Source organism: Planococcus beijingensis (assembly GCF_016820615.1).
GTDB lineage: Bacteria > Bacillota > Bacilli > Bacillales_A > Planococcaceae > Planococcus > Planococcus notacanthi.
Genome location: NZ_JADHDZ010000006.1, coordinates 1 through 115343, shown reverse-complemented (window position 1 = coordinate 115343; position 115343 = coordinate 1). Strand labels below are relative to the sequence as shown.

108 protein-coding genes, 19 tRNA genes and 1 rRNA gene (1 of these 128 running past the window's edge) are annotated in these 115343 nt (G+C 45.8%); 29 read left to right on the top strand and 99 right to left on the bottom strand.

Annotation, left to right across the window (positions count from 1 at the left end):
• The 8 genes from gap to IRE19_RS14795 form a co-directional block, all read right to left on the bottom strand.
• A protein-coding gene (gene gap, locus IRE19_RS14830) for a type I glyceraldehyde-3-phosphate dehydrogenase (protein ID WP_203340998.1) crosses the window boundary here: on the bottom strand, positions 1-946 show its 5' portion. The gene continues 62 nt to the left of window position 1, outside the view; 946 of the gene's 1008 nt are visible here — the first part of the coding sequence; its start codon is at positions 944-946; its stop codon lies off the left edge, out of view.
• Positions 947-949: 3 nt separating this feature from the next.
• Positions 950-1990, bottom strand: coding sequence for a sugar-binding transcriptional regulator (locus tag IRE19_RS14825; RefSeq protein WP_203340997.1), 1041 nt, complete (start codon positions 1988-1990; stop codon positions 950-952).
• Positions 1991-2097: 107 nt separating this feature from the next.
• Positions 2098-2328 (bottom strand): glutaredoxin family protein, encoded by a 231-nt coding sequence (locus tag IRE19_RS14820; RefSeq protein WP_203340996.1) that lies wholly within the window; start codon positions 2326-2328, stop codon positions 2098-2100.
• A 39-nt stretch (positions 2329-2367) separates the two neighbouring features.
• Positions 2368-3150, bottom strand: coding sequence for a TPM domain-containing protein (locus IRE19_RS14815; RefSeq protein WP_203340995.1), 783 nt, complete (start codon positions 3148-3150; stop codon positions 2368-2370).
• A complete protein-coding gene (locus tag IRE19_RS14810; protein ID WP_191716550.1) occupies positions 3147-3731 on the bottom strand; it encodes a LemA family protein in 585 nt (194 codons plus the stop codon). Before IRE19_RS14810 ends, IRE19_RS14815 begins: the two co-directional genes overlap by 4 nt.
• Positions 3732-3984: 253 nt before the next feature.
• Complete coding sequence (locus tag IRE19_RS14805) at positions 3985-4767, bottom strand: TPM domain-containing protein (protein ID WP_203340994.1); 783 nt, start codon at positions 4765-4767, stop codon at positions 3985-3987.
• A complete protein-coding gene (locus tag IRE19_RS14800; protein ID WP_203340993.1) occupies positions 4764-4907 on the bottom strand; it encodes a hypothetical protein in 144 nt (47 codons plus the stop codon). Before IRE19_RS14800 ends, IRE19_RS14805 begins: the two co-directional genes overlap by 4 nt.
• A gap of 206 nt (positions 4908-5113) precedes the next feature.
• Positions 5114-5185: transfer RNA gene (locus tag IRE19_RS14795), tRNA-Arg, on the bottom strand.
• A gap of 172 nt (positions 5186-5357) precedes the next feature.
• Between IRE19_RS14795 and clpP the strand changes: the two genes are divergently transcribed.
• Positions 5358-5969, top strand: coding sequence for an ATP-dependent Clp endopeptidase proteolytic subunit ClpP (clpP, locus tag IRE19_RS14790; RefSeq protein WP_191716553.1), 612 nt, complete (start codon positions 5358-5360; stop codon positions 5967-5969).
• A gap of 58 nt (positions 5970-6027) precedes the next feature.
• Here the strand turns inward: clpP and IRE19_RS14785 are convergent, their stop codons facing one another.
• From IRE19_RS14785 to hprK, 20 genes are all read right to left on the bottom strand, one after another.
• Complete coding sequence (locus IRE19_RS14785) at positions 6028-6285, bottom strand: HPr family phosphocarrier protein (protein ID WP_191716554.1); 258 nt, start codon at positions 6283-6285, stop codon at positions 6028-6030.
• Between the two features lie 53 nt (positions 6286-6338).
• Positions 6339-7289: a DNA-binding protein WhiA gene (whiA, locus tag IRE19_RS14780; protein WP_191716555.1), complete on the bottom strand. Its 951-nt coding sequence runs from the start codon at positions 7287-7289 to the stop codon at positions 6339-6341.
• Positions 7290-7312: 23 nt separating this feature from the next.
• Complete coding sequence (locus IRE19_RS14775; protein WP_203340992.1) at positions 7313-8308, bottom strand: gluconeogenesis factor YvcK family protein; 996 nt, start codon at positions 8306-8308, stop codon at positions 7313-7315.
• 4 nt (positions 8309-8312) lie between these two features.
• Entirely contained in the window at positions 8313-9194 is an 882-nt protein-coding gene (rapZ, locus tag IRE19_RS14770; protein ID WP_203340991.1) for an RNase adapter RapZ, read from the bottom strand.
• The gene (locus IRE19_RS14765) at positions 9187-9672 is read right to left on the bottom strand and encodes an NUDIX domain-containing protein (protein WP_191716558.1); all 486 of its coding nucleotides are present in this window, start codon (positions 9670-9672) and stop codon (positions 9187-9189) included. The genes rapZ and IRE19_RS14765 overlap by 8 nt, the downstream gene beginning before the upstream one ends.
• Positions 9673-9876: 204 nt before the next feature.
• Complete coding sequence (trxB, locus tag IRE19_RS14760) at positions 9877-10839, bottom strand: thioredoxin-disulfide reductase (RefSeq protein WP_203340990.1); 963 nt, start codon at positions 10837-10839, stop codon at positions 9877-9879.
• Positions 10840-10916: 77 nt separating this feature from the next.
• The gene (locus IRE19_RS14755) at positions 10917-12431 is read right to left on the bottom strand and encodes a tetratricopeptide repeat protein (protein WP_203340989.1); all 1515 of its coding nucleotides are present in this window, start codon (positions 12429-12431) and stop codon (positions 10917-10919) included.
• 81 nt (positions 12432-12512) lie between these two features.
• Entirely contained in the window at positions 12513-13139 is a 627-nt protein-coding gene (gene hisIE / locus IRE19_RS14750) for a bifunctional phosphoribosyl-AMP cyclohydrolase/phosphoribosyl-ATP diphosphatase HisIE (protein ID WP_191716561.1), read from the bottom strand.
• Entirely contained in the window at positions 13136-13888 is a 753-nt protein-coding gene (hisF, locus tag IRE19_RS14745) for an imidazole glycerol phosphate synthase subunit HisF (RefSeq protein ID WP_203340988.1), read from the bottom strand. The genes hisIE and hisF overlap by 4 nt, the downstream gene beginning before the upstream one ends.
• The gene (gene hisA / locus IRE19_RS14740; RefSeq protein ID WP_203340987.1) at positions 13882-14610 is read right to left on the bottom strand and encodes a 1-(5-phosphoribosyl)-5-[(5-phosphoribosylamino)methylideneamino]imidazole-4-carboxamide isomerase; all 729 of its coding nucleotides are present in this window, start codon (positions 14608-14610) and stop codon (positions 13882-13884) included. The genes hisF and hisA overlap by 7 nt, the downstream gene beginning before the upstream one ends.
• Entirely contained in the window at positions 14603-15232 is a 630-nt protein-coding gene (hisH, locus tag IRE19_RS14735; protein ID WP_203340986.1) for an imidazole glycerol phosphate synthase subunit HisH, read from the bottom strand. Before hisH ends, hisA begins: the two co-directional genes overlap by 8 nt.
• Positions 15229-15816, bottom strand: coding sequence for an imidazoleglycerol-phosphate dehydratase HisB (gene hisB, locus IRE19_RS14730; protein WP_191716565.1), 588 nt, complete (start codon positions 15814-15816; stop codon positions 15229-15231). Before hisB ends, hisH begins: the two co-directional genes overlap by 4 nt.
• Complete coding sequence (hisD, locus tag IRE19_RS14725; protein ID WP_203340985.1) at positions 15813-17096, bottom strand: histidinol dehydrogenase; 1284 nt, start codon at positions 17094-17096, stop codon at positions 15813-15815. The genes hisB and hisD overlap by 4 nt, the downstream gene beginning before the upstream one ends.
• Entirely contained in the window at positions 17093-17719 is a 627-nt protein-coding gene (gene hisG, locus IRE19_RS14720) for an ATP phosphoribosyltransferase (protein ID WP_191716567.1), read from the bottom strand. The genes hisD and hisG overlap by 4 nt, the downstream gene beginning before the upstream one ends.
• Entirely contained in the window at positions 17719-18876 is a 1158-nt protein-coding gene (gene hisZ, locus IRE19_RS14715; protein ID WP_203340984.1) for an ATP phosphoribosyltransferase regulatory subunit, read from the bottom strand. The genes hisG and hisZ overlap by 1 nt, the downstream gene beginning before the upstream one ends.
• A gap of 131 nt (positions 18877-19007) precedes the next feature.
• The gene (locus tag IRE19_RS14710) at positions 19008-19520 is read right to left on the bottom strand and encodes an acyltransferase (RefSeq protein ID WP_203340983.1); all 513 of its coding nucleotides are present in this window, start codon (positions 19518-19520) and stop codon (positions 19008-19010) included.
• Entirely contained in the window at positions 19517-20173 is a 657-nt protein-coding gene (gene ppaX / locus IRE19_RS14705) for a pyrophosphatase PpaX (RefSeq protein WP_191716570.1), read from the bottom strand. The genes IRE19_RS14710 and ppaX overlap by 4 nt, the downstream gene beginning before the upstream one ends.
• On the bottom strand, positions 20170-21105 hold the full coding sequence (locus IRE19_RS14700) for a nucleoside recognition domain-containing protein (RefSeq protein WP_191716571.1): 936 nt from the start codon (positions 21103-21105) through the stop codon (positions 20170-20172). Before IRE19_RS14700 ends, ppaX begins: the two co-directional genes overlap by 4 nt.
• A 19-nt stretch (positions 21106-21124) precedes the next feature.
• Positions 21125-21937 carry a prolipoprotein diacylglyceryl transferase gene (gene lgt, locus IRE19_RS14695; protein ID WP_203340982.1) on the bottom strand — a complete coding sequence of 271 codons (813 nt, stop codon included), beginning with the start codon at positions 21935-21937 and terminating at the stop codon, positions 21125-21127.
• Positions 21938-21958: 21 nt separating this feature from the next.
• Positions 21959-22885, bottom strand: a complete 927-nt coding sequence (gene hprK / locus IRE19_RS14690; RefSeq protein WP_191716573.1) for an HPr(Ser) kinase/phosphatase — start codon at positions 22883-22885, stop codon at positions 21959-21961.
• 167 nt (positions 22886-23052) lie between these two features.
• Here hprK and IRE19_RS14685 point away from each other — a divergent pair, with 167 nt between their 5' ends.
• The 3 genes from IRE19_RS14685 (at position 23053) to IRE19_RS14675 (ending at position 26118) form a co-directional block, all read left to right on the top strand.
• A complete protein-coding gene (locus IRE19_RS14685; protein ID WP_203340981.1) occupies positions 23053-23616 on the top strand; it encodes an N-acetylmuramoyl-L-alanine amidase family protein in 564 nt (187 codons plus the stop codon).
• Positions 23617-23714: 98 nt separating this feature from the next.
• Positions 23715-25661, top strand: a complete 1947-nt coding sequence (locus IRE19_RS14680) for an elongation factor G (protein WP_203340980.1) — start codon at positions 23715-23717, stop codon at positions 25659-25661.
• A 31-nt stretch (positions 25662-25692) separates the two neighbouring features.
• A complete protein-coding gene (locus IRE19_RS14675; protein WP_203340979.1) occupies positions 25693-26118 on the top strand; it encodes a DUF1801 domain-containing protein in 426 nt (141 codons plus the stop codon).
• Positions 26119-26238: 120 nt separating this feature from the next.
• On the opposite strand, the gene IRE19_RS14670 is transcribed toward IRE19_RS14675, so the two are convergent.
• The 4 genes from IRE19_RS14670 to IRE19_RS14655 all read right to left on the bottom strand — a co-directional run bounded on the left by IRE19_RS14670 (position 26239) and on the right by IRE19_RS14655 (position 32851).
• Positions 26239-27408, bottom strand: coding sequence for a DUF4097 family beta strand repeat-containing protein (locus IRE19_RS14670; protein WP_203340978.1), 1170 nt, complete (start codon positions 27406-27408; stop codon positions 26239-26241).
• A gap of 100 nt (positions 27409-27508) precedes the next feature.
• Complete coding sequence (uvrA, locus tag IRE19_RS14665) at positions 27509-30391, bottom strand: excinuclease ABC subunit UvrA (RefSeq protein WP_203340977.1); 2883 nt, start codon at positions 30389-30391, stop codon at positions 27509-27511.
• 6 nt (positions 30392-30397) lie between these two features.
• Positions 30398-32380 carry an excinuclease ABC subunit UvrB gene (uvrB, locus tag IRE19_RS14660; RefSeq protein ID WP_203340976.1) on the bottom strand — a complete coding sequence of 661 codons (1983 nt, stop codon included), beginning with the start codon at positions 32378-32380 and terminating at the stop codon, positions 30398-30400.
• Between the two features lie 228 nt (positions 32381-32608).
• Positions 32609-32851 carry an IDEAL domain-containing protein gene (locus IRE19_RS14655; RefSeq protein ID WP_203340975.1) on the bottom strand — a complete coding sequence of 81 codons (243 nt, stop codon included), beginning with the start codon at positions 32849-32851 and terminating at the stop codon, positions 32609-32611.
• A 177-nt stretch (positions 32852-33028) separates the two neighbouring features.
• On the opposite strand from IRE19_RS14655, the gene IRE19_RS14650 reads away from it, so the two are divergent.
• Complete coding sequence (locus IRE19_RS14650) at positions 33029-33583, top strand: competence protein ComK (RefSeq protein ID WP_203340974.1); 555 nt, start codon at positions 33029-33031, stop codon at positions 33581-33583.
• A gap of 261 nt (positions 33584-33844) precedes the next feature.
• On the opposite strand, the gene IRE19_RS14645 is transcribed toward IRE19_RS14650, so the two are convergent.
• Positions 33845-35461, bottom strand: a complete 1617-nt coding sequence (locus IRE19_RS14645) for an ABC1 kinase family protein (RefSeq protein WP_203340973.1) — start codon at positions 35459-35461, stop codon at positions 33845-33847.
• 101 nt (positions 35462-35562) lie between these two features.
• On the opposite strand from IRE19_RS14645, the gene IRE19_RS14640 reads away from it, so the two are divergent.
• Positions 35563-36339: an enoyl-CoA hydratase-related protein gene (locus tag IRE19_RS14640; RefSeq protein ID WP_203340972.1), complete on the top strand. Its 777-nt coding sequence runs from the start codon at positions 35563-35565 to the stop codon at positions 36337-36339.
• 619 nt (positions 36340-36958) lie between these two features.
• Here IRE19_RS14640 and IRE19_RS14635 read toward each other — a convergent pair.
• From IRE19_RS14635 to lplA, 7 genes are all read right to left on the bottom strand, one after another.
• On the bottom strand, positions 36959-38935 hold the full coding sequence (locus IRE19_RS14635) for a S9 family peptidase (protein ID WP_203340971.1): 1977 nt from the start codon (positions 38933-38935) through the stop codon (positions 36959-36961).
• 155 nt (positions 38936-39090) lie between these two features.
• Positions 39091-40644, bottom strand: coding sequence for a fatty acid--CoA ligase family protein (locus IRE19_RS14630; RefSeq protein WP_203340970.1), 1554 nt, complete (start codon positions 40642-40644; stop codon positions 39091-39093).
• 97 nt (positions 40645-40741) lie between these two features.
• Positions 40742-42679 carry an ABC transporter permease gene (locus tag IRE19_RS14625; protein ID WP_191716586.1) on the bottom strand — a complete coding sequence of 646 codons (1938 nt, stop codon included), beginning with the start codon at positions 42677-42679 and terminating at the stop codon, positions 40742-40744.
• A complete protein-coding gene (locus IRE19_RS14620; protein ID WP_191716587.1) occupies positions 42651-43424 on the bottom strand; it encodes an ABC transporter ATP-binding protein in 774 nt (257 codons plus the stop codon). Before IRE19_RS14620 ends, IRE19_RS14625 begins: the two co-directional genes overlap by 29 nt.
• Positions 43327-44430, bottom strand: coding sequence for a sensor histidine kinase (locus tag IRE19_RS14615; protein WP_191716588.1), 1104 nt, complete (start codon positions 44428-44430; stop codon positions 43327-43329). Before IRE19_RS14615 ends, IRE19_RS14620 begins: the two co-directional genes overlap by 98 nt.
• Positions 44430-45134, bottom strand: a complete 705-nt coding sequence (locus IRE19_RS14610) for a response regulator transcription factor (protein WP_191716589.1) — start codon at positions 45132-45134, stop codon at positions 44430-44432. Before IRE19_RS14610 ends, IRE19_RS14615 begins: the two co-directional genes overlap by 1 nt.
• A 72-nt stretch (positions 45135-45206) precedes the next feature.
• Positions 45207-46199, bottom strand: a complete 993-nt coding sequence (gene lplA / locus IRE19_RS14605) for a lipoate--protein ligase (RefSeq protein WP_191716590.1) — start codon at positions 46197-46199, stop codon at positions 45207-45209.
• A 143-nt stretch (positions 46200-46342) separates the two neighbouring features.
• Here lplA and yhfH point away from each other — a divergent pair, with 143 nt between their 5' ends.
• Positions 46343-46468, top strand: coding sequence for a protein YhfH (gene yhfH, locus IRE19_RS14600; protein ID WP_008430608.1), 126 nt, complete (start codon positions 46343-46345; stop codon positions 46466-46468).
• Positions 46469-47345: 877 nt separating this feature from the next.
• Here yhfH and IRE19_RS14595 read toward each other — a convergent pair.
• Genes IRE19_RS14595 through hemE form a run of 4 tightly spaced genes read right to left on the bottom strand, consistent with a single transcriptional unit; the run spans position 47346 to position 51280 of the window.
• Positions 47346-47816 (bottom strand): FixH family protein, encoded by a 471-nt coding sequence (locus tag IRE19_RS14595; protein WP_191716591.1) that lies wholly within the window; start codon positions 47814-47816, stop codon positions 47346-47348.
• Positions 47813-49252 carry a protoporphyrinogen oxidase gene (hemY, locus tag IRE19_RS14590; protein ID WP_203340969.1) on the bottom strand — a complete coding sequence of 480 codons (1440 nt, stop codon included), beginning with the start codon at positions 49250-49252 and terminating at the stop codon, positions 47813-47815. The genes IRE19_RS14595 and hemY overlap by 4 nt, the downstream gene beginning before the upstream one ends.
• A 24-nt stretch (positions 49253-49276) precedes the next feature.
• Positions 49277-50209 (bottom strand): ferrochelatase, encoded by a 933-nt coding sequence (hemH, locus tag IRE19_RS14585; RefSeq protein WP_203340968.1) that lies wholly within the window; start codon positions 50207-50209, stop codon positions 49277-49279.
• Positions 50210-50233: 24 nt separating this feature from the next.
• Positions 50234-51280, bottom strand: a complete 1047-nt coding sequence (gene hemE, locus IRE19_RS14580; RefSeq protein WP_203340967.1) for a uroporphyrinogen decarboxylase — start codon at positions 51278-51280, stop codon at positions 50234-50236.
• Positions 51281-51489: 209 nt separating this feature from the next.
• On the opposite strand from hemE, the gene IRE19_RS14575 reads away from it, so the two are divergent.
• The 3 genes from IRE19_RS14575 to IRE19_RS14565 all read left to right on the top strand — a co-directional run bounded on the left by IRE19_RS14575 (position 51490) and on the right by IRE19_RS14565 (position 54389).
• Positions 51490-52002, top strand: a complete 513-nt coding sequence (locus tag IRE19_RS14575) for an antibiotic biosynthesis monooxygenase family protein (protein WP_203340966.1) — start codon at positions 51490-51492, stop codon at positions 52000-52002.
• A 52-nt stretch (positions 52003-52054) separates the two neighbouring features.
• Positions 52055-53050 carry a sodium:calcium antiporter gene (locus IRE19_RS14570; RefSeq protein ID WP_203340965.1) on the top strand — a complete coding sequence of 332 codons (996 nt, stop codon included), beginning with the start codon at positions 52055-52057 and terminating at the stop codon, positions 53048-53050.
• Between the two features lie 169 nt (positions 53051-53219).
• Positions 53220-54389, top strand: a complete 1170-nt coding sequence (locus IRE19_RS14565) for an amidohydrolase (RefSeq protein ID WP_203340964.1) — start codon at positions 53220-53222, stop codon at positions 54387-54389.
• A gap of 42 nt (positions 54390-54431) precedes the next feature.
• Here the strand turns inward: IRE19_RS14565 and IRE19_RS14560 are convergent, their stop codons facing one another.
• Together IRE19_RS14560 and IRE19_RS14555 are read right to left on the bottom strand one after the other, a co-directional pair.
• The gene (locus IRE19_RS14560; protein ID WP_203340963.1) at positions 54432-55634 is read right to left on the bottom strand and encodes an ABC transporter permease; all 1203 of its coding nucleotides are present in this window, start codon (positions 55632-55634) and stop codon (positions 54432-54434) included.
• Positions 55618-56367 carry an ABC transporter ATP-binding protein gene (locus IRE19_RS14555; protein ID WP_191716599.1) on the bottom strand — a complete coding sequence of 250 codons (750 nt, stop codon included), beginning with the start codon at positions 56365-56367 and terminating at the stop codon, positions 55618-55620. The genes IRE19_RS14560 and IRE19_RS14555 overlap by 17 nt, the downstream gene beginning before the upstream one ends.
• 109 nt (positions 56368-56476) lie before the next feature.
• Here IRE19_RS14555 and IRE19_RS14550 point away from each other — a divergent pair, with 109 nt between their 5' ends.
• The 7 genes from IRE19_RS14550 to IRE19_RS14520 all read left to right on the top strand — a co-directional run bounded on the left by IRE19_RS14550 (position 56477) and on the right by IRE19_RS14520 (position 60775).
• Positions 56477-56908, top strand: a complete 432-nt coding sequence (locus tag IRE19_RS14550) for an HIT family protein (RefSeq protein ID WP_191716600.1) — start codon at positions 56477-56479, stop codon at positions 56906-56908.
• Positions 56909-57012: 104 nt separating this feature from the next.
• Complete coding sequence (locus tag IRE19_RS14545; protein WP_191716601.1) at positions 57013-57543, top strand: tryptophan transporter; 531 nt, start codon at positions 57013-57015, stop codon at positions 57541-57543.
• 125 nt (positions 57544-57668) lie between these two features.
• Positions 57669-58091: a YtxH domain-containing protein gene (locus IRE19_RS14540; protein ID WP_203340962.1), complete on the top strand. Its 423-nt coding sequence runs from the start codon at positions 57669-57671 to the stop codon at positions 58089-58091.
• Positions 58092-58313: 222 nt separating this feature from the next.
• Positions 58314-58877, top strand: a complete 564-nt coding sequence (locus IRE19_RS14535) for an HTH-type transcriptional regulator Hpr (RefSeq protein WP_191716603.1) — start codon at positions 58314-58316, stop codon at positions 58875-58877.
• Positions 58878-58977: 100 nt separating this feature from the next.
• Complete coding sequence (locus IRE19_RS14530; protein WP_203340961.1) at positions 58978-59523, top strand: DUF3267 domain-containing protein; 546 nt, start codon at positions 58978-58980, stop codon at positions 59521-59523.
• Positions 59524-59584: 61 nt separating this feature from the next.
• Positions 59585-59770 (top strand): hypothetical protein, encoded by a 186-nt coding sequence (locus IRE19_RS14525; RefSeq protein WP_006828367.1) that lies wholly within the window; start codon positions 59585-59587, stop codon positions 59768-59770.
• A 108-nt stretch (positions 59771-59878) separates the two neighbouring features.
• Positions 59879-60775: a peptidylprolyl isomerase gene (locus tag IRE19_RS14520; protein ID WP_191716605.1), complete on the top strand. Its 897-nt coding sequence runs from the start codon at positions 59879-59881 to the stop codon at positions 60773-60775.
• A 115-nt stretch (positions 60776-60890) separates the two neighbouring features.
• On the opposite strand, the gene yhaM is transcribed toward IRE19_RS14520, so the two are convergent.
• The 5 genes from yhaM to IRE19_RS14495 form a co-directional block, all read right to left on the bottom strand.
• On the bottom strand, positions 60891-61829 hold the full coding sequence (yhaM, locus tag IRE19_RS14515; protein WP_191716606.1) for a 3'-5' exoribonuclease YhaM: 939 nt from the start codon (positions 61827-61829) through the stop codon (positions 60891-60893).
• Entirely contained in the window at positions 61826-64666 is a 2841-nt protein-coding gene (locus tag IRE19_RS14510; protein WP_203340960.1) for an ATP-binding protein, read from the bottom strand. Before IRE19_RS14510 ends, yhaM begins: the two co-directional genes overlap by 4 nt.
• A gap of 4 nt (positions 64667-64670) precedes the next feature.
• Positions 64671-65888 (bottom strand): metallophosphoesterase family protein, encoded by a 1218-nt coding sequence (locus IRE19_RS14505; RefSeq protein ID WP_203340959.1) that lies wholly within the window; start codon positions 65886-65888, stop codon positions 64671-64673.
• A gap of 155 nt (positions 65889-66043) precedes the next feature.
• Positions 66044-67294 (bottom strand): ABC transporter permease, encoded by a 1251-nt coding sequence (locus IRE19_RS14500; protein ID WP_203340958.1) that lies wholly within the window; start codon positions 67292-67294, stop codon positions 66044-66046.
• Entirely contained in the window at positions 67287-68186 is a 900-nt protein-coding gene (locus IRE19_RS14495) for an ABC transporter ATP-binding protein (RefSeq protein WP_203340957.1), read from the bottom strand. The genes IRE19_RS14500 and IRE19_RS14495 overlap by 8 nt, the downstream gene beginning before the upstream one ends.
• A gap of 127 nt (positions 68187-68313) precedes the next feature.
• Between IRE19_RS14495 and IRE19_RS14490 the strand changes: the two genes are divergently transcribed.
• Positions 68314-68499, top strand: coding sequence for a YhzD family protein (locus tag IRE19_RS14490; protein ID WP_191716611.1), 186 nt, complete (start codon positions 68314-68316; stop codon positions 68497-68499).
• A gap of 97 nt (positions 68500-68596) precedes the next feature.
• Here the strand turns inward: IRE19_RS14490 and IRE19_RS14485 are convergent, their stop codons facing one another.
• The 3 genes from IRE19_RS14485 to IRE19_RS14475 all read right to left on the bottom strand — a co-directional run bounded on the left by IRE19_RS14485 (position 68597) and on the right by IRE19_RS14475 (position 70949).
• Positions 68597-69376 carry an enoyl-CoA hydratase gene (locus IRE19_RS14485; protein ID WP_203340956.1) on the bottom strand — a complete coding sequence of 260 codons (780 nt, stop codon included), beginning with the start codon at positions 69374-69376 and terminating at the stop codon, positions 68597-68599.
• An 88-nt stretch (positions 69377-69464) separates the two neighbouring features.
• The gene (locus IRE19_RS14480; protein WP_203340955.1) at positions 69465-69812 is read right to left on the bottom strand and encodes a YlbF family regulator; all 348 of its coding nucleotides are present in this window, start codon (positions 69810-69812) and stop codon (positions 69465-69467) included.
• Positions 69813-69833: 21 nt separating this feature from the next.
• Positions 69834-70949, bottom strand: a complete 1116-nt coding sequence (locus IRE19_RS14475; protein WP_203340954.1) for a DUF445 domain-containing protein — start codon at positions 70947-70949, stop codon at positions 69834-69836.
• Between the two features lie 109 nt (positions 70950-71058).
• Here IRE19_RS14475 and IRE19_RS14470 point away from each other — a divergent pair, with 109 nt between their 5' ends.
• The gene (locus IRE19_RS14470; RefSeq protein ID WP_146559143.1) at positions 71059-71262 is read left to right on the top strand and encodes a YheE family protein; all 204 of its coding nucleotides are present in this window, start codon (positions 71059-71061) and stop codon (positions 71260-71262) included.
• Positions 71263-71371: 109 nt separating this feature from the next.
• Here the strand turns inward: IRE19_RS14470 and IRE19_RS14465 are convergent, their stop codons facing one another.
• Both IRE19_RS14465 and IRE19_RS14460 read right to left on the bottom strand, forming a co-directional pair.
• Entirely contained in the window at positions 71372-73126 is a 1755-nt protein-coding gene (locus IRE19_RS14465; protein WP_191716615.1) for an ABC transporter ATP-binding protein, read from the bottom strand.
• Positions 73127-73128: 2 nt separating this feature from the next.
• Positions 73129-74865 carry an ABC transporter ATP-binding protein gene (locus IRE19_RS14460; protein WP_203340953.1) on the bottom strand — a complete coding sequence of 579 codons (1737 nt, stop codon included), beginning with the start codon at positions 74863-74865 and terminating at the stop codon, positions 73129-73131.
• 546 nt (positions 74866-75411) lie between these two features.
• Between IRE19_RS14460 and IRE19_RS14455 the strand changes: the two genes are divergently transcribed.
• Complete coding sequence (locus IRE19_RS14455) at positions 75412-75930, top strand: universal stress protein (RefSeq protein WP_191716617.1); 519 nt, start codon at positions 75412-75414, stop codon at positions 75928-75930.
• Between the two features lie 172 nt (positions 75931-76102).
• Positions 76103-76546, top strand: a complete 444-nt coding sequence (locus tag IRE19_RS14450; RefSeq protein WP_191716618.1) for an arsenate-mycothiol transferase ArsC — start codon at positions 76103-76105, stop codon at positions 76544-76546.
• Between the two features lie 156 nt (positions 76547-76702).
• On the opposite strand, the gene kynB is transcribed toward IRE19_RS14450, so the two are convergent.
• From kynB to chrA, 3 genes are read right to left on the bottom strand one after another with little or no spacing between them, the layout of a single operon-like run.
• Complete coding sequence (gene kynB / locus IRE19_RS14445; protein ID WP_203340952.1) at positions 76703-77326, bottom strand: arylformamidase; 624 nt, start codon at positions 77324-77326, stop codon at positions 76703-76705.
• Entirely contained in the window at positions 77327-78580 is a 1254-nt protein-coding gene (gene kynU, locus IRE19_RS14440) for a kynureninase (protein ID WP_203340951.1), read from the bottom strand.
• A 19-nt stretch (positions 78581-78599) separates the two neighbouring features.
• A complete protein-coding gene (gene chrA / locus IRE19_RS14435; RefSeq protein ID WP_203340950.1) occupies positions 78600-79772 on the bottom strand; it encodes a chromate efflux transporter in 1173 nt (390 codons plus the stop codon).
• Between the two features lie 323 nt (positions 79773-80095).
• Here chrA and IRE19_RS14430 point away from each other — a divergent pair, with 323 nt between their 5' ends.
• Entirely contained in the window at positions 80096-80998 is a 903-nt protein-coding gene (locus IRE19_RS14430) for a cation diffusion facilitator family transporter (RefSeq protein WP_203340949.1), read from the top strand.
• A gap of 58 nt (positions 80999-81056) precedes the next feature.
• Here IRE19_RS14430 and IRE19_RS14425 read toward each other — a convergent pair whose 3' ends face one another.
• The 7 genes from IRE19_RS14425 to IRE19_RS14395 form a co-directional block, all read right to left on the bottom strand.
• Positions 81057-82115 carry a mechanosensitive ion channel family protein gene (locus tag IRE19_RS14425; protein WP_238943246.1) on the bottom strand — a complete coding sequence of 353 codons (1059 nt, stop codon included), beginning with the start codon at positions 82113-82115 and terminating at the stop codon, positions 81057-81059.
• 9 nt (positions 82116-82124) lie between these two features.
• The gene (locus IRE19_RS14420) at positions 82125-83579 is read right to left on the bottom strand and encodes a DUF2254 domain-containing protein (protein WP_238943245.1); all 1455 of its coding nucleotides are present in this window, start codon (positions 83577-83579) and stop codon (positions 82125-82127) included.
• Positions 83580-83933: 354 nt separating this feature from the next.
• Positions 83934-85130 carry a cytochrome P450 family protein gene (locus IRE19_RS14415; RefSeq protein WP_203340948.1) on the bottom strand — a complete coding sequence of 399 codons (1197 nt, stop codon included), beginning with the start codon at positions 85128-85130 and terminating at the stop codon, positions 83934-83936.
• A 93-nt stretch (positions 85131-85223) separates the two neighbouring features.
• Positions 85224-86015, bottom strand: coding sequence for an enoyl-CoA hydratase/isomerase family protein (locus tag IRE19_RS14410; RefSeq protein WP_203340947.1), 792 nt, complete (start codon positions 86013-86015; stop codon positions 85224-85226).
• Positions 86016-86033: 18 nt separating this feature from the next.
• Complete coding sequence (locus IRE19_RS14405) at positions 86034-86759, bottom strand: 2-phosphosulfolactate phosphatase (RefSeq protein ID WP_203340946.1); 726 nt, start codon at positions 86757-86759, stop codon at positions 86034-86036.
• A 4-nt stretch (positions 86760-86763) separates the two neighbouring features.
• Complete coding sequence (locus IRE19_RS14400) at positions 86764-87831, bottom strand: phosphotransferase family protein (RefSeq protein ID WP_203340945.1); 1068 nt, start codon at positions 87829-87831, stop codon at positions 86764-86766.
• 83 nt (positions 87832-87914) lie between these two features.
• Positions 87915-89516 (bottom strand): long-chain-fatty-acid--CoA ligase, encoded by a 1602-nt coding sequence (locus IRE19_RS14395; RefSeq protein ID WP_203340944.1) that lies wholly within the window; start codon positions 89514-89516, stop codon positions 87915-87917.
• Between the two features lie 368 nt (positions 89517-89884).
• On the opposite strand from IRE19_RS14395, the gene rsgA reads away from it, so the two are divergent.
• Complete coding sequence (gene rsgA / locus IRE19_RS14390; RefSeq protein ID WP_203340943.1) at positions 89885-90940, top strand: ribosome small subunit-dependent GTPase A; 1056 nt, start codon at positions 89885-89887, stop codon at positions 90938-90940.
• Positions 90941-90974: 34 nt separating this feature from the next.
• Here rsgA and IRE19_RS14385 read toward each other — a convergent pair whose 3' ends face one another.
• The 4 genes from IRE19_RS14385 to IRE19_RS14370 all read right to left on the bottom strand — a co-directional run bounded on the left by IRE19_RS14385 (position 90975) and on the right by IRE19_RS14370 (position 96720).
• A complete protein-coding gene (locus tag IRE19_RS14385) occupies positions 90975-91616 on the bottom strand; it encodes a response regulator (RefSeq protein WP_203340942.1) in 642 nt (213 codons plus the stop codon).
• A gap of 16 nt (positions 91617-91632) precedes the next feature.
• Positions 91633-92748, bottom strand: coding sequence for a GAF domain-containing sensor histidine kinase (locus tag IRE19_RS14380; RefSeq protein WP_203341036.1), 1116 nt, complete (start codon positions 92746-92748; stop codon positions 91633-91635).
• Positions 92749-93282: 534 nt separating this feature from the next.
• A complete protein-coding gene (locus IRE19_RS14375) occupies positions 93283-94983 on the bottom strand; it encodes a phospho-sugar mutase (RefSeq protein ID WP_203340941.1) in 1701 nt (566 codons plus the stop codon).
• Between the two features lie 192 nt (positions 94984-95175).
• Positions 95176-96720, bottom strand: a complete 1545-nt coding sequence (locus tag IRE19_RS14370; protein ID WP_191716632.1) for a carbon-nitrogen hydrolase family protein — start codon at positions 96718-96720, stop codon at positions 95176-95178.
• A 132-nt stretch (positions 96721-96852) separates the two neighbouring features.
• Between IRE19_RS14370 and IRE19_RS14365 the strand changes: the two genes are divergently transcribed.
• Genes IRE19_RS14365 through IRE19_RS14355 form a run of 3 tightly spaced genes read left to right on the top strand, consistent with a single transcriptional unit; the run spans position 96853 to position 98651 of the window.
• Entirely contained in the window at positions 96853-97284 is a 432-nt protein-coding gene (locus tag IRE19_RS14365) for a disulfide oxidoreductase (protein WP_191716633.1), read from the top strand.
• Positions 97281-97751: a thioredoxin family protein gene (locus tag IRE19_RS14360; RefSeq protein WP_203340940.1), complete on the top strand. Its 471-nt coding sequence runs from the start codon at positions 97281-97283 to the stop codon at positions 97749-97751. The genes IRE19_RS14365 and IRE19_RS14360 overlap by 4 nt, the downstream gene beginning before the upstream one ends.
• A 54-nt stretch (positions 97752-97805) precedes the next feature.
• Positions 97806-98651, top strand: coding sequence for an RluA family pseudouridine synthase (locus IRE19_RS14355; protein WP_203340939.1), 846 nt, complete (start codon positions 97806-97808; stop codon positions 98649-98651).
• Positions 98652-98689: 38 nt separating this feature from the next.
• Here IRE19_RS14355 and IRE19_RS14350 read toward each other — a convergent pair whose 3' ends face one another.
• The gene (locus IRE19_RS14350; RefSeq protein WP_203340938.1) at positions 98690-99520 is read right to left on the bottom strand and encodes an aldo/keto reductase; all 831 of its coding nucleotides are present in this window, start codon (positions 99518-99520) and stop codon (positions 98690-98692) included.
• Between the two features lie 151 nt (positions 99521-99671).
• Between IRE19_RS14350 and IRE19_RS14345 the strand changes: the two genes are divergently transcribed.
• On the top strand, positions 99672-100973 hold the full coding sequence (locus IRE19_RS14345) for an NCS2 family permease (RefSeq protein WP_203340937.1): 1302 nt from the start codon (positions 99672-99674) through the stop codon (positions 100971-100973).
• 38 nt (positions 100974-101011) lie between these two features.
• Here IRE19_RS14345 and IRE19_RS14340 read toward each other — a convergent pair whose 3' ends face one another.
• The 3 genes from IRE19_RS14340 to queG all read right to left on the bottom strand — a co-directional run bounded on the left by IRE19_RS14340 (position 101012) and on the right by queG (position 103284).
• Positions 101012-101320 (bottom strand): hypothetical protein, encoded by a 309-nt coding sequence (locus IRE19_RS14340; RefSeq protein WP_432419934.1) that lies wholly within the window; start codon positions 101318-101320, stop codon positions 101012-101014.
• A 335-nt stretch (positions 101321-101655) separates the two neighbouring features.
• The gene (gene trmL / locus IRE19_RS14335) at positions 101656-102129 is read right to left on the bottom strand and encodes a tRNA (uridine(34)/cytosine(34)/5-carboxymethylaminomethyluridine(34)-2'-O)-methyltransferase TrmL (protein WP_191716638.1); all 474 of its coding nucleotides are present in this window, start codon (positions 102127-102129) and stop codon (positions 101656-101658) included.
• 9 nt (positions 102130-102138) lie between these two features.
• Positions 102139-103284: a tRNA epoxyqueuosine(34) reductase QueG gene (queG, locus tag IRE19_RS14330; RefSeq protein WP_203340936.1), complete on the bottom strand. Its 1146-nt coding sequence runs from the start codon at positions 103282-103284 to the stop codon at positions 102139-102141.
• 66 nt (positions 103285-103350) lie between these two features.
• Between queG and IRE19_RS14325 the strand changes: the two genes are divergently transcribed.
• Positions 103351-104013, top strand: coding sequence for a B3/B4 domain-containing protein (locus tag IRE19_RS14325; RefSeq protein ID WP_191716640.1), 663 nt, complete (start codon positions 103351-103353; stop codon positions 104011-104013).
• A 55-nt stretch (positions 104014-104068) separates the two neighbouring features.
• Here IRE19_RS14325 and IRE19_RS14320 read toward each other — a convergent pair whose 3' ends face one another.
• Positions 104069-105460, bottom strand: coding sequence for an Ig-like domain-containing protein (locus IRE19_RS14320; protein ID WP_203340935.1), 1392 nt, complete (start codon positions 105458-105460; stop codon positions 104069-104071).
• Between the two features lie 249 nt (positions 105461-105709).
• On the opposite strand from IRE19_RS14320, the gene IRE19_RS14315 reads away from it, so the two are divergent.
• Positions 105710-106756, top strand: a complete 1047-nt coding sequence (locus IRE19_RS14315) for a C45 family autoproteolytic acyltransferase/hydrolase (RefSeq protein ID WP_203340934.1) — start codon at positions 105710-105712, stop codon at positions 106754-106756.
• 48 nt (positions 106757-106804) lie between these two features.
• Here the strand turns inward: IRE19_RS14315 and IRE19_RS14310 are convergent, their stop codons facing one another.
• The 24 genes from IRE19_RS14310 to rrf all read right to left on the bottom strand — a co-directional run bounded on the left by IRE19_RS14310 (position 106805) and on the right by rrf (position 115211).
• Complete coding sequence (locus IRE19_RS14310; RefSeq protein WP_203340933.1) at positions 106805-107857, bottom strand: C45 family autoproteolytic acyltransferase/hydrolase; 1053 nt, start codon at positions 107855-107857, stop codon at positions 106805-106807.
• Positions 107858-108009: 152 nt separating this feature from the next.
• Positions 108010-108510, bottom strand: a complete 501-nt coding sequence (locus IRE19_RS14305; protein WP_203340932.1) for a VOC family protein — start codon at positions 108508-108510, stop codon at positions 108010-108012.
• A gap of 35 nt (positions 108511-108545) precedes the next feature.
• On the bottom strand, positions 108546-111227 hold the full coding sequence (locus tag IRE19_RS14300; protein ID WP_203340931.1) for a cation-transporting P-type ATPase: 2682 nt from the start codon (positions 111225-111227) through the stop codon (positions 108546-108548).
• Between the two features lie 206 nt (positions 111228-111433).
• Positions 111434-111517 (bottom strand) — tRNA-Leu (locus IRE19_RS14295).
• 105 nt (positions 111518-111622) lie between these two features.
• Positions 111623-112621: an inorganic phosphate transporter gene (locus IRE19_RS14290; RefSeq protein WP_203340930.1), complete on the bottom strand. Its 999-nt coding sequence runs from the start codon at positions 112619-112621 to the stop codon at positions 111623-111625.
• 15 nt (positions 112622-112636) lie between these two features.
• Entirely contained in the window at positions 112637-113254 is a 618-nt protein-coding gene (locus IRE19_RS14285) for a DUF47 domain-containing protein (protein WP_203340929.1), read from the bottom strand.
• Between the two features lie 225 nt (positions 113255-113479).
• Positions 113480-113563: transfer RNA gene (locus tag IRE19_RS14280), tRNA-Leu, on the bottom strand.
• 9 nt (positions 113564-113572) lie between these two features.
• Positions 113573-113646 (bottom strand) — tRNA-Cys (locus IRE19_RS14275).
• Between the two features lie 6 nt (positions 113647-113652).
• Positions 113653-113727 (bottom strand) — tRNA-Gly (locus IRE19_RS14270).
• 7 nt (positions 113728-113734) lie between these two features.
• Positions 113735-113806: transfer RNA gene (locus IRE19_RS14265), tRNA-Gln, on the bottom strand.
• An 11-nt stretch (positions 113807-113817) separates the two neighbouring features.
• Positions 113818-113893, bottom strand: a tRNA-His gene (locus IRE19_RS14260).
• Between the two features lie 42 nt (positions 113894-113935).
• Positions 113936-114011 (bottom strand) — tRNA-His (locus IRE19_RS14255).
• Between the two features lie 42 nt (positions 114012-114053).
• Positions 114054-114129: transfer RNA gene (locus tag IRE19_RS14250), tRNA-His, on the bottom strand.
• Between the two features lie 18 nt (positions 114130-114147).
• Positions 114148-114221 (bottom strand) — tRNA-Trp (locus IRE19_RS14245).
• A 6-nt stretch (positions 114222-114227) separates the two neighbouring features.
• A tRNA-Tyr gene (locus tag IRE19_RS14240) sits at positions 114228-114311 on the bottom strand.
• A gap of 7 nt (positions 114312-114318) precedes the next feature.
• Positions 114319-114394: transfer RNA gene (locus IRE19_RS14235), tRNA-Thr, on the bottom strand.
• 21 nt (positions 114395-114415) lie between these two features.
• Positions 114416-114491, bottom strand: a tRNA-Phe gene (locus tag IRE19_RS14230).
• Positions 114492-114508: 17 nt separating this feature from the next.
• Positions 114509-114584: transfer RNA gene (locus IRE19_RS14225), tRNA-Asp, on the bottom strand.
• Positions 114585-114587: 3 nt separating this feature from the next.
• Positions 114588-114664: transfer RNA gene (locus tag IRE19_RS14220), tRNA-Met, on the bottom strand.
• Between the two features lie 69 nt (positions 114665-114733).
• Positions 114734-114809: transfer RNA gene (locus IRE19_RS14215), tRNA-Val, on the bottom strand.
• 7 nt (positions 114810-114816) lie between these two features.
• A tRNA-Glu gene (locus IRE19_RS14210) sits at positions 114817-114891 on the bottom strand.
• 22 nt (positions 114892-114913) lie between these two features.
• Positions 114914-115003 (bottom strand) — tRNA-Ser (locus IRE19_RS14205).
• A 5-nt stretch (positions 115004-115008) separates the two neighbouring features.
• Positions 115009-115083: transfer RNA gene (locus IRE19_RS14200), tRNA-Asn, on the bottom strand.
• Positions 115084-115095: 12 nt separating this feature from the next.
• Positions 115096-115211 (bottom strand): 5S ribosomal RNA (rrf, locus tag IRE19_RS14195).
• Positions 115212-115343 lie beyond the last annotated feature (132 nt).

Below are 115343 nucleotides of genomic sequence, written 5' to 3'. Positions count from 1 at the left end.
CGTTATCGTACCAAGCAAGGACTTTGACCATGTTATCCCCGATGACCATAGTTGAAAGGCCATCGACAGTAGATGATGCAGTGTTGCCATTGTAGTCTCTAGAAACAAGTGGTAATTCGCTGTATTCCAGGAAACCTTTCAATTCGTTTTCAGATGCTTCTTTCAATGCATTGTTGACCTCTTCAACAGTTACATCTTTTTCAAGATGTGCAACCAAGTCGATCAATGAAACGTTTGGTGTCGGAACGCGGATTGCCATTCCATCAATTTTGCCTTCCAATTCAGGCAATACTTTAGCCACTGCAGTAGCTGCACCAGTAGTTGTTGGAATCATGGATTCAGCTGCTGCACGTGCGCGGCGGAAATCTTTGTGCGGAGAATCCAATAGAATCTGGTCATTTGTGTATGAATGGATTGTTGTCATCATTGCATGCTTGATGCCGAAACGATCGTTCAACACTTTTGACATTCCAGCAAGGCCGTTTGTTGTACAAGATGCGTTCGATACAACATCGTGTTCTTCAGGGTTGTACGTGTCATGGTTAACACCCATAACAAGTGTCTTCATGCCGTTTTTGCCTGGTGCTGAAACGATAACTTTTTTCGCGCCAGCTTCGATGTGTTTTGAAGCAGAAGCTGTATCTGTGAAGAATCCAGTAGATTCAACAACGATATCTACGCCAAGCTCTCCCCATGGAAGGTTTGAAGGATCTTTTTCAGAGAATACGCGGATTGTTTTGCCGTTTACGACAATGTTATCACCTTCTGCTGAAACTTCAGCATCCAATGTTCCGTGAATTGAATCATATTTTAGAAGGTGAGCCAGCATTTTTGCGTCAGTCAAGTCATTTACTGCTACAACTTCCACTTCTTCGTTTGCCATTGCCCCACGAAATACGATGCGTCCAATACGTCCAAATCCGTTAATTGCTAATTTTAAAGTCATTTACTATTCCTCCAATTTTTTAGTCAATTCAAGTATTTTTCGTGCTGCTCCTTCGTCAGTGATCAACACTGTCGGCGTCGGTGCATTGTTGAAATAAGATAAGATTGCCCTTGCCTTGGAACCTCCACCAGCAACTGCCAAAATTGTTGAAGCTTTTTGTACCTGCTCCAATTGAATCCCCGCTGTGCGGATCCGATAAACAATTTTTCCATCTTTGTCGAAATAATAGCCAAAAGCCTCACTGATTGCTCCGCCAGACCGTATCTTTTCTACCTCTTCCAATGAAGAATGCCGACGAACCGCCATTTCTTCCGCATTGCCTATGCCATGGACCACTACATCAGTCTGATCATACAAGTCCATCATTTCCTTGATCACTGGCTCTTTCATCATCATTGCAAATGCTTCAGCGCTTAAGTGATCAGGCAAGTAAAGAGTTTTGAACGAACCGCCTGTTTTTTCCGCAAAAGCGGCGGCAATGGTGTTTGCCTGATGCAGGACATCTTCTCCAAGCCCACCGCGGGCTGCGATAAATTGAAGTGTCCGATCCGGCTTGCCGATGGATAATTCTTTCGAAATGGCTGCCATCGTGCTGCCCCCGGTAACGGCTATTTTCTTACAGCGCCCGAATAATGCTTCCAAAAGCCGGGCGGCTTCTTTGCCGATATGGGATTTTACTGCTGGAATTTCATCACTGTCTTGTGGCAAAATCACCACTTTTGAAATTCCTAATATCGACTGCAGCTGAATTTCCATATCAGTCAGCCCGGACAGTTCACGCACGAAAACTTTCAGCTCTTCCAGTACTTCCAATCCTTGCGAAGTAACCGTCATGCCCGCCGTTTTCATTTCAATCAACTGCTGATTGCGCAGCAGATCGGTTTCTTTCCTAATTTCACGCTCTGTAGCTCCGGCAACTTCACTTAACGTTCGCCTGCCGATCGGTTGTTCCAAATTGATGGTCTGTAAAATCTGGTACCGTTTTTTCAGGAGTTCGGACATTTCTGGCATCAGCTTTTGCTGAGCAGCAGATAAAGCATCCATTTGTTCACTCCATTCCAGTTGGACGTTTTTTGTCCCATTAAATAATTTTATGTCCCACTAAATTCATTCTACCGAATCTTTCTATCAATTGCAAACAAAAAGAAGCGTTAACTTTCTAACGCTTCCAATAAATCTACATAACCGATATTGCCGTACAGCAAAACCTCATTGTCTTTTTCCAAAACCGGAATCATCAGCATGTATTTTTCATGCAATTCATCATCACTTTCGATATCGATTTCTTTGTACGACAATGGAAAGTCTTCATTTACCAATTGAATCATCAACTTAGCTTCATCACAAAGTGGACAATTGGCGCGCGTATACAGGGTAAACATTGGATTCCTTCTTTCTCTAAAAAGCATTAGCTTATACTTTTAGAAGCCTCGCCCGGCACCGCCGCCTCCAGACATGCCGCCTCCGCCTCCACGGAAACCACCGCCTCCGAAACCGCCACCACCAAAACCGCCGCCAAAGTTTCCTGGACCCATGTAAATTGTTCTGCGGCCCATACGCCTGCCACGGCCGCCGCCTTTGCCTCCGCCTCCTCCGGTAATAAGGATGAGAATAGCAGAAACAATCAGGATGGTCATGAATGGCGGAAGTCCTTCTTGCTGCTGTTGGGTAGCCGCTGCCTGCGGTTCTACAGGTTCACCATTCCATTGATATTCAGCGGCAACTTCCTGATACAGGACTTCATACAAATTGATGACGCCTTCACTGTAATTGCCCTGGCTCAAATAAGGAATAGCGTATTCATCCAAAATCCGGCCGACTTTCCCATCCGGCAATGCGCCTTCCAGACCGTAACCGATTTCCACATAAATTTCCCGGTCATTCGGTTCATCCAGTGACAGAACTACCAGAATTCCGTTGTTTTCTTCTTCCGAACCGACGCCATAATGACGGAACGCCTGATTGGCGTAACTTTCAATCGGTTCACCTTCAAGCGTGGGAATTACCAGTACCATGATCTGGGCACTAGTCGCATCTTCCAGACCACGACCTAATTGGCGCAGCTCCTCTTTTTGCTGTTCTGACAAAATACCGACTTCATCCTGAACGTAAATATCATTCGTCAATTCCGGAAAGTCAGCTGCAACACCTTGCCCGCTGACCATCAGCAGCAGGAAGCATAGGAGCGCTATTCTGCGTCTCATTGTTCATCCTCATCTGTTCCAAAATCGACTTCAGGTGCTTCGGATGCATCCGGATCTGCTTCGAAGTATTCTTTTTCATCAAATCCGAAAATACCAGCAATCATGTTCCCCGGAAAACTTCTGGCTTTACGGTTAAATTCCGAAACGGTTGCATTATAATCTTGGCGGGCTACCGCGATGCGATTTTCCGTACCGGCCAGTTCATCCGACAGCTGCTGGAAATTTTCGCTAGAGCGGATCTCTGGGTAATTTTCCACTACGACAAGCAAGCGGCTCAATGCCCCGCTCAATTCAGCATCTGCTTCCGCCTGTTCACTGACGCCTTCCGCACCGGCCAAGTTCGAACGGGCTTCCGTTACACTGTCGATGACATCCTGTTCTTGATCAGCGAAGCCTTTCACTGTTTCCACCAGGTTCGGGATCAGATCCAACCTGCGCTGCAGCTGGTTTTCAATCTGGGCATACGACTGGTTGACGTCCTCTTCAAGCTGGACAAAACCATTGTAGCTTGGCACAAGAATGGCTGCCACAATGGCAATTAATGCAATTACAATAATAATAGGAATCAACAATTTCCTCAAATGCTCCACCTCTTTAACTAGTATGTACTAGTAATCATTTCCCTTACCACACGACTTTTTAAACGTTTCTTTTTGGAATAGGCCTGAAAAGAAGGAGTAGACAGATGCTAGCTGCGCAATTTCTTTAGAATGTGATTTCTCTAAATTGAAAAATATGACTTCCCACCTAATCTATTCAGGCAGAATGGGCTGGAAAATCCCTAGCATTTCAAATAATTTCATCTGGCCAACTTTCAATTTATCTCATCATTAGTTAAAATTTCCGTTTTGCACCGCCGCCTCCACCAGAACCTCCTCCACCTCTGCGGGGTCTGCTGCCTCCAGAGCTTTTTCTGGCACTACCGCTCCGTGATTGGCCTCTCAACCGGCCACTTCTGGATTTTTTGCCATTGCCTCTTCCTGCACCATCTCCAAATAAGGCCACAACAATCCAAATGCCAATGACGATGGCTATAATGACACGATGAAGCGGCCATTTTTCACGGGGCTCATAAGCAGGAACTTGGGATGCTCCAGTCTGGGTAGCGGCAGCTTCAACATTTTGGCTATATTCTGCTGTCACTTCATGATAAAGCGCTGTATAGGTATTCCTAATGCCTTGGTCGAATTGATCTTTCTTCAAATACGGCACGGCGTAATCATCCAATATCCGCCCTACCTTAGCATCCGGCAAAACACCTTCAAGACCGTAGCCCGTAGCGATATAGATTTCACGGTCGCCTGTCGAAACTACCATCAGAACACCGTTATTTTCTTCTTCAGAACCAATTTCGTAATGGCGCAGAGCTTCTAAAGCATAGCTTTCAATAGCCTCTCCTTCCAGCGAAGGAATGGCCATCACAGCAATCTGGGCAGTCGTCGCATCTTCTAAGTTTTTACCTAAAAGGCGCAATTCTTCTTCAGCTTCATCGGATAGAACATCAGAAATATCCTGTACATAAATATCATTGGTTAGTTCCGGGAAATCGATTGCGTTGACAGGAACAGCCATCAGGAAAATCCCTAATGCACTCAAAAGGATAATTTTTTTCTTCATTCTTCATTATCCATTCCGAAATTGATGGCCAACACTTCAGAAGCACCTGGATTTTCTTCAAAATACTTTTCTCTATTCAAACCGAATCCACCTCTAATCCATAAGGTTACACTTAGATTGGAAATCACTAATTTCTTCATCCAGCTTCCCTCTTTTCGATACTACGTAATAATATTTCGTTATAATTATGCATGTAAACTTTTTACATATCTTTCGTAGTATAGCTCATTTAACCTCTGAACAGAAGATTCCATCCATAAGCGATTTTTCGCATCTTTGCATATGGCAACCAAAAAAAAGCCCGCATCGCCGATTAAACGGCAAAACGGACTTTCCTGTTTATTGATGCCCTCGGAGGGAATCGAACCCCCATCTCAAGAACCGGAATCTTACGTGTGATCCATTACACTACGAGGGCGTATTCGCTATTAGCGACTTTTCTATTATACAAAACCATTCTGACTTAATCAAGTCCATTTTTTTAATTCGTTAGATTTGACCTTCATTGACCATCATGTGTATGATAATAGTACAGCTGAGAGAACTTTCAGCATTGTTTGCACACCACTTAATCGAGGAGGAACTATTCTATGAACTTAATTCCTACAGTAATCGAACAAACAAGCCGAGGCGAACGTGCTTATGACATTTATTCACGTTTGTTGAAAGACCGTGTTATTATGCTGGGCAGCGGAATTGATGATAATGTTGCGAATTCAATCGTCGCGCAGCTTCTGTTCCTTGAAGCGGAAGATCCGGACAAAGACATTTCCATTTACATCAACAGCCCAGGCGGCAGCATCACAGCCGGTATGGCAATTTACGATACAATGCAGTTTATCCGTCCAGACGTACAGACAATTTGTATCGGTATGGCAGCTTCAATGGGTGCATTCCTTTTGGCAGCTGGCACAAAAGGCAAACGCCTTGCATTGCCGAATGCCGAAGTCATGATTCACCAGCCTCTTGGTGGTGCTCAAGGCCAAGCGACTGAAATTGAAATTGCAGCGAAACGCATTCTTCATCTTCGCGAGAAATTGAACCAGATCTTGTCTGAACGCACAGGACAACCAATCGAAGTCATTTCCAAAGATACGGACCGCGATAACTTCATGACAGCAGAACGCGCGCTTGAATATGGCTTGATCGACCAAGTCATCACACGCAGCAAATTGCCTGAAAACCACAAAAAAGATATCTAAAACAAAAACCTCACAGCCATTGGGCTGTGAGGTTTTTATTTGCTCTAATCAGAGGTGATCAAGCTTCCTGCTCGATAATTCCAGAAAGCGACTGAACCGCTTTTTCCTCGTCCAAGCCGTCTGCTGAAATCGTGATGAGTGTGCCTTTGCTGATGGCTAGGCTCATGATTCCCATGATGCTTTTAGCGTTTACTTTTTTATTGTCTTTTTCCAAGTAGATATCCGCTGTGTATCTGTTCGCTTCTTGAACAAATAAAGCAGCCTGTCTTGCTTGAAGACCTGATTTCAATAATACTTTCACCTGTTTTTCAACCATACTTATCCTCCTCTAAAACTTCACTCTCTTATATATGAAAGAACAGCCGGCATTTAGCGGCCGATCATTTCTCCATTTCTCAACGATGCAGCGATTTCATCGATTTTCCGCAGCCGGTGATTGACACCTGACTTACTGACTGTTCCACCAGACACCATTTCACCCAACTCTTTCAAGGTGACGTCTTGATACTCTACCCGAAGTCGGGCAATTTCACGCAATCGTTCAGGCAATTGATCGATTCCAATTGCTTCATCGATAAAACGGATGTTCTCCACTTGACGCAATGCGGCGTCGATGGTTTTGTTCAAGTTGGCCGTCTCACAATTCACGAGACGATTCACGCTGTTGCGCATGTCCCGAATGATTCGGACATCTTCAAATTTCAATAAAGCGGAATGCGCGCCAGTGATGCTCAGGAAATCCGAGATTTTTTCGGCTTCTTTCAAGTACGTCACAAACCCTTTTTTCCGTTCGATCATTTTGCTGTTCAAATGGAATTCGTTCATTAGATCAACCAAAGAATCTGCATGGTCTTTATAAAGAGAGTAGATTTCCAAATGGTAGGAGGATGTTTCAGGATTGTTGACAGATCCGCCAGCCAAGAAGGCCCCCCGCAAGTAAGAGCGTTTGCAGCAATTTTTTTCAATCAATGTTTTAACAATTTGGTGCTGGAATTGAAACCCTTCTGTCAATATCTCCAGGTCTTCAAGGATATGCTTGGCACCTTCCCGAATTCTGCAAATATAGATATTGTTCTTTTTTAAACGCATCTTTTTTCTGACGAGCAATTCGACAGGATACGGCTTGTAGAAACGTTTCAATAAGGTATAGATACGACGGGCAATTGCCGCATTTTCAGTCTGGATATCCAAGCTTAATTGCCGATTGGAAAACGACAATGTGCCGTTCATCCGGATCATAGCGGAAAGTTCTGCCTTTCCACAACAATCATCCACTTCTATCTGTGTCATTTCTTTTTTTGTTTCCGATGCAAAAGACAAAATTCGTTCCCCCTTTCAAAGCACTAGAAGTAAAGCTGCTTTGAATCTTCGCTGGCACGGCCCCCAGCATATTCAAATAACCATTCTGCCACTTTCATCGGCTCATGCCGCACTATTTCTCCAAAGATATTGGCGATGTCTTTTCGGTGGACTTCGAGGCCCATCTCTTTCAGCTTCTCTTCGTCATATTCCACCGGCCATGCTTTTTCTTTTTTGTAGCGTTCGGCAACAACCGGCGGCACTTGGACTTTATCTAGCAGAATCGCATCCAAAAATCTTTCGCCGACATGGTCATAAAGTGCCTGTACGTGGTCAGAGGCTGTATATTCATACGTTTCGCCCGCTTGTGTCATTAAATTACAGATATAAATCTTCTTCGCCTTTGCCGCAAGAACTGCTTTTTTAATATCTTTTACGAGTAGATTCGGCAAAATACTGGTGTACAAAGAACCCGGTCCGACAACGATCACATCGGCGTTTTCAATGGCCGCTATCGCAGCAGGCAGTGCTTTTACATCACGGGGTTCGATGAACACCCGTTTAATCGGCTGCAAATATGCAGGAATCTTGGATTCGCCTTTGATGATCGTGCCGTCTTCCAACTCTGCATTGAGCGTTACAATTTGATTGGCCGCAGGCAAAACAGTGCCATTGACACTCAATACACGGCTCATTTCACGGACGGCATGAGAAAAATCGCCGGTAATATCCGTCAAAGCTGCAAGCATCAAATTACCCAAGGAATGGCCATCCAAATCCAAGGAATGCTTGAAGCGGTACTGGAACATTTCCGCTACCAATGGTTCTGTATCCGATAATGCAGCCAGCACATTTCGGATATCTCCTGGTGGTGGGATGTCCAAGTCATTTCGCAAACGCCCTGAACTTCCCCCGTCATCTGCCACAGTAACGATAGCCGTCAAATCCAGCGGATACAGCTTCAATCCTCGCAAAAGTGTGGAAAGGCCAGTGCCACCGCCTAAAATAACAATGCGTTTCCGGTGTTGGTTGCGTTCCATGCACTCAATCCTTTCTTATTTTGACGTCTCTGTGGGTGATGATGACTTTATTGTTCTCAGCGAGAAGTTTTCCGTAGTACTCGGCCAAGGTCACAGAACGGTGCTGTCCGCCTGTACAGCCAAATGCAATGACCAATTGGGCTTTTCCTTCATTTTTGTATTGCGGAATCATAAACTGCAGAAGATCCGTCAATTTCTCGATTAGTGTCTGAGTTTCCTGCCATTTCAGCACGTAGCTGGAAACCCGTTCATCTAATCCCGACAAAGGATTCAGTTCTTCAATATAGTAAGGATTCGGCAAAAAGCGGACATCGAAGACCAGGTCGGCATCGATCGGCATGCCGTGCTTAAACCCGAAAGACATCACATTCACTGTGAACACATTGCTGGTCTTAGAAGAAAAGTCCGCGATGATTTTCTCCTTCAGCTCACGTGGCGACATATTGGATGTATTGTATTTAAACTGCGCTCTTCCCTGAAGATCAGTTAACATGTCACGTTCTTTTTTAATGCCGCCCAAAACCAGTCCGCCTGGCGATAACGGGTGAGATCTTCTGGTTTCTTTGTATCGGCTCACCAATGTTTGGTTTTCCGCATCCAGAAACAGAACGGTGATGGAGACATTCGGTTCCTGCGATAAATGGTCGATCGATTCTACAAGGCTGTCAAAAAAGTCGCCGCCTCGTAAATCCATAACTGCTGCCACCCGTTTCATCGACTTCCCTGAATCTCTCATCAACTTGATAAAAGTAGGCAAAAGGGCAGGAGGCAAATTATCAATCGTAAAAAAGCCCAAATCTTCAAAACTTTGGATTGCCACAGTTTTTCCTGCTCCTGACATGCCTGTAATGATGATTAACTCTGTTTCTTCTTGGCGGTTATCCATTTTGGTGGTTCACCTCTTCTATTGATGTTTGGATGGTTTCTTTGATTAACTGGAAGTCCGGTGTGTAATGGAATGTCCCATACTGGATTCCTTGCTGGCTGGCTGCAAATTGCAGGTTGGTCCGGTCGCCTTCTGCCATCGGCAAAAACGCCAGATCCTCAACCGGATGCCATTCCAATAAGCCTTCTCGTGTTTCTTCAAACACTTTTCCGGTCAGTCCACGGGCTGCAAATGTGAAGAGCATCCACTCGTCCACATTTTGTCCATTTTCCTGGATCATCATTGTGTAAATGCCTTTTAAATGAGTTCCAACCGGAGTCGCATTCGTTTCTTCTTTAAACTCTCGAACGGCCGCCTCGAAAATCGACTCACCGGGCTCCATCTTTCCGCCAGGTGCCACATACCAGTCACGGCGCGGTTTCTTCAATAATAATACTTGTCCATTTTGGATAACTAACAAATTCGCGATTCGCTGCACATTCGACACTCCGCATCTATTGTAAACTTACTTCATTATACATGTATCCTGGTGTGTCATGCAAAAGAATGCAAAAAAAGAGGCCGTTTACCGGGTTGCCCGGAAAACGGCCTATCCAAATTCTTTATAAAAAGGGGGTCAATTTACTTTCTTAACTATACCTCTTATACATGACAAAGCTGTTACAAACAGATTAAGAAAAAATTAAGCTTGAGTTTTCATTGCCATTTTCTCGATAAGCTCTTCAATATAATGTTGAGCTGCCTGTGCTGCAATGCTGCCATCACCAGTTGCCGTAACTACTTGGCGCAAAGTTTTTTCACGAACATCTCCGGCTGCAAAGATTCCTGGAACTTTGGTTTCCATCTTCTCATTGGTCACCACATATCCTTCATCATTTAAAATCCCCAGTTCAGTAAATGGCTTTGTTAAAGGCAACATGCCGATGTAGATGAAGACGCCGTCTGCTTTAAATTCTTTTTCAGTCCCATCATCCGTCGATACCAATGTTACGCCTCCAACTTTGCCGTTTCCATCGTCGTGGATTTCTTTGACCGTGTTGCTCCAGATAAAGTCGATCTTGTCATTGGCGAATGCACGGTCTTGAAGGATTTTTTGGGCACGAAGTTCGTCGCGTCTGTGGACGATGGTTACTTTATCCGCAAAACGAGTCAAATAAACGCCTTCCTCGACTGCTGAATCTCCGCCGCCGACAACCACTAATTCCTTTTGTTTAAAGAAAGCTCCATCACAAACCGCGCAATAGCTCACGCCGCGGCCGCCAAGTTCAGTTTCTCCTGGAATGCCCATTTTCTTGTACTCGGCTCCTGTTGTTACGATAATCGCACGTGTTTTGTACTCTTTTGATCCAGCTTTGATGGTTTTGTATTCCTCGCCGTCAATAATTTCGGTAACATCACCATAAGCGTATTCAGCACCGAATTTCTTCGCGTGTTCAAACATTTTTGTAGATAAATCCGGTCCAAGGATATGGTCAAACCCTGGATAGTTTTCAATTTCTTCCGTATTGGCCATTTGGCCACCCGGAATGCCGCGTTCAAGCATCAATGTCGATAGATTCGCACGGGAAGTGTAAACAGCGGCAGTCATGCCTGCTGGTCCTGCTCCAATAATAATTACATCATAGATTGTATTCGTTTCAGTCATAACAATAGACCTCCTATTTCTCAGTAGCTAAATCGTATAAGATTCTGGGAAAACCTTCAACTTTTATGCCTATGCTCCTATTCCGGGAGGTAAGCAATGAGTTCTTTCATGTATTTCGTCAATGTAGCGACCGAAACACTGAACTGGTCAGCCAATTCTTTTTTTGTCAGCTTTTCATTTTTGGATGAACTGACCATATAGTCAACAGCTGCCGCCAATGCTGCCGGATTCTTAAACGCATAGTTGCGCAGGAATGCTTTTTCAACTAACAAGAACCACATTTGAAAAAGGTCTTCCTGCTGCTTCGTGACCATTTCTTGCTTTGCGTAGAGGAGCTCTGCAGTTTCCATTGCACGCATGAATGCCCGTTCTTCCGGAACAGACTCTTTGAATGGATGGCCAAGCGCATATCCGAGCACAAACGTTTCCAATGCCGATGGCTGAGTGGATTCCAGCCAATTTGGATGTGAAATAATTTCCTGTTTATGGGACGATTTGCCGAGCAGGAACAAACCTAAGAGCCGCTCACTTTTTTTGGCATGATCCAACTTCTTCGTCAAGTAATCACGGTCATGCTCCAGTGCATCTGCATGCGGCATCGCGGCATGCTCATTCCATGGCTCGTAGCCATCTTTGCCTGGATCCATTTTCTTCAATTGCTCCCACGCTTGGCGGGATGCTTCTTCATGCCCTGAATGGTATGCGGCATGCGATAACCAGAAATAGAAAGCAGGGTCTCCGTCAAAGCCGCGTTTCTGCAAGCTTTTCAGCCAACGATAAGCTTCCTTGTATTTGCCGACCAGTGCAAACGTCGCTCCCAGTTTGTAGCGATGCTCGAATACGTAAGGCTGGATTTTCTTCAACAGCTCAAGGACATCATCCAACTCCGCATTTTTTTCGTAGTAGTGGAAGACTGCCAAGTTACAGAGGGCGTGGAGATTCCCTGTGTTTCTGCGCAGTACATCATGGAGCAGCGCTTTCGCCATTTCGGCTTCCCCGATATAAAAGTAAGCCAAAGCAAGGTTGTTATAGGCGCCCCAAAAGTCAGCCTTTTCCTCAACCAGCTTTTCCAACAGCTCAATGGCTCCGGTAAAATCGCCTTGCTCCATCATCCGGCGGGCTTTTTCCTGACGGTAATAATATTCGCTGTCCTGTGCTTCCCCGTCATCGTCAAACAACTGCCAGTCTTCCTGTTCTGCGAAATCCACAATTTCCATGGCTTCGGCTGTATATTTCCCTTGCGTCTCATAGACCAGGTATTTTTTGGCGTATTTTCGCGCATCCCAAAACAAGCCCATATGCGCATGGACTTCTGCAAGAAAGAATAGGATTTCGGGTTCTTTCGGATCCAGTTCATGGGCAGCATGCAGCATATCCATAGCCTGTTCAAACTCCTGCATTTCCATCAGCACAATACCGTATTGCGACAAGATAAGCGGATCTTTCGGGCTCAGCTCTGAAGCACGGCGCAAATATTTGTGGGCTTTTGGATAATTTTCACGCTGAAGCTCTTTCAACCCTTTTTTGTAGTAGAATTCTCCTGTCGGTATAAAAGACAGCACGTTTTTATAGTTTGTTTTTTTATTCTCCAAAATATGCCTCCGAAAAAGTAAAAGGAACGATCAGAATCGTCCCTATACTCAAATGTGCTGTAATTATAGCATATTTCCGTGTTATTTACTTGTCGTTTTTACAGCGTGGCGCTCTTTTAGTACGTCAACCACCTGGCTGATTCCCACTTTTTGCTCTTGCAGCAGAACCAACACATGATAGAACAAATCAGCGGTTTCCATCGACAGCTCCTGTGCATCACGATTCTTGGCTGCAATGATTACTTCAGCCGCTTCTTCGCCCACTTTTTTACAGATTTTGTCTACCCCTTCTTCAAATAGATAGGTGGTATAGGCGCCTTCAGGCATTTCTTCTTCACGAGTTTTAATTAACGATGTCAATTGGGCGAACATATCCCCTGGAGATTCATTGCGTTCTCCGTGGATTGTTTCAAAGAAACAGCTGTCTTTGCCTGTATGGCAAGCAGGACCATTTGGAATCACTTCATAGATCAGTGAATCGCCGTCACAGTCCAAACGCACCGCTGTCACTTGTTGTGTGTTTCCGCTGGTTGCGCCTTTGTTCCATAATTCCTTGCGGCTTCTTGAATAAAGCCACGTTTCATTGGTATCCATGGTTTTTTGGACTGCTTCTTCATTGGCATATGCCAAAGTCAGTACTTCTTTTGTTTCTGCGTTCTGGATAATAACGGGAATCAGCCCGTCTTGGTCATATTGAATCGTTGTCATCGGACATTCACTCCCTCTTTCCGTAGATATTCTTTGACTTCAGCCACGCTGGTTTCTTTGTAATGGAAAATGGATGCAGCCAATGCGGCATCGGCATCCACCGCTTTAAATACTTCGCTGAAATGCTCTTTATTTCCTGCACCGCCGCTCGCAATAACCGGCACTTCGACCGCTTCGCGCACAGCCTGCGTCAATTCCAGGTCAAAACCGTCTTTCGATCCGTCTTTGTCCATGCTCGTCAACAGCAGTTCGCCGGCTCCGAGTTCCACGCTCTTTTTTGCCCATTCAATGGCATTCCATTCGGTTTTATTGCGGCCGCCATGTGTATAGACGTCCCAGCTGTCGCCGTTTTTCTTGGCATCAATGGCGACGACGATGCACTGGGAACCGAAGAAATCAGCACCTTCTTTGATTAACTCCGGACGGTCCAGAGCCGCTGTGTTCAAGGATACTTTGTCAGCACCTGCACGCAGCATACGTTTCATGTCCTCAAGGCTGCGGATGCCGCCGCCTACCGTAAACGGAATGGAAAGCTCGGTCGCAACAATTTTGACTACTTCCACCATAGTTTCTTTCCCCTCATGAGAAGCAGAGATATCAAGAAACACCAGTTCGTCCGCTCCTTGCTTATCGTAGAAACGTGCCAGTTCAACAGGATCTCCTGCGTCACGCAATGAAACGAAGCTGACGCCTTTGACGACTCGTCCTTCTTTGACATCCAGGCACGGAATAATGCGTTTTGTCAGCATGACAAAGCCTCCTCCAATGTAAAACGGTTTTCATATAAGGCTTTTCCGATAATCACACCTGCGATGTTGCTGTCACTAGATGCTTGCTTGACGTTGCGGATATCTTCCAGTGAACCGATGCCGCCGGAGACGATCACTTGCGCGCCTGCAGCTTCAACCAACGCTTGATTGGCTTTGATATTTGGTCCTGCCAGCGTGCCGTCTGTTGCAATATCCGTATAGATGAAATGCTTAGCGCCTTTTGAAGCGAAATAATTCGCCACTTCCGTCGCGGCCTGTCCGGATGTTTCAATCCATCCTTCTGTAGCGGCCATGCCATTTTTAGCATCGATACCGATGACGATGCGGTCAGCACCAAACTCCTCGATGAACGACACTGCAAGTTCCGGGTTGCGGATAGCAAGGCTGCCGATAATGACACGCGCTACCCCATTCGATAAATAATGCTGGATGTCTTCGCGTGTCCGGATACCTCCGCCCACTTGCACTTTAACTCCCAGTTTGGCTGCTTCGATCACGACTTGGTCGTTGATCCGGACGCCGTCTTTGGCTCCGTCCAAATCGACCATATGTATCCACTGTGCGCCTGCTTCTACGAATTTTTTCGCCATATCCACAGGCGAATCGCCGTAGATGGTTTCCTTGGCATAATCCCCCTGGAAAAGACGTACACACTTGCCATCCCGCAAATCGATTGCAGGATAGATTTGAAAGTTAGTCATTTAGGTTCCTCCTGACATTTGCGATCCACTGTTCCAATAAATAATGGCCGAAGTCGCCGGATTTTTCCGGATGAAACTGCATGCCTGTAATCAACCCATTGCCGACCACTCCCGGCACGTCATGATTCCCGTAACTTGCAGTTGCCCAAATTTCCTGTTCATCTGTATTGACCGCCAAAAAAGAATGGACAAAATAGACATGGGTATCGCTCAAGACTTCATCCAGCCAATAAGGCACACGTGAGAATTCGAGCCGGTTCCAACCCATGTGCGGAATCCGGTATGTGCCTTTTTCAAAACGGCGGATTTGTCCCGTCAGTAAACCCAATCCTTTGGTCGGTTTAACTTCAGAGCTGTCTTCATATAATAATTGCATACCGAGGCAGATTCCTAGAAGCGGAATATTTTTCTCCGGCAACGATTGGATGAATGTTGAAAGGCCTATTTGGTTCAGAAGCTCCATGGCATCCGGAAATGCACCGACTCCCGGCAGCAGAATCCCTTCCGCTTCCAGCAGAACAGCCGGATCATCCGAAACGATCACTGTGCAATCCAGTTTTTTCAAAGCCTGTTCGACGCTGAACAAATTGCCCATGCCGTAATCGATGATGCCGATGATCATGTCAACAGCCCCTTTGTGGACGGAACTCCTTTGACACGCGGGTCAATGCTTGTCGCTTCATCCAGTGCCCGTGCCAGCGCCTTGAACACTGCTTCGATGATGTGGTGTGTATTTTTTCCGTAATGGACGATGACATGGACATTCATGCGTGATTCCAGCGCGAATTTCCACAGGAATTCCTGCACCAGCTCCGTATCGAATGTCCCCACTTTTTCATTTGGAAGTTCGCAGCGGAACTCCAGATGCGGCCGGTTAGAACAGTCGATGACCACTTGCGCCAACGCATCATCCATCGGCACGAATGCATTGCCGTAACGACGAATGCCTTTTTTATCGCCAAGAGCTTCTTTAACAGCCTGGCCAAGCACGATGCCGATGTCTTCTGTTGTGTGGTGATCATCGATATGGGTGTCCCCATCCGCTTTAATATCGCCATTGAACAAGCCGTGCTTGATGAACAGGTCCAGCATATGGTCCATGAATGGAACGCCTGTATCGATGGTTGATTTGCCTTCTCCATCCAATGAAAAGTTGATGGCTACTTTGGTTTCATTGGTATTGCGTTTGATTTCAGCTTGTCTCATTGTTCATTCCCCTTTTCCCACGACCGCGATTCGACTGCACGCGCATGGCCTTCCAATCCTTCAAGGCGCGCCAGACGGGCGATTTTATCTTTATTTGTTTGCCAAGCCTGCTCGCTGTAGCGGACAATGCTGGTTCGTTTAATAAAATCATAAACAGATAATGCGCTCGAGAAACGAGCCGTGCTGTTGGTCGGCAATACATGGTTGGTTCCCGCAAAATAATCGCCGATCGGCTCGGATGAATAGCGTCCGATAAAAATGGCACCGGCGTGGTGGATTTTGTCTGCCACCGCTTCTGCATCCTCCGTCATGATTTCCAAGTGTTCAGGAGCCAATTGATTCGCAGCTGCAACCAGCTCTTCCATCGTCTCTCCCAGGTAAATCATGCCATGATCTGCAATCGCAGGGCTGGCGATGGCTTCACGCGGCAAAAGAGCTAGTTGCCGGTCCACTTCTTTGGAAACCGCATCGGCTAAGCTTTCGCTTATCGTCAACAGTACCGCACTGGCCATCGGATCGTGTTCTGCCTGTGACAATAGATCTGCTGCGACTTCATCGGCATAAGCCGTGTCGTCAGCGATTACAGCAATTTCACTCGGCCCTGCAATCATATCGATGGCGACATCGCCGTTGACTTCCCGTTTCGCCAACGCGACAAAGATATTGCCGGGACCGGTAATTTTATCGACCGGAGCAATGGACTGTGTGCCGTAAGCCAGTGCCGCAATGGCTTGGGCACCGCCTGACTTATAGACTTCCGAAATGCCCAGGATATGGGCCGCTGCCAACACTCCGTCGGACAAGGTGCCGTCTTTGCCTGGAGGCGAAATCAAAACGATGCGGGAAACGCCCGCTACCTGTGCAGGAATGACGTTCATCAACACGGATGAAGGATAAGCAGCAGTTCCGCCTGGTACATAAAGCCCCGCAGATTCGATGGCGGTGACACGCTGGGCAACATACGAACCGTCCTCGTTGTCCAGCCGGTATCCCTGCTGTTGCTGGCTTTCATGGTATTTGCGGATATTCGTCGCTGCTTCCGTCAGATCCTCCAGCAGTTGGCGGTCAAAACGCGCGACTGCTTGTTCAATTTCTTCTTCTGTTACACGCAAGGATGATAGGTTGGCACCGTCCCATTTTTCAGCGTAACGGAACATCGCCTGATCACCATTTTCCCGAACGTCCTGGATAATATCTTTTACCGCCGCAACCTGCTGGCCGGTTCCTTCTGCAATTGTTCTTCTGATGGAAATTCCTGCTGACAAACGAGTTATTTTCATAAGCTTGCCTGCTTTCTCAAGTTCTCCACAAGTTCGGTAATGCGCTTCTGCTTCAAACGGTAACTGACCGGATTGGCAATTAAACGCGATGTGATGTCGACAATTTTCTCGTATTCGACCAACCCGTTTTCCTTCAAGGTTTTGCCGGTCGAGACGATATCCACAATGCGGTCTGCCAAGCCGATCATCGGCGCCAATTCAATCGAACCGTTCAATTCGATAATTTCGACTTGTTCGCCTTTGCCTCTATAATATTGTGAAGCCACTTTCGGATATTTGGTCGCTACCCGCGGCGTCACTTCATTCATCGGTGTATCGGGCATACCGGCAGTCGCGATATAGCAACGGCTGATGCCAAGATCCAATAATTCATAGACATCCCGGTCATGCTCGAGCATGACGTCTTTCCCGGCAATGCCGATATCCGCGACTCCGTGTTCCACATAGGCAGGAACGTCCATCGGCTTGGAAAGGATAAAGCGGATGTTCTCATTTGGCGCTTCAACAATCAATTTCCGCGAATCGTCGAGTTCTTTCGGCAAATCATAGCCTGCCTTCACCAATAATTCGTATGCTTCTTCAAATATACGGCCTTTAGGCATTGCAATCGTTAATGCATCCATCAATTGGCACCTTCCATTCGTAGGACATCACTGAACAAAGCGCTGAATTCATCTATAGCCAGAACCGCTGGCGCGAATTGCAGCGTAACCCGTACGCCTTCGCCGCGAAGTTTCTGCGCTTTGTCAAACGCCCGTTCTTCATTGGGTTCATCAAAAAGAATCAAGGTATGGTTTTCCTGTTCGGCATCGGCAGAAATGATTTCCAATAGGCGGTCGACACGCAGTCCAAAACCGGTTGCGCCGACCTGAAGCCCGAATTGCTTCATCAAGCCATCATAGCGTCCTCCGTTGCCGAGCGGAAATCCGCTGCCTGCTCCATATACTTCAAACACCAAGCCGGTGTAATAAGTCATGTGGCTGTTAAACGATAAGTCATATGTAACCGCATCGGCCAAACCGCTGCGCTCCAATATGGTCTTCAACTTTTTCATGCCTTCGAATAACGAAGTCTGTTTGGTATTAGCCGGATCGATCCATTGCTGCCATTCTTCGACAGTTGACGTTGACATCAAGCCGATAAACGATTCCAGTCTGGAAGGCTCGATCGGCAACTGTTTGGCCAAACTTTCAAAACCGACGCTGTTCTTGGAAACGAAAGCGCTATGCACTTTCTCAATTTGTTCCTGATCCAATCCGAAGTCTTCAAGGATCAGCTGCAGCAATTGTGTATGGCCAATGACAAAACGGCTGGATTTAATATCCAGGTTCTTTAGGACGTTCCATGCCAGAATGATCACTTCAGCATCCGCATACAAGGAATCATCGCCGATCAGTTCTACGCCCATTTGTTCAAATTCTGCGGGGCGTCCGCCTTCACGCTTCTGGGCACGGAAAACGTTTGAATAATAGCCAAGCCGCACCGGCATTTTTTCTTTCAATAATTTCGAAGCGGCAACCCGTGCAATCGGTGACGTCATGTCCGGACGCAAAACCAAAGTTTCACCTTGGCTGTCCAATAATTTGAATAAGGCATTATCTGCAATGGCAGAAATTTTGCCTATGGTTTCATAGTATTCAAGTGTTGGTGTTTGCAATAGGTCATAGCCTGCTTGCTGGATAATGGCGGTTCCATTCGAACGGAGCTCCGCTTTCTTTTTAGCGATGAATGGAAAATCGTCTCTCATGCCTAATGGTTTTTCAAACATTTGTATAGTCATTCATAAAACTCCCTAATATTGGTTATTTTACTTTAGTTCGCTAATGTGGTGAAGTAATATTATTTTAGCGCATTTTTCCATCCATCGTCAAGGGATATCCTCGAAAAAAATCCTGAAAGCATAAGATGCTTTCAGGATTTTGCTTGGCGCTCCGCCATTTGTTCAGCTGTATAGATGATGTTCATCGGATTTCCCCCGACAAAAGCTCCAGCTGGCACATCTTTATGGACGAGCGTGGCAGCGGAAACAATCGCGCCGTTTCCGATGGTGATGCCGGGCAAAATCGTGGTATTTGCTCCGATCATGACGCGGTCTCCAATGACTACGTCGCCGAGCCGGTATTCATCTATTAAATATTCATGTGCCAGAATCGTCGTGTTATAGCCGATCACTGAATTTTTGCCGACCGTAATCCGCTCCGGAAACATAACATCCGGCATGACCATTAATGCAAAAGAGGAATGTTCACCAATTTTCATTTTAAGAAAAGTCTTGTACATCCAGTTTTTCAACGGCAAAAACGGCGTATATCTGGCGGTTTGGATCACCATAAAATTTTTAGCCACCTTCCAGAAAGGAACCGTTTTGTAAATATGCCAAAGCGAGTTAGGGCCATCGACAAAATGCCGTTGTGTATTTCTCATTTCACTGCCTCTTTTGTCAGCTCCAATAAATCACTGATGTGCTGAAGCATATAATCGGGATTGAAACTCGCCAGGTAGTCTTCGCCTTTTGCTGACCAGGCAACGCCAGCCGTCCGCACTCCGGCATTTTTGCCGCCTTCAATATCATGCGAATTATCGCCGATCATCAAAGCTTCGTCATGAGATGCAGCTAATTGTTCCAAAGCCAGATGCAAGGGTTCCGGGTCTGGTTTTGGATTGCTGACATGATCCAGGCCAATCAGCACATCGAAAACATCACTGACGCCCATCAGGTTTAGTCCATGACGGATTGTATCGCTTCTTTTGGTCGAGACAATCGCCATTTTCAGCCCTTGTGCTTTCAGCAGTCGCAGCGTTTCCGCCACACCGTCGTATTCTTCCACCAATTCATCGTGCATTGTCCGGTTCAAGGCGCGGTATTGTTCCGTCAACTCTTCCACACGCTCCGGATCAATCGCTGTGAATGTCTGTTTCAGCGACGGACCGATAAAATGCAGCACTTCTTCACGGCCAAAACGGCCAGGATAATGTTCATCCAATACTGCCAGAAAGGTCTGGATAATCAATTCATTGGTATCCAGCAAAGTACCATCAAAATCGAACAATAACGTATTGATTTTTTTCGTCGTCACGTGGAAACCACACCCTTCTCTTTTTCTTCCGCTTTACGCCACATATAGGAAACGAAAATCGTCAAAGCCAGGGCGGTGACGACGCGAATCGCCAGCAGCGGCCATATCGGGATGCCGAGTGGAATAAAAATCAGCGTATCTTCCACGATGGCATGGCAGGCAACCAGGAAGATGAAGACCAAAGTCGCATCTTTTTTGCTGACGCCGTCTTCCTGAACTGCTTGAATCATCACACCCGCTCCCATGGCCAGCCCAAAGATCAGTCCGGAAGCAAGTGTCAGGGAAGCGTTTTTTTCTACCCCTAGCAGGCGTGTCAACGGCCCCAGCATAGAGGATATTTTCTGAAGATACTGCTTGTCTTTCAAAATTTGAATCATGAGCATCAAGGGAATGACGATCATTGCCAATTGCAGAACGCCAAACGATGCTTTCTCAAGCCCAATCAGGAAAATCGCCAGCCAGCTTTCTGGCACAGCAGCAGCTTCAGGAGCAAAGCCGTACTGCGCTATTTCGCCGCCGCCTTTCCAAAATAAATTGATCAGGATAGCGGACAGTCCAGCAAGACCGAAACGGACCACCAGCACTACCCACAGTTTGACGCCTACTTTCAGCGCTACGCCCGTCTCAATGAAAATATTATGTGAGAATGACAGCATGACGGCCAGAATAAACACTTCCTTGACCGTCAGTTCCAACGACAGGATACCAGCGATACCGGCATACAGATTCAGCGCGTTCCCCAGAACCAGCGGAATGGCGGCATCTCCACTTAAACCGAACAAGCCCATAATCGGCGCTACTAAATCAATGATAAAAGGCAGAACCGGTGTATATTGAAGCATGGTGACGAGGAGGGTAATCGGGAAAATGATCTTCCCCAATGACCAGGTCGTCTTCAATCCTGCTTTCAATCCATTTTTCAATGTTGACATCTGATCGCTTCTTTCCAGGTTATTTGTCTTTATAATGCGGCGGATTTTTGATTGCTACTCTGCGGTATATGATAAGCACCACAGCGATAACAATGGCAATAACCGAGACCAATTGTGCGGCACGAAGTTCACCGACCACATAGAGGCTGTCTGTCCGCATTCCTTCGATAAAGAAGCGGCCAACAGAATACCAAATCATATAGAAGAAAAACATTTCGCCGCGCACCAAATTCACTTTACGCAGCAACAGCAAAATGATGATGCCCACTAGGCTCCACATGGATTCATACAGGAACGTCGGGTGGTAGTAAGCTCCATCTATGTACATATGGTTGATGATCCAATCCGGAATGAACAGGTTTTCCAGAAACGTCCGTGACACTTCTCCGCCATGCGCTTCCTGGTTGATGAAATTGCCCCATCGGCCAATTGCCTGGCCGATCAGAATACTGGGTGCTAAGATATCCGCTACTTTCAAAAAGGAGGTATTGCGCTTTTTGGTGAACAGATATGCCACAATCACCGATGCAATCAAAGCACCATGGATGGCGATTCCGCCATTCCAGATGGCAATGATTTCACCAGGATTGTCTTTGTAATGTTCCCATTCAAATGCTACATAGTAAATCCGGGCACCGACGATAGCCAACGGCACCGCCCAAATCAATAGATCCGTTAAATATTCAGGGTGCAATCCCCGCTTGACCATTTCACGCTGTCCCACCAGAAAGGCAATGACAATGCCTGTTGCGATGATGACGCCGTACCACCGGACCGAAATCGGACCGAGTGAAAACGCGACCGGGTCTATTGAAGCTAATATTGAAAACATCTTGTGCACCTACCCATTCGCTTAGTTTGTATCTTGAGCAATGACGTCATCCAAACGCTTAGAAAATTCTTCAGCGGCATTGACGCCCATCCGTTTGAGGCGATAGTTCATCGCTGCCACTTCGATAATGACGGATAAGTTCCGTCCGGGACGAACAGGAATTGTCAGTTTCGTTAAGTGCGTGTCGATGATTTTCATCTTTTCTTCTTCCAGTCCAAGGCGGTCATAGGTCTTATCCGGATCCCACAGTTCCAGATCAATGACCAGGGAAATCCGTTTAAAGGTACGGACAGCGCTCGCTCCAAATAAAGTCATAATATCGATGATGCCGACTCCACGGATTTCGAGAAGGTGTTCAATCAGTTTAGGCGGATGGCCAACCAGAGTATTTTCCCCTTCTTGGTGGATTTCCACGCAATCATCCGCTACCAGGCGATGGCCTTTTTTGACCAACTCAAGCGCCGTCTCACTTTTTCCGACGCCACTTTTTCCTGTCAGCAAGACGCCTACCCCATAAATATCAACCAAGACACCATGAATGGCTGTAGTCGGAGCCAATTGGCTTTCCAGGAAATTCGTCAACAAACTGGAGAAACGTGTGGTCGACATGGTCGTAGTCATGACCGGAACATGGCGATTGCTAGACGCGATAACCAATTCTTCCGGAACCGGAACGCCATGTGACACGATAATAGCCGGCGTATCGTCCGTGCACAGTTTCATCATGCGGTCCAACCGTTCTTTCGGTGTCAGCATGGCAAAAAAAGAAAGCTCGGTTTTGCCGAGCAATTGTACACGGTTTGCTGGATAATGAGTGAAATAGCCGGCCATTTCCAAACCGGGTCTTGAAATATCACTGATGGGTATATGGCGGCCGATGCCTTCTTCTCCGCTGATCAAATCCAGCTCGAACGTTTCCATCACTTGTTTTGTTGTTACTTGTCCCATTTATTACCCCTCATTCCTTATCCACATATTATTTCGAATTTTCATCGAAGTTGTTTTATTCCCATGCGGTTTGCTTTTATTTTAACATGGATAAAACAAATTTGAAGATTTTTGTCCCCTTTCCTCCTTTACCGAGCTATATATCCGGCAAAAGGAGGTTTTTCATCATGAAGATTATGATTGATGCCGGACACGGCCCTGAGACGCCAGGGAAGCGCTCACCGGATGGCAGACTAAGGGAATTCCATTTCAATTCTGCAGTGGCGGAAGAAGTCAAAAAGCGTTTATTTTTAGATGGCCATACTGTTTTTTTCAGCCATCAGGCGAATGTGGATGTTCCTTTGCACGAGCGTGTCAGTCTGGCCAATCGCTTGAAAGTGGACTTGTTCGTTTCCATTCATGCCAATGCCACTGGCCAAACATTCAATTCTGCCAACGGACTCGAAACTTTCACCTACACTCAGCCGCAAGCAGCTGCCCGCCAACTGGCCCAGATTGTCCAGAACTCACTGGTGTTGGCGACTGGACGAAAAGACCGCGGCGTCAAACAAGCTGATTTCGCTGTGCTGCGGGATACGCACATGCCGGCCATTTTAGTGGAATGTGGCTTTATGACCCATAAGCAGGAAGTTGAACTGCTTAAATCAGCCGTATACCGGAAACGCTGTGCCCAGGGGATCTGTTTTGGCATTGCCTGTTTTGAAGCAAGTCGTTTGCCCTTCTTGAAGTAAGTTTGACTGATCTGAACGTGAAAGCCAAAGCGGCTTTCGCGTTTTTTTCGTATTAGGGGCGATAGATTCTGCTAAACTGAAATTAAAGAGGTGATCTTATGAACAAAACCATTGGTATTCTTGCGCATGTTGATGCCGGCAAGACTACGTTCTCAGAACAATTGCTGTACCACACAAAAAGCATCCGTGAGCGTGGGCGGGTTGATCACCAAAATGCTTTTCTCGATAGCCACGCCATTGAAAAAAGCCGTGGCATCACTATTTTTGCTGACCAAGCCCATTTTTCCTTCAACAATTCAACTTACTTTCTGATAGATACACCCGGACATGTCGATTTTTCCCCAGAGATGGAACGTTCGATTCAAGTTATGGATTACGCTATTGTCATCATCAGTGCAGTCGATGGCATTGAAGGGCATACTGAAACCGTCTGGCAGTTGCTGCAAAAATATAAAGTACCGGTCTTTTTCTTTATTAACAAAGTAGATCGTGAAGGCGCAGACCCTTCCGCCGTTCTCGATGAGATCCGCTTGAACTTCACCGATGATGCTTTCGATCTGACAAGCTCTTTTCATAACGGAACTATGACTGAAGAGCTGATAGAATTCATTGCTGAACGGGACGAAGCCTTGTTGACCCATTATCTGGAATCCGGATACGAAGAGACTCTTTGGTTGGAGGCTTTCCAACAGATGATCGCGGACAAGCGACTCTTTCCAGCTGCCAGCGGTTCTGCTTTGCAGGACACTGGCATCCGCGAATTCCTCATGCAATTGGACCTGTTGACGGTCGGTTCCTATTCCGAAAGCGAGGAATTCGGTGCGTTAATCTACAAAATCCGGCATGATGAAAACGGCAATCGCCTCAGTTTTCTCAAAGCATTCAGCGGAACGCTTCAAGTCCGCGATAAACTGATATATGGGACCAAGCGTCTTGAAGAAAAAGTCACACAAATCCGCCTATACAACGGACAGAAATTCCTGACAGCAGACCAAGTACAGGCAGGAGAACTGTTTGCTGTCTCCGGATTAACCGAAGCGTCCGTTGGCGATTCGGTGGGCGCCCTACAGGAGAAAGCTGATTTCGGTTTGGTTCCCACCTTGAAATCAACAGTCCTTTTTGATGCCTCCCTTTCTCCTAAAGAAGTGTTAACCAGCTTTCGGATGCTGGGTGCCGAAGATCCTTCCCTGTCTGTTTTTTGGGATGAGTATTTTCAACAAATCCAGATTCAAGTGATGGGAACCATTCAATTGGAAGTTCTTGAACAAGTTGTGCTGGAACGATTTGGTTATCGTGTCGGGTTCGGTAATCCAGAAATTCTTTACAAAGAAACCATTGCGTCTTCCGTCATGGGTTACGGACATTTTGAACCACTGCGGCATTATGCGGAAGTTCATCTGAAGTTGGAACCGGGAGAGCGCGGCAGCGGCTTTCAATTAGACAACACCTGCCATGCGGATGCTTTATCTGTCGGTCACCAAAACCTGGTTCTTCATCATTTGAATGAACGTGCACACCACGGTTTATTGACTGGTTCTCCGGTAACCGATGTCAAAGCGACTTTAGTGACCGGTCGCGGGCATAACCAGCACACGGCTGGCGGCGATTTTCGGGAAGCTGCATTCCGCGCACTTCGGCAAGGCTTGGAACAAGCACAAAATCGGTTGCTCGAACCGGTGTATCATTTCAAAATCAAAGTCAGTACTGACCAGATGGGGAAAGTGCTATCTGACATTCAACAGGCTTATGGCAGCTTTTCAGCGCCTGAAACAACCGGCCGGAAAACGATGATTACCGGCCGTGTACCCGTTGCTACATTCATGAATTACAGTTCGGAATTCGCAGCATTTACTCATGGCAAAGGAGCGCTCAGCCTGCTGTTCGACGGGTATGATTTCTGTCATAATGAAGATGAAGTGATTGCCCGGATTGGTTATGACAAAAACGCAGATCCCCTCTACACTTCCACTTCCATCTTTTGTGCGAAAGGCCAAGGCTATAAAGTGCCATGGGATGAAGCTGAACAGGCTATGCATTGTCTGTAAGACCACATCCGACAGAAAAGAGGGATGGGCCATGTATGAACCAAAAACAAAAGAAAACGACGCCGACGTCATTGAATTCATCGAAGCGGTCGAAAACCCTAAAAAGCGGCAGGATGCATACAAGCTGCTGGAACTATTTGAACAGGCTAGCGGATTTCCAGCCAAAATGTGGGGATCGAGCATCATCGGCTTTGGTTCTTATCATTACGTGTACAAAACTGGCCATCAAGGAGATGCTCCATTAGTCGGTTTTTCTCCACGCAAAGCGAAGATTAGCCTCTATTTTGCAACTGGAGACGAGAAACGCGAACCGCTTCTCGAGAAATTAGGCAAGCATACCAGCGGCAAAGCCTGTGTCTATATTAATAAAACAGAGGATATCGATCTCGAAACTCTAAAGCAATTGATTAAACAGTCGATTGATTTTCTGCAGGAACTTTATCCTGATGCACATTAAAAAGTCCGGATGGCCTTTATAGGCCGTCCGGACTTTTTCAATTCTACTTATCTGAGGAAGCTTTGATGCACAATAAAAAAGAACCGGCTTAGAATATCTGAGCCGGTTTCGAGATAATGGTTATTCAATTGTTAAATAGCGGAGCAGGACTGAGCCTGTTTTCGTTTCGCCATAGACCAATAAAGGAGCCGCAGCTGGTTCCGTTCCCTGTTTGGAGAAACGAATGGATTTCTGCATAAACTGTCCTTGTTCATGGGTGCTGTCGATGTCCGACAGCAGTACATCCATTTTGCCCAAGTTCGAAGAAACTTCACCTTTCAGCGGCAAATGCGAAGGGATGTAAAGCTCGACATTGCCAGCCAAAGTTTTTGTTTCCAACTTGCGCGCTTCTTTGCATCTTGTAGTGGCAACAATATTGCCGTTCAACGATTTAGAAACGATTGTTTGAATATCACCATCGATGTAGATGCGGCCATTCAAGGTTTCGGCTTCCAGTACTTTTCCTTTTGTTTCCTGTACATGGATAGCCCCATTGGCCGTTTCCAGTTCAGCATCGTCAAACTCCACATGCTTCAAATCGACTTTGCCATTTGCTGTTTTCACTTTGATCAGAGCAGCATCGACGCGTTTCATTGCAAAACCACCATTGAACAAGCGAGCAGTGATGTGCTCGTAAGAAGCTTCCGGCACGTACAATACAACATTCACTTGAGTAGTCTTCAAGTCACTGATGATGCGCAACTTGTGGTCATCAGCTATAAAGACGAACTTATCAAGAAAATCTGCTTTAGCCTGAGCCGGCGATTCTGAGCGATACGCTTTAACGCTGCATTCTGCACGCAGTAATCCGTTCTGCGACGGGAATATTTCCAATTGGCCGTTTGCGATATCCGCAATGATTGTATTGAGGTCTGTTATTTCTTCACTAAAGGTGTGGGTGAATTGAACTGCTTCACCAAATGGAGAATCGAATTCCATCGTTTTTAACTTGCCGACAGATGTTTGCATGAAGTCCATCATGCGGCCACCTAAATCGTTGAAATCGCGGGAAACATTTTTCGAGACATTTTTTGAGACATTTTTCGAAAAGTCTTTCGATACTTTCTTCATAATATCTTCAGGTCTGAAAAATCCGCGTTTCCCTGATTTTTCTCTCTGGTTGTTGCGGCCGTAATCCGGCTCATTTGAAGAACTGCTGCCATCTATAGCGCGCAGCAACTCAACGGCTTCCCGCGCTGAAATTGTACCGTTCTCAACCATGTCCAAAATGCGTTCTTTTTCGCTTTGCATGTATTGTGGCCTCCTCATTGTCTGGTTGCAGGCAAGCAGATGCTTACCTGAACAAGCAGATCTTTTCTTCTAAATGATACGTTTGGCAGCCCGAAAAGTTTCACTTAACTAATTTTTTCCTGCGGCTTGCTCCTTTAACCTTAGCATCCATACGCGCCCGATCCCGTTCAAGAATCGGTTTCAAGTACTTCCCGGTATAAGAGCTTTCGACAGCCGCAATCTCTTCCGGTGTGCCTGTCGCTAAGATGGTTCCACCGTTGTCTCCACCTTCAGGCCCCAAGTCAATGATATGGTCCGCCGTCTTGATGACGTCCAAATTGTGCTCAATCGTCAAAACGGTATCGCCATTATCCACAAGACGCTGCAGAACCAACAGCAAACGTGAAATATCGTCTGCATGTAACCCCGTCGTCGGTTCATCCAGAATATAAAAGGACTTGCCATTCGAACGCTTATGCAGCTCGGATGCCAGCTTGACGCGCTGCGCTTCGCCTCCGGACAGAGTCGTTGCAGGTTGCCCAAGTGTAAGATAGCCAAGGCCCACGTCTACAACCGTCTTCAATTTACGGCTGATTTTCGGGATATTCTCGAAAAATACAGCAGCGTCTTCTGCTGTCATGTCCAGGATATCGGAAATATTTTTGTTTTTGTACTTCACTTCCAAAGTTTCCCGGTTGTAGCGTTTGCCATGGCAAATTTCGCACGGCACATAGACATCCGGAAGGAAATGCATTTCTATTTTTATAATACCATCTCCGCGGCAAGCTTCACAGCGACCGCCCTTGACATTAAAGCTGAAACGGCCTTTTTTATAGCCGCGGACTTTAGCTTCGTTGGTCGTAGCGTAGACGTCACGGATGTCATCGAAAACACCGGTATAGGTTGCCGGGTTTGAACGTGGTGTCCGGCCGATTGGAGACTGGTTGATATCAATGACCCGTTCAAGCCCTTCAGTGCCTTCGATTGAATCGAAATGGCCCGGTTTGGCTTTTGCCCGGTTCAGTCGATGGGCGAGTGTTTTGTACAGAATTTCATTGATGAGTGTACTTTTTCCTGAGCCTGATACTCCGGTTACTGCTGTGAATAAACCGAGTGGAATTTCGACATCCACTTTTTTCAAATTGTTTTGATTGGCGCCGCGTATCGTAATTTTACGGTCGTTTGGCACTCTTCTTTCAGCCGGCAATGGAATAAATTTCTTGCCGCTTAAATATTGGCCCGTCAAGGACTTTTTGTTTTTCATGACCTTTTCAGGTGTTCCCGCAGCAATGATCTCGCCACCGTGGACCCCTGCTCCAGGTCCGACATCAATCAGGTAGTCAGCCGCCAGCATGGTATCTTCATCATGCTCAACGACAATCAATGTATTGCCGATGTCCCGCATGCTTTTCAAGGTTTCGATCAGCCGGTCGTTATCGCGTTGGTGCAGGCCGATCGATGGTTCATCCAAAATGTATAGAACGCCTGTGAGCCTTGAACCGATTTGCGTCGCTAAACGGATTCGCTGAGCTTCCCCCCCAGACAAAGTGCCTGATGCCCGGTTCAAGGTCAGGTAATCCAACCCGACATTAATCAGGAATCCAATACGCTCCTGAATTTCCCGAATGATCAATTTGGCGATTTGAGCGTCTTTTTCCGACAGGACCAATCCATCAAAAAATTCATTGGCTTCAATGATCGAAAACTCGGTTACTTTACCGATGTGTACGTCATTGACTTTAACAGCCAAGGTTTCCGGCTTCAACCGGTAGCCTTCACAAACTGTACATGGTTGTTCTCCCATGTATTTCTCCATTTGATCACGGATATAATCTGAGGACGTTTCCCGGTAACGGCGATCGACGTTGGATAGCACGCCTTCAAAATGAATGTGGTTATCCCGGATCTGTCCATAATCGTTTTCATAACGGAAACGGATTTTATCGTTTCCAGAGCCCCGCATAATCACGTTGATGTGTTCTTCCGGCAGTTCACTGACAGGAACATCCATATCAATCTTATAATGCTTGCAAATTGCTTGCAGCAACTGCGGATAATATTGGGAACTGGTCGGCTGCCAAGGCACGATCGCACCTTTATTCAAAGATACGCTCCAATCAGGGATGACCAGTTCGGGGTCAACTTCCAGCTTCATGCCGAGGCCGTCACATTCAGGGCAGGCTCCGAAAGGCGAGTTGAATGAAAACATTTTCGGTTCCAATTCACCGATTGAGAATCCACAGATCGGGCAGGCATGATGTTCGCTGAAAAGCAATTCTTCCTCTCCCATAACATCAATCAGTACCCGTCCTTCCCCCAAACGCAAAGCGGATTCCAATGAATCGCTGAGCCGCGGCGCAATGTTCTCTTTCATGACGATGCGGTCAATGACCACTTCAATCGAATGTTTTTTATTTTTATCAAGCGTGATGTCATCATCCAGATCAATCAATTCCCCATTGACACGAACCCGGACATAGCCTTGTTTTTTAACGTCTTCCAGCAGCTTGACATGCGTTCCTTTTCGGCCCGAAACAATCGGTGCCAAAATCTGCATTTTTGTACGATCCGGATAGACAACCAAACGATCGACCATCTCTTCAATTGTTTGAGATGAAATTTCGATGCCATGATTGGGGCAGATCGGTTTGCCGATTCGTGCATACATTAAACGCATGTAATCATATATTTCCGTTACCGTCGCTACTGTGGAACGCGGATTCTTGCTGGTGGTCTTCTGATCGATGGAAATGGCCGGTGACAAGCCTTCGATCAAATCGACATCCGGCTTATCCATCTGTCCTAAGAATTGGCGGGCATAAGAAGACAAAGATTCTACATATCGCCGTTGTCCTTCAGCATAAATCGTATCAAATGCTAATGATGATTTGCCTGAGCCCGAAAGCCCGGTCATGACCACAAGTTTATCGCGCGGAATGACAACGTCTATATTTTTTAAATTGTGCGCACGTGCGCCTTGTATCCGTATTTCCTGATTTTTCAAGTTTCATCATCCTTCCGCTTTCAATTCAAGCACTGTATCACGCAGCTCTGCAGCCCGTTCAAAATCAAGCGCTTTTGCCGCTTCTTTCATTTCTGATTCGAGCAGCGTAATCAGTTTCATGCGATCTTCTTTGTTGAGTTTTTTACCTGATACCGCTTTTGATACATATTCTTCCGACTCTTCCGCAGCGACAGTCGCACGGATGACATCACGGATTTTCTTCTGTATAGTAACGGGCTTAATGCCGTGTTTTTCATTGTATGCAGCTTGAATTGTACGGCGGCGGGTGGTTTCATCCATCGCCTTCTGCATTGAATCCGTCACTCTGTCTGCGTACATAATAACGTGGCCATTGGCATTTCGCGCTGCCCGGCCCATCGTTTGGATAAGAGAGCGCTCCGAGCGAAGGAAACCTTCTTTATCGGCATCCAGAATGGTCACTAAAGAAACTTCAGGGATATCCAATCCTTCACGCAGCAAGTTGATCCCGACGAGCACATCGTAAACGCCCATCCGCAACTCCCTTATGATCTCAATCCGTTCAAGCGTCTTGATCTCAGAATGCAGGTAATTGACTTTGATGCCCGCATCTTTCAAATAGGCCGTTAAATCTTCCGACATTTTTTTGGTCAATGTGGTGACCAGCACACGTTCATTGTTTTCCGCACGCTGCCGAATTTCATACATCAAGTCATCTATCTGCCCTTCGATCGGACGGATTTCGATGGTCGGGTCAAGCAATCCGGTCGGCCGGATAATCTGCTCCACCATTTCGGGTGTATGTTCCATTTCGTAGGGTCCTGGTGTCGCCGACACAAAAACCGCTTGGCTGATATGCTTTTCGAATTCATCAAACGTCAACGGGCGGTTGTCCATCGCTGAAGGCAGACGGAAGCCGTAATCAACCAAGACTTTTTTCCGTGCTTGGTCACCATTAAACATCCCGCGTACTTGTGGCAGCGTTACGTGGCTCTCATCCACAACCAATAGAAAGTCCTCCGGGAAATAATCAATCAATGTGTAAGGCTGTGCGCCTGGTGGACGAAGCGTCAAATGCCGGGAATAGTTTTCAATGCCGGAGCAGAAGCCCATCTCGCGCATCATTTCCAGATCATAGCGCGTCCGCTGTTCAAGGCGCTGCGCTTCCAACAATTTGTCTTCGGCGCGCATTTCCTTCAAGCGTGCTTCCAACTCTTCTTCTATGTTTGCAATCGCTTTGACCATTTTATCTTCACGTGTTACGAAGTGGGATGCCGGGAAAATGGCTACATGATCGCGTTCACCGATAATTTCACCAGTCAATGCGTCGACTTCACGAATGCGGTCAATTTCATCACCGAAAAACTCGACACGCAAACATCTTTCGTCGCGTGATGCCGGGAAAATCTCAACGACATCTCCACGTACACGGAAAGTTCCGCGAATAAAATTAATATCGTTGCGTTCGTATTGAACATCCACTAACTTCCGCAACAACTGGTTGCGTTCGATTTCCATCCCTTTACGCAAAGAAACAACCAACTCACGGTATTCCTTCGGCGAACCAAGGCCGTAGATGCAAGAGACCGATGCAATAACGATGACATCGTCCCGCTCAAATAAGGAACTGGTCGCAGAATGGCGAAGCTTGTCGATTTCGTCATTGATGCTGGCATCTTTTTCAATGAACGTATCCGACTGAGGAACATAAGCTTCCGGTTGATAATAATCGTAATAACTGACAAAATACTCTACTGCGTTATCAGGGAAAAATTCCTTGAACTCGCTGTAGAGCTGACCTGCCAATGTTTTATTGTGGGCCATGACCAGCGTCGGCTTTTTCACCTGCTGGATAACGTTCGACATTGTGTAGGTCTTACCTGTTCCTGTCGCTCCCAGCAAAGTCTGGCAACGTTTGCCGTTGATGATGCCTTGCGTCAATTCAGCAATCGCCTGAGGCTGATCGCCAGCCGGTTCATAAGGAGCTTGAAGATTAAATTCCTGTTTCATGATAAGACGTCCTTCCGTTATTTCGTTACTTCTACTTTAACATATGCCCTAAAAAACCACTAACAAAAAGCGAACGTATGTTTTTTATGGTGGAATCCGCAAAAATATTGGCCTATCTGTACAAAGTATCTGTACTCTTCCTTTTAGACACTTCTTATTTTTTAAAGACAAAAAAGGGAGGCCGGTAAAATGCCGGCTTCCCTTTTTCTTGGCTTTTTAAAGAGCCAATTATTCTGTTTCTTCATGCTGCAATGTCTGTAATTGAGCAGTATATATAGTGAACGCTTGTTGATTTTTGTTATCCAGGGCTTCATCGATAAGGGCCATAAGCTGTGCTTCTTGTTGGGAACGGTGTACATGCTTTAAGAACAGATCTAAATAGATATCGTTCAGCAGCTTTTCCGCTTCCGTAATTTTTTTTGTTTGAGCCATCGCTTTCATGAAATCAGCATAAGAATAATAGTTTTCCATTCTTCTTCACCCCGAATGCTTTTCATTAGTATACATGAAGCAAATAGAAAAAATCAAGATTTATTTGAAAATTCCAATCAAATAGAAAATATTTTATTTTCACTCTAATGAGCATTGTGCAATTTCCATTTTTCTTTATAATAAGGTATGTAAAGTAAATTTAGGGGGTTATTCTTCATGAGCAAAAAGAATTACAGGCCGCTTTCTTATACAATCTGCGCAAATACGTATGCCCTTTTACCCTATACGGATGGACATCGCACCTGTCTGCGCGTAATCGAAGACCGTAATGAATTTGTGGTTGAAGAAACGGTTTATAAAACAGTGACCACTTCCTGCCGGTTCTACCGTGCCTCTCTTGAAAGCGCCACTCTTTATGCCCAAAAAGCGGTCGGTGTAAAACATAAGCCCCCCATCATCATTGGTGAGTATTATGGCAATCCGCTTATTTTCTTCCCGACACACTCTCCAAAGAATAAGGAATGCGTCTGGTTCAATTATGACGCCATTGACCTTATTGAAAGTGACAGCAGCGGCAAAGGCAGCATTATCTACTTAAGCAATTGTGAAACCGTATATTTGGATGTCTCGCCTATCGCTTTGCGAAACCAGCATTCATTTGCCGGATCCCTCCGCCGATATTTCAAAAAAGCTCAACGAGTCCATAACCATCCGATGGCTTATGTGACAAAACGGACGTTTGCTCCACGTAAAGAACAGCCGCGGGATTGACTGCCTTTTCAAGATTCTGGAATTTATCAGTGAATGTAAATCTCCATTGCTACGCAACGTCTCCATATCCCACCTTACGCATATGGACCTTCGCTTTCTCCAGCTTTTTCACAAGACGTATTTCCGCTCCATCCACTAGCTCCAGATAATCAGCGTACCAGCTGAAAAGAGTTGCCACCTTCTGTCACTAAATATGACGGCAGGCGGCAACTCTTTATTGTTTCATGCATCTCTAGAAAAAATTTAACTATCATGTTGGCCTTATTTGATCGACCGGTACACCCATAAGGAGCCGACGAAAAATACCGACGAAACCCAGAGGTAAGGTTCGTTCCAGAACCAGATTGAAATGGACATCCCGGAAAACGATAGAATGGTGAATATTCCAGCAAACATCCGAGATTGCAGATCTCTGCGGTGCTCCCGTTCCCGGCCATCCCGATTTTCAAGGTAATGGCGCATCCGTTCAGGCTCTTCCAAATAGTTGATGACTTTCTGCGGCAATACCCGCAACGGACCAGTGGCATTCAACACCCAACGAAGGACATCTTCTTTGCCAAAGAGGCCTTTGCCTTCTTTTTGTGAAGAAGCCCATTCCAGGATTCGTGGACGGGCAAGCGCCAACAGATCCACGTTGGGATCCAAAACATGAAGAACGCCGACGAATATCGAGGCCGCTCTGCCGAAAAAGGCAAATTCCGCGGGCAATTGAACCGGTTGGGTCCGAACGATTTCCTGCATATCGTTGAGCAGGCGTTCCACAACAAAACTGTCCATCTGTGACAGCTCATTGGATTCATAGGCTGTGACGAGCCGTGAAATAGCATCTCCTAGAATTTTACGGTCTGCCTGCGGCAAAAGAAACCGCAGCTCTTCAAGCGAATCCAACACTTGATCGTAATTCTTGAAAATGACACCTTCCGCCGCTCTTAACACCGCCTGGGAGTCTTTTTGTGTGATGGTGCCGATCATCCCGAAATCGATCAGGACGATTCCGCCATCCGGTTCCAATAGGATATTCCCGCCGTGCGGATCTGCATGGAACTGGCCGCCGTACAATACCTGCTCCAGGAATAAAATAAACAGCCGCTCGGAAATTTCATGGCGATCCAGCTCATTCTTTTCAATAAAGGCTAAATCTGTGATGCGTGCGCCTTCGATCCATTCCATGACCAGTACACGGCGCGTCGTGAATTCATCGAAATACAGCGGGATGCGCACACCTTCCATCGAATCGAAACGATCAGCAAAGGCGCGGCCATTTTGAAGTTCTTTGAGGAAATTCAATTCAGCGCCGATGGTTTCTGTCATTTCTACATACAGTAATTTAAAGTCGATTTGCTTCGCGAATGGCGTGAATTTTTCGGCCATCCAGATAACGATGCGGATGGCTTTGAAGTCCGCACGCAAAATGCGGTCTGTACCCGGCCGTTGGACTTTAACGGCTACTTCCATGCCGTTTTTCAATACCGCTTTATACACTTCCCCAATAGAAGCGGATGCTACTGCTGAATCCGATAATTGATCCAGGTAATTTGTATGAGGCGTATTCCACTCCTGCTCCAATACAGAAACGATGCTTTTCCGTGGTACCGAAGGGACACGGTCAGTCAACCCTTCCAGTTCGGCAAGAAACGTCGGCGGCATGATGTCAGCGCGCGTCGACAGGAATTGGCCAAGTTTGATCATCAAGCCACCCAGTTTTAATGCAAGGTTCTTATACTCTTTCGCTTGCTTGGTTATCATGTCATTCCATCTTTTTTCAACCAGCGGGCTCCAATTTCCACGATTTCTTCTTTGGAAGAACGTCACCTGCAAAAAGATTTTGACTGCCAGCCAGACAATCCGGAAGATGCGGATAAATGTAATTTGATTCATAAGTGCGGTCCCTCCCATGGAATTCATTATAGAGACAGATGGCGAAATAGTCCAAAAAGTGGTATGTTTTTTACGGATGGAATGACATAAGGGGGATGAAAATGGACACAATTCATTATGAACAGCGAAACAACTTAGCCTTTATTACATTAAACCGGCCAGAAGCAATGAATGCCTTCAATTATGATATGCTTCTTGAGCTTGGACAGGTGGCCGAAGCAATCCGCATTAACCCGGATATCCGCGTTGTGGTCTTTACTGGCGCTGGCGAAAAGGCATTTAGTGTGGGAGCGGATTTAAAAGAACGCAAAACCATGACCGATGACCTCGTCAAACGCAATATTTTTAAAATCGGTGAAGTGTTTTCAACCATCGAAAATCTGCCCCAGCCTACCATCGCCATGATGAACGGTTTTGCCTTTGGCGGCGGAATGGAACTGGCGCTTGCTTGTGATTTCCGGATTGCTGCAGACGACACCTTGCTCGGATTGACGGAAACCAGCCTGGGAATCATTCCTGGAGCAGGCGGCACGCAACGGCTGCCGCGCCTGATCGGTGAAGCCAAAGCCATGGAACTGATTTTGACTGCCCGCCGCCTGACATCAGCCGAAGCACTCGAATACGGTTTGGTGACACGCCTTGCAACGCGTGGGCAATTGGCTGATGTGACCGGTGCTTTTGCCGATTCAATTCTCGCCAACGGCCCAATCGCTCTCCAACAAGCAAAATTCGCCATCAAGAATGGCATGAATACCGATTTGCAGACAGGTTTGCAGATTGAGCGCAAAGCCTATGAAATCACGATTCCAACAGAAGACCGAGTCGAAGCCCTGGCCGCTTTCGGCGAAAAACGGAAACCCGTATTTAAAGGGAAGTAAAAAAACGGAGCAGCTGATATAGCTGCTCCGGTTCAGACTATAGACAAAGTCTTTCCAAAATGAATAGCAGGGCATACCCCAACCGGTCCGGCCACTTCGCGTTCCGTGGGCTCAGCTTCAGTCTCCTCGTCACTGCGTTCCTGCGGGGTCTTCAGCTTTCGCTGTCCCACAGGAGTCTCCGTGGCCGGCCCGATCGGGGGCGTGTAGCTTCAACCAAAGGAAATAACCTGCTAGTCAGGATCCAGAAACCATCGTCCCAATAAACTTGGTAACTCCTTCATACAAAGATCCGTAGCGCAAGGCGGCGAAGGGCAAAGATATGCTCCTGCATCGCTTCGCTAGCTTCGTCGCAAACGAGTCAGGCACAGCCCGACTCGCTTCCTGCGGGATAGCGAAGTGCCGAAATCCAANTCGCTTCCTGCGGGATAGCGAAGTGCCGAAATCCAATCGGGCGCCAGTCCGAGTTAGTTCGGCGCAAGCCCGCAGGAAAGCGTCCGCCTGGAGTGCAGGATCCAATAGCAAGACAATAAATTGCATATTCACCCTTTGAACGACATAAATATTCTTTTGTCTACAGGCTGAAACGGAGCAGCTGATATAGCTGCTCCGTTTTTCCTGTTTACAGGTATTTTTCCATCCAGCCTGTAATCTGTTCCAGACGTGCAAAGCGAAGATTCGGTTTGCCTGTTCGCGACAGGTTGTGGTCGGCTTCTGGGAAACGGACAAACTCTGTTGTTTTGCCCATACTTTTTAATGTGACATACAATTGTTCCGACTGCTCGATCGGGCAGCGGTAATCATTTTCAGAATGAAGAATCAGCAATGGGGTCTCAACATTTTTTGCGTACTTCAATGGCGAATGCTTCCATAGCTTGTCAACATCTGTCATATCCGCGCCAATTTGCCAGTCACTGAAATAATAGCCGATATCCGAGACACCGAAGAATGAGATCCAGTTGGAAATGGAGCGCTGCGTCACTGCTGCTTTAAAGCGATCTGAATGGCCGACGATCCAATTCGTCATGAATCCGCCGTAACTGCCTCCGGTGACGCCCAAACGATCTGTATCGATCCAGGCGTTGGATTCCACAATCTGTTCGACCGAATTCATGATGTCCTCGTAATCACCCCCACCGTAATCACCGCGTACCGCGTCTACAAACTCCTGGCTGTAGCCATGGCTGCCGCGCGGATTGACGTATAATACGCCGAAACCGCGGGCTGCCAGCAATTGCATTTCGTGGACAAACGTATTGGCATACATCGCATGGGGACCGCCGTGAATATTGACGACCAAAGGATACTTCTGGCCTTCCTGATAACCATAAGGCTTCATCAGCCAACCATGGACAGCCCAGTCTTTCGATCCTTTTGTGATGATCGGCTGTGCTTCAACCAATTCCGTCTGTTTGAGGAATTCTTCATTAAATGAAGTTAATGCCTGGCGTTCGCCAGTCGAAATCGTCAGCAAATACAACTCGCCTGGGCTCACTGGGTTGCTGATGGCTGCCACTGCGAATTCGCCGCTCCGTGAAACATCGTATCCATAAACATGCTCCAAGTCTGGAGACGCCGGGAAAATCATGCCATCAAGAGAAGCAAAGTACAGGCGTACATCACCCATGGTCGAAACTTGAAAATACAAATGATCATCTTTTGTCCATACCACATCCGGTGCAACTGCTCCTTGTTGATGATCAGCTACGACATAATCACCCACCGGTACGTCCAAGCCTTCTGTCAGGGAAATCCGAGTATGCGCCTTTAAATCCGCCACATACACTTCTGTGTGTGTGGCATTTTCAAATTGCCGCATGCTGCCGACAAAAGCCACTTTTGTATCGTCATGAGAGAAAGCAGCGCCGCCAAAGTATCCTTCTTCTTCAATTAATACGGATTCTTCTTTCGTCTCGAGATCCATTAGATAAAGAGGCTGGCGGAATACAAAATCCAAGTTTTCTTCTCGCGTCACGCCATAGATCAATTTTGCTCCGTCATGTGAGACGGTTTCCAGGCTGTAATGATAATTTCCTTCTGTCAGCTGTTCTACTTTTTTCGTATTGAGATCCACTGATCCAATGTGGCGATGGAACTCTTTCGGCAACAGGCCCATTCCATCCATCTTGTATTTCATTTTGTCGACATGGTAGGGCTCAGGCTGTTTCTTTTCTTCTTTTTCTTCCTTGTCGGTGAAGGTTTTTCCTTCTTTGGCCAAGGCATTAAACCAGATCTTTGTTCCGCAAGGCGCCCATTCAAACCCATCGACTCCTTTTTCAAAATCAGTCAATGAGCGTGCTTCTCCTCCAGAGGCTGGCATAACGAACAATTGGTTCTTCTCGTTGCGATCCGATAAGAAAGCCACTGCCGTTCCATCAGCCGACCACCGTGGTGAACTTACGCGTTCTTTGCCATACGTCCATTGGGTTTGTTCTCCCGTTTCCAGGTTGATGTGGTAAAGATGGGCTCTGTATGTATTTTCTTCTTCATCGATTTGTGTATGGATAAACACCGCTCTTGTTCCATCCGGTGAAATCCGGGGATCCGTCACTGATACCAACTTCGTTAAATCCTTAATTTCCATTGCTTTTTTCACCATACTACTTCCTCCTCGGATTCAACTATTTCGTAAATCGTAATACTGCTCCTTAACTATAATAAAAAATGTCAGTTTTTTCAATCAAATCAAAAGAAAACTCTGGAATAATCATCCAGAGTTCTCCAATCATTCATAAGATCTAAACATGTAACAGGTTATTTCTGCATCGCCTGGTCTTTCAACGACCGCCGCAGGATTTTCCCTGTAGTGTTCTTCGGCAATTCTTGCAGAATTTCAAACTGTCTTGGCACCTTGTATTTCGCTAAATGTTCTGCACAGTAAGCTTTTAATTCTTCTACTGTAACAGAAGAATCGGTCAGTACCACATATGCATTGACCTCTTCACCGAAATCCGGGTCCGGCAAGCCGACTACAGCAGCTTCTAAAACCGCTGGATGCGCAAACAGCACTTCTTCGACTTCACGTGGGTAAACGTTATAGCCACCTACGATGATCATGTCTTTCTTGCGGTCAACAATATAGAAGTAGCCTTCTTCATCGACACGGGCCAAATCGCCTGTGTACAACCAGCCTTCACGAATTGCCGAAGCTGTTTCTTCCGGCATTTTGTAATACCCCTTCATAACGTTCGGTCCACGAACGATCAGTTCGCCGACTTCATTGGCTGCCACTTCTTCGCCCAATTCGTTGACGACCTTGTTTTCCACATTGATAATGGACGTGCCGATCGAACCGGCTTTTCGCTCCCGATCAATTGGATTAAAGCAAGTAACCGGTGAAGCTTCCGACAGGCCATATCCTTCTGAAATGCGGACATTGAATTTTTCTTCAAAACTGTGCAACAAAGCTACCGGCATGGCCGAACCACCGGAAACAGCCAATCGGACAGATGCGAAATCCGCCGGATCGACATCCGGTAATTGATTCATGAAATTGAACATCGTTGGTACGCCGGCAAAAACGCTTGCTTTGTAATGTTTAATAGCATCGAATACCTCTTTCGGATTGAAACGCGGTACCAAAATAATCGTCGCCCCCTGCAATAGAGGTGCATTCACTACAACTGTCAAAGCAAACACGTGAAATACCGGCAACGTTGCAACTACGCGGTCGTTTGCGCCAATCTGCAGGTATTCCCCAACATCCCGTGCGTTCGAGTATAGATTTTCGTGTGTCAGCATGGCGCCTTTTGGTTTACCGGTTGTTCCGGACGTATACAAAATGACGGCGTTGTCGGTGGCTTCTACTTGCGCAAATTCGGCATGAGGCGCTGACTTGCCCAGCAGGCCAGTGAATGAATGGACTTTCCCTTCTACTTCTTCAGGCAGTTGTGCCATTTTTTCCGGCGTAGACGGATCTGTTTCACAAATAATATAGGATTCAACAGCTGGCAGCGCTTTATGTGCTTTTTCAACCAGCGGCAGAAGCAAATCAAGTGCCACAACCACTTTGGCATCGCTATTATTCAATATGTAAGCGATTTCATCCGGGCTGTAGATTGGATTGATCGGAACTGCTGTTGCGCCTAAACGCATCGTCGCATACAACGAAATCAGAAAATGTGGTGTGTTGCCCAAAAGAAATGCGACGTGGTCCCCTTTTTCCACGCCTAAACCTTTTAAAGCTCCAGCAAAAACTGCAATCGACTGATCGAATTCGCCGTAACTCGTATCTTTCCCCATAAAGCTGTACGCAATTCTGGAAGAATCCTGTTCAGCAATTTCATGAACACGTGACATTAAATCCATTTCCATCCCTCTTTCGTGTTGAATGAATACTCATTCATATTTTACCCTGTTTTCATTATAAAATAAATCTTCAGACAATACAACAGGCACCGTAAAATTACGGTGCCTGAAGATGAGCTATATAACGCCATCTGATCAAAAAGAAATATAAGATTTGGGCAACGGTAAAGCCGCCAAGCACAATGGCCATCTCGATGAGGATTGACAGCTCGGCAAATTCTTCCCAGACGACTTGCAGCGAGATAAAAGCAAATGCACTGTGCAGCAAAGCAAGGCCCCATGGCAAAAAGAATTGAGGTATCAATTGGCGATTCACGATTTTGCCCAGTTCTTTGTCGGTCATGCCCATGCGGATCAGCAGCTTGTATTGCTTCCGGTCCCGTTCAAGTCCTGTATACAATTTAAAGTAAATAAAGCTGCCTGCTGCCAGCAAGAACACGGCCGCTACCATGACCCCGATAAACAACAGCAAAGCGAATGAAGATTTAAACCAACGGTAATCATCGCCTGGATTTTCAAAAAAGAAATTGACTCCATTAAAATCAGCGTTTTCCACTGCGTTGTTGACGGTTTCCGTTAATCGATTCCCAACATTCACTGTTTCCGTCCAATTCAATACATCAAAAGCATAGTAGGAGAAATCAGACGCACCGGGTTCATATCCCAATAAGGGTTCATCAATTGCTTCATAATCAGCGTCGCTCACAACAATCGTATTGATGTTCAAAGTATGGATCGGGAAGACGACATGTGGATACGTCGACTCAATCGATAAGCCAACATCACTTTCAAACAGCACCGTTTCAACACTGGTTTCCTCCAGCTCTTTTAAGGCATCCAACGAAAATGGAACAAACATGCCTTCTCCCTGCTGCAATTCTGCCGCTTGAAAGCCGAGGCTGGCTGCCAAGCGATTAAACTCAGACAGTGCTAAGATATCGACATCGTTTCCAGTGGCACCGGAAGTTTGCCGTTTGACCGTCAATTCCACCATATCGTAAGCCAATTGTTCATTTTCCAATTGGCGGGTAAGGCGTTCGATATGCTCTGTTTCCTGCTCGTTGCCATTAAATGAAATATAAACGAGCCCCAATGGATTTGATTCGCGGAAATCTCCTGTATACGACATGAAAGACGCCAGTGTACCCACTGTCAAAAATGCAACAGTCGACACGATTGTGACGATAAAGAACATCTGGGCACTGTCTTTCAGTTTGACTGAAGCTTCCGCTAAAGACACCAGCCTCGTCTTTTCCCAATAGACATTTTTTTTGCGCTTGTATAAACGCAATAATGAATGCAGCGTATGGGTGAAAAACAAATACGTGCCGAATGTGGCAAGTGGCGGAACAATGAAAATCATCTGGTATACAGTACGGTCTGAAACATTCGCAGCAAATGTATAGGCTATAGCCAAAAAGACAATGCCCATAACAGAAAGCACGGTTGACGATTTCGACTCTTCTTCCACTTTCCAAAATCCCTGCAGCAAATCGACAACTTGCTTCGTACGGATAAAGCCTACGCTGATGAAAGAGATGATAACGAACAAACTGGCAAACGCTGCAATCGTCAACAGGAAAGGTTCCCAGGAGACATACAGTGGCAAGCTATCAAGATCCATGATTTCACGGCCGACCATGAAAAAGAATTTCGAAAAAGCAAAGCCGAAAGCGATGCCCGTTACGGTTGATACCGTCCCAAGGATCAGCATTTCAAAGAAAATCAATTTATTCAATTGCTTTTTCGTCATTCCTAGATGCATCAAGACCCCGAATTCCTTTGACCTTGCCTGTAAAAAGGCGCTCATGGAATAGAACAGGAAAAACAAAGTGAAAATGTACAGAACGACTTCGGCAATCAGCATTCCGCGGATTGCCAATAGCCGCAGACCTTCTTCTTCAAATGCCGGATGAAAAATGAACATCGAGTAGACGAAGAATACCATGACTGAAAAAACACTGGCTAAAAAGAAAGCCGCATAATTTCTGCGATTGCGGACAACGTTATGGTAAGCGAGTTGCCGAAAGGTCATTCACGGATCCTCCTAGCAAAGACAAGACATTCAAAATTCGCTGATAAAATGTCTGGCGCCGGTCGTCTCCATAGATTTCATTGAAATATTCACCGTCTTTGATGAACAGCACACGGTCACAGTAACTTGCAGCAATCGGATCGTGCGTCACCATGATGATGGTTGTTTCACTGTCATTGGCCACATTGGATAAGATCTCCAGCACGTCACGTGAAGACTTTGAGTCCAAGTTTCCTGTTGGCTCATCAGCCAGTATCAATGCCGGCTGATGAATAAGCGCCCGTCCGATTGCAGTACGCTGTGCTTCTCCTCCAGAAATTTCGTTTGGCCGTTTATGAAGGATGGATGTCAGTCCCAGCCGTTTGGCAATGACCAGTACACGGCGCGCCATTTCATCGATTGGTACATAATCGAGCGTTAACGGCAACACAAGATTTTCCTCAACGGTCAGCATCTGCAGCAAATTGAAGTCCTGAAATACAAAACCCAATTCCCTTCTGCGGAACAGGGCCAACTCATTTTTACCCAATAAATGCGGGTTGATGCCATCAATCAAAATCTCTCCCGAAGTCAACGAGTCAATGGTTGAAATCAAGTTCAACAACGTCGTTTTGCCGCTGCCTGAGGGTCCCATCACTGCCAGGAATTCACCTTTTTCCACTGTGAAGCTCAGCTGGTTGACTGCCCGGTGTGCCACTTTCCCCTCGTATACTTTTGTCACTTCGTCGATTTTTACTACTGTCATCGTTCTCCTCCTGTGTTGCAAGATCTTGGTTGAAGAACAGAACAGAGATGGTCGTCCCTTCTCCTTGAACCGAAGAAATCTCCAATTCATGGCCCAGCTTGCGGCAAACTTCTTTTGCCAGATACAGGCCCATGCCGGTGGATTCTCCAGTCTTCCGTCCGTTTTCTCCGGTGAAAAATGCCTTAGTGATGCGCGGCAGATCAGATGAAGGAATTCCAATCCCTTCATCCCGTATGGTCAGCAAAGTATTGCCATTTGTACATTCTGCAGCAATAAACACTTTTTTATTGGCTTCAAAGGTGTATTTGACTGCATTCGTCAAAAATTGGCCGATGATAAATTTCATCCATTTCTGGTCGGTCGCAACGATATGCTCTTCTCCAATTGAAATCTCCGGATAGACGCGCTTTGATATGAACAACCGTTTGTTTTCATTGGTGACTTCGCTGACCAACGACCGCAGCGATACTTGTTCAATCTGCATGTCCTGTTCAAATGTATCCAAACGCGCATTCATCAACACTGTATCCAAGCCTGCTTTTAACCGATCCATTTCTTCACGGACGCTGCTCTTATCAAGTTCCTGTTCTTCCTGCAACAGCAGATGCATGACGGATAACGGCGTTTTCATTTGATGCACCCACTGGTTCATGAATTGCAGGTGCCGATTTTGAGTGGCATACAATGTTTGCACTTCGTGCTGATACAGGCGATACAATTCCTGAAGATAGATCTCTGTTTGAACCTGTTCAGGTGATTTCCCTTCCCGCTGCAAGGCATGCTCCATGCTTTGCGGTTTCGCCAAAATCCGCTGATAATATTGATACCGTTTGACGAAGCGCGCCGTCAGAAACGTAATCACCAATACGCTGCTGATCACAAAGGAATAAATGGCCGTATCCACGTTGCGGAAACCATCCAGCCAATACAGCAGCATGATAAACGCCACAAGCACAATTTGGAAAACAATGAACGCCGCATGTTCTTTCAAAAACAATCGCAGCATCAGGCTTCCTCCTCATGCAACAACAGGCGGTATCCTGCTCCTCTTACCGTTTCGATGACCGATTTAACGCCATAGTCAGCCAACTTTTTCCGGACGCGTGTCATATTGACATTAAGCGTATTTTCATCAACGAATGCCTGATCATCCCATAGTTCTTCCAGCAGCTGCTCCCGTGATACCACTTTCGGGTAATGAGACAGCAACAGCTCTATTATTGTGCATTCCTTTTTCTGCAGCGGAATGGCTTCCGTTTTGACATGCAGTTCCATGCGCTCCATGAACAGCACGATACGGCCTGCTTTGACCGATCGTTCTTCCTGCTTTGGTGCATATTCACCATAGGCTCTGCGCAGATGGCTTCTTATTTTTGCAAGGACGATTTCGTAATGGAAAGGTTTCGTAATAAAATCATCTCCACCATTTTCCAAAGCGAAGACTTGGTCCATTTCTCCAGAACGGGCAGAAATGAATAATATCGGACATGTGGTCTGCTGCCTTAATTGACGGCACCAATAATAACCATCATAAGAAGGCAAATTAATATCGAGTAAAATCAAATGGGGATCAAAAGCTTCGAATTCTTCGATGATTTGATCAAAATCTTTTGCGGTCTCCACTTCGTAATGGTATTTCCGTAAGGTTTCTGCCAACAACTCCGCTATTTTCAAATCATCTTCTACAATGAAGATCCGTTGAACAGCCACAATGATTCCCCCTTTCCTTTTTCTTTCCATTTTAACAAAAGAGCCTGCATAAAAGCAGGCTCCCGGAAATTCTTAATAAATTAATTTCAAAAATTCCTCCGTCGTGATGCCTCCGAGAAGTTTCGGGATATCAATTCCGGCAATCGCTTTATCTAAAGATGCACGTTCGTATTTCGAACGGGTGATGGCTTGTTCAATTTCAGAAACGTCGCCGACCCCGAAAAAGTCACCGTAAATATGGGCGTCTTGGACAATGCCATTCTCTACTTGGAGACGGACATCAATGCCGCCGACCGGGAAGCGATGGGAATGCTTAATATTGAACTTCGGCGATTTGCCGTAGTTCCAGTCCCAATTGCCGTAGCGCTCTTTTGATAATTCATGGATTTTCTTCCAATCTTCGTCGGTCAATTCGTAGTAGCGGACATTTTCTTCCCCTTCAAATATCGAGTGCAGAATCGCGTTGCGGAATTCGGTCACGGTCATCGGCTCTTTCAAAAACTCGGAAATGTTTGCCACCCGGCTGCGGATCGACTTGATCCCTTTTGATTCAATTTTTTCTTTGCTGACTTTCAATGCTGAGACCACCGCATCCACTTCTGTATCAAACATTAACGTGCCATGGCTGAACATACGGCCTCTTGTAGAAAACTGGGCATTGCCCGATACTTTCCGGCCTTCTGCCATTAAGTCATTGCGTCCTGAAAGCTCAGCATTGACGCCCAGGCTTTGAAGCGCTTTTACCACTGGCTCCGTGAATTTACGGAAATTGCGGAAGCTGTTTCCGTCATCGACCGTAATAAAGCTATAGTTCAAATTGCCAAGGTCATGATAGACCGCTCCGCCGCCAGATAAACGGCGTACGACGTGGATGCCATTTGAATCTACATAATCAGTATTGATTTCTTCAGCTGTGTTTTGATTTTTGCCGATAATAATAGAAGGTTCATTGATATAGAACAGAAGAAACGGATCTTTTTCAACATCCATCGTTTTCAATAAGTATTCTTCAATTGCCAAGTTGATGCGTGGGTCTGTAATGCCTTTATTATCTACGAAATACATAATCTCTCTCCTTTGGCTGCGTTCCTTTTATTAGTTTAACGGATTTTTCAAATAAATTCACGGTTTAGGGTTGACGAATCCAAACTGTTATAATACACTGTTCTAAACACCAACAGTACTATAACAAAAAGGAGATGGAAGTTATGATTGAAAACGTAGTCGAATTTTTCAAGAACTTGCCCCCGAAACAATGCGCATCTTGTGGAGAAAAAATGGAAGAGCAGCATGAATGTTATGGTACTCAATGTGATTCCTGCAACAACTTATAAGATTCAGCAAACATACTTATAAAAAACGAAGCAGCGCTTACTGGCGCTGTTTCTTTTTGTATTGAATCCAAATGGTGAAAAACTGCTTCTATCTGGGTAACTCTTCTTGCTATCATAATATTTGGGGCAGCTGCCTGAACATGATATCTTTCTATCTGAACTAATCGCTCCTTTACCTGCACTATCCATATCCTTACCTGCATTTCATCTGTTTCATAAAAGATCAAGCTCGGACTGGAAGCTGTTCGCCGTGCGAACAGCCTGAATAGGCAGTGACACTTCCTGTTACAGTTTGGCTCACATACCAGGATCGATTATTCACCCATTGAGCATTCTAGTTTGCATGACTTTTCGCGAAATTCGTGTAGGAACGCAGAAACTTCATGTAGAGAAGCAGCTAATTCATGTAGAAGCGCCACATCTCCCGGTAGAAACCTGCATAGTTCATGTAGAAACACCAAATTATCCTGTAGAACCACAAAACCACATGTAACCTCACCCAGTCGAAGCGAAGGCGCGTGCATTACCGCTGCCGAGCGTTTCCAAAACTCCACATTACCTAACTACTCCATGCAAATATGGCTCACTATTTATCCCCCACACCCCGGGCTGAGCCGCGTCCAGGAGGGGACGGAGCCATAGGACTGGCAAGAGAAGCGATGCCCGGCTTATGGCGGCAGTCCTCTCCAGAGCGGTCGAAGCTGCTTTTAGAACTTCACTAAAACTATTACCTCTCTACTTTTCCTGGCTTATTGTGGGAACCCACTCCAAAGCGGCCGAAGCGACTTATAGAACCTTACTAAAATCTATCAATATTACTCTTTCTCTTTTCCACATAAAAAAGGCACCGCCTAAGCGGTGCTTTTTCAATAATGGATCAATGCCCAGAGTGGCCGTCCATTTTGTCCATGCCTTGTGAATCGTCACTGTCATCCGGAACAATGGAATCCGGGTCTGGGTTGCCGACCGTGATTTCCTGTTTCGGCATAACGTGCATACCTCTTGCTGTTGTATGTGCCTGCATGTAATACAGACCTTCCTCTTCAAAGCTGGTTTCCGCTTCGTAGATGCCATCTTTCGTATGTTCAGCAGTAATCATCTCGCTGTTGTTGCGGTCGCCCGACTCCCATACTTCATAGACAACTTCACTTGCATCTTCCACAGCTTCGTCTCCTTGGCTCAACGCTACTGACAGCAGGACTTCCTCAGCCGGATCGGCTTGCGGTTCGGTATTGAACTCCACCATCACTTCTTCAATCATCTCACCAGTGCCTGCAGAATCCGCTTCTTCCGATCCGCAGCCAGCCAACAATAAAAATGGCAATCCAAGCCACATCATTTTTTTCATTTTGCAGTTCCCTCCATGCTGAGTGACTCAGCAACAAATCGTTCAAGCAATAGTTCGGCAGCCGCTTTTCCTTGATCGACACAAGCAGGCAATCCAAATCCTTCAAAAGAACCTCCTGCAATCTGCACCATCGGCAAAGCGTCCTGCACTTCCTTTTTCGCTGCCGCAATCCGATCTCCATGACCTACCAGATATTGCGGCATCGCTTCTTTCCAACGCGAGACGATGGTAAATTCAGGCTCTTCCTGTATATCCATCAATTTGTGCAGGTCTTCCAATACGGCTTTAACAATCTCTCCATCAGACAACTCAACGACCGCCTCGTCCCCGACACGCCCGATAAATGACCGGTAAAGAGCTTTGCCCGGCGGAATCAACGTCGGCCATTTCAGGTGTGCAGCCGAACAGGCTGTTATGGTGAAATCGCTGTTTCGTGCAACCACAAATCCCGTGCAGTCCTTTGGGTTTTTTACGGCCCCTTCTGGAAATGCAATCGATACTGTCGCAATGGATGTGGAAGGCATGTCTTTCAAGCCTTTCAGCAAACCCAAAGGTTCAAAAATCGGCATCAACTTGGCATGCGGCAAAGCGAAAATGACACTATCTGCAATCATCGATGCTTCATTGTTCAAACGCAATTCCACTTGTTTGCCTTTTTGCACCAGGTTTTCAACTTTGATACCTTTTAGAATGGTGCATGTATGCAGCTCTTTTTCCAAGGTTTGCACAAGTGTTTCAATGCCGTTGGAAAATGTTTGAAAGATGCCTGTTTTTTCGGTATCAAATGCGCGGTAATTTGCTACTTGATTTTTCTTCAAGCCACGAATCAAGCTTCGTTGCTGTTCTCCTGCTTCCAGCAATTCAGGAAAAGTCGACTTGATGCTCAAACGGTCGATATCTCCGGCAAATACACCGGAAAATAGCGGTTCAATCAAATTTTCGACCAACTCATTGCCAAATCTCCGTCTCAAGAAAGGCCCAAGCGGCTGGTCTTCAGCAGAAGTTGTTGTGGGCAGGAAGAAATCTCCCATAGCACGAGCTTTGCCGGACCAGGAACTGATGCCTGAAGCAAGAAACGATCCGAAATTCGTTGGCACTCCCATAACAGACCCTGCCGGTATCGAATAAAGTTCATTTTCGACCGCCACTTTAGTTGTGCCAGGAGCACTTTGGATCAATTGGTCTTCAATGCCCAACTCTTTCGCTAATTGCTGGATACTGTTTTTTCGTGAGATAAACGAATCCGGACCACGCTCAATTACAAAACCGTCTTTTTGAAGGGTTTGGATTTTTCCACCAAGGCGATGGGCTGCTTCAATCACTGTAATATCAATCGCCAAACCTTGTTCTATCGCCAGTTTTTGTAAGTAATATGCCGATGACAGACCTGTGATGCCTCCGCCCACGACGATTACTTTATGCGTTTGTTCGGCCACGTTTAATCCTCACTTTCAATTGCTTTATTTTTCCGCCAGTTTTCTTAACACAACGTCAGTCAATCCATCAATGAATAATGGCTGAACGTTTGGCATTTCTGGACGGCGGTAGGTTGCACCAATATCGTCGCAAACAACTTTACATTCATAATCGTTATCGAAAAGAACTTCCAAGTGGTCGGCCACAAAGCCAACCGGTGTGTAAACGAAAGATGTGTATCCTTTTTGTTCAAACAAATCACGCGTCAAATCCTGAACGTCCGGTCCAATCCAAGGTTCTCCTGTTTGTCCGGCACTCTGCCAACCGATTTCAACGTTTTCAACACCAGTAGCTTGTTGGATCATCTCAGCTGTTTCTTTTAATTGGTCGGGGTAAGGATCTCCGCTTGCGATGATCTTTTCAGGCAATGAATGCGCCGAAACAATCAGGCAAGATTTCGCACGTTCTTCTTCTGACATTTCAGCAAATGCAGCACTGACTTTTTCGCTCCAGTATTGGATGAACTTCGGTTCTTTGTACCAGCTTTCAACTGAAGTCAATGAAATGCCCGCTTTTTCAGCAGCTTCTGCTGCACGGCCATTGTATGATTTAACCGAGAAAGTAGAGAAATGAGGAGCCAAAACGATTGAAACGGCTTCTGTGATGCCATCTTTTCTCATCTCTTCCACACCGTCTTCAACAAACGGCTCGATGTGTTTAAGGCCAAGATAGACTTTGAAGTCAATTTCATCCTGTACTTCATTTAAACGGTCGCACAAGCCTTGTGCTTGATCTTTGGTGATTTTTGCAAGCGGTGAAAGTCCGCCAATCGCTTTGTAGCGGCTGCGCAAATCTTCTAAGCTTTCTTCGCTTGGCTTACGGCCCCGTCGGATATGTGTGTAGTAACGTTCAATATCTTCTTCTGTATAAGGCGTTCCATACGCCATCACTAATAATCCCATTGTCTTCTTCAACATAATCACCTCGAAATGAATTTTATTCTATTTTAAATTACTTTTATAAGCCGCACTGTATTCATGGACAAATGCTGTCAGACGTTTCAAAGTATCCGGGTTAACTTCTGGGAATACGCCGTGGCCAAGGTTAAAGATATAGCCATCGTTCTGTAAGCCCATATCCAAAATCTTTTTCGCCCGTTCTTCAATTACCGGCCAGTCTGCCAGTAAATAAGATGGATCGAAGTTGCCTTGAAGAGCTTTGGTCAAGCCCATAGAACGCGCTTCGGAAATCGGCAGGCGCCAATCCAAACCGACTACGTCTACTGGAAGCTCATGCCACTCTTTTGCCAAATGGCTTGCACCGACACCAAAAATCGTCAACGGCACGCCTTCAGTACGCAACTCAGCAAAAATACGGTCCATGACCGGTTTAATGAAGATGCGGTAATCTTCAACGTTTAACGCACCGACCCACGAATCGAAAATTTGAATCGCTTTGGCACCCGCTTTGACTTGTGCTTTTACATAAGGGATAATGGTATCTGCCAATTTATCCATCAAAGCAAACCACATAGCCGGTTCTGAAACCATCATCGCTTTAGTTTTATTGTAACTTTTCGAAGGTCCGCCTTCGATCATGTAGCTGGCTAATGTGAATGGCGCGCCTGAAAAACCGATCAACGGCACATTCAATTGATCTTTCGTCAGCATGCGGATCGTCTCCAGTACAAAATCAACATCTTGCTCAGGATTGATTTCGCCTAGACGTTCGATATCCGCCATACTGCGGATCGGGTTGTCGATAACGGGACCGATGCCTGATTTAATTTTTACATCCACTCCGATTGCAGGCAATGGCGTAACAATGTCTTTGTACAGGATCGCTGCGTCGTTATTATACTGATCTACAGGAAGTTTTGTCACGTATGCACATAGTTCCGGCTGATGCGTGATTTCCTCTAATGAGTATTTCTCCTTGATTTTGCGGTATTCCGGCTGAGAACGTCCAGCCTGTCTCATATACCAAACTGGTGTATGTTCTGTTTTCTCTCCTCGTGCTGCGCGGAGGTATGTGTCTTTAAATGTCATGAATTTTCATCCCTTCAATCTTCTGCTTTTCTGTTCGTCTACCCATATCCGTCTATACTATAGACGTTCCGCCCTTTATTGTATAGATTGCCGGCGCATTTGTCATAAATTAGACGCTTCTCTTTTCACTTGTTCGTCAAACCTGTTTCATCTAGTTTTCTTAAGGGAACAATATAAGGAATGTATTATTTATTTCAGGAGGGATTTTAATGAAGCTTTATATGACGACTGGAACATACGATTTCATGAAAAAAATGCGTGACAAGCACCCCGAAGAAACGATGGTCCTTATGCAAGGTGAAAATACAACCTTGATGCTCCATGAAACAGAAGGAAAAACCATTTTCCAAACACCGCGCCGTTACGAAGTAGTGGACGGCACAGGCGAGTTCAAAGAAAAAGGATTTTTCGTCTTCAATAATGTGCCGGTATCCGATGAAGGCCGCCCGGTTTTTGAGCACCGGTTTAAAAATCGTGCAGGCGCCATCGAAAATGAGCCTGGATACATTGCCTTCCGCGTGTTGAGACCGCTTGATTCAGATACGTACATCGTTCTGACTGAATGGGAGTCCCCTGCTTTTTATGAAAAATGGAAAGAAACTCAAGCATTTGCACAAGCTCATTCAGGACAACCCGAAAACAAGGCTGGAACTCAACGCCCCAATATTTTTTCAGGTGTATCATACATCAGTACGTACAAAGCAAAACCTGAAGAAGAATAAATACAGCCTTCATTAATCTGAATGGAAACATACCTGAAAAGGAGGAAATTAATTGGTTTTTGTTATCTTTATTTTAGCAGCGGCACTTACCGTGTTCGCATCCATCAAGCTGTCCCAATACGCCGATGTCATCAGTTCTAAAACGGCAATGGGCGGCATGATGGTCGGTACCTTATTATTGGCAGGGGCTACTTCCCTGCCGGAAGTATCAACCAGTTTCTCAGCAGCTGCAATCGGTAATGCGGATATTGCAGTCGGCAACATGATCGGTTCGAACCTTTTTAATTTGTTCATCCTTGCCGGATTCGACTTTCTTTTAAGAAGACGCCAGATCTTACACCGCGCCTCGCGTGATAACATCTACACGGCCCTTCTTGGGATTCTGTTGACGATTATGGTCATTCTTTCACTTTGGCTGCGTCTGGATATACAAATTTTAGGCGTCGGCTTGGATGCTTTAATTATCGCTATTACGTATATTGCCGGGATGGTGGCCATCAACAAATTGCCTTCTTTGGATCCTGAAGCCGAAGCAATTGTTGAATCGGAAGAAGAGCCTGAAAATCCAAGTGCTTCGCTTTCATCAAAAGCGGCAATTGCCCGCTTTATCGTTGCCGCTCTGGTCATTCTTGCTGCTGGTACCGCCTTATCTATAACCGGCGATCAGATTGCAATCATTACGGGAATCGGCTCCAGCTTTATCGGAAGTTTCCTGATTGCAGCAGCTACTTCATTGCCCGAAGCCATCTCTGTTTTTGTTGCCTTGCGCTTGAGTAATGTCAATATGGCTGTCGGAGCAATTCTTGGAAGCAACATCTTCAACATGATCATTTTGGCTTTGTCCGACCCTGTTTACACGGCGGGCCCTATCATGTTGGATGTTTCCGGTGCGAACATGATTATCGCGGTCGGTGTTCTGATCATGTCTGTTTTGGCGCTATTTTCACTTTACCGGAAGAAAAGTGCTTCTACACTATCTTATGCACTTCCATCGGCAATTATCATCGTTATATACTTTGCAGCATCCTATTTAAACTTTACTTATTAATCAAATCGCCCCAAAGCGCAGCCATCTTCCAAGCGGGAGGTGGCTGCGTTTTTTTGTTTCCATGAATCTGTATCTTCGGCCTGTCCATTTTTCACAGTTCTTTCGAACTCCTTTTTCATAATTGACAGATTTTTGTGATATGCTTTTATAACAGAAAGGAGTTATGACAATGAATGAAAAACTATACGCCGGCTTAGATGCCGCTTATCCAGAGATGGTGGAAATTCGCCGTCATTTGCATATGAATCCTGAACCTTCTTTTCACGAAACCAAAACAGCCCAGTATATACGCCAGTATTACGAAAAATTAGGTGTGGAAGTCGAGCACGGTGTCGGTGGAAATGGCGTCGTCGCCAGAATTCAAGGCGCCAAACCTGGCAAAACCGTCGCCTTGCGTGCTGATTTCGATGCTTTGCCGATTCAGGACCAGAAAGAAAATGTGCCTTATAAATCAACTGTTGAGGGCGTCATGCATGCCTGCGGACATGATGGCCACACAGCCACTCTGCTGGTGCTTGGAAAAACCTTGCACAATATGCGCAATGAATTGGAAGGCACTTACGTAGTGATTCACCAGCATGCCGAAGAGCTGGTTCCCGGTGGAGCTAAATCGATGATCGAAGCTGGTGTTTTAGAAGGAGTCGATGTGATTTTTGGCACTCATCTTTGGTCCACCACGCCATTTGGCAGAATCGACTTGCGTGTCGGGCCGATCATGGCCGCTGCAGACAGCTTCGAGCTGACAGTTCAAGGACGCGGTGGCCATGGCGCCAGCCCCCACGAAACAATCGACGCAGTCGTCATCGGCTCACAAATCGTCTCTAACCTGCAGCCATTGGTGTCCAGACGAGTGGATCCATTGGAATCGGCTGTGCTTTCCGTCGGTTCGTTCGTCGCACAGAACCCTTTCAATATCATCGCGGACCAAGCGGTCTTGTCCGGCACTGTCCGCTCCTTCAAAGAAGATGTCCGAAGCCTGATGGAAACTGAAATGGAGCGCGTCATCGAAGGCACCAGCATGGCCAATAACAGCCGCTACGAATTTAATTTCAAACGTGGCTATCCGCCAGTCATCAATCACGAAAAAGAGACGCATTATGTAAAAGGCATCGCCCAAACTGTGCCTGGAGTTGCAGAAGTCTATGATTGCCCACCTCAAATGGGCGGAGAAGATTTCGCTTATTACCTGGAGGAGATTCCTGGGACGTTCTTCTTTACCGGCGCCATGCCGGATGGCGATGTGTATCCCCACCATCACCCGAAATTCGATTTCAAAGAAGAAGCCATGCTGCTGGCAGCTAAAACGCTTGGCGCAGCGGCTCTAAATTTTCACAAATGAAAAAACCAAGCCCGTCGGCTCTAGTCAGCTGACGGGCTTGGTTTATTTATTTTTCTGTTTCAATACAGTTGCCGTAATGATGGAAACCAACAGAATGACAGCGAATGTCAATAAAGCGGTAAGCGGCTCTCCCAGCAATAGGAGCGTCACAGCTGCTGCTGCACTTTGCAGAGCCTGTACCGCCATGATGAGTTTCCAGACAGCCTGTTGCCTGCTGAAACGGGTCAGCGGAAACAGATTGTCCATCCGGAAATGCTGTGTATGGGTCAAGCCTTGCCATATCTGAATCACCGTTGCAAATGCCAGTGCTCCGGCAAACAATGCCACACCAATTTGGAATGGAATAAACCATGCTCCCACCATAATGATGGCAGTCAAACGAATCCATAAGTAAAATAATTCATCGGATCGGACAAAAGTTCTCCAAACCAAGTAAAGATGCGCATTTTTGGGGCCTGGCTTGATGAGGCGATAAAGCCCATTCAGCCATGTTCTCGGTTTTATTTTTCCTTTTAGATGAGGAACATCGGTAAAGTAATTGGCAAATTGGTAAAAACGCAGCATGCGGTTTTCTTCCAATCCGATAAAATGTTCATAGGCAAAAGGTTTTCCGGCTGCTTTTCCTGCCACCCATTTTCCATACAATATAATGGCGAACAGGACAACGACCGCGATTATCAATTGCTCTTCTATATAGAAGTAAACAAACAGCCCGACCAGCAAGAGCCGCAACATCCGGTCCAGCCAGACGTTTTCCCCTGCCCCTTGACGGCGGAAGGCAAATTCGGTTTGGACACTCCACCATTTGATCAGCAACAGCAAAATCGGGAAGCCGATCAAATAGGACGAAGGCAAGCCATATAGTGCGTTGACCATCGGCAATGAAACGACAAAGACAATGACCGGCAAATACAATTGGGAAAAGAACGACCATTTTAAAGCCGGCTTCAGAAATTCATCCAGTTTGCTTTCCAAAGGCAGAAAATACACCGAGTCTGCTTCCTTCAACAAAGTTGATGGCGGACTGAAAGCCAGCAATAAACCAAAGATGATGGCCAACACCAAAGCTCCAGGAAATTCCGGTGGGATGTTTTGAATCCATTCACTATAGGCAAATCCAGCAGCGCCTAAAGCAAACAGCAAAACTACAGCAATATGGCCAGTGAAAATATATTTTAAATAATTTTGGACTTCCAATGTGTATTTCTGAAGTCTCCGTGACCAAACATCATGCAAACTCTTCATTTAGCTCATCCTCGGTCATCGCAATGTACAAATCATCCAATGATGCTTCCGGCATATTGAAGGCTTTCCGCAAGTCATCCATTGTGCCACTGGCACGAACCCGTCCATTATGAAGCAGGATGATCCGGTCGCAATAGCGTTCTGCCGTAGACAAAATGTGGGTCGACATCAGCACCGATGCCCCTTTTTTCTTTTGTTTCTCCATCTGGTCCAATAAGGATTTAATGCCGAGTGGATCCAGCCCGACAAACGGCTCATCAATGATATAGAGCGCTGGATTTACGAGAAAAGCACTCATGATCATCACTTTCTGGCGCATCCCTTTCGAAAAATGGGATGGGAACCATCTCAGGCGCTTTTCCATTCGAAATTCCTTCAATAGTTCAGCAGAACGTTTTTCAAATAATTTTGGGTCCATATTATAAGCCATCGCTGTCAGCTCCAAGTGTTCCCGAAGCGTCAGTTCCTCATACAATACCGGAGTTTCCGGTATATATGAAAATGAAGAACGATAAGCGTCCATGTCTTCTTCAAAAGTTTTGCCGTTCAAGCGGATCTGCCCCGATTTCGGCTGCATCAACCCAATGATATGTTTAATCGTTGTACTCTTTCCTGCACCGTTCAATCCGATGAGTCCAACAAGTTCTCCTTTTTTTATTGAAAATGTCACTTCCTGCAGGACAGGTTTGCGTGTATACCCGCCTGTCAACGCGTCAACTTCCAATATAGCCATATACAACACCTCTTTCTTTCTATTAAACTATTGTACCAAATCCAGCTGTCGAATTCTTTTCTGATATGGCAATTGTGGTAAAATGGGAAAAATGGAAAGGATGATACCAATGACAAATTGTATTTTCTGTAAAATCATTGCAGGCGAAATTCCGAGCGTGAAAATTTATGAAGATGAACATGTTTTTGCTTTTATGGATATCATGCCCTTGTCAAAAGGACATACTTTGCTTATTCCCAAAACACATCGTGAATTTGTTTATGATTTAGCGCCTGAAGAAGCAGCCAATCTATTTTCCGTAGCGCCTAGAATTGCCAAAGCCATCAAAGAAACATTTGAGCCTGAAGGCATGAATCTTTTGAACAATAATGGTGCCAAAGCGGGCCAAAGCGTGTTCCATTTTCATCTGCATTTTATCCCTCGCTATGGTGAAAGTGATGGGTTCGGTGCCAAATGGATGACCAAAGAAAAAGAATTCACGTCTGAACGCATCCAGGAACTTGCAGAAAGCGTCAAAGAAAAATTAGCCGCTGATGCTTGATTTTCTAGGGTGAACAGGATAGAATCAGTATAAGTTTTTCGCCGGCGGTCATGAGGACACGTCCGGGAAAAAGAAACTAGCACAGAGCTGAGGAGAGATGAGAAATGAATACGAAGAATTTAGTTTTAATGGCGTTGCTGGTCAGCGTCGGAGCCACTCTTTATGTGGTGATTCCAGGCATTAACGGCGGGATGAAGCCCGATTTCATGTTGACCATGATGTTTGTCGGCATCCTATTATTCCCGAATGTAAAAAATGTGTTTTTATTGGCGGTAACGACGGGTGTTCTATCCGGACTGTTTTCTACATTCCCAGGAGGATTTTTCCCGAATATCATCGATAAATTCATCACGGCATTTGTTTTCCTTGCTTTGGTGATGATCCTGAAGAAATTCGTTTCCAAATTGCCCGTAACCATTGCCCTTTGTTCAGTCGGAACTTTATTGTCCGGAACGATCTTCCTGTCTGCTGCCATTTTTGTAATTGGCGCCAATATCCCATTCAGCCTGTTGGTTGTGACAGTGGTATTGCCTGCAGTAGTGATGAACGGAGTCGCTTTCGCTTTGATTTACCCGATTGTCATCACATTGGTCAAGCGTTCAAAATTTGAAACGGCTGTTTCGCAAGCTGCTTAAACCAAAAGCTTTTCGTCATTATTTTTGGCGAAAAGCTTTTTTTATTGAATAGTCATTCAATTTTATGTTTTAATTAGTTAAAATAAAGGAAAAGAAGCTTATAGGAAGAAAGGGGCGTTTCATACATGAGAGCATCAAGGTTTTTCTTAGGACTCGCTACAGGTTTGGCAGCTGGAGCTGCAACGGCTTTATTCTCTGCACCACAATCAGGGCAGGATTTCCGTACCTCGGTAAAGTCGACATCATCTGAATGGAAAGAATACTTGAACGAACTGAAGGTAAAAGTGAATGGCTTAAAAGAGTCGATCAACCATTTAACAGAAGAAGCAAAATCCCAACTGCCTGAAACAGTTGAAGGATTGAAATCTTCTTTGGAAAATTGGACAGAAAGCACTGCACCAGCTAAAGAGCATCTTCAATTGGAGATCATGGCAATCCAGAATGCTATTGAAGAATTGCAGAATACACTCAGCAAAGATAAAAAAGACAAAGACGACGATGATAAACCGAAAAAAGAAAAAGTCGATGACGATACACAAACTGCGTAAAGCTGGATTTTACGCTCAGTGAAGTTCTTTATCCCTTCTTTACAGAAGAACGGGCTAGAGAAGCTGCCTTCGGGCGGCTATTTTTTTTTGCGTTTTATACGTAGAAAAAGCAATAGATCAAGGGAATTTTTCAAATGTAAATTATTTTACTATTCTTACTTTAATTACGTTTGCTTTACTGCTATAATAAAGAAAATATTTCGGAGGAAAGTTGGTGCCTACATGAACGAGAAGGAATATACCATGAAAGAGGCTATGCTGTTTAGCCAGCGCATCGGACAATTGTCAAAAGCTCTTTGGAAAGCTGTAGAAAAAGACTGGCAGTTATGGATAAAACCTTATGACCTGAATATTAATGAGCACCATATCCTTTGGATCTCCTACCATTTAAAAGGAGCTTCCATCTCTGATGTCGCAAAGTTTGGCGTCATGCATGTTTCGACCGCTTTTAACTTTTCAAAAAAACTGGAAGAACGTGAATTGCTGTCTTTTTCAAAACGGGATACGGACAAACGCAATACATACGTCCAACTGACTGAGAAAGGCGAAAAGCTCATGCAGGAAATGATTGAAAATTATCACGAGACTCCCCATTCTGTAATAGACGGTTCTCTTCAACTGCGCGAACTGTATGGAAAATTCCCCGAGTTCATGGATATTATGGCGGTAATCCGCAACATTTACGGCGATGATTTCATGGAGATTTTTGAAGCTTCCTTTAAAAATATCGAGAACCGGTTTAGTGAAGAAAACCATGTGATTGTGCACCAGGAAAGCCAGCAATAATCAGTGAATTTCCAAAATTAATTTATGGTTGCATTTCCTAAAAAATCATTGTATTGTATGTATCGACTCAAAAATGATTTTAGTAATAGGAGATGCACATATGCACTGCTGGAAAACGATTAATGTAAAAAAACAATATGGATTTGACCGGCTTTTCATGATTTCAGCGCTTTTTGGAATCGCTGTTTTCATGGCCTCCTATATCGGACTGGCAATCGTATACGCTACACCTCTATCCGATCAGTATTTCCTATTATTCATCTTAGCCTTGCTTGCTATTTATCCGCTTCATAAGATTCTGCATTTTCTGCCGCTGATCGGCTGTTATAAGTCATTGAAACTTATTATTCGTAAGCAGATGAAAATCTGTCCGGCTATATTGCTTCATATAAATGAACCTGTTCCGAAAACCCGCTTTCTTCTCTCATTGGCTGCGCCTTTCCTTATCATGAACACAGCCATTGTGACGATGAGTACGTTGATGCCGGCCTATGGCCATTATTTTGCTATGCTGTTGGCCTATCATAGCGGGCTATGTTTAACCGATATCATCTATCTGCGGAATTTGGCACGTTCTCCGAAGTATGCATTAATCGAGGAAACAGACACCGGCTTTGAAATTCTTGTGCCGCCGGTGGTTAGTTGATTCCTGTTTTTTCTTCTCGGATTTGTTATACTAGGTTGTAAAGTCAGAGGGGAGGAAATTCATGATTATCGCATTCATCGTTATGTTCTCCGTATTTTACCTTTTCCAGATAAATCGGATGACATTAGCACTTGTCACTTCACGGGAAATTCCGGAAGAAAATCACCAGAAAATATTCCGTACCATTAATATATTGATTACAATACTATTGGTATCGTTGTATGTAGGCGTAGAATTTACACCTTAAATCCACTTGCCTCCTGGCAAGTGTCTTTTTTTAGGAAATTTACATTTCTTTGAATATTTATAGTAGAATAAATAATGCATCTAGATAGAAAGTTGGGAGCGAAATTCAATGAAAAAGTCCTTTTTAACAGTTACCCTGGCAGCATCCGTATTAGCCTTGGCCGCATGCAGTGATAGCGGAGATGGAGAAGTCATCGTATCTTCTGATGCTGGTGATGTAACAAAAGATGAGCTTTACCAAGAAATGAAAACATCAATCGGTGAACAGGCTGTACAGATTCTGATGATTGAAAAAGTACTTGCCGAAAACTACGAAGTGACCGACAAAGAAGTAGACGCAGAATACAACAGCAATAAAGAAGAATTAGGCGAAAGCTTCGATCAATTCCTTGCACAAAATAACCAAACGGAAGAAAGCTACAAGAAAGTCATCCGCTTGAATTTATTGCAGGAAAAAGCTTTGACTGAAGACGTTGAAGTAACGGACGAAGAAATCCAAGCACAATATGACCGCCAAGGTACAGAGTTGAACGCCCGCCACATTTTAGTGGCTGATGAAGAAACTGCCAACTCACTCAAAAAGGAATTGGATGAAGGCGGCGATTTTGCCGCATTAGCTGAGAAAAACTCAACTGATACAGGATCTGCCGCAAACGGCGGAAACCTTGACTGGTTCGGCCCTGGCGCAATGGTTCCTGAATTCGAGGAAGTTGCATACGGGTTGGAAGTTGACGAAATCAGCGAGCCTGTGGCATCTGAATTCGGATTCCATATCATCCAGGTTCTTGATAAGCGCAAGGTTGAAGACCAGCCTGCTTTTGAAGACCAAAAAGAAGATATCCGTTCTGAACTTGCAATCTCAAAAGCGGATCAAACCACATTGCTTCCAAAAGTCGCTGACTTGATGAAAGAAGCAAACGTTGAAATCAAAGACGAAGACCTGGAAGGCGCTTTGGACGACATCTTGAATCCACAACCCGCTCCAGAAGCTGCACCAGCAGAATAATACATGAATGCAAAACCCCCGCTTCCATTTTGGAAGCGGGGGTTTTCGGTCTTAAGAAACTATATTGTTTTAGCTCTTCATTTATTGTCCAGACTCCGGCAGCCATCTCTTCTAACTAAATTTTCGGTTTGTAGAAGGAACGGTTGTCCAAAGCGAAGACGCGTTCAGAAAACTCGCCTTCCTTGGTTTTTCCAAGAACGCGATCGAGCATCATCATCTTGGCATCAATATTATCGATATAATGCAGAATTTCCGCTTCTTTGATCATCGGTTTTTTCGGGCTGCCCCACTCTTCTTTGCCGTGGTGGGAAAGGATGATGTGTTGCAGCAGCATCACTTCTTCGCCTTCTATTTCCAGCTCTTCAGCCGCTTTTGCCACTTCCGTCACCATGATGGAAATATGGCCGATTAAATTACCTTCAACGGTATACGTCGTTGCAATCGGTCCGGAAAGTTCGATGACTTTTCCGATGTCATGAAGAATGATTCCCGCATACAGTAAATCTTTGTTCAATCCCGGATAAATTTCAATCAAGGCTTTTCCTAATTTCAGCATCGACACTACATGATCTGCTAAACCGGATACGTAATCATGATGATTGCGCGTCGCCGCAGGATATGTCAAAAATTGCTGCTGGTATTTTTTCAGCATAAAACGGGTAATGCGTTGAATCTGCGGGTTCTCCATTTCAAACAGATATTTCATCACTTCTTCCAGTAATTCATCCGTCGATTTTTCCGAAGACGGCATCAGATCTGAAATCGACTGGTTTTCCTCGGGCTTTGCCGGTCGGATGCTTTTGATCCGCAATTGGTTTTTCCCTCGGTAGTTATGGATTTCCCCTCCGACACGGACAATGGTTTCCGCTGCAAAGATTTTTTCCTGTTCATCTTTCGTATCCCATAACTTTGCTTCGATATCTCCGCTCTTATCCTGCAAAACCAATGAAATAAATGGATTGCCAGTAGTAGTGACTCCTTTGACTGATTGCTTAATCAGCAGGAATTCATCAACCGTTTCTCCAACTGCACGCTGTGTAATTCCTTTAGTCATGAATGAACGCTCCTTTCGGTGTTGGCCACCTTGATGATCTGCGCATTAGGCCAAGCCTCCTGCATACCCTCGTGGCAAGTAAAATAAATGAACTGGTGATCCTTTTGCAGCTCTGTCACTAAGTTTATCATTTGCTGCAGCCGACTGCGATCAAAATGGACAAAAGCATCATCCATTATAATAGGAAACGGATGGCTTTCCTTCATTGATACGGCCAAAGACAGCCTCAAGGCCAGATAAGCCTGTTCTTTAGTTGCCTGGCTGAGTTCAGCAATCCGAAAATAAGTGCCGTCTTTCCGTTCCGCCTCAAAATACCCATCCATGTTCATGGTTAATCCGTGATAAGCGCCAGCAGTCAATTTGTTGAAGTAATGTTGGGCCTGAGCCAGTACTGCAGGCAGCTTCTTTTCTTTCAACTCATTCATCGTTCGGTTAACTGCTTCTATAATCGCTTTATTGATGGACCATTGTTTGGCTAGATCAGCGAATTCCGCTTTTTTCTCTTCAAAATGCTGAAGCTTTTCTTCATATGAGGTATCAGACAACAGATTACGGGTCACTTGCTGTTTGCCGGCCTGTTCAGCCAACAACCCATTTCGCTCTGTCTTCAGCGCTGCCAGGTGCTCTTCAAGCCGGCTAACAGCAAGCGGTGCATCATCCGGTTCCCATTCTTTTGGCAAGTCAATTTCACCGATTGTTTTTAATTGCCCTGAAACGAGATCCGCTTCTTTTTCCAGCTGTTGTTTACGCTCCCATGCATCCGCTGCCCCGTAAAAATCAAATGCATCTTTTGCTTGGGCATAATCCAGCAATACCTGCTGCTCGTTTTCAAGTTGTTGCTGAAAAGCAGCCAAACGACTGCTCTCCTGCTGCAATGTGGATTGTTGTTCTTTTATTTTAGCGTACTTCTCCTGCTGCTGTCTTCTCAATGACAGTTCGGAGCGCAGTGAGGGCATCAATTCACTGATTGCTAATTCTTTGCCGCATGCAACTTCCGCTTTCTTGAGCCATCCCTGCTGCTGGTCCTCCAATAAACCGATTTCATGTCCTAGCCGCTGCAAACGCGCATGGCCGGCATGCACGTTACGGAGTTTTTCGAATAGCTCCAGCACCATTGTCCGGCTGGTATCAGGCTGCATACCGATATTCTGCAGCATTTTCTGATAAGCGGCTTTTGCCGGACGTTGAAAATCCCCTATTGAATAAGTTGCAATTTCGTTTTTAATGGCATCCCGCTTTGCCATCAATCCGTCCAGCTGATGATCAAACTCCGCCACTTTTTTTGTGATTGTCTGGTATTCACTTTCTTTTTCCGCATAATTCTTCAAGACTGTCTGATATCTGCCCGACAACTCGCCAGGTTTTGCTGTATTGGAGAAGAGCCATGCCGCAGCTCCAACAGCCGCTAAGCCTGCAACAATCAGCAAAATCATGGATTGCGACATTCCGTAACCTGCGATAATGAGTCCCAACACAATCAGGGCGTAATTGACCACCCGGTTACTTCCGCCATTATTCGTCTGGAATTTTTCAGCTGCCTTAGCTTCTGCCAATTCAGCTGAAATGGCTGGCCATTCTTCAGCAGCCAACCGGTCTTTTCCAGTGGGTTCTCCTGCCAGGAAAGCGGTCAGTTCTTTTTCCGTTTGAGACAACCGGTCTTTTGCGTCCTGCCGATTGCGCAGCCGGAAACGTTCGTCTTCTTCTTCGACGTCCAGCTCTTGCAGGCACTTAAGCAATTGTTCTTCATTGCTTAACGACACATCAATGGCCATTGCCTGCTGCTCCGAAAGTCCGAGCAAAGCCAATGTCTCCTCGCGACTTTCCGACAGCTTTAGCCGCTCTTCACGCTTATCGTTTAGTTGACGGGACAAGTGATGCCAATCCGATTCCCGGTTCAACAGATTTTCCAATTCCACGGGCGGCTCAGCTTCTTCAATCGGCGGCAAGCTGTTTAGTTGCTGCGTTAAGTGGTCCACTGCTGCTTTTGCCTCTGAGAGTTTGTCGATCAGCCGATCCATCTGCCTTTTGCCATCCAAAGGAAATTGCACCTGCCCCAATTTGTTGAGCTGTTCTGTCAACGCATGTTGGTCAGCAATCAAAGGAGCAGCCTGCTGCCATTTACTGATTTTTTTCAATTCTTGTTCTGCTTCCGTTTCTTCTGCTTCAATGGAAGTCAAGCGTACATGAATTTCCTGCAGCCGCTCCAGATAGGGGCTGTATAATTCTGTCCGCTGTTTGTATTCCTTCAGCTGTCCTTCAATGTCCCGAAGCTCTTCAGCCCGCATATTCATTTCGGGATTACGCCCACCTTTTTTGAATAGCAAGGACATTTCCTTTTCAAGTTGGCTTTCCAGACTTGTCACTGCATCGATGCCTGTGGTTCCAGAAGCCAGCAGCGTGCGGCTCAGTTCCGTTTCACTGAGTGCATCAAGCCCCTGCAATTCATGGATGGAAAATGAAAAAATTGCCTCAAAGGAGGAGCGGTCGTAATTGCGCAACAGCTGCTTCAATTCGGCTTCTGCTCCCCGCCGGCCATCCGCAAACCAAACCGTTACATCCCCTGCTGATTTGCCTTTGATCCGTTCAATCACCACTTCCCCGTACTGCGGGTCTGTTACATGGAGCTGGCCGCCGTATTTTCCGCCGTTTTTCGGTTCATAGCGCAATTGTGCACCTTTGCGTGAAGGGAATCCAAACAGAATCTGTACAATGAATTGCTGCATTGTGGTCTTTCCGGCTTCATTGGGGCCATAAAACAAGGCCATTTGATCCTGCAGATCGATGGTGCGGTTTTCATGCTTACCAAAACCATAAATAATCATTTTTTCGATTTTCATGACATCACTCCCCTGCCTGCATGCTGCGCCGGATTTTTTGTTCAGCTGCCAGCTGAAGATCTGCGACGGCTTTGTTTGCCAACGGTTCCAAAAACCGACTGCTCTTCGGATGTCTGTATAAATCCTTCAGGACCGTCTTCCATTCTTCTACGCCCCATTCTTCCATCGTCTGAATAAGCAGAGCTCCAAGCCGTGAAAGTTCGCTGTCATTTTCTATCTGCTCAAATCCAATTCCTTGAATCCAGACAAAGTGATCGAGCGCCTCCATTGATTCACGGAGCATTTCGAGCAATTCATTTTCCGGAATCTCTGCAATCAGCCCGAAACTCTCGGTATCCAGCTCAGTAAACACCACTTCCACAATTCCTGTCCCAATAGTTGCACCATAAGCGCTGAGCTCTTTTTGGCAGACATCGATCAACTCATTCATATGAAGAAGCCCTTTTGCTGAAATGGCCAACCGATCGAATTGAACCACTGATGTCGGAATGAACTCCAAAGAAGTATCCGTTTTTGTCAAGGTAACATCATAAAAGCCTTTTGGTCCGGACTCCTTGAGATGGCGCCCTTGAATGTTTCCCGGATAGACAATTGACGGATCACGGTGAAGCTCCCGGCGTTTATGGATATGGCCAAGTGCCCAATAATCATAATGCTTGCTGAGCAGTTGCTCTTTTCTGAATGGCGCATACACAGCATGTGACGCATCGCCGTCAAGGCTGCCATGCAGCATACCGATATGAAAACCGCCTGTACCTCGCGCTTCCGGGTACTGCTCAATCATTGCTTCACTGATATGCCGTTTGCCGTAACTGAAACCGGTAAACACCACCGGCCCTCCTGCAGTTTCCAAAGTATATTGGGAGACTGAATCATCGAAAGCATGGACATTATCCGGGAGTTCAAAACGTGTCCAATTGCCGCTCAAGTGATCGTGGTTGCCGTAGCTGATAATCACTGGAATCTGCTGTTCCTTCAGCCTTTTCATCCCCTGCTGAAAGCGGGCTTGTGCACGGAGGCTGCGGTCTTCACCGTCGTAAATGTCTCCGACAATCAGCACAAAATCCGGTTGCTGGTCGAGGGCATGCTGAATCAGCCGATCGAAAGCATCCATCGTGCTGTCTTTCAGCTTGTTCCACTGTTCTTTCTGTAAACCTTTCATGCCGACAAACGGGCTTCCCAGGTGTAAATCTGCCGTGTGGATAAATCGAATGGATTCCATAATTAACCCCTTTTAAAAGACCGAATATTTGTTCCTATTTTACCATGGAATTTCCATAAAAAAAACTGTTTGCAGAAAGTTTCCTGCAAACAGCCCATTTGGTTCGAATTTAAAGTAACGTCTCGTGATTCTTCAGCTGCGTTGAAGGCATATCCTTACTTGCTATTGCCCAAACGGATCGCTTTGCGGATGTCCTTCAGCGATTGCGACGAACCGTACATCAGCACTCCTCCTCGGTAAACACGGGCTCCGAACCAACCCAGAATTCCGATGGTCACCAGCATGATTGCAATCGACAACAGCGGCTCCCATAGCGGCAAGTCCAACATGCCGACACGCAGAAACATCACTAATGGCGCAAAGAATGGAATAAAAGAAGAAATGGTCACATAGCGGGCTTCCGGAATGGAAATCCCTGAAAATGCAATGAGCGATGCGATGATGATCAAAACCATCATCGGCAACATCAACTGCTGCACATCTTCAGTCCGGCTGACCAATGAACCGAGCAAGGCCGCCAGTACAGCATAGAGGAAATAACCCAGCAGGAAAAACAGAATGGCAAACAGGAATGTGCTGATCTTCACTTCCGAAAAGCCCATGACACTGAAGAAACCTGCTGTCAGGTCTGTACCGGCCGTTTTTATGGCAAAATAACCGGCAAGTCCGAAAATCATCATTTGTAAAATTCCTAAGCTTCCAATGCCTGCAATTTTTGCAAACATATGCTTAACTGGCGACACACTGGAAATGAGGATTTCCATAACACGGGATGATTTCTCTGTTGCTACTTCCATGGCAATCATGTTCGGGTAATAAATAACTGCTACATAAATGAGCATAATCAGGACATAAACCAGCCCTCTTGCCTGGCTTAATTCTTCCTGTGATTTGGATGATTCTGAAATGGCTTGCCGTTCAAATTCGACCGGCATAAACAATTGGCCCACCTGATTGTCATCCAATCCGAGTGACTCTGCCGTCAATGCTGTATGTATGGCTTGAACCGCAATTTCAATTTCACTGCCGCTCCCCATTTCGTTGGCAGATTCGGATACATAGCGGGCACTCAATTGCTCATTTTGCGTTAAAACCAAGTAATCATCGATTGTGCCTTCCGCAATGCTTTCCTGTAACTCCTCTTCAGTCAGATAAGTCGGAACAACTTTGATGCCACTGTCCAGTGCTTCCAGCTGAGCCTGCAGGTCCGGCACAAGGCCCGGAGCCTCTTCCAAAACATGCAGAACGTTTTCCTCTGTTTCATCACCATCAAAGACGGCGATAATATTCGATATATTCGCTAAGAGAAAAAAAGCCGCAACGACAACCAGTGTTGTAATGATAAACGATTTTGTTCTTGCTTTAGTCATGAATGCCTGCTTGAAGATAATCCAGAAGCTATGCATGGTGTTTCCCCACCTTTGCAATGAAAATTTCTTCCAAAGAAGGTTCTTCCAACGCAAAATGACGAAGTGTTCCCAACTCCATCGCTTTGGCCAGCAGGACCTGTGCCACGTCTTCATCCGTTACTTGAAACAATGCGCCCTCTTTTGTTTTGGTGAAATTATCGACACCCGGAAGAGCACTCAAGTGACTGAGGTCGGCATCCACGTTCAAACGGACTTTTTGTTTGCCGAAGGAACGTTTCACTTCTTTGATCGATCCGCCAACCACGACTTTGCCACGATCCAAAATGCACATGTCGTCGCATAATTCCTCTACGTGATCCATCCTATGGCTGGAAAAGACAATCGTTGCTCCTTGTTTCTGAAAGTCCAAAATGGCTTTTTTCAACATTTCCACATTGACGGGATCGAGTCCTGAAAAAGGTTCATCCAATATCAACAGTGAAGGTTTGTGCAAAAGCGAGGCAATCAGCTGGATTTTTTGCTGGTTGCCTTTTGATAATTCCTCCACTTTTTTCTGGCCATAATGAGGCACTTCAAAGCGTTCCAGCCAGCCAGCCGTTTCGCGCTTGGCATCTGCTTTTGACATTTTTCGCAGCTGCGCCAGATACACCAATTGATCTTCCACTTTCATTTTTGGATACAGACCGCGCTCTTCAGGCAAATAGCCGATGTCTGGACTGCTGGCATATGTAATGGGTTTGCCTTTCCAACGGACTGTCCCTTGCGTGGGGTCCAATAAACCTAGAATCATCCGGAACGTCGTCGTCTTACCGGCTCCGTTGGCACCGAGGAATCCATGCATGCCTCCTTCTTCAATGGACAGCGAAAGATTGTCCACTGCGGTGAAATCACCGAACTTCTTTGTTACTTGTTCTACATATAAAGCCATTTCCGTTCGCCCCTTCCATTATACATACTACGAAGCATATGACGAAATGTTTCAAAAATTGCAGGACATTTTCACGGAAACCCTATATACTTAAAATGAATATCCATTCAGAAAGGATTGATTCTTCTTGAGAACCTACAAATTGACTGCATTCGAACAAACAGGCAAGCAGATAATGGACGAAACCTTCACTGCTGAAACTGATGAAGAAGCCCGCGATAAAGGAAAAGCCATTTTGGAAGAAAAGGGATTGACCAAGCAAACGCATCGTTTGGCATCACCTGCCGGCAAACTTCTTCTTTTCCATTCATAGGAACCTAAAAAGCATGGCGGAGAACATTTCCGCCATGCTTTCATATTTCACTTCAACTCCAACAGACAACAAAAAGATCTGTGGGTTTTTCTCTATTTTATACACCTTTAAATTCGGGTTTGCGCTTTTCCACGAATGCCTGGATGCCTTCCAAGTGATCGGCTGATTTCCGCATAGCTGACTGGGCTTTTGCCTCCATCTCTAGTACCTGTTCCAATTCAGCGACTTTCGATTGATGCAGGATATGCTTGGACGCCAATTTGGCGCTTAGCGGCGACGCAATCGCTTCAGCTGCATAACTCTCAGCTTGTTCAAGCCCGCGGCCTTCAGCCGTCACTTCCTCAATAAGTCCTTTGGCCAATGCATCATGCGCTTTTAAGGTATGCCCTGCCCAAATGATCTGCTTGGCTTTCGGTACGCCGACACGTTCTTTCATAAAGAAATGGCCGCCGCCATCCGGCACCAGTCCAATGCCGATAAAGTTCATCGCCAATTTGCTGTTTTCTTCCGCGATGACATGGTCGCACGCCAAAGACATGCTGAAACCGAGTCCTGCTGAGGCTCCGTGAATTGCCGCAATTGTAATTTGCGGAAGCGTATAAAGTGCTTTCGCCAATCGGCTGACATCTTTCATGACCAATTCGATATCCATCGGATTTTCCGGATCCATCATTTCTTTGATGTCCCCACCGGCTGAAAATGCTCTGCCTTCACCCCGGATGATCAGCACTTGTACTGTGCTGTCCTGCAGCAGCGATTCAAAGCAATCAGCCAGCTCCTTCATCATGGTTCCGTTCATTGCGTTCATGGATTTGGGACGATTCAAAACCAAATGGCCAATCCGTCCCTGCTTCGTCAATTCAATCGTTTCATACATAAAAAAAGACACCCCTTCGTAAAAATGAATTGTCATTCACGTTTACGTATTCGATGTCTTTCTTTAAAAACCCTTTATTTCTTTAAAATTACATGCTTTCGTATAACGCCTGTACCGGTTTGATCAAAACACGGTTCACTTCTTCGATCATTTGGCTTAATCCCATTTCTGCTTCAAGCATAGCCAGGATTTTTTCGTTTTGTTGAGCAGCTTGTGCAGTGCTCTGCGCGTCCATCATTTCTTCTTCTGTGATTTCTTCGCCTTGAGTCTGTTTTTGCTGAAGAGAAATCTGCAAATCGCGGAAGCTCTTGAACAATTCATTTGCTTCATTGTCAGAAGTTACTTGCGCTACAGCTTCTTCTAGTTTTTTGAACTCATTAGTAGAACGGAACGTGCTTTCCAATTTGTTGATGTCATCATAAATGTTTACTGCCATTTTCATCAATCTCCTCTGTAGTCAGTTTAGTACCATGACGAAGATCCCTTGGAAGATTCCGATGAATCCTCCCAGAAATGCGCCCAATACGGTAATCATCTTAAATTCTCTCCGTGATATCCCAAGCACCAATTCTTCCAGGCGGCTGAGCGGCAGAGAATCGACTTGCTCTCTCACCATACCTTCCATATCAATCTTCAATATGGTTTCTTCCAGTTTATGCTCTGCTTGCTCAAAGACAAAGTCCGTCACAAGTGGAGTAATATTGACACTTGTCCATTCTAACCCTCCAGGCCAAGTCTCTGCAAGTGTTGCGTTTAAACGGCGGGATACCGCCGCTTTTTCACGGACATATTGTTTAACTGCTGCCAATGCCGTATCAAAGTCAAATTCCTTCAATAGTTCGTCGACTCGCCGGTCCTGCACTTTTTCCCATTCGCTGAATGCCAAGGTTCCCACCAATTCAAACGTGCGCGGCGAGTTAAGGAATTTGATGATTTCCGGTTGGATGCGATCGACTAATGGCCTTGACTCGCCAAGAAGCGAATGCAGCATATGGCCGAAACGCCCACGCGACTCCAGGAATTCATCCAGCAACGATTTGATGGTCTGTCTGCCATGCGGCGATTCAAAATAAACCGTTCCTTGATCGATCGCGTACTGTACTCCTTCAAACAACTTTGTTTCCGCTTCCGCTTTCCAATTGTCCGGCATCAGTTCACGAATGGTTTTCCCTTCAATATACGCTTGCAGCGAATTTTTCTGAAGCTCAACCAACTCATCCAACTTGCCTTCAATTTTAACATCCACACCGGTTTGTCCCGCTGCCAACAGCCAATCGTTAAATGATTTCGGAGAATCAAATACGTGTTTATTCAACTGCCGATTGATCCAGTTTTCTACTTTCACACGCATTTCATCATTGAAAAAACGTTTTTTGAAGGTTTCTGGAGTCAACAGATGCTCAACCACGGTGCGGCCCAATTGACGGGATAACTCATCTCTTCGTTTCGGAATCAATCCAGGCGTAAAGGGCATGCGCCATTTTCCAATGTATTTTGCTTCGTAAGGCCAGAATAGCATCTTGATCGCCAAGTGATTTGTCAGGCCACCGATCAGCGCGCCTACAATTGCCATAAAAACTAAAGTCCCTATAATATTCACTTTTGTCACTCATTTCTTTTTCTGCTTTGTGTATTTCCTGGAATCCCCTATAATAGAAAGAGTATAGCAAAGGGGGATCTGCATGCTTCAACATTTTAAATTTAAGCCGATGTTCGAAAATCGTCAACTGCCGGGGTGGGACATTTCCTTTTTCTATAAAAACGAACGGATCACTGGAGAATACCATCCGGATGGCAGCATCGTTTGGCGCTCTAAACCGCCTCAAGACGAAGAAACCATCAAAACAATGATTCACGAGCTGATGCTCTATCATGTATACGATTAAAGCGCTGGAAAGTTCCAGCGCTTTTTTTCGTCCGCTCTTTCAATTATAGGGAACACCGGAAGAATTGAACAGCGATAGCTTCTCGACAAATAAAAAAGGGAATGCCCCTTTACCCAACTGATTGGGTTTGGGACATTCCTGATTGGATTTTGTACATTTGGAAATAGGTGCCGCCAAGCTTCATCAATTCTTCATGAGAACCCGCTTCGGCAATTTCTCCTTTTTCCAGGACCAATATACGGTCAGCATTTTTAATCGTCGACAAGCGATGCGCAATGATGAATGTCGTTCTCCCTTTTTTAAGGACATCCATGGCATGCTGGATGATTTCTTCCGTTTCTGTATCGATATTGGAAGTTGCTTCATCCAGGATTAAAATCGCGGGATCAAATGCCAAAGCTCTGGCAAAAGAGACCAATTGCCGTTGACCGGAAGAAAGGGTACTGCCTTTTTCCACTACCGGCTCATCGATGCCTTTCGGCAAATGATTCAATACTCGATCGCCTCCGACTGCCGCCAGCGCATCGACCACCATTTCCCTGGTAATCCGTTCATCACCCAGCGTGACATTCGATTCGATTGTTCCACTGAACAGGTACGGATCCTGCAGCACAATCCCCATATGCTCCCTGACTGCTTGTCTCGGCATATCGTTGACATTGGTGCCGTCAATCGTGATGGCACCATCCGATACATCATAGAAACGGAACAGCAGGTTCATAATCGAGCTTTTTCCGGAACCGGTATGGCCGACTAAAGCCACTGTTTCTCCTTGCTTCGCTTCAAATGAAATATCTTTCAGAACATATTCCTGCTCCTTATAAGCAAACCAAACATTTTCAAAACGGACATTGCCTTGATAGCGAGCTACCTTTTTGTCCACTACAGGCTCCCCTTTTTGGTCCAGCAGGCGGAATACCCGTTCAGCCGCCACCAAAGCCTGCTCTAAGCGGCCGAACTGATTGACGATGCCGTTGATTGGATTGAAGAGACGGATAATGTAATCGATAAACGCATACAGGACACCGACCGTCACAACTGTGCTGCCCGACATGGAAGCTCCCCCGAAATACCAGACAAACAAAATGAACGTCATGGAGCGGAGCACGCCCACTAAGTTATAGGAAGCCGCTCCTTCAAGCACCAATAATTTCTTCTGGTATTTATAATGTTCATCGTTCAGTTCAGCAAACTCATCCTTCATCTGGCGTTCGCGGCGGAACGCCTGAATAATCGTCATGCCCTGAATCGATTCATTGATCATGGCATTCATTTCACTGACTTTTTCCCGCACCACATGATTGTAGCGGGCCGCATATTTTCGGTAGACCAGCATCCAGACATAAAGCAGCGGAATCAAAACCAGGGTCATCGCAGCCATTTTCCAGTCAAGGTAAAACAAGGCGATGTAAATACCGCCCATATACATGAAACTGGTGGCAAATTCAGACAAGACAGTCACAAACAAGTCACGGATGGCTTCTGTGTCATTGGTTATGCGCGATACCACCTTACCCGCCGGCAAATTATCAAAATAGCGGATCGGCAAGGTTTGTGTATGCTCGTAGACATCATTGCGCATCTTGCGAATAATCCGGTTAGCTCCCTTCTGCAAAAGAATGGATTGCCAATACCGGAAAATCGCCGTAACAATCGCCAATGCGAAAAACAAAGCCAGCAGATAAGCAATCGGTTCAAAGTCCAACGCATCTCCTGAAACGGCTATGTGGTTATCGATAATTTCCTTGGCAATCAGCGGCGCTGCCAAATCGGCAGCTACTGCAATCGCCAGCATCACCAACCCCAAAATCAGCACAGATTTAAAATTTAAAGCATATTGTACTAAACGTCTTCCTGTTCCCATGACTACACCTCCTCGATTTGCTGTCGGAGGTATTGTTCGTTATACCAGCCATTCGTTTCCAGCAAATCACCATGAGTTCCTTCTTCAAGTATCTTGCCATCTTCCAGCACCACGATCCAATCGGCGTGCTGTACTGCAGACAGCCTGTGCGTAGTGATGATCGTGGTTTTACCGGAACGTTCTGCCTGGATATTTTCAATGATGCGTGCTTCCGTTTTCGCATCGACGGCTGACAGCGAATCATCAAGAATCAGGATTTCCGGATTCTTGATCAAAGCACGCGCAATAGAAATCCGTTGTTTCTGTCCTCCGGATAAAGCTACGCCTTTTTCACCGACCAGCGTATCCAGTCCATTCGGCAATAAGGCCAAATCTTTTTCGAAATAGGACAAGCGCAGCGCTTCAATCAATTCTTCTTCACTGGCATCCGATTTTCCGAACAGGATATTTTCCCGGATTGTCCGTGAAAACAAGACATGGTCTTGAGGCACATAACCAATCCAACTGCGCAATTGGTCTTTCGTCAATTTCTTTAATTCAATGCCATTCATCAAAATAGATCCTTGTCCCATCGGATACTCTCTCATCAATTGTTTGACGAAAGTCGTTTTTCCGCTTCCCGTCTTGCCGACAATGCCGAGTGTTTGGCCACTGTTCATGGACAAATTAATGCCTTGTAGATTGATGGCGTTGGACTGTGGGTAAGTGAAACTGAAGTCCTTGAAGCCGATTCGTTCCGGCAGCCCTGTTATTGCAGGTTCTTTTGGATCCGTTACGTCTTCCGGATAATCCAATGTCTCATTGACACGGTCCAGGGAAGCATTGCCCCGCTGAAGAATATTGATCAGTTCGCCGATTGCAAACATCGGCCAGACAATCATGCCCAAATAGACATTGAAAGCGACCAGATCTCCAAGCGACATGGTTCCTTCTGCCACCAAAAATGCCCCATAACCGAGCCCGATCATATAACTGATAGCAGTCAGCACCTTGGTCACTGGAGCAAACAGCGCATCGATCCGCTCAACAGCCATGTTTTTCTCATAGACATCATCGGTCATCTCAGCAAATTGCTGCTCTGACGCACGTTCTTGGACATATGCCCGAATCACCCGAACACCTCCGACTGATTCCAAAACACTGTCGTTCATATCTCCAAACGCTTCCTGTGCTTCCATATAGCGCACGTGGATCTTTTTGCCCAGCATCTGAACGATAATTGCCAGGATTGGCAAAGGAATCATCGCCAGGAACGTCAATTCCCAAGACACCAGCATCCCCATAGCCACAATGATGGTCGCCATGTATAAAGTCGAGTCCACCAGCGTCAAAATACCAAATCCGGCTGTTTCGGAAATCGCCTTCAAGTCATTGGTTGAACGGGCCATTAAATCACCTGTCCGATTTTTCTCGTAAAAAGTCGGTGTCATCTTCAGGAAATGCCCCATTAAACTTGAACGCAATTGGCGTTCAATGACATAAGCTCCGCCAAACAATTGATACTGCCAGACAAAGTTGATGAAGTAAGCCAACACCATCGCCACAGCGAGAACAGCAATATACTGCCACATCAATTCTGCGGTCAGTTGTTCCTGTGCGATCGAATCGATGGCGACCCCAATCAGCCAGGGCGGAATAATTTCTATAATATTTGCAATGAAAAGCAGGCCGATAGCTGTAGTGTATCGCACCCAATTTTCTTTAAAAAACCATCTTAATTTCCATAACACGTCAAACATCACTTACGCCTTCTTTCTTTTTCCCGTCGGCTAATCGCCTTCTAACGATTCCTTGATCATGATTTTCCCTTTTTGAATTTGTTTCATCTCCAACATCTCCTCGTATTTTTTTATTTAAACAGTTAAAAAAACTGAATAAAACACAAAAAAGCGCACGCCTGGTTTATGGGCGCACGCTCATATAAACAAGACAAGGTAGTAGACCAGTCCTGTTTACTTCTAATTCCGAAATAAATTCAAAGAATAATAACAGAAGGGTCTGGCGATGATATTAAATTGATTGCAGTTGTATTTTTAAACTTTTTCATCGTCATTACCTCCTTTTCTCTTATCCCGCGTTAACGGTCAGTCCGATTTGATCAACTAACACTCAGCAGAAATTCGACACTGACTGAAGTTTCACTTTATTTGTTAAATCAAGAGTACCAAAGTCTTTTTTGAATTGTCAACATTTTTCGAAAATAAATTTTCCAAAAAATAGCGGATGTTTCATTCTGAGGTCCGAGGGTAATTTAGAACTAAGAGAATAAGGCGAGGTGAAAGGAAATGTATAAAAACATTGCAGTGGCTTATGATGGATCTGACGGAAGCCGGATTGCATTCGATAAAGCTGTTGAATTTGTTAAAGCGTTGCCCGATACCAAACTTTCAGTGATTTATGTCAATGAAGATTATCGTGAGAGTGTCGGTTACATGAGTACAGGCACTGCTTCAGCTCCCGTAATCTCAGCAAATGTCGACAGTAATTATGCTCAGTTCATGCCACCTGAAATTGGCGATGAAGGTTACCGGCCACCAAACGACTACGATAACTCAACAGTGGAATATTCAAAGCACATGCATAACTCTATCCAGCAGCAATTGGATATACATCAAATTAAAGCTTCCGTACTGGCTCTGGAAGGAAATGCAGCTAAAACGATTGCCGCTTTTATCGAAGAGCAGAAGATTGACTTACTGGTCATCGGCAACAGCGGAAAATCAGGATTGCAGAAATTCTTTGTGGGTTCAGTCAGCAAAAAGCTGATCAAAGATTCAGCCAGCTCCATTTTAGTCGTCAAATAAGAAACCCGGTCTGCTGGACTTATATAACCATCAGCAGAACCGGGTCTTTTTAGCATAAAAGTGAAAAACGATCACATTTTCATCACAAATTGAGCAGTTTAACTTTACGATAGATGGGTAAAGATTACTAGTAGCAAAATTCAGTTTGACCAATAGGAAGAAGGGATCACCCATGCCAAGACATACTGTTTATTTTCTATCTTCTCACCAGGACCGTGGATTGATGGCTGAAATTTGGGCTAATCGATTAATGCTTCCTGACTGGGAAATTCGCAGCGCTGCATGGACGCAAAGCCCTCAATCTTCTTTCAATGAAATTCCTTTAGAAGTAATGAAAGAAGTGATATTGGATTTGCCGCCAGTTGAACCACGCAAATATAATTCTGAAGAAGTGAGTGAAGCCGATCTGATCATCGCTTTACATGATGGAGAGTTGGAGCACGGAGATATCCCAACGGATTTACCGAGCCAAAAATTACTGCGATGGGACATTCGCAACCCCGAGCTGCGCAGTAGCGACAGCATTGAACAATGGGCGCTTTATCAGGAAATTTGCGACGAAATCGCTGTGAATATAAAAAACATGGAACCTTATTTCCGTGCAGATTACGTATAAAACCTTCACCGGTATATTGGTGAAGGTTTTGTGCGTCTTATAGATATTTTTCGCTAAATGTTATTCCAGAGTTCCGAAGGCGCCGGATCAGCTGAACGTTGCAACAGGAAATCTCACTTTTAGTTCATGGTCCACGAAATGGGCGCTTGTGCTTTTCTAACTATACAAAACTGCTCGGACCGGACTCCCATCCCCACCTTTAATCTTCAAGGGCAATGCCGCTAATCGGTAAATCCCTTCTGCTACATCATCGAGTACGATTCCTTCCAAGATAAAGCGCTGATGCCGGTTCATTGCCTGATGCATCGGCAATTCCTTGCTGGTCTCGGGATCGACCGACGGCACATCCACTCCTAAAAGATTGACTCCATTGTCAGCCAGCCATTGGGCAATCGATACATCGAACACTGGCCAGGTTTCTGGAAATACAGTTCTGTTTTTCCAGGAAGCCGTTTTCAACAAGACAGCTGTAACGCCTTCTTCTAGTGGTTTCAAATCAGATGAATTGATTTTTTTTAGTCCACTGACGTCCATGACCTGTGCTTTGCATAAATAAATATCCAATGGCAGTTCATGCGTTTTCAGCCCTTGGTCATCGTAATGAAAAGGTGCATCGATATGAGTGCCGATATGGGTACTGGTCTGCAGTTTTCCAACATTTACAGAGCCGCTTTCCTGCTTAGTCACAGAAAGGTCATAGCTAAACGGCACATCTCCCGGCCATTCCGGCGTAACGCCACTCAATTCCATGGAAATATCAATTATCTTCTCAGGTTTCATTCAAGCCACCACATTTCGTTCGTTGCTGAAGTTTTTATAAGTTTCATTTTCCATAATGCTCTTCAGCTTTTCTGCTACCTGTTCAACATCACTGAAGGATGTATAAAAAGCAATTGGCGCCAATCGAATAATGTTCGGTGCGCGAAAATCCGGAATGATTTTTGCTTCTTTCAAGGCTTTGCAGATTCTAGCGGCTTCCGGATGGGCAAAAGCGATATGCCCACCTCTGGCATCGTTCTCCATTGGTGTCACATCAACCAGTTCAGGAATCTGTTGGCCAATAAGCTGTCTTAGAAGAGTTGTCAGCTGCAGCGATTTTTGGCGGATTGCTTCAATGCCTGCTTCTTCGAACAGTTCCAGGCTGCCCAGAAGAGGGGCCATACTGAAAATATGCGGTGTGCCGATCTGATAGGCGCCTGCTCCTTCAGCTTTGGAAAATTCATGATCCATATCGAACTGGCGCGTCTTATCAGATCCGAACCAGCCAGCATTTCCTGGCAACAGGTGATGATGACGTTCATGCAAATAAAGGCCGCCAGTTCCACCCGGTCCGGAGTTCATGTATTTATAATGGCACCAAACAGCAAAATCCACACCAGCGTCATGAAGTTCGTGCGGCATAGCGCCAATTGAGTGCGCTAAATCAAAGCCCACTAGAATGCCTTTTTGATGGGCAGCTTCTGCAATTTTCCGGATCGGCAACAACTGGCCACTTCGGTACAACACAGACGGCAACAGCAATATAGCCACGTCGTCTGTCAGCTGTTCAATAATATCAGCCAGCTCCAGTGTATACCCGTCCCTGCTTCCCACTTTGCGCATTGCTCTCGCCGGATCCAGCCCCCGCAAACGGAGATGGCTTTCCACCGCGTAAATATCCGACGGAAAATTCAAATCATCCACGACGATTGCAAACCGTTCAAGCGTCGGCTGGAACACTGTCGACAGCATTTGATGGATGTTTGAGGTGATCGATCCCGTCACCATCACTTCATGCGACTGTGCACCTACTAAAGGCGCAACACGCGCACTCAACGATTCCGCTAACGTAAACCACGGATGCTCCCCTTCGGTCCATCCATCGATACCGAATGTCTTCCAGCTTTCCATCAAGTTCTGCAATGCTGTTTCTGCTCGCTTGGACATCAATCCAAGGGAATTGCCGTCCATGTACACCATTTCTTTCTCCACAAAAAACTCCTGTTTAAAATTCGCCAACGGATCCTGTTGATCCAATCTTTTGCCTGAATTCATTGCCATCCCCCTCTAGCCTTTAAATCGCATAAGCGACTGCGCCTAGAACTGCCGTCACCAGTACGACAATCCAAGGAGCCAGTTTAAAATAGACTAACATTGTAAAGGCGGTTATCGCAATTGCAAAGTCGACAGGGCCACGGATTCCTGATGTGAAGACAGGATCGTACAAAGCAGCCAGCAAAATTCCGACCACACTTGCATTAACCCCTTTCAATGCAGCTTGCACACCGGATTTTGTCCGGATTATACTCCAAAACGGCAAAGTTCCCACGATCAGTAAAAATGATGGCAAAAACATGGCAATTACAGCAATGACCACTCCCCATCCCCCATTCATCAATTGCCCCAAGTAACCAGCCAGGGTAAAGAGTGGTCCTGGAACAGCCTGTGCCGCACCATAACCGGCAATAAACGAATCCGGTGTCATCCAATCCGACACTACTTCACGCTCCAGCATCGGCAGTACAACATGTCCGCCGCCGAAAACAATCGAACCGACACGATAGAAGATATCAAAAATTGCAAAGGAAGTAGACTCGATAAACGGGCGGATCAGCGGCAATCCGATCAACAAAGCCGCAAAAATCGACCAAGCCGCAATGCCGGTTTTTTTGCCGAAACTTAATGCCAGCTTCACAGGTTCCGGTGCATCTTCCTTACGGTAAATGGCATATCCCAGGACGCCTGCTAGAACAATCACTCCAATTTGAGCCCAAGTGGTCGGTATTAATAAAATCACAATAGCTGCTCCTACGGCGATTGCAATCCGTTGCCTATCAGGTGCCAGATTTTTGCCCATACCTAAGAGAGCGTGCGCCACTACAGCCACCGCTACAATTTTTAACCCCTGTATCCATCCGCTGTCGAATGAACCATTGGTGACAAGCAGTGCAAACAATACCAATAAAATGACCGAAGGCATTGTAAATCCGAACCACGATAAAAACCCACCGAACATTCCGCCTCGCAGCATTCCGATGGAAATACCCACCTGAGAACTTGCCGGTCCCGGAAGGAATTGGCAAAGAGCCACTAAGTCTGCGTAGGCCTTGTCATCCAACCACTTTCTTTTCGTGACATACTCATCTCTGAAATAACCAATATGCGCTGCCGGTCCTCCAAAGGACGTCAGCCCCAATTTCGTAGATGCCTTTAAAATTTCTGCATAGTTGTTTTTTTTCTTAGCCATAGCCCTCTCCTTTAAAAAAATTATTCTCACTTCAAGTATAACCGTTTGCTTATATAAGCGAACATTAAATTTATGTAAAGATTATGAACCGACCTGTCATAAAGTCATTTACTATTGACATTGCTGAAAAAGACATTGATACTATTTAAAGACGCTTTGCTAATCTCTATTTCTGCATGCCTGTCGAATCGGGCTTATATTCGGGCCCAATTCAACATTACCAAAATACAGTCCACAACTTATATGATAGATAAAGATCATGAAGCGGCCCTCCTTTGAGGGTCGTTTCACTTTGTTTCAGAGACTTGGAGGCGGGAAACTTTATGGACCTGTATACAAATTTGCGCAAAGGGGAAAAAGGTGCCTGGATCAGTATCGGCGCATACGTCTTCCTCAGTGCCATTAAACTAACTTTCGGTTTTTTGGGTTCTTCTGAAGCCCTTAAAGCTGATGGTTTAAACAACTTGACGGATATTATCGCTTCAATCGCGGTCCTCGTTGGTCTGAGGATTTCCCAGAAGCCGCCGGACGAAAACCATCACTATGGACATTTGCGCGCCGAAACCATTGCCTCCTTGTTGGCTTCGTTCATCATGGCGGTTATCGGGCTGCAAGTTCTGATGAATGCGGTCCGTTCGATTTTCGAGCCGGTTGCTGATGTTCCTTCTTTATTCACCGCCTGGATCGCTTTTTTCTCCGCTATCGTCATGTATGGCGTCTATCGCTATAATTTAAAACTCAGCAGGGAAATCAAGAGCTCGGCGGTCCGTGCCGCAGCCTATGACAACCGTTCAGATGCACTGGTCAGTATCGGTGCCGGAATCGGAATCATCGGTGCAATTTTCGGAGCACCGATCCTTGATATCATTACAGCTTTCATCGTCGGGTTGATCATCATCAAGACCGCACTGGATATCTTCAAAGAGTCTGTCATTACCTTGACGGATGGCTTTGACGAAGATGAAGTGGAGACCTTGTCTGTGCTGGTAAGAAGAGTCCCCGGTGTCATTACACTGCGTGACTTTAAAGGACGCAACCACGGCAATGTCATGTTCATCGATTTGACGGTCAGTGTCGCTCCTAACTTGAATGTAGTGGAAAGCCATTGGATTACTGAAGAAATCGAACGCAAAATCCAAAAGGTGAAACCGCATTGCGTCATTCTCGTCCATATTGAACCGGATTATTCTTTTACGGCCGCTCAGGAAGATGACTTTGACGAATAAATGAAGTAAGATGCTCAAACACAATAAAAGTCCATGGCTTTTCGGAAGCCATGGACTTTTATTGTGTTTCATATACCGTTTTAGCCAATTTCACATCATGGTTAATAAAATCTTCCGCAATGGCATGGCGAATATTGCTTTCAAGCCTTTCTTTCATTTCAACATCAGCCACTTGTACTTCCACTTGGAAATCCAATGCCGAATTCCGGAAATCAATAAACCGAACATCGGCTTTTTTTTCAGGTATCCCTTTCATCAATTCCGCCGCCTTTATTGCGGCATCTTTGAGAATCCTTTCAATTCGTTCTGTATCGCTGCCGTATTCGACACTTACGACAACCCGAGCATATAATTGTGCACTGGAACGATTTTTAACGATTTGTTCGATAAAATACTGATTGGGAACTACCAATGTACCTTCTTTCAATGTCTCGATAACAGTTGATCTAAGTTTAATTTTTGTAATACGTCCAATCTTTTTATCGATTTCCACCATTTCACCGACTTCCATCGGCCTTTCAAACAGAATAATAATGCCTGATACAAAGTTGGCAGCTATATTGCGCACACCGAAGCCGATGCCGATTCCTAGAACACTGAACACGAAACCGAGAGCTGTTAAATCTAAGCCAACTGTCGTGAAACTGATGGCCAATGCCAGGAACATCACCACGTAATACAGAAGCCGATTAATAGTATAGCCCATGCCAATGTCAATATTGAATTGTTCATAAACAAACGGCATGACGTAATGGTTAAATGCTTTTATGAGGCGGCTGGCAAATGTCACAATCATTACAGCCACTATTATGAGCAGAATGGATATCTCCACTCCTTCTGTTTCGTAAAAAGGCAGCGTTAACCATTGTTCTCTGGAAAAATAGAAGAGGAAGAAAAGGATGCCTCCGTAGAGCACAAGCCAATTTAAGACATCTTCAATCACTGGGTAAATACGCTCTTTGAAATCTTTGGAAGGGCTCAGCTTCCTAAAGAGGAATAAAACCAGAGATTTTGCTATGAGTATCAATGCAAGATAAACGAAGAACATGAAAAATTCCCCGATAGACAAATTCCGTAAGAAATCAATTCCTTTAAACAACTGGCTGCTTTGCATCATTTCCCTCCTTTACCGGCTGATGACGGGCGATTCTAATAAGATATTATAAGAATGCCGGCCAGTGGCTTCAGCAAGTTGGTCGACCTTTCGTTGAAGCGCAATATGATCGTATGATTTCAACTGATTTTGATCGATGTTTTCCAGAATATAGCCGTGAACTTCCCATAGTTCTTGGTGATGCTGGCAGGGTGCAAGTTCAGCTGCCACTTTCAATGATTCCATCATGGAGGTCAAAACCGAGATATCTTCTTTTCCATAATGGGATAACTGGTAAAAAGTATTGTACAAGATATTTTTATAAGATGGAAAACGGTACAGCACCCGCTCACTTTTCTTGCCGCCCCCCAAAAGGAATGGGCCAGTTTTCAAACAGCCTAATTGCCCTAACAGGCGACCTAGCCGGATGATGATTTCATTGGCAGTGTTGGGATCGTTAATCCCAGGAGAAATAGCACGCAAGGCAACTTCGACTAGTTTTTGAATCGCAAAATCGAAATCCTGTTCAGAAGTCCTGGAAGTCCCGAGCGAATAAAATCTTGCAGCAGGAAGCTCCAACTCCTTTACTTTGTAAATATGAAAAATTGGCTTGCCTTCGTATACATAATCTCCAGTTTTGACAAGAATCTCTACTTTCAGGTCATGTTTTTCTGCGTAATCCACCAGCTTGCCAAAAGAAAGGTAGTGAATATAGCCTTCTTTTTCTGCCTGATGGATTTCTTTGATGCCAATCGGATTCCATTCTATTGCTTCTTCGTTTTCGCTTTCTTGCAATTCTCTGATTTTGGAAATAGCTCGTTCTGTATCTCCAATCAATTCATTGACTAATTGACCAACCTGCACATGGGTAGCAATGTAATGAATAAAGTAAGCAAAAGTGGAGAGACAGAAAAAGGCGATAACAATTCCAACAAACGTGGAAATCACGTCAGTACTATATAAATCATCTCTCATAAACAGCAATGATAATGTATTGTAAATGAAGCCACTGAGAAAAATCCCCAAAACTCGCCAGGTAATTTTATCGTGAATGAAATTTTTTAATGTTCGTGGTGAAAATTGTGAAGAATACATAGTCAGAACAACCAGTATTGTTGAAAAAGTAAAGGTGGTCATGGTCAAAAGTGCACCTGATAGACTCCCCATAATAGTCTTAGCCAGATCAACATTCGTCAATAAAATTGAAGGGATATAAGGCTTGAGTCTTTCAATGTATAAAAGATCAATATAGAAAAACGTAATCGACAGGAGAACTGCCATCAAGATATACAAAGCTGGAGTAAGCCACAGTTTTTCCTTCATCCAAAATGATAGCGACTTCATATTTCCTCCCCTCCCCTCTCTTGTCACGCCCTTTCTAATCCCCTTTCCCTTGATGGCTTTTGGACAAACAAAAAAGGCTGGATAGCTTCCAGCCCAGCTTATAGATAAAAGAATATTTATGTCGTTCAAAGGGTGAATATGCAATTTATTGTCTTTCTATTGGATCCTGCACTCCAGGCGGACGCTTTCCTGCGGGCTTGCGCTTCGGATCTTTGTATGAAGGAGTTACCAAGTTTATTAGGACGATGGTTTCCGGATCCTGACTAGCAGGCTATTTCCTTTGCTTGAAGCTACACGCCCCCGATCGGGCCGGCCACGGAGACTCTTTTGGGAGCAGCGCAGCGATGCAGGAGCACGGGTTTTTCCAGTGACGTGGAGGCTGAAGCTGAGCCCACGGAACGCGAAGTGGCGGGACCGGTTGGGGTATGCATTGCTATTCATTTTGGAAAGACTTTGTCTACAGTCTGAGGCTGGATAGCTTCCAGTCTTTTTTCATCTTCATTTGAGCAGCATCGGCAATTCCTTGACGCCGCGGACAATCATGCCCGGCCGCCAGTTTAATCTATCGCTGCCTGCAGCCAGTCTCATTTGAGGAAACCGTTTCAACAGACTGGCGATGGCAATTTCCCCTTCCAAGCGCGCTAGAGGTGCTCCAAGACACATATGAATTCCTTTACCAAATGCCAAGTGCGAACTTTTTTCACGCTCGATATTGAATAGCTCAGGATGTTCGAATTGCGCTTCGTCATGATTTGCAGAATTCAACGACACTACCACCAAATCGCCTTTTTTCAGTTGTTTTCCTTGAAACTCAAAATCTTCGCCCGCCCATCGCGACGTACTGAATTCTACAGGCCCATTGAAGCGCAAAGATTCTTCGATGGTTTGAGTAATCAGCTCAGGCTGCTGTTCCAACAGTTGTCGCTGCTCGGGATGTTCCATCAGGGACAGCACTGTATTGCCGATCAAATTCACCGTGGTTTCATGTCCGGCGATGATCAACAACGTCACTACACCATACAGCTCGCGTTCGCTCAACCGGTCACCTTCTTCCTCCGCTTGAATGAGGCTGCTGATCAGATCATCTCCCGGTTGCTCCCGGACTTTCGCAAACCACTGTCCCAGGTATTGGACAAACTCATTCATGTGCTGATAGACAGTAGCTCCCAGTTCTCCACTAGTCCCTTCAATTAGTGAATTGGACCAAAGCCTGAATTTATCACGGTCAGCCGAAGGAACACCCAAAATTTCGCAAATGACAATAATCGGCAAGGGAAAAGCATATTCATCAATCAAGTCGACTTGACCTTTTCCTTCCATATCCGCTAATAGTTCATTCGTTATTTCCTGGATCCTGCCCCGCATACCCGAAATCATTTTAGGCGTAAAAGCTTTTTGGGCAAGTCCGCGCAGCCGTTTGTGATCCGGCGGGTCAGCAAATAGCATGTTTTGTGTAAAGACACTTAACATGTCCATACTGTCCCCATAGATTTTCGACATATCCTTAATAAAACGGGGGTCTTTCAAGACTTCTTCTGCGTCTGCATATTGCGTCACCATCCAGCCGCTCTGGCCATCGGGAAAACGAACCGCGTGCACAGGGTCCTCTTCCCGTAATTTGCTGTAAACCGGATAGGGATTTTGTGTAAATTGTTCCGAAAACAAGCCGTAATTACCGGTACGGTCTGAAGTCATTGCCACTCCTCCTTTTTCCTTTTCTATACCCCTCCTCCATTGGAATCATCTCGTTCAAATTTACCAAATTCTCCTATATGTCATTCCTTCAATTCATAGCACACTTTGCTTTCCACTAAACACGGGTTTGCGTTTTTCCTTAAAAGCAGAGACGCCTTCCAAATGATCTTCTGTCGTAATCATCATTGCTTGCGTGATGCGTTCCTGTTCCAGGATTTCCGCCAATCCCATCGTCGCCGATTGATCTGTAATTTTCTTCATCAGCCCGAAGGCTTTAGCTGGGCCATTCGCCAATTTTTCAGCAAAGCGGAAGGCCTCTTGCTCCAATTTTTCCAGTGGATGCACATGATTGATGATGCCCCATTGATGAGCAGTTTCAGCAGTGATCGGCTGTGCGTTAAAAAATAATTCCTTGGCGCGGTAAGGGCCGATTAGGCGTGGCAGGAAATACAAACCGCCCCCATCTGAAATCAACCCCACTTGAGAAAAGCTCATAACAAATTTGCTGTCTTCAGCCGCTAAGATGATGTCGCTCGCCAAAGCGATGTTAAAAGCAGCTCCTGCTGCAAAGCCATGGACCGCTGCGATGATCGGCTTTTCCAGTGAACGCATCGCCAATACCACTTCGTTCAATTTTCCGATATGGTCATATGTTTCTTGAGATCCCGCTTGGCCCATCGTCTTCACATCTCCACCTGCAGAAAATGATCTGCCTGCTCCTGACAGGATAATTGCCCGGATGTCCGGATTGCTGGCAGCGCCCAGTATTTCACGATGTAACCCTTCAATCATTTCAGGGCTGAATGCATTCAAACTGTCAGGCCGATTCAGTTGCAGCGACAGTACAGCCCCTTGCAATTTAACGTTTAAGTGTTTGTTTTCCATTTTGTTTCCCCCTCAATCTTATTTGATAACCAATTTTCCATCTTCTAGCCAAGGCACAAGGTCGATCAATCCGCAATTAGCAATAAAATCAATTTCTTCTTCAAATCCACTGCGCATCAGCATTTCTCCCACCCGTGAATCCTTCAAAATTTTTTCTGCCTGGTGAGCATTCGAACGGTAAAAAAGACGCGCTGCTTTTGCCGAATCCGTCAACTCCCAATGGTTTGTTTGGTTCATCAGACAATCTATAAAATACCCCGCGCCATATAAATCCTCCATGCAAAATTCTCCGCCTGATCCTGAACAGACGGCGACAATCGTTTCTCCACGATGGACTGCAACTATCTTCTTTGCCACTGCCTCCCCATTCAACAAACTAGCGGTGTACACTTTCTTTGCAGCAGCAGATTTTCGTATGGCTACGGTGCCATTTGTGGTCGACAGCAGTACGGTTTTCCCTTTGATTTGCTCCTTCAACTGCAACGGATTTGGATCTAAAAAACCTTCGATGGTCTTGCCGTTGTATTCCCCGACCAAACAAAAACTGTCAGTTTCTCTTCCTTCCGCCTCACGGAGCGCTTCATCGCCATTCAATACCGGCACAACTTCTTTTGCCCCATGCCAGAAACAGGCGGTGATGGTCGAAGTCGCCAGCAGCACATCGAATATCACTGCGGTTTTATCTTCTTGCATTTTGGCATCATCAATCTCTTCTTTTTTCAACAACACATGAAGTTTCGGCACCGATTCACTCCCTTTTCGCTGTCGCCAACGCATGCTGCATCAAACTTTTGACAAATTGGTCAAAATGAGAAAAACGCGAATCCTTTGTTTGTCCTTTTTTATAACGGTAGTAGATTTGCTGGATGATCACAGCCAACTTGAAGTACGCGAACGTTGAATAAAAGTTCATATTTGAAACGTCCCGCCCACTTTTTTCACCGTAGCTGGTGATAAATTCATTGCGGCTATAAAACCCATCCAATATCGTAACCGGCGGTTTGCCGAGCCCATTTTTCAGCAATTCAGGATCATCTCCCTGAATCCAGTAGCTCATTGCCACCCCTACATCAGCCAGAGGGTCACCAACTGTTGTCATTTCCCAATCAAACAGTCCTGTGATGTCAGAAAAATCTTCCGAAAATAAAGCGTTGTTCAATTTGAAATCATAATGGATGATGGTGGGTTCCCCGGAAACCGGAATGTGTCTCAGCATCCACTCTTTCAACTGCTCGACGCCTTCAATGTCGTCAGTCCGGGCGCGTTCATAACGCCCAATCCATCCTTCCACTTGGCGTTGCATAAAGCCCTCAGGTTTTGCAATGTCTGCCAGTGATGTTTTTTTGTAATCCAGCGCATGAAGTTCAACAAGCAAATCGACCATTTTCTCCGAAATTCTTCGTCCCAACTCTTTTGTCGGTTCTATGCCTTCCGGTAAGTCCGTATCCAATACGATGCCATGCCGCCTTTCCATCACAAAAAAGGGACTGCCGATTATGGATTCATCAGCTGAAAATACAAAGGGCTTTGGCGCTGTTTTAAAAACCGGATGCAGAGCCGAAAGAATTTTGTATTCACGCTCCATGTCATGTGCTTTCGGAGCGACTGGCCCTAAAGGCGGCCTTCTGAGAACAGCTTCCCAGCCGCCGATTTGCAAAGCATATGTTAAGTTCGAATGGCCGGTACCGAACTGGCGGACTTTCAATTCCCCTGACGGCAGATCATCAATTTGACTGCGCAGAAAACTTTCAAGCGCCGGATAATCCAATTCTTCTCCAGCTCTTACCTGAATCGTCACATTTTCCTGTATCGACATGTCCTTTCACCTCTTCAACTAAATTTCCCTGCTTCCAGAAATAGGCTGGAATCTCGTGTAGCCTTCATCTATTCCATCGAGTTCTATTGTTCCCTTAGTGCACGCCTCAAAATCTTCCCGACATTGGTTTTCGGCAATTCATTCCGGAATTCAATAGCCCGCGGTACTTTATAGGCAGCCATCTTGTCTTTAGCCCATACTATCAACTGTTCTTCGCTGGTTTCTGCTCCTTGTTTTTTCACAACAATCGCTTTGACGCTTTCCCCGCGGTACGGATCGGCAATTCCAATGGCCACCGCTTCCTGTACCGCCGGATGTTCATAGAGAACTTCCTCGATATCACGCGGATAGACATTATAGCCGCTTGAGATTATCAGATCTTTTTTGCGGTCGACAATGTAGACATAGCCGCTTTCGTCCATCTTGGCGATATCACCTGTAAATAGCCAACCGTTTTTCAAGGTGCTTGCTGTCTCTTCCGGCATGTTCCAATAGCCTTTCATCACTTGCGGTCCGCGAATGATCAATTCCCCTATCTCTCCGGTCGGCACATCTTCTTCTCCCGTAGCCAGATCGACGATTTTGTACTCCGTAGAAGGAAAACCGATTCCGATGCTCCCTGGCTTTCTCTCGGCAAAAGGAGGATTGCAATGCGTAACCGGTGACGCTTCAGACAATCCATAGCCCTCTAAAATTTTGGCGCCGGTCTTGTTTTCAAATTCCTTCATGGTTTCCAGAGGCATCGGCGCACTGCCGCTATTGCATACATTGATGCTGTCGATTCCATACTCTTCCGCTTTTGGATGGCTGGCAATGGCGATATACATAGTAGGCACACCCGGGAACGTCGTCGGCTGCTCCCGCTTGATTGTTTCAAGTACCTCTTCAAGGTCAAAGCGTGGCAATAGAATATTTTTGGAACCATTTAGAATCGATAAGTTCATCGCAGATGTCATGGCAAATACGTGGAATAATGGAATGACCGTCAGGCAGCTTTCTTCACCGAACGTTACTTCATCTTTGAAAAATTCCTGTGCCTGCAGAGCGTTGACAGCAATATTACGATGAGTCAGCATAGCGCCTTTGGATAGCCCGGTCGTTCCGCCTGTGTACTGCAAGACGGCTATATCTTCCGCTGGATCAATGGCGACTGAATCGACCTTGCCATCCCCTTTTCCGATAAACGATTCAAAATAGCTGGCTTGGTCAAGTTCCTGATTTTTCGTTTCAAAACTGACGACAATGATATTTTTTAAAGCAGTATCTTTTGCAATTGCTTGAATGCGCGGGTATAGAGGTTCGTATACAATGATGGTTTCCGCTCCTGAATCGTTCAATAAATAGCTTAACTCTTTCTCCAAGAGCATCGGATTTATTTGCGTGACAATGGCCCCTGCTTTTAAAACCCCATAATACGAGATGATGTATTGCGGGCAATTCGGCAGCATGATGGCAACGCGGTCATTCTTATGGATGCCTGTTTGCTGAAGTGATGAAGCAAACAGCGTCGAGAAAAGGTCCAAATCTTTGTAGGAGATTTCTTTTTGATAAAATTTAATTGCAATATGATCCGGAATTTTTTTCGCTGTTTCCGTCAGCAATTGCGGCATTGTCTTCTCCGAAAACTTCATTTCTGCAGAAATTCCTTTTGGGTAATGGCTCTTCCAAGTCTGTTCTGTCGTCATTTTTCATCCTCCTCAGTAGTTGAAAACACATTGGACATACCAAGAAAATACTAACCAGTTGGTATGTTCAGAATATTACCATTATGTTAGCGTTTTCATTTTCAAAATGCAAGTCTTCATTTATCATTCAATAGAATCTTCAGAAAAATAACTTGACGTTCAAATCGGCTTACGGTATTGTAGATTTAACTTGAAGAAAGAGGTGAGGCATTATGGCGATTTTATTTTTGAATACGCAATTCCAGTCTATAGTGTCTCCTTCTGTGTATCGCTGACGATACGCTTCTTCCATTATGCCCGGAGACCATGGACTGCGAATTGCGCGCATCCGTGGTTTTTTATTTTGCATAAATTAGGAGGAACTATCATTGACGAACATTAACCTGTACGGCTGGAACTCCAGCTGGAAAGAAAAAATATCCGTACCGGGAATTCCCGGCCGCGTAACTTTAGAACATAAAAACTTATACCGCGTAGCAACAGACAACGGAGAATGGCTTTGTTCGTTATCCGGGAAATACCGGCACCAGCATAGCCGCACCGAGTTCCCATGCGTCGGGGATTGGGTTGTCGTTGAGCAGATGCCGGGCGAAGAAAAAGGCATCATTCACCAGGTGCTTCCCCGCACCTCACAGTTTTCCAGAAAAATGGCAGGGGAAACATCCGATATCCAATTGATCGCCGTCAACGTCGATACCGTTTTTCTGACGATGTCACTGAACCATGATTTTAATGTTCGCCGCTTGGAACGTTATTTGCTGGCAGCTTGGGATTCCGGTTCTAACCCGGTTATCGTCCTGACTAAGAAAGACCAGTGTGCGGATATCGAACCTTACCTGCGCCAAGTGGAGAGCGTAGCATTTGGTGTTCCGGTCTACGCAGTATCTGCCCATACAGGAGATGGAATCGAGGAATTGCAGAAGCAGTTGGCCGGTTCCAAAACGGGCGCCCTGCTGGGTTCTTCTGGTGTCGGAAAGTCATCTTTGATCAATGCCCTGTCTGGCAGCAAGCTGATGATGGTGCAGGACATCCGTGAAGATGACAGCAAAGGGCGCCATACCACTACACACAGGGAAATGATTCTGCTGCCTGGAGGCGGACTGATGATCGACACTCCCGGTATGCGTGAATTCCAGCTCGGTGATTATTCAGAAGGCGTGGAAGCCGGTTTCAGCGATGTCGAAGAGTTGGCGCTTGCTTGCCGTTTTCGTGACTGTGCCCATAACGATGAACCGGGATGCCGCGTTCAAGAAGCCCTCCAAAACGGCGAGTTGGATGGCGGACGCTACCGAAGCTACTTGAAGCTGAAGCGCGAACTTGCCCATATGGAACGTAAAAGCGATGCCGCTGCCCAAAAAGCCGAGCGCAGCAAATGGAAACAAGTGACCAAAGACAGCCGGAAGCGGCCCGTTAAAAAACGTTAAAAAAAGTGCGACGGAAAATTCCGTCGCACTTTTTTTAATTTCTTCCTGGATCTGTCAGCCCGTGCTTAACAGCATAAAGCGCAGCCTGTGTCCGGTCTTGGACAGCCAGTTTAATGAAGATATTGGAAATATGGGTCTTTACCGTCTTTTCTGTGACGAATAATGCCGACGCAATTTCCCGGTTGCTTTTGCCTTTTGTCAGTTCCGCCAATACTTCTTGCTCTCTCGGCGTCAACTGGTTGACGGTATGCGGCGCCGGTTCAGCCGGTGCTTTCATCAGCTCGGAAGACGCTTTCGGATGAAGGGTATTTTCTCCGCGCATCAAACTGCGCAATGAAGCCACCAGTTCATCGGGTTCAATGTCTTTTAACTGATAACCTGCCGCTCCTGCTTCAATCGCCGGCACTACATGGTCCTGATCTGAAAAACTGGTCAGCATCAGGACGATGATGTCAGGATACTGTTCCTTAATTTTCCGGGTAGCCTGGATGCCATCCATGACCGGCATCACTAAATCCATCAGGACGATATCCGGCTGAAGAGCGGCAGCCATTTCTACTGCTTCTTTGCCATTTACGGCTTCCCCCACCACTTCGATGTCTTTTTGTGTTTTCAAAAAGAACAGCAAGCCTCGCCGCACCACATGATGGTCATCGGCTATCAATACTTTCACCATGTTCTTCACTCCTTCGTTAATACGGAATCCGGACCAGGATTTCCGTTCCTTTGCCAATTTCACTGGACCAATCGGCTGTTCCGCCTTCTGCTTTGGCCCGGTCGCGTATGCTTTGGATGCCGATAGATGGCAGATGCACCCCATGATCGAAGGCGAAGCCCCGTCCTTCATCCTTTAAAACCAATAAGACATCGGTTGCAGTGACCGATAAATACAATTCCACTTTATTGACGCCGGCGTGTTTCCGGACATTGTTCAAGGATTCCTGTGCAATTCTGAATAAGGTCTCTTCAATCCTTGAAGGCAATTGGATGACACCTGTCATTTTTGTTTCGACGGTCAATCCAAGCATTTCGCCATAGCCTTTGATGGCCTCCAACAGCCCACTCTCCAGCCCTTTCGGCCGCAGTTGCCAAATCAACGCCCTCATTTCATTCAATGCTTCCTGCGTCAGGTGTTGGATATCCCGGAATGTCTCCTGAACGGACAGATCTTCCGACATTTCGACGCCTCCACGGGCAGTCAATGTCACCGAAAACAGCAATTGGTTGACCGAATCATGCAAATCACGCGCTAATCGGTTGCGCTCTTTCACTAGTGCCAATTCCTGTTCCTGTTTGGTCAGTCCGATCCGCTTGATCGCCGATCCGATCTGAAAAGCCACCGATTCCAACAGCGCCAATTCATCTTTTGAAAAACCGACAGTGTCCGGTGCCGCAATATTCAGCAGTCCGAACTTTTCTTTCCCCGATTGCAGAGGCACTGTCGCATGATGCGTGATGCTGCCTTGCTTTCGTGCTTTGGCTGGCATGGCATTTTCAATACGCTGGCAAGCGATGATATTCGATGCTTTATCCAGATCGCCGTCATGGTAACGTTTGACGCACCAGCATCCGCCTTTTTGAAGATGGCGGCAATTATTGTCTTCCAATGGTGCCGGCAGATTTGCCTGCGCCACCAGTTGATGCTTTCCTTTTTCATTGATAAAGAATATCCACGCCGTCTCAAAAGTCGAAGCACTCAATAATTTCCGGATCGCACCGTCCAGCATGCGCGCCATATCCGTTTCTTCATTGAGCAATTCGGCTATTTCTTTCAATAACGTGATATTGGAGGGTTCACTCATAACCATCATCATCCACCTCATTCATGCTGATTTAACCATACACTTTTCCACACCAATCCTCCTTCGTACTTTTGTACGAGAAAAGCGGAAGCGCCCGTGTAGCTCTGCCGGGCATAAGCCAGCCCGGCAGTGTGGCGCTCTTTGCCACGCAGTTGGGCTGGCTTATGACCCAAAGAGCTGGGCGCTGGAGTCTGGACACCGAGAAAAGCAGAAGCGCCCGTGTAGCTCTGCCGGGCATAAGACAGACCGGCAGTGTGGCGCTCTTTGCCACGCAGTTGGGCTGGCTTATGACCCAAAGAGCTGGGCGCTGGAGTCTGGACACCGAGAAAAGCGGAAGCAGCCGTTTAGCTCTGACCGGCATAAGACAGACCAACAGAGTGGCGCTCTTTGCCACTCAGTTGGATTGGCTTATGACCCGAAGAGCTGGCTGCTGAAGCTGGACAATTGAGAAAAATGAAAGCGCCTGTCAGAGTAGGGCACTGCAACTGGTAAATTGAGAAAAGCGGAAAGGAAAAGCCCCCTTTTCAGGGAGCCCGATCCTCAGCGGCTATTGACTTCTTCCAAAAACGATTCCTTCAGCAGTTCCAGCTTTTCGTCGCTTTCCTGCTGGGTTTTGGCGGTGATTCCGAAATAATACTTTACTTTCGGTTCCGTGCCGCTTGGCCGTACACATACCCAGGAACCATCCTCCAGGAAGTACTTGATGACATTCGACTGTGGCAACTCGATTTTTTCATCGGTGCCCAAATCGACGAAAACTCGGTTCTGTGTTTCATAATCCTCGATCGATACGACTGGAATCCCTGCCAAAGCCTTAACCGGTTCCGTACGCAAGTTTTCCAACAAGGCTTTGATTTCGCGCGCGCCATCAATGCCTTTTTTGGTGACCGATACCAGCGATTCCCGGTACCAGCCAAAGCGGTTATAAAGTTCAACCAGAACATCGTGAAGGTTTTTTCCTTGTTTCTTATAGAATGCTGCCGCTTCGACAAGCAATAAGACCGACTGCACAGCATCTTTGTCCCGTGCAAAATCACGGATCAAATAGCCGTAACTTTCTTCGTAGCCGAATAAAAACTCAAATTGCGGATTGGCATCATTATGCTTTAATTTTTCGCCGATGAATTTAAAGCCAGTCAGGACATCTTCACAGCCGACGCCATAAGAATCAGCAACCACTCGGCCGAATTCCGATGTAACGATGGTCTTGAAGATGCGCCCGTTTGTCGGCAAAGTGCCTTTTGCCTGTTTCTGGCTAAGCAGATACTCGATCAAAATAGCACCGGTCTGGTTGCCGCTCAATAATTCGTATTGTCTGCCGCTCCAGACTGCAATCCCGACACGGTCTCCATCCGGATCCACAGCAATCAGCAGATCAGCTCCTGATTTTTTGCCGTATTCTTTCGCCAGTTCGAAGGCGGAACCTTCTTCGGGGTTCGGTGATGCGACTGTCGGAAATTCACCATTAGGTTCCATCTGTTCAGCAACATAGGTGATTTGATCATAACCCGCTCGATCGAGCAATTTTTTGACTGTGGCACCCGAAGCGCCGTGAAGCGGTGTGAAAACTGCTTCGATTGGGCTGGCTGAGTGTTCTTGGACCGTCAGTGCATTGGATAAATAAGCTTCATCCAATTTCTCATCAATGCGCACGAGCAGCGATTCTTCGTAGCCTTCATTGACGATGGACAGTTCATCTTCCACACGGCTGACGTAGTCGATGACACGGTCTGCATCTTCCAGATTCAATTGGGCACCGTCTTCTGCATATACTTTATAGCCGTTGTATTCCGGCGGATTGTGGCTTGCCGTAATGACGATGCCCATGAAAGCATTCAAATAACGGACACTGAATGATAATTGCGGTGTCGTCCGTGGACCGCTGTATAAATACGTATGAATGCCGTTCGCGGCAAATGTACGCGCTGCTTCTTCCGCAAATTCCGGGGACATGCGGCGGCTGTCATAAGCAATGACCATTCCACGTGACATCGCCAATTCGCCATTTTCTTTTATGTAATCGGCAATTCCCTGTGACGCTTTTCGGACGGTATAGACGTTCATCCGGTTTGTGCCCGGTCCAATTTCCCCGCGCATGCCTCCAGTACCGAAAACCAAATCCTGATAAAAAGCATCTTCCGCGGATTTTTCGTCTTCCATCAGCACAGTCAATGACTGACGTGTTTCTTCGTCAAGTGCATCATGCTCCAACCACCGTTTAATGCGTTCTTTCCATGACATATCCATTCCTCCATCCATAATAAGTTGACTTTGAACTACTCATCCTCATAAGTTGATATTCTACAAAACACCTGCATATTCCTGCAGCAGCTCTGCCAGAAGCCTTCTATAAAAGGAATATTCTTTTGTTTACTCTTCAGTTTAGCAAATATTCCAAAGAAAAGCCGCTCCCATTTTTGGAAGCGGCTGTGATCAGTCTTTTTTGTATTCGACACGGTAGACATCATGGCGACGGTCTTTCAGTTGCTTGACTGTCCCGTTCTGGCGTTGGCGGCGCAGAATTTCCAAATCAACGTCTCCAATGAGCACCATTTCCAGGTTGGCATTGGTTTCGCCGACAATTCCATCACGCGCAAATTCGAAATCGGATGGAGCGAAAATGCCTGATTGAGCATATTGGATGTCCATGTTTTCGGTTTGCGGCAAGTTGCCGACAGTTCCGGAAATGACGGTATAGATTTGGTTTTCCACTGCACGGGCCTGTGCACAATAACGGACGCGCAAGTATCCTTGGCGGTCTTCCGTACAGAATGGAGTGAAGATGATGTTCGCTCCCATGTCTGTCGCAATGCGGGCAAGTTCAGGGAATTCAATATCGTAACAGATCTGGATAGCGATTTTTCCGCAATCGGTATCAAAGACGCGGACAGAATCCCCGGCAGAAATCCCCCACCATTTGCGTTCATTAGGTGTAATGTGGATTTTATACTGCTTGTCTATCGAACCGTCACGGCGGAACAAGTACGCAATGTTATAGATTTCGTCATCTTCTTCTTTGACGAAATGCGACCCTCCGATGATGTTGACGTTGTAGCGGACAGCAAGGTCAGTAAACAATTCAATATACTGAGGCGTGTATTCTGTCAACTTGCGTACGGCCTGGCTTGGTGATGGCTCGTTCAGGAATGACATCAGCTGCGTCGTGAAGATTTCAGGGAATACGACGAAATCCGAATGGGCATCTGAAGCCACGTCCACAAAGTATTCAACCTGGCTGGCCAAGTCATCGAATGATTTGATGGCACGCATCAAATACTGTACGACACAGATCCGGACCGGCAAGCTGGTTTTGAAATGGCGTTTGGAAATCGGCTTGTAATCAACATTGTTCCATTCCATCAATGTCGCGTATTTGCCTGAAGCCAAATCATCCTGCAGGTAATTCGGGTTGATGCGCATCAATTGGAAGCCGTTCATCAACTGGAAAGTCAAAACCGGATCATAGATTTTATGGCGCGATACTGAATCGACGTATTCACGCGGCGACATTTCATCGGCATGTTTATGGTAATTCGGGATGCGCCCTCCGATGATGATCGACTTCAAGTTCAATTCGCGCGCCAATTCCTTGCGGGCTTCATATAAACGTTGTCCGACTTTCATTCGGCGGTATTCCGGATGTACCATGACTTCAATGCCGTACATATTGTAACCGTCGGGATTGTGGTTGGTGATATAACCAGCATCCGTTACATCGTCCCAAGTATGGCGATCATCGTATTCATCAAAGTTAATCAACAAACTCGAACATGAGCCAATCACTGTGCCGTCCAATTCAGCGACCATCTGGCCTTGAGGGAAGACCCCCAAATGGCTTCTCAGTTGTTCTTCTTTCCAAGGATCCATTCCAGGAAAGCATAAACGCTGCATTTCCAGGATGGCATCTATATCTGCATAATTCATTTCGCGAATGATCATGCTTTTTTCAAAATGGGATAAATCGAATTGTTCTGCCACAATACAGCTCTCCTTCACAAAAGTTTCAAACTTTATTATATAGGAATGTCGCTCAGGTTGATATTATTTTACTTGTATCACGATAACATTTATAATTCTATGGAAGTATTTATTGAAAAGAGGGAACATCAAATGACGAAACGCCAGGAAAATGTTTTGCTTTCCATGTGGGTTGTGGCACTTATCGCCACGGCGGGTTCGCTTTATTTTTCTGAAATCCGCGGATATGCCCCGTGTGAGCTTTGCTGGATCCAACGCATTTTCATGTATCCGCTGGTTATCGTCATCGGCGTGGCCTATGTACAGAAAAATGTCCGAATTGCTGCCACCACGTTGATTTTCTCCATCGTAGGCGGAGGGATTTCCCTTTACCATTACGGACTCCAGAAGCTCGATTTTCTGGCAGATTCCGCCCCATCCTGCGGTCAGGTGCCGTGTACCGGAGAATACATCAACTTGCTCGGATTTATCACCATTCCGTTTTTGGCGTTGACTGCATTCATCCTGATCGCTGGAATGAGCATTTATTTAGTGAAGTCCCTTAAGGAGGAAAAAGCACAATGAAGAAGTTACTGATCATCGCGGGTATTGTCGTTGTCGTGTTTGCCGGCATCATTTTCTTGACCAACCAGGCAAATAATGAAAAATTGGCGGACAATCCGTACGATACAGAAGATTTGGAACAAGCAACAATTGATCAATTAGACGATGAAAACTATCAGAACATTGTCGTACCGGCTGAGTTGGAAGAGAAAATTGCCAGCGGCGAACCAACCACGGTTTATTTTTTCAGCCCGACTTGCCAATATTGCCAACAGACCACACCGGTCTTGATGCCCGTCGCTGAAGACATGGATGTAGACGTTTTGCAGTATAATCTGTTAGAGTATGAACAGGGATGGCAGCAATACATGATCGAAGCAACACCAACATTGATTCATTATGACAATGGAGAAGAAGTTTCACGTTGGGTCGGCGCACAGCCGAAAGAGAATATTGAAAAATTCTTCACCGATGTAGTTAAAAAATAACTGACAAAAGGATCATGTGCCTTGCGCATGATCCTTTTTTATGGAGGAAACCAGATGACTTGGAGTTATGAAATCAAAGACGACGGCATGACTGTCGAAGAATTATTGAGAACCGAATGGGGCCTCGGCAAGAAAGTGGTCCATCAAATGCGCATGGCCAAAAGCGTCAAAAACGAAAAATTCCAGGAAGTGATCTGGAAAGAGCCATTGCCGGCGGGTACCATCCTGCAATTCGATTTGCCCCCTGCCGACTCACCATATGAGCCGAAACACGATGTAGAACTACCTGTCCTATTCGAAGATGATCACTTTATCGTTGCCCGCAAACCGAAAGGCATGGCTACACACCCCAATGAAGTCGGACAAACCGATACATTCATCAATGCCATTCTCGGCCACATCATCCGCAACGGCGGATCGTACGGCGAGCATGTCCACCGCTTGGACCAAGGAACTTCCGGCTTGTTGATGGTCGCCAAGCATCCTGTTGCCAAAAACGTGCTGGACCGCATGCTGGAGCAAAAGCAGCTGGTCCGTGATTATGAAGCTGTCGTGAAAGGCAAGGTCCATAATAAATCCGGCACCATCGACTTCCCAATTGGCCGCGACCGCCACCACCCGACGCGCCGCATGGTTTCCCAAACAGGACAAAGTGCTGTGACCCACTACCGCGTCCTCAAGCAAATGGAAGGCAAATCTTTGCTTCACCTTACGCTTGAAACCGGACGCACACACCAAATCCGTACACACCTTGCCCATATCGGCCATCCGATTATGGGAGATACACTTTACGAAGGGCCGCCGACACAAGACGGCGCTTACCATCTGCATGCTTTCCGCATGTCCTTCATCCACCCGTTCACCAATGAAAAAGTGGTTGTTGAAGACTCGGCTAGATAACGAAAAAAGCAAGTTCCTTTTCGGGGAACTTGCTTTTTTTATACCTTGATCTTATCGGGATGCGTGCCGGAGCGCCAATCCTGGTTCAATCCATCAATCATTTTCATCTCTTCTTGTGTTAAAGAGAAGTCGAAAACCTGCGCATTTTCTTTGATGCGTGATGGGGTCACTGATTTCGGAATGACAATCAAATCGCTTTGCAGATGCCAGCGGATGACGATTTGCGCAATCGTTTTTCCATGAGTGGCGGCAATTTTAGCGAGGACCCGATCTTCCAGTAACCGCCCACGTGCCAGCGGCGACCAGGAAGTGATTGCAATGTCGTTGGCAGCACAATATTCCCGCAGCGGTTTCTGCGTCAACTGCGGATGCAATTCGATTTGATTGACCATCGGTTTGGTATTGGCAGTAGCCAGGATTTTCTCCAGGTGGTGCTGCTGGTGGTTGGAGACGCCAATTGAACGGACCAGTTTTTCATCGTAAAGGCGCTGGATGGCACGGTACGTATCGACGTATTTCCCTTCGATGGCCCAATGCGTCAAGTAGAGATCCAAATAGTCAAAGCCAAGACGCTTTAAAGAAGCTTCGAAAGCGCGCAGCGTTTCATCATAACCCTGATCGGTATTCCAGACTTTCGACGTGATGAATAAGTCTTCCCGATTCACACTGGAATTCCGTACTGCTTCCCCTACCTCCACTTCATTGTCGTAAATGGTTGCCGTATCAATCGCTTTATAGCCTGCTTCAATCGCTGTGGTCATGGCTTCCGTTGCCGCTTCTTTATCCGTCATTTTATATACCCCTAAACCAAAACGCGGCATTTCTACTCCATTATGTAAGGTTTTTGTTGAATTGATCGTTAAATCCATTTTCATCATCCTTTCTTTCTTTTATTGTACAAATAATATTTGATAAATTCGACTTTAAAGATTTCCCAAAAGACCCTTGCACTCTTCCAATAAAGCGAATAATATATATGTTGTCGTTGAAAATCGTTCGTGTTTTGGAAGGAGCTTTTTGATGTTTCATTTAAAAGAAAACCACACTACTATAAAAACTGAAATCACTGCCGGTATGACGACGTTCTTGACTATGGCCTATATTGTCATTGTCAACCCCGTCATTTTGGGCGCTGCCGGCGTACCGTTTGATCAAGTATTTCTGGCAACCATCATTGCCGCTGCCATTGGTACACTGTGGATGGCGCTAGCCGCCAATTATCCGATTGCTATTGCGCCGGGGATGGGGTTGAACGCTTATTTCACTTCCATGGTACTCGGGTCGAACGGTGCCATTGATTACGTCACCGCATTTGCAGCCGTGTTCGTCGCCGGACTTATTTTTGTTGCATTGTCGTTGACTTCCATGCGCAAAGTCCTGATTGAAGCCATTCCTGAAAACTTAAAACATGCCATCACTGCCGGCATCGGACTTTTTATCGCCTTTATCGGCATGAGACTGAGCGGCCTGATTGTTGCCAATGAAGCCAATCTTGTTGGCTTAGGTGATTTGACTTCGCCGCCAGTAGCGTTGACTCTTCTCGGATTGCTGGTTACAGTCATTTTCATGTCACTGAAAATACATGGCGGCATTTTCTATGGAATGATTGTTACAGGAATTGTCGCATTTTTCACCGGACAATTAAAATTCGAAGGCGGTTTGATGCAGCTTCCTTCATTGCCTGAAGGCATCCTGGTTTGGAATCCAATTGAAGCGTTCCAATTAGTCATTCAATATGGACTTTATGGCGTTGTCTTTTCTTTCCTTTTGGTCACTTTATTTGATACCACCGGCACCATGATCGGTGTAGCCAAACAAGCTGGCTTGATGAAAAACAATAAAATGCCGAGAATGCGGCAGGCCTTGCTGGCAGACTCCCTTGCCGCGACTGCAGGTGCCATGGTCGGGACAAGCCCGACTTCCGCTTATGTGGAATCATCTGCAGGTGTTGCAGCGGGTGGGCGTACCGGCTTGACCAGTTTGACCGTCGCCATCCTGTTCATCATCGCTGCATTTTTCGGCCCATTAGTCGGCGCCTTATCGAATGTCGCAGCCATCACAGCCCCTGCATTGATCATTGTCGGAAGCCTGATGATCGGTGCCGTCAAACAGATCGACTGGGAAGAATTCGATGAAGCGTTTCCTGCATTTCTGATTGTCCTAGCCATGCCGCTGACTTCCAGCATCGCAACCGGCATCGCTTTCGGATTCATCACCTACCCGTTGATGAAAGTATTTGTAGGCAAAGGCAAATCGGTTCATCCGATTCTGTATATTTTTGCGGTCCTGTTTGTCATTCAATTGCTGATTGCACCCCATTGACCCAACTAAAAAAACCGCCAACCGGCGGTTTTTTTCTGTTAGATTCGCGCTCTGCTTCCTGACATCGTTGCAGTAATAAGCAATACTGCTGCAGTAATCAAATGGAATACCCAGCCGATTCCTGGAATCCAGGCAATCAAGCTGGTGATGATCCCAAGTATCGATCCGGTTTTCGGTGAATATTCACGGAAACAAAAGAACAAGGTAATGGCGTGAAGCACGAACATGACGCCTAACGCTGAGTAGCCTGTACTGATGACAAAACCGCCACCGATTAATGGAATCGCCAGAAACGCTTCAGCTAAACCTGTAATCCAAAGCAAAGCGACAGAAATTTTCATTTTCATTCGTTATCATCCCTTCTTTGGCTTTCTTATCTATACTATACGGATGAACAGAGCCAAGGTTTCATTTCTCTGAATGTCTCCATCCTTTTCAGACCGTCAGAAATTATCCACATTTCACTTGATGTGGATATTTCATTTTTCCCGATTGTAAGCTATACTAAACAAAGATGCACATTTCAAGGAGGTCATTATTTATGAACTTAATCCTTATTTTGGGTATTTGTGTTTCGTTCCTAGTAGCTATTTTCACTGCTGGATACGATGACAAGCCTGGAACAAACGAAAGAGAATAGTACAAAAGGACAGCGGAATCCGCTGTCCTTTTTTCTATGCCTTTATTCCAATCCAGGGTAATCCTGTTGGCGCAATGCTTCGTACATGAGTATCGCTGCCGTATTCGATAAATTAAGCGAGCGGATGTTGTCGTTCATCGGGATGCGCAGGCAATGATCCGGGTTCTGCTCGATCAATTCCTTCGGCAAGCCTTTTGTTTCCTGTCCGAAAACGAAGAAATGGTCTTTGCCTCTGTCGGAAAAATCGAATGACGTATGCGGCTGTGCCCCAAACTTTGTAATATAATAGAATTCCCCATCCTGATAGCTGTCAAAAAGTTCCTGCAAGCCGTCATAATAATGGATATCGACATGCTCCCAATAATCCAGTCCCGCACGTTTCAACATCTTGTCATCTGTCGAGAAACCGAGTGGGCGTATTAAGTGCAGCTTGACTCCCGTCCCTGCGCATGAGCGCGCGATATTTCCGGTATTCGCTGGAATCAGCGGTTGGTACAACACAATATGAATAGCCAAATCTGTCACTTATCCTTTCAATCCTTCAGCAAAAAATGCCAATCCTTTTTGAATTTCCTCTTGAACTTCTACGTCGTTCTCTACCACTTCTGCTCTCTTTAAGGCTTGAAGCCCTTCTTCCGTCCCTATTTTGCCGAGTGCCCATGCCGCGGTTCCTCTGATCACCGGCCGCTCGTCGCTTTCCAATAACTTAATCAATGCCGGCACTGCAGACGTTTCCTTGAAATGCGCCAGCGCCAAAATAGCGTTTCGTTGAATCGGTTTTTTGCCCCGCCACGAACCGGATACATAGCCGAACTTATCCTTGAACTCCCGATTGGAAATAGCTAATAAAGGCTCAAGCAAAGGCTTGGCGATTTCCGGATCCGGCTCGAATTCCGCATGGATCCGATTGGCTTTGCCTTTATTTTTCGGACAGACCGTCTGGCACGTGTCGCAGCCATAAAGCCGGTTGCCGATCTTGCCGCGGAATTCATCCGGCAGAAACCCTTTTGTCTGCGTCAAAAACGAAATGCAACGCTGGGCGTTCAACTGCCCGCCTTCGACAATGGCTCCTGTCGGACAAGTATCGATGCACAAACGGCAATCGCCGCATTGATCTTCCATCGGCTCATCGAAACGGAATGGTATGTTGGTGATCATTTCACCAAGATACACATACGACCCGAATTCCGGCGTGATGATGTTGGTGTTCTTGGCACTCCAGCCGATGCCGGCGCGTTCCGCCACTGCCCGGTCAGACAGCTCTCCAGTGTCCACCATTGACCGCATCCGTGCTTCCGGATAACGAGTGGCAATAAACGCCTCCAACAGCGTCAGACGCTCCCGGAGCGCCGCATGGTAATCCTTGCCCCAGGACGACCGGGAGAAAATCCCCCGCCGTGCGCCTTTCACTCCTTGCGGTGCATCCGACATCCGCGATGGATAAGCGATGGCGATGGCGATGATGCTGACAGCTTCATTCAGCAATAGTTCAGGCCTCGTGCGCTTTTCCACATCCGATTCTTCAAATCCGGACTGGTAATTCAATTGCTGCTGGCGAATCAATTGATGCTTTAAGCTATAAAAAGGTTCGGCTGAAGCAAAACCGATTTTGTCAATTCCGATCTCCGAGGCATACGCAACAAGCTCTTTTTGAAACTGATCAAGATTCATGTCGTAACCCCTCACTCAATTCTATGATACGATAATGAAAACCACATACGTGAAAGGAAGATTGCAATGAAACTGACAATCGATCCTCAAATAAAAGAAATTCTGAGCGAATTTAAAATTGGCATCATTCATTATAACAATATCACCGTTTCCGAGTCACCTCAAATGTTAAAAGGCCGCCTCCAGCTTTTTCAAGAGCAGCTGTACTTTGATTTGGAGGATAAGGACATCACTGAATTCCCCGGCCTGCTGGAATGGCAATTGATATGGAAAGCATTGGGGGCAGATCCCAGCCGCTACCGCCCAGCTGCAGAAGCGCTTTACCGCCGCATCAAAAAGCAGAATTACTTAGCGACCGTCAACTCTGCCATCGATATGAACAGCTTCCTGTCGCTGCAATACGAAATCCCTCTGGGCCTTTATGATGCCGATAAAATTGAAGGTGATATTCAAATTGCTGTAGGGACCTCCGCTGACCGCTATGAGGGCCTGAATAACCGCGTCAATACTTTGACTGGGATTCTGGTATCCAAAGATTCCAAAAGCGCTTTTGGCAGCCCCTACGTCGATTCTAAACGGACCGCTGTGACTGAACAAACAAAAAACGCAGTACATATCTTCTATCTCCGCCCTTCTATGGAAAGAGATACCGCTCTTCAACTGTTGACTGCCGCATCGAATATGTTCACCGGCATCAATGGCGGTGAAGCCGAGTTTTATGTATTATGACCTAAACTAGAAAAAACCGGCGCTCTTATTCAGAGTTCCGGTCTTTTTTTTCACCTTATTTTTTAGCAACCACTTTCGTGGCTTTTTTGCTGACGTTTCCTGCTTTATCTTTCGCAGTCGCTTCAATTGTCACGCCAGCTTTCTGCGCTTTTATTTTCACGGAGTAAGTGCCTTTCGCATCGGCTTTCGCTGAACCGAGCACCGTATTCCCAGCTTTTATTGTAACTGTAGAGCTTACTTCCGCTTTACCAGTTACTTTCAAATCTTTAATTGTGACTTTGTTGATGGTCGGTAGTGCAGGCGCTACAACATCAACTACTGTTACTGAGGCTGTTGAACTAACATTTCCTGATTGATCCTTGGCATTAACTGTCAAAATGGCTCCGGCTTTTTGTACCGGAATCTTTACTGAAAATGTACCTGAGGCAGTAGCTTTTGTTGTTGCGATAACTTTGCTGTTATTTTTTACTGTGACTGTGGAACTTGCTTCCGCTTTACCGGAAATGACAGCATCATTGTTGTCGACTTTATTGATAGTTGGTTTTGCTGGTGCTGTTTTATCTGCCACTTTGACTGTGACTGTTACAGCAGCACTTTTATTTTTTGCACTGTCTTCAGCTGTTACGACCAACTTCACACCAGCTTTTTGCACTGCTATTTTAGCTGAGAAAGTGCCTGAAGCCGCTGTTTTAGTTGTAGCGATGACTTTGCTGCCATTTTTTACAGTGATTGTAGAATTCGCCTCTGCTTTTCCAGAAATAGCTGTATCGTTGTCATCGAATGCATTGACAGTCGGTTTAGACGGAGCTACGTTGTCCAGAAACGACGTGGCGATGATATATAAATCTGACGGGCTGTTGCTGTAGTCATCCGCATCCAGCACTGGTACATAATAAGTCCCTGCTTTAGCCTGATAGAATTGAATCTCAAGCTCGTCGTCATAATCACTGCCTAAATACTCCAACTTCCCGGTTTCTTCAAATTCTTTTTCAGCAGCTGCGAACAGCAAATCGATTTCATAACTAGTGGTTCCTCCCCCAACTGCTAATATTCCGTTCGCCGGAACTTTTACTTTATAAAAATCCATGTCGTAATAAGGCATCAATTGCCCTACAGTCGCTTTTGAATAAGATAATTGATCTGCAAAATCAAAGCTATCATTCGGCTCCTGCTCCCACAGATAATCGGAAGCGGCTTTATTGACAGCAGAAGCATTTACTTCTGAAAAAGGATGGTTCTGAATCGACAGACCTTTATGCAGTTGCGTTTCAAGTTGCTGAACAACAGAAGATTTTAGTATTCCCTGTTCAATTGGTATCTCTTTTTGAAGATCAGTTAATTTTTTTGCAGCATCTGTGTGACCTGTATTGGCTAACGTTGTTCCGGTTGAAACCGATAAAGCTAATATACCTGACAAAATCAATGCAAAGCGTGTTTTTTTACCCATAACAATCCCCTTTAAATAATCATTTTTACCTACCATGGAATCATACAACATTTGGAAAAGTTCGCCAAGTCATTTTTTATTATTATTTCAATAAATATTCATTAATTAAAATAAGGTTAATGTCAACACTGAAGTTGGCATTTTCCACAACTCGCATCCTCAATTCCATCACATAGGCATATTCTTTTCCATTCACTGGCGGATGCAGTAAACTCTTCTTACATTAATGAAAAAAAGAGGGATCCACACGTGAAACGAGTGCACAGCGACATTGTCCAGTTTCGAGGAAGCCATTACGATTTCGGCCGGATGCAGGGAGAACTGCTGAAGGAATCGTTGATTCTTTCCAACCGCAAAAAACAACGGCAGGCTTCCAGCCGCCATTTGATTATAGACGAACAACGCGCCAAAAATATATTGCTTACTTTAGCCCCTAGAGTATGGGAAGAAATTACTGGCCTAGCCGATGCGCTCGAATGGTCCATGGATGAGGCCATTCGGGAATTCGGCGGCTATTACTTGGAATATACGCGGAGCGGCTGTTCCATCTACACTGAATCTGATTTTATGGTCCGCAATTACGACAGTTCACCGGAAGGCTACGAAGGGCGCTTTGCTTTGTATCAGCCGACAGACGGCGGATTTGCCACCATCGGACCGACTATGCAGATTACTGGCCGCACGGACGGCATGAACGAAAAAGGTTTGGTGATGGGCTATAATTTCATCAACCGCCGAAATTCAGAGGACGGTTTCATCTGCAACATGATCGGCCGCTTGATTTTAGAAAACTGTGCGACCATCGATGACGCCATCGCATTGCTGGAAGAACTTCCGCATCGTCGTTCTTTTAGCTATGTCCTGTTGGACCGCATGGGGAAATCTGTGGTTGTCGAAGCTTCTCCGCGTTCTGTCGTGGTTCGCGAGTCCGCGGTTTCTACGAATCATTTCGAATTGCTGGTGGAGGAAAACCGCTACCAGACAGACGATTCCCGCAGAAGAGAACAAACGATGCTCACGCAGCAAGAAAACCAAATCGATGCCTACAGTGCGTTCCGGCTCTTGAATGATTCGGACAAGGGCGTCTTCTCGAAAAAATACAGCACCGCTTCCGGCACACTGCATACCGCATCCTATTTCCAACGCAGTCTGGAAGTGGGATTCGCCATTGGTCCGGACCGTTTGCCGCTCATGCTCGATTTCGACAAATGGCTGCAAGGCGAACGGTTGTATGCCAAACGCATCAACGGTAAAATTGATACGCATCTGCCTTTTGCCCATATGGTCGAACTTTAAAAACCAAAGGCGCCAGCATCTATCATGCTGGCGCCTTTTCCTATTTTTCTATACAAACTGTTTATCCACGTGTGCAAAACCGATATCCGTATCCACTGCTCCATGAATTTTTTGGACATTCAGGCTCTCTCCCTGCAGCCAGCTCCCAAAATCGAAAACTGTCGGTTGCTGATTTCCGCCAAGCGCAAACCAGACACTCTTTTCCTTCGGCAAATAAAGAGAGGTATGAATAGTCCCTGCCCAGCTTTTATACAACTGCGAGAAAACCCCTTTGTCGGTGTCGTTGAACAGACGGAATGCCTGCAGCGCATCTTCTGTCTGGCTCTCCTGATTTCGAATCGCTTCCAGGCGGTCGAACGAATCCTTCAAGTAATTGCGGTTTTCATGTTGTTGGATTTCAAAATGATTGGTGCAGACATTGCTGACACGCACATCAACTGCACGCGGACTCGCTTCGATGATCCGTGTTTCACCGCTTGGATCGGTCACGATATAACTAAATGAACCGCGGTGCGGAATCTCTTTCAGCAGCTCCACCGCCTCTTCAATCGTTGCGCAAGTTTCCAGGATAATGCGGCCGATCAAGTAGCAGACAAATCCATCACCTGGCTTTTTCCGGTGCGTAAAGTTATAGCCCATGGCCAATCCTTTTTCATTCATGCCGTCCATGCGGCCCGTAATTCGTGAAGTGGGGCCAATGATCGCATACCCCTGATCATTCGGCTGAAACAGGCTGAAACGTCCTTCATAAGTCTGCGGGTGGAAGTCGTAATTGCGGACCATAAAATCCCTTCCCGTGACAATTGAACAGCCAGACGGCATCGCATCGATCCGGTATCCCCCGAAATCACGCAGTACATCTTCCATCGGCAATTTGAGGCTTTCCTGCAGTCCCGTCAATTCGTCCCAGATTCCGGGGGCGAATCTGTGATAGGCCACCTTTGTGTCCTCTACATCTATTTCAAACCTCGGCCTTTTCGCTTTCCACTGCTTTCTCCGGTTATCCAATATAATACTGTCTTTTAAAAGCTCACCTTGCCTGACTCCAAAATCATAATGGCTTCCTCTGAATTCCAAAATATCACTATGTATATCTCTCATCAAATTCTCCTTTATTTGCAGAATCACTCATTATGTTTCAGGATACACATTTTCAGAACGAAACTCAAAAGCTCCGCGCTGAATAAGTTCGTTATATAAAAAAATCCTGCCTTATGGAATCATAAGGCAGGAACAGCCACTGCATCTATTTTTCATCCTTCGTATGCACGCCGCAATTCAGCTAAATCCAATTTTTTCATTTTTAACAACGAACTCATCACTCGCTCCACTTTTCCCTTATCCGCACTGACGAGCATTCGATTCAATTCGATTGGCACCACCTGCCAGGAAACTCCGAAACGGTCTTTTAGCCAGCCGCATACCTGCGCTTTCTCGTCTCCATCTTCGGTCAGTTTATCCCAGTAATAATCCACTTCCTCCTGGGACTCGCAATTGATGATAAAGGAAACGGCTTCAGTATACTGAAACGCAGGACTGCCGTTCAAGGCCACAAAATCCTGCCCTTCTATCTGGAACTCGATCGTCATGACTTTTCCTGCATCAATGCCGTGGATTTCTTTTCCGGCATCCGTATAATACGTGGTACGCCCCACTTTGGAGTTATTGAAGACTGAAGTATAAAACTCCACCGCTTCTTCCGCATTCATGTTAAACCAAAAATTCGCTGTGATTTTCTGGATTTTGGTATCCACCCGTTTCTCCTTCTTTCCATTTAACACTGCAATGGCTATGTATCAGTTTTAAGGGCTTTTCCAGATTTTCTGTACTGGCGGACAATCCATTTTTCCAGTTCCACGATAACGAAGACTGAAATTCCGATTCCAAGTGGCCATATCCAATTCCGGGCTTCCAGCGGAACTGTACCAAGCAGGACATTCATAAATGGAACATAGGTAACTGCCAACTGAATAGCAATCAGCACTCCCGATACCAAGAAAGCGATTTTGTTCGAGAAAAAATCACGGTTTACGGCAAACTCTGTTTCGCTGCGGCAATTGAATAAATACATCAATTGCGACATCACCAACGCCTGCAATGTCATCGTATTGATGATTGCCGGGTCCACCTGCTGGTCGGCCAAGAGCCTGTTCATTAATAGAATTCCACCGCAGATGATGAGTGAAACAAAAGCTACGCGAAAAATATAATACGGACCCAATAATTTAGCAGTTGACTTCCTGGGTGACCGCTCCATAGCACCCGGTTCCAATTTCTCAAAGGCAATCGCCAGTGAGATGGTGATGGCGGAAATCATATTCACCCATAAAATCTGTACCGCCGTCAAAGGCAAAGTCGTACCGAACAAGATGCTGACAAAAATCAAAGCGCCTTCTGAAACGTTTGTCGGCAGAATGAACAGAATGGTCTTCTTCAAATTGTCGTAAACGCGTCTGCCTTCCTTCACTGCATTGACAATCGTACTGAAATTATCATCCACCAACACCATTCCAGCTGCTTCCTTCGATACTTCTGTTCCTTTAATTCCCATGGCCACGCCAATGTCCGCCCGTTTTAAAGCCGGAGCATCGTTGACGCCATCCCCGGTCATCGCACAAACATGATTTTCAGCCTGCAGCGCTTTGACCAGCTGCAGCTTATTGTTGGGGCTGGTGCGTGCAAAGACATCGTAATTCAATGCAGCATACGTCAATTGCCGATCATCCATGCGGTCCAGCTCTCTGCCTTCAAGTACGCGTTTGCCGTCTCCTATGCCCATCTGAGCTCCAATGGCCACTGCTGTATCCTTATGGTCCCCAGTAATCATCTTCACGATGATTCCAGCTTTTTTGCATTGCTGTATGGCTTCAATGACTTCTTCACGCGGCGGATCGATGATTCCCGCCAGTCCAATCAGCCTGAATCCCGATTCCATATCTTCTTGATCAATAGAGAGTTTGGAGCTGCTGACTTTTTTGACCGCAGCTCCCATCAGCCGCTCACCATTATTCGCATGCTGATACATTTTGTCCTGCCAGTTGGCCCCTTCTCCAGAAGAGGATTCCAAATCGGCCATTTTCAACAGACGCTCCGGCGCTCCTTTTACATATATCCAACGACTGCCATCTTTTTCGACCAAGGCTGCCATGTATTTATAGCTGGAGTCAAATGGAATCTTCGACAGAATCGGCAGCCGGATTACAGCATCTTCCGCTTTTTCAGCAAGTGTAATCAGGCAGCCTTCTGTAGCATCTCCGCTAATCACCCATTGTCCTTGTTCATCGCACCTTAAATCGGATTCATTGACCGTTTTAACAGCTATCAAAAACTCCTCTAAATCCGGGAAATCTTCAAGGCTTGCTGATTTAGTGCCATGAAGAATCGACCCTTTTGGCGAATAACCGGTTCCCGTCACGGCAAACTCTTTATCTTTCAGCATCACTGATGTGACGGTCATTTCATTTTTTGTCAACGTTCCGGTTTTATCCGAACAAATTACGGTGACAGCTCCAAGCGTCTCAACAGACGGCAGATTGCGGACAATGGCGTTCTTTGCTGCCATGCGCTGTACACCAAGTGCCAAAATGATGGAAAGCACAGCTGGCAGACCTTCTGGAATCGCTGCTACAGTCAAACCAATAATGGCAAGCAATAAATCAGCTGTTTCATAATCGTGAAACAAGTAACCGATTCCGAACATCACAGCTGCACTGATGACAATGATCAGTGAAATCACTTTTCCGAAAGCTGCCGTCTGCTTCAACAACGGCGTCTGCAACTGGTCGACTTCTTCCATTGAAGAACTGATTTTTCCAAGCTCGGTATCGGCACCAATCGCCACAACAATTCCAATCCCGGAACCGGAAGCTATTGTTGTCCCCGCAAACAGCATGTTGAGGCGGTCGCTCAATCCGGTGTCATCCGATAGCACGGCCGGATTTTTTTCAACTGCTGTGGATTCTCCTGTCAGCGATGATTCTTCCACGTTCAAATTGTCTGCTTCTAGAATTCTACTATCAGCAGGAATCCTGTCACCTGCTATAAGCACGACGATATCTCCAGGTACTAATTCAGCTGACGGCACTTCCTTCCTAACCGAGTTCCGAAGCACTGTAGCTTTTAAGGACAACATCTTCCGGATGCTGTCCAATGCCTTTTCCGCTTTGCTTTGCTGGATATAGCCGATGATCGCATTAATGACAACCACCATCAAAATCACTGCTGTATCGATATAATGCCCTAAAAATAAAGTGACAACCGCTGCTGCCAGCAATACATATATCAGCACATCATTAAAATGCTTAAAGAATTTGACGAGCGCCGGATCTTTCTTGGGCTTGGGCAGTTCGTTCGCTCCGAATTCCGCTTGCCGCTTGGCTACCAGTATTTCATCCAGTCCACTCTCCAGATCTGTACTTAAAAGTTCCAACACCTTAGCGGATTCAATCCCATACCATTTTTTATCCTGCATACTCGACCTCTTCTCAACTATTTATATAATCGTAAACTCACTCGGTATTCAGAACAGTATAGCACTAGAAGGACATGATTCTTTGACGAATTGGATCTCGGTAGATTAAATTCATGGAGGTTAGATTAGATTGTCATCCAAAAGATTAACCCAAAGAAAAAAGGCTCTGACAAGGAAGTCAGAACCTTTTTCTATAGCTAGCGGTATACCGGCGGTCGGGGTCGAACCGACACTCCGGTGAAGGAACGGGATTTTGAGTCCCGCGCGTCTGCCAATTCCGCCACGCCGGCAAGTATTGCTTTAGCGGACAAGATTTATTATAGCACATCTTTTTTCGCTCGCCAATACTTTATTAATATAATAGATAAATTTCTTAAAAAACTTTTAAAGTTTTTCTACATTACAAGATTGAGGAGCACATAGAACATGGCAGCCAATAATGCTGAAATCGGCATCGTGATCAGCCAGGTGATCAGCATGGTTTTAGCTGTCCCCCACTGAACGCCTTTGACGCGATGCGCTGCGCCTACCCCCATAATAGAAGATGAAATAACATGAGTCGTGCTGACCGGCAAATGGATCAAGGTAGCGCCGAAAATCACTGCTGCCCCCGTCAGATCTGCTGCAACTCCATTGACAGGACGGATTTTCATGATTTTTCCACCGACAGTTTTAATGATTCTCCAGCCACCGATGGAAGTTCCCAATGCCATCGCCAGCGCACAAGTTGCCTGAACCCATAGCTGAACGTCATCCGAAGTTTGGTAGTTATTGACGATCAAGGCCATCGTAATGATCCCCATCGCTTTTTGGGCATCGTTCGTACCGTGAGAAAACGACTGCAAAGCGGCAGTAGCAATTTGGATCAACCTGAAATTCCGATTGGTTTTCGTTAAGTTATGATTTTTGAAAACTACTTTAAAGATGCTGTACATTAGATAACCTACAACCAACGCAAGAATTGGAGAAAAAATCAAAGCCTGCAGGATAGCCAGAAACCCACTGTAATTCAAAGCGGCAAATCCAGCACCCGCAATAGCTGCCCCAGCAATCGAACCGATTAAAGCGTGCGAGGAGCTGCTTGGAATGCCGTAATACCAAGTTAATAGATTCCATGTGATGGCAGCCAGTAACGCTGCCAATATAACGACAGAGCCATTATCCAGCGCAAATGGATCGACAATGTCTTTTGTGATTGTTTTAGCAACTCCTGTAAAAGCCATTGCGCCCACAAAGTTCATTACAGCAGCCAGCAAAATGGCACGCCTTGGCGTTAATGCCTTTGTGGAGACTGCCGTAGCTATCGAGTTCGCCGTATCATGAAAACCATTGATAAAATCAAATACGACAGCAAAAATGACAATTAAAACCGTTAACAGCAATATCATATCCATCAGTCATTTTGCTCCTTAAGCGTTTTTCATTATAATTGATTCGAATGTATTTGCGACTTGCTGACAATGGTCAGCAATTTCTTCCAGCTCTTCGTAAATGTCTTTGTATTGAATAATCCGGATTGGATCTTTTTCAGTTTGGAAAAGGTTTTTAATCGAACGGCGCAAAACAGCGTCGCATTGTGACTCGTAATCTTTGATTTTTATTGCATGTTCTCTCATTTGAGGCAGCTTTTTAGAAACCATCAGTTCAACAGCTATTTCAATTTCAATAGTGCTCAAACGGATTGCTTCTACAAATTCAAGCATGTACTCATCTGCACTTACGATTGAATACATTTCAAACAAGGCGGCTGTATGTTCTAAGCCGTCCAAAACATCGTCCATGCTCATTGCCAGCGCTAAAATATCTTCACGTTCAATTGGTGTGATGAAAGCATTGTTAAGATCATGTATGACCGTGTGAACAAAAGAATCACCTTTTGTTTCATAATCTTTCATCGTGTTTGCAAAAATGACTACGTCACTGATTTTCTCCAGCTTATAATCTGCAAAATAAGCAGCACCTTCTTTTAAATTCAACGCAATATCACTCAACTGTAATGCAAACTTATCTTTCTTTTTGAACGCCATTTTCTTTGCCCCCACTATTTTTCTAAAATAACTTCTCAGCTAAATTATAATAGCTTATTTCACGAAAAAATAATACTAACTTTATTTGAATTTACAAAACCGTAATAAAACAGAATTCTCAATTTAAAAACGGCTGAATAATCGCTGGCATAACAAAAAAACCCTCCAGCTATGATTACTCATAGTTGGAGGGTTTCTGGAAAGGGCAGGCAGGCCCTTTCATGATACCGGCGGTCGGGGTCGAACCGACACTCCCGTGAAGGAACGGGATTTTGAGTCCCGCGCGTCTGCCAATTCCGCCACGCCGGCAAATCATTATGGAGGCGGCAACCGGACTCGAACCGGTGATAAGGGTGTTGCAGACCCATGCCTTACCACTTGGCTATGCCGCCAATTATTGGAGCGGAAGACGAGGTTCGAACTCGCGACCTCCACCTTGGCAAGGTGGCGTTCTACCACTGAACTACTTCCGCAATAAAGCTGGGGTACCTGGATTCGAACCAGGGCATGACGGGATCAAAACCCGTTGCCTTACCGCTTGGCTATACCCCATTAATAAAAGATGGGGCGGACGAGGGGAATTGAACCCCCGAGTGCCGGAATCACAATCCGGTGCGTTAACCACTTCGCCACGACCGCCACTTTACTATTTTATAAGTACATTGAATGAAAATGAAAACATGGGGCGGACGAGGGGAATTGAACCCCCGAGTGCCGGAATCACAATCCGGTGCGTTAACCACTTCGCCACGACCGCCACTTTACTATTTTATAAGTACATTGAATGAAAATGAAAACATGGGGCGGACGAGGGGAATTGAACCCCCGAGTGCCGGAATCACAATCCGGTGCGTTAACCACTTCGCCACGACCGCCATCATATAATTTAAAATTGGCAGGGGCAGTAGGAATCGAACCCACATCGGAGGTTTTGGAGACCTCTGTTCTACCGTTAAACTATGCCCCTAAAAACTGGTGGTGGGGGGCAGATTCGAACTGCCGAACCCGAAGGAGCGGATTTACAGTCCGCCGCGTTTAGCCACTTCGCTACCCCACCTTAAAAATGGTGCCGGAGAAAGGACTTGAACCCTCAACCTACTGATTACAAGTCAGTTGCTCTACCAGTTGAGCTACTCCGGCACGGAGTTATTTCATAAAAAATGGTGGGTCAGGACGGAATCGAACCGCCGACACTTAGAGCTTCAATCTAATGCTCTACCGACTGAGCTACTGACCCACAAATTCAGATAAAAATGGCGGTCCCGACCGGGATCGAACCGGCGATCTCCTGCGTGACAGGCAGGCATGTTAACCGCTACACCACGGGACCAGTTGGTTGCGGGGGCAGGATTTGAACCTGCGACCTCCGGGTTATGAGCCCGACGAGCTACCGAACTGCTCTACCCCGCGACAATACTATCTAGTTTACAATTTACATCCCGTTTTACCAACGGTCAATTTCTGCTATGTAAGAGTAAATGGTGGAGGATGACGGGATCGAACCGCCGACCCTCTGCTTGTAAGGCAGATGCTCTCCCAGCTGAGCTAATCCTCCATGAAGTTGGTGACCCCTACGGGATTCGAACCCGTGTTACCGCCGTGAAAGGGCGGTGTCTTAACCGCTTGACCAAGGGGCCGTATGTTTTGAGAACTTATATCTGGCGGAGAGCAAGGGATTCGAACCCTTGAGACGGTTGCCCGCCTACATGATTTCCAATCATGCTCCTTCGGCCACTCGGACAGCTCTCCAAAATTGGCTCCGAAGGTAGGACTCGAACCTACGACCATCGCATTAACAGTGCGGTGCTCTACCACTGAGCTACTTCGGAATAATTTGATCAGACTGGCAACGTCCTACTCTCACAGGGGGAGACCCCCAACTACCATCGGCGCAAAAGAGCTTAACTTCCGTGTTCGGGATGGGAACGGGTGTGGCCTCTTTGCCATCATTACCAGACTGATTTATTTTGAAAGACAAGATTTAGTATACCAAGGTTATCGGTATTTCTCAAGCTTTTTTTTAAAAAAACTTGGCTTATTCTTTCAAAACTGGATACACGACACCGGAACTATGCAAGGTTCCGTACAT

Bases quoted from the DNA above. Each gene is read 5' to 3' on its own strand.
- IRE19_RS14825 (WP_203340997.1), bottom strand. From the start codon at position 1,990: ATGGATGCTTTATCTGCTGCTCAGCAAAAGCTGATGCCAGAAATGTCC.
- IRE19_RS14820 (WP_203340996.1), bottom strand. From the start codon at position 2,328: ATGTTTACCCTGTATACGCGCGCCAATTGTCCACTTTGTGATGAAGCT.
- IRE19_RS14815 (WP_203340995.1), bottom strand. From the start codon at position 3,150: ATGAGACGCAGAATAGCGCTCCTATGCTTCCTGCTGCTGATGGTCAGC.
- IRE19_RS14805 (WP_203340994.1), bottom strand. From the start codon at position 4,767: ATGAAGAAAAAAATTATCCTTTTGAGTGCATTAGGGATTTTCCTGATG.
- IRE19_RS14800 (WP_203340993.1), bottom strand. From the start codon at position 4,907: ATGAAGAAATTAGTGATTTCCAATCTAAGTGTAACCTTATGGATTAGA.
- clpP (WP_191716553.1), top strand. From the start codon at position 5,358: ATGAACTTAATTCCTACAGTAATCGAACAAACAAGCCGAGGCGAACGT.
- IRE19_RS14785 (WP_191716554.1), bottom strand. From the start codon at position 6,285: ATGGTTGAAAAACAGGTGAAAGTATTATTGAAATCAGGTCTTCAAGCA.
- IRE19_RS14775 (WP_203340992.1), bottom strand. From the start codon at position 8,308: ATGGAACGCAACCAACACCGGAAACGCATTGTTATTTTAGGCGGTGGC.
- rapZ (WP_203340991.1), bottom strand. From the start codon at position 9,194: ATGGATAACCGCCAAGAAGAAACAGAGTTAATCATCATTACAGGCATG.
- trxB (WP_203340990.1), bottom strand. From the start codon at position 10,839: ATGACTGAAACGAATACAATCTATGATGTAATTATTATTGGAGCAGGA.
- hisIE (WP_191716561.1), bottom strand. From the start codon at position 13,139: ATGACAACGATTCAATATGACCAAGACGGGCTGATTCCCGTTATTATC.
- hisF (WP_203340988.1), bottom strand. From the start codon at position 13,888: ATGCTGACAAAACGCATTATTCCGTGCCTGGATGTCAAAGAAGGACGA.
- hisA (WP_203340987.1), bottom strand. From the start codon at position 14,610: ATGACTAACTTTCAAATCTATCCTGCAATCGATTTGCGGGATGGCAAG.
- hisH (WP_203340986.1), bottom strand. From the start codon at position 15,232: ATGATCATCGGCATCATCGATTACGGCATGGGCAATTTGTTCAGCGTC.
- hisB (WP_191716565.1), bottom strand. From the start codon at position 15,816: ATGAGACAAGCTGAAATCAAACGCAATACCAATGAAACCAAAGTAGCC.
- hisD (WP_203340985.1), bottom strand. From the start codon at position 17,096: ATGAAAATAACTCGTTTGTCAGCAGGAATTTCCATCAGAAGAACAATT.
- hisG (WP_191716567.1), bottom strand. From the start codon at position 17,719: ATGGATGCATTAACGATTGCAATGCCTAAAGGCCGTATATTTGAAGAA.
- hisZ (WP_203340984.1), bottom strand. From the start codon at position 18,876: ATGACTATACAAATGTTTGAAAAACCATTAGGCATGAGAGACGATTTT.
- IRE19_RS14710 (WP_203340983.1), bottom strand. From the start codon at position 19,520: ATGAGAAATACACAACGGCATTTTGTCGATGGCCCTAACTCGCTTTGG.
- IRE19_RS14700 (WP_191716571.1), bottom strand. From the start codon at position 21,105: ATGTCAACATTGAAAAATGGATTGAAAGCAGGATTGAAGACGACCTGG.
- lgt (WP_203340982.1), bottom strand. From the start codon at position 21,937: ATGTTTTCAATATTAGCTTCAATAGACCCGGTCGCGTTTTCACTCGGT.
- hprK (WP_191716573.1), bottom strand. From the start codon at position 22,885: ATGGGACAAGTAACAACAAAACAAGTGATGGAAACGTTCGAGCTGGAT.
- IRE19_RS14685 (WP_203340981.1), top strand. From the start codon at position 23,053: ATGAAGATTATGATTGATGCCGGACACGGCCCTGAGACGCCAGGGAAG.
- IRE19_RS14680 (WP_203340980.1), top strand. From the start codon at position 23,715: ATGAACAAAACCATTGGTATTCTTGCGCATGTTGATGCCGGCAAGACT.
- IRE19_RS14675 (WP_203340979.1), top strand. From the start codon at position 25,693: ATGTATGAACCAAAAACAAAAGAAAACGACGCCGACGTCATTGAATTC.
- IRE19_RS14670 (WP_203340978.1), bottom strand. From the start codon at position 27,408: ATGCAAAGCGAAAAAGAACGCATTTTGGACATGGTTGAGAACGGTACA.
- uvrB (WP_203340976.1), bottom strand. From the start codon at position 32,380: ATGAAACAGGAATTTAATCTTCAAGCTCCTTATGAACCGGCTGGCGAT.
- IRE19_RS14655 (WP_203340975.1), bottom strand. From the start codon at position 32,851: ATGGAAAACTATTATTCTTATGCTGATTTCATGAAAGCGATGGCTCAA.
- IRE19_RS14650 (WP_203340974.1), top strand. From the start codon at position 33,029: ATGAGCAAAAAGAATTACAGGCCGCTTTCTTATACAATCTGCGCAAAT.
- IRE19_RS14645 (WP_203340973.1), bottom strand. From the start codon at position 35,461: ATGAATCAAATTACATTTATCCGCATCTTCCGGATTGTCTGGCTGGCA.
- IRE19_RS14640 (WP_203340972.1), top strand. From the start codon at position 35,563: ATGGACACAATTCATTATGAACAGCGAAACAACTTAGCCTTTATTACA.
- IRE19_RS14635 (WP_203340971.1), bottom strand. From the start codon at position 38,935: ATGGTGAAAAAAGCAATGGAAATTAAGGATTTAACGAAGTTGGTATCA.
- IRE19_RS14630 (WP_203340970.1), bottom strand. From the start codon at position 40,644: ATGGATTTAATGTCACGTGTTCATGAAATTGCTGAACAGGATTCTTCC.
- IRE19_RS14625 (WP_191716586.1), bottom strand. From the start codon at position 42,679: ATGACCTTTCGGCAACTCGCTTACCATAACGTTGTCCGCAATCGCAGA.
- IRE19_RS14620 (WP_191716587.1), bottom strand. From the start codon at position 43,424: ATGACAGTAGTAAAAATCGACGAAGTGACAAAAGTATACGAGGGGAAA.
- IRE19_RS14615 (WP_191716588.1), bottom strand. From the start codon at position 44,430: ATGCTGCGATTGTTTTTGAAAGAACATGCGGCGTTCATTGTTTTCCAA.
- lplA (WP_191716590.1), bottom strand. From the start codon at position 46,199: ATGTATTTCGTAGATAATAAAGGCATTACAGACCCACGCATCAACTTG.
- yhfH (WP_008430608.1), top strand. From the start codon at position 46,343: ATGATTGAAAACGTAGTCGAATTTTTCAAGAACTTGCCCCCGAAACAA.
- IRE19_RS14595 (WP_191716591.1), bottom strand. From the start codon at position 47,816: ATGAAAAAAATGATGTGGCTTGGATTGCCATTTTTATTGTTGGCTGGC.
- hemH (WP_203340968.1), bottom strand. From the start codon at position 50,209: ATGTTGAAGAAGACAATGGGATTATTAGTGATGGCGTATGGAACGCCT.
- hemE (WP_203340967.1), bottom strand. From the start codon at position 51,280: ATGACATTTAAAGACACATACCTCCGCGCAGCACGAGGAGAGAAAACA.
- IRE19_RS14575 (WP_203340966.1), top strand. From the start codon at position 51,490: ATGAAGCTTTATATGACGACTGGAACATACGATTTCATGAAAAAAATG.
- IRE19_RS14565 (WP_203340964.1), top strand. From the start codon at position 53,220: ATGAATGAAAAACTATACGCCGGCTTAGATGCCGCTTATCCAGAGATG.
- IRE19_RS14560 (WP_203340963.1), bottom strand. From the start codon at position 55,634: ATGAAGAGTTTGCATGATGTTTGGTCACGGAGACTTCAGAAATACACA.
- IRE19_RS14555 (WP_191716599.1), bottom strand. From the start codon at position 56,367: ATGGCTATATTGGAAGTTGACGCGTTGACAGGCGGGTATACACGCAAA.
- IRE19_RS14550 (WP_191716600.1), top strand. From the start codon at position 56,477: ATGACAAATTGTATTTTCTGTAAAATCATTGCAGGCGAAATTCCGAGC.
- IRE19_RS14545 (WP_191716601.1), top strand. From the start codon at position 57,013: ATGAATACGAAGAATTTAGTTTTAATGGCGTTGCTGGTCAGCGTCGGA.
- IRE19_RS14540 (WP_203340962.1), top strand. From the start codon at position 57,669: ATGAGAGCATCAAGGTTTTTCTTAGGACTCGCTACAGGTTTGGCAGCT.
- IRE19_RS14535 (WP_191716603.1), top strand. From the start codon at position 58,314: ATGAACGAGAAGGAATATACCATGAAAGAGGCTATGCTGTTTAGCCAG.
- IRE19_RS14530 (WP_203340961.1), top strand. From the start codon at position 58,978: ATGCACTGCTGGAAAACGATTAATGTAAAAAAACAATATGGATTTGAC.
- IRE19_RS14525 (WP_006828367.1), top strand. From the start codon at position 59,585: ATGATTATCGCATTCATCGTTATGTTCTCCGTATTTTACCTTTTCCAG.
- IRE19_RS14520 (WP_191716605.1), top strand. From the start codon at position 59,879: ATGAAAAAGTCCTTTTTAACAGTTACCCTGGCAGCATCCGTATTAGCC.
- yhaM (WP_191716606.1), bottom strand. From the start codon at position 61,829: ATGACTAAAGGAATTACACAGCGTGCAGTTGGAGAAACGGTTGATGAA.
- IRE19_RS14510 (WP_203340960.1), bottom strand. From the start codon at position 64,666: ATGAAAATCGAAAAAATGATTATTTATGGTTTTGGTAAGCATGAAAAC.
- IRE19_RS14505 (WP_203340959.1), bottom strand. From the start codon at position 65,888: ATGGAATCCATTCGATTTATCCACACGGCAGATTTACACCTGGGAAGC.
- IRE19_RS14500 (WP_203340958.1), bottom strand. From the start codon at position 67,294: ATGCATAGCTTCTGGATTATCTTCAAGCAGGCATTCATGACTAAAGCA.
- IRE19_RS14495 (WP_203340957.1), bottom strand. From the start codon at position 68,186: ATGGCTTTATATGTAGAACAAGTAACAAAGAAGTTCGGTGATTTCACC.
- IRE19_RS14485 (WP_203340956.1), bottom strand. From the start codon at position 69,376: ATGTATGAAACGATTGAATTGACGAAGCAGGGACGGATTGGCCATTTG.
- IRE19_RS14480 (WP_203340955.1), bottom strand. From the start codon at position 69,812: ATGGCAGTAAACATTTATGATGACATCAACAAATTGGAAAGCACGTTC.
- IRE19_RS14475 (WP_203340954.1), bottom strand. From the start codon at position 70,949: ATGGCAATTGTAGGCGCGCTGATCGGTGGCCTGACAAATCACTTGGCG.
- IRE19_RS14470 (WP_146559143.1), top strand. From the start codon at position 71,059: ATGCTTCAACATTTTAAATTTAAGCCGATGTTCGAAAATCGTCAACTG.
- IRE19_RS14465 (WP_191716615.1), bottom strand. From the start codon at position 73,126: ATGGGAACAGGAAGACGTTTAGTACAATATGCTTTAAATTTTAAATCT.
- IRE19_RS14460 (WP_203340953.1), bottom strand. From the start codon at position 74,865: ATGTTTGACGTGTTATGGAAATTAAGATGGTTTTTTAAAGAAAATTGG.
- IRE19_RS14455 (WP_191716617.1), top strand. From the start codon at position 75,412: ATGTATAAAAACATTGCAGTGGCTTATGATGGATCTGACGGAAGCCGG.
- IRE19_RS14450 (WP_191716618.1), top strand. From the start codon at position 76,103: ATGCCAAGACATACTGTTTATTTTCTATCTTCTCACCAGGACCGTGGA.
- kynB (WP_203340952.1), bottom strand. From the start codon at position 77,326: ATGAAACCTGAGAAGATAATTGATATTTCCATGGAATTGAGTGGCGTT.
- kynU (WP_203340951.1), bottom strand. From the start codon at position 78,580: ATGAATTCAGGCAAAAGATTGGATCAACAGGATCCGTTGGCGAATTTT.
- chrA (WP_203340950.1), bottom strand. From the start codon at position 79,772: ATGGCTAAGAAAAAAAACAACTATGCAGAAATTTTAAAGGCATCTACG.
- IRE19_RS14430 (WP_203340949.1), top strand. From the start codon at position 80,096: ATGGACCTGTATACAAATTTGCGCAAAGGGGAAAAAGGTGCCTGGATC.
- IRE19_RS14425 (WP_238943246.1), bottom strand. From the start codon at position 82,115: ATGATGCAAAGCAGCCAGTTGTTTAAAGGAATTGATTTCTTACGGAAT.
- IRE19_RS14415 (WP_203340948.1), bottom strand. From the start codon at position 85,130: ATGACTTCAGACCGTACCGGTAATTACGGCTTGTTTTCGGAACAATTT.
- IRE19_RS14410 (WP_203340947.1), bottom strand. From the start codon at position 86,015: ATGGAAAACAAACACTTAAACGTTAAATTGCAAGGGGCTGTACTGTCG.
- IRE19_RS14400 (WP_203340945.1), bottom strand. From the start codon at position 87,831: ATGTCGATACAGGAAAATGTGACGATTCAGGTAAGAGCTGGAGAAGAA.
- IRE19_RS14395 (WP_203340944.1), bottom strand. From the start codon at position 89,516: ATGACGACAGAACAGACTTGGAAGAGCCATTACCCAAAAGGAATTTCT.
- IRE19_RS14385 (WP_203340942.1), bottom strand. From the start codon at position 91,616: ATGGTGAAAGTATTGATAGCCGATGACCATCATGTGGTGCGGCGAGGC.
- IRE19_RS14380 (WP_203341036.1), bottom strand. From the start codon at position 92,748: ATGGTTATGAGTGAACCCTCCAATATCACGTTATTGAAAGAAATAGCC.
- IRE19_RS14375 (WP_203340941.1), bottom strand. From the start codon at position 94,983: ATGTCATGGAAAGAACGCATTAAACGGTGGTTGGAGCATGATGCACTT.
- IRE19_RS14365 (WP_191716633.1), top strand. From the start codon at position 96,853: ATGACGAAACGCCAGGAAAATGTTTTGCTTTCCATGTGGGTTGTGGCA.
- IRE19_RS14360 (WP_203340940.1), top strand. From the start codon at position 97,281: ATGAAGAAGTTACTGATCATCGCGGGTATTGTCGTTGTCGTGTTTGCC.
- IRE19_RS14355 (WP_203340939.1), top strand. From the start codon at position 97,806: ATGACTTGGAGTTATGAAATCAAAGACGACGGCATGACTGTCGAAGAA.
- IRE19_RS14350 (WP_203340938.1), bottom strand. From the start codon at position 99,520: ATGGATTTAACGATCAATTCAACAAAAACCTTACATAATGGAGTAGAA.
- IRE19_RS14345 (WP_203340937.1), top strand. From the start codon at position 99,672: ATGTTTCATTTAAAAGAAAACCACACTACTATAAAAACTGAAATCACT.
- IRE19_RS14340 (WP_432419934.1), bottom strand. From the start codon at position 101,320: ATGAAAATGAAAATTTCTGTCGCTTTGCTTTGGATTACAGGTTTAGCT.
- queG (WP_203340936.1), bottom strand. From the start codon at position 103,284: ATGAATCTTGATCAGTTTCAAAAAGAGCTTGTTGCGTATGCCTCGGAG.
- IRE19_RS14325 (WP_191716640.1), top strand. From the start codon at position 103,351: ATGAAACTGACAATCGATCCTCAAATAAAAGAAATTCTGAGCGAATTT.
- IRE19_RS14320 (WP_203340935.1), bottom strand. From the start codon at position 105,460: ATGGGTAAAAAAACACGCTTTGCATTGATTTTGTCAGGTATATTAGCT.
- IRE19_RS14310 (WP_203340933.1), bottom strand. From the start codon at position 107,857: ATGAGAGATATACATAGTGATATTTTGGAATTCAGAGGAAGCCATTAT.
- IRE19_RS14300 (WP_203340931.1), bottom strand. From the start codon at position 111,227: ATGCAGGATAAAAAATGGTATGGGATTGAATCCGCTAAGGTGTTGGAA.
- IRE19_RS14290 (WP_203340930.1), bottom strand. From the start codon at position 112,621: ATGGATATGATATTGCTGTTAACGGTTTTAATTGTCATTTTTGCTGTC.
- IRE19_RS14285 (WP_203340929.1), bottom strand. From the start codon at position 113,254: ATGGCGTTCAAAAAGAAAGATAAGTTTGCATTACAGTTGAGTGATATT.